General features: G+C 65.4%; 111 protein-coding genes, 1 other RNA gene and 1 riboswitch (1 of these 113 running past the window's edge). Of the genes, 51 read left to right on the top strand and 61 right to left on the bottom strand.

The annotated features are described in order from the left end of the window. A protein-coding gene (locus tag JQ566_RS23405) for a fused MFS/spermidine synthase (protein ID WP_212376166.1) crosses the window boundary here: on the bottom strand, positions 1-1,040 show its beginning. Its footprint begins 1,240 nt before the window's first position; only the first 1,040 of its 2,280 coding nucleotides appear in the window; it begins with the start codon at positions 1,038-1,040; its stop codon lies off the left edge, out of view. Positions 1,041-1,219: 179 nt separating this feature from the next. Between JQ566_RS23405 and JQ566_RS23400 the strand changes: the two genes are divergently transcribed. Then, entirely contained in the window at positions 1,220-2,830 is a 1,611-nt protein-coding gene (locus JQ566_RS23400; RefSeq protein WP_212376163.1) for a phytoene desaturase family protein, read from the top strand. Between the two features lie 276 nt (positions 2,831-3,106). Here the strand turns inward: JQ566_RS23400 and JQ566_RS23395 are convergent, their stop codons facing one another. Beyond that, entirely contained in the window at positions 3,107-3,262 is a 156-nt protein-coding gene (locus JQ566_RS23395; RefSeq protein WP_434057840.1) for a Flp family type IVb pilin, read from the bottom strand. A 163-nt stretch (positions 3,263-3,425) separates the two neighbouring features. Here JQ566_RS23395 and JQ566_RS23390 point away from each other — a divergent pair, with 163 nt between their 5' ends. Then, positions 3,426-4,313 carry a 50S ribosomal protein L11 methyltransferase gene (locus JQ566_RS23390; RefSeq protein WP_212376157.1) on the top strand — a complete coding sequence of 296 codons (888 nt, stop codon included), beginning with the start codon at positions 3,426-3,428 and terminating at the stop codon, positions 4,311-4,313. Positions 4,314-4,464: 151 nt separating this feature from the next. On the opposite strand, the gene JQ566_RS23385 is transcribed toward JQ566_RS23390, so the two are convergent. Beyond that, complete coding sequence (locus tag JQ566_RS23385) at positions 4,465-4,644, bottom strand: hypothetical protein (protein ID WP_212376154.1); 180 nt, start codon at positions 4,642-4,644, stop codon at positions 4,465-4,467. A gap of 187 nt (positions 4,645-4,831) precedes the next feature. Here JQ566_RS23385 and JQ566_RS23380 point away from each other — a divergent pair, with 187 nt between their 5' ends. Both JQ566_RS23380 and JQ566_RS23375 read left to right on the top strand, forming a co-directional pair. Further along, a complete protein-coding gene (locus JQ566_RS23380; RefSeq protein ID WP_212376152.1) occupies positions 4,832-6,661 on the top strand; it encodes an aminopeptidase P family protein in 1,830 nt (609 codons plus the stop codon). Positions 6,662-6,892: 231 nt separating this feature from the next. Beyond that, positions 6,893-8,167 carry a multidrug effflux MFS transporter gene (locus JQ566_RS23375; protein WP_212376149.1) on the top strand — a complete coding sequence of 425 codons (1,275 nt, stop codon included), beginning with the start codon at positions 6,893-6,895 and terminating at the stop codon, positions 8,165-8,167. A 243-nt stretch (positions 8,168-8,410) separates the two neighbouring features. On the opposite strand, the gene ligA is transcribed toward JQ566_RS23375, so the two are convergent. The 21 genes from ligA to rsmH form a co-directional block, all read right to left on the bottom strand. Further along, complete coding sequence (gene ligA, locus JQ566_RS23370; RefSeq protein ID WP_434057839.1) at positions 8,411-10,561, bottom strand: NAD-dependent DNA ligase LigA; 2,151 nt, start codon at positions 10,559-10,561, stop codon at positions 8,411-8,413. 331 nt (positions 10,562-10,892) lie between these two features. Continuing rightward, the gene (recN, locus tag JQ566_RS23365) at positions 10,893-12,581 is read right to left on the bottom strand and encodes a DNA repair protein RecN (RefSeq protein WP_212376146.1); all 1,689 of its coding nucleotides are present in this window, start codon (positions 12,579-12,581) and stop codon (positions 10,893-10,895) included. A 13-nt stretch (positions 12,582-12,594) separates the two neighbouring features. Beyond that, entirely contained in the window at positions 12,595-13,485 is an 891-nt protein-coding gene (locus JQ566_RS23360; RefSeq protein ID WP_212376143.1) for an outer membrane protein assembly factor BamD, read from the bottom strand. 242 nt (positions 13,486-13,727) lie between these two features. Then, positions 13,728-14,690, bottom strand: coding sequence for a UDP-3-O-acyl-N-acetylglucosamine deacetylase (lpxC, locus tag JQ566_RS23355; protein WP_212376140.1), 963 nt, complete (start codon positions 14,688-14,690; stop codon positions 13,728-13,730). Positions 14,691-15,055: 365 nt separating this feature from the next. Further along, positions 15,056-16,837 (bottom strand): cell division protein FtsZ, encoded by a 1,782-nt coding sequence (gene ftsZ, locus JQ566_RS23350; RefSeq protein ID WP_212376138.1) that lies wholly within the window; start codon positions 16,835-16,837, stop codon positions 15,056-15,058. 87 nt (positions 16,838-16,924) lie between these two features. Further along, positions 16,925-18,247, bottom strand: a complete 1,323-nt coding sequence (gene ftsA / locus JQ566_RS23345; RefSeq protein ID WP_212376135.1) for a cell division protein FtsA — start codon at positions 18,245-18,247, stop codon at positions 16,925-16,927. Then, positions 18,244-19,272, bottom strand: a complete 1,029-nt coding sequence (locus JQ566_RS23340; RefSeq protein ID WP_212376132.1) for a cell division protein FtsQ/DivIB — start codon at positions 19,270-19,272, stop codon at positions 18,244-18,246. The genes ftsA and JQ566_RS23340 overlap by 4 nt, the downstream gene beginning before the upstream one ends. Positions 19,273-19,622: 350 nt before the next feature. Further along, positions 19,623-20,609, bottom strand: coding sequence for a D-alanine--D-alanine ligase family protein (locus JQ566_RS23335; RefSeq protein WP_212376129.1), 987 nt, complete (start codon positions 20,607-20,609; stop codon positions 19,623-19,625). A gap of 146 nt (positions 20,610-20,755) precedes the next feature. Further along, on the bottom strand, positions 20,756-21,673 hold the full coding sequence (gene murB, locus JQ566_RS23330) for a UDP-N-acetylmuramate dehydrogenase (protein ID WP_212376126.1): 918 nt from the start codon (positions 21,671-21,673) through the stop codon (positions 20,756-20,758). 4 nt (positions 21,674-21,677) lie between these two features. Beyond that, a complete protein-coding gene (gene murC / locus JQ566_RS23325; RefSeq protein WP_212376123.1) occupies positions 21,678-23,081 on the bottom strand; it encodes a UDP-N-acetylmuramate--L-alanine ligase in 1,404 nt (467 codons plus the stop codon). Positions 23,082-23,299: 218 nt separating this feature from the next. Then, positions 23,300-24,130 carry a class I SAM-dependent methyltransferase gene (locus JQ566_RS23320; RefSeq protein WP_212376119.1) on the bottom strand — a complete coding sequence of 277 codons (831 nt, stop codon included), beginning with the start codon at positions 24,128-24,130 and terminating at the stop codon, positions 23,300-23,302. Positions 24,131-24,235: 105 nt separating this feature from the next. Next, positions 24,236-25,336 (bottom strand): undecaprenyldiphospho-muramoylpentapeptide beta-N-acetylglucosaminyltransferase, encoded by a 1,101-nt coding sequence (gene murG / locus JQ566_RS23315; protein WP_212376114.1) that lies wholly within the window; start codon positions 25,334-25,336, stop codon positions 24,236-24,238. A gap of 188 nt (positions 25,337-25,524) precedes the next feature. Beyond that, on the bottom strand, positions 25,525-26,676 hold the full coding sequence (gene ftsW / locus JQ566_RS23310; protein WP_212376110.1) for a putative lipid II flippase FtsW: 1,152 nt from the start codon (positions 26,674-26,676) through the stop codon (positions 25,525-25,527). Between the two features lie 236 nt (positions 26,677-26,912). Beyond that, the gene (locus JQ566_RS23305; RefSeq protein WP_212376107.1) at positions 26,913-27,224 is read right to left on the bottom strand and encodes a hypothetical protein; all 312 of its coding nucleotides are present in this window, start codon (positions 27,222-27,224) and stop codon (positions 26,913-26,915) included. 96 nt (positions 27,225-27,320) lie between these two features. Continuing rightward, on the bottom strand, positions 27,321-28,718 hold the full coding sequence (murD, locus tag JQ566_RS23300) for a UDP-N-acetylmuramoyl-L-alanine--D-glutamate ligase (RefSeq protein ID WP_212376104.1): 1,398 nt from the start codon (positions 28,716-28,718) through the stop codon (positions 27,321-27,323). 10 nt (positions 28,719-28,728) lie between these two features. After that, positions 28,729-29,832: a phospho-N-acetylmuramoyl-pentapeptide-transferase gene (mraY, locus tag JQ566_RS23295; RefSeq protein ID WP_212376101.1), complete on the bottom strand. Its 1,104-nt coding sequence runs from the start codon at positions 29,830-29,832 to the stop codon at positions 28,729-28,731. Positions 29,833-30,029: 197 nt separating this feature from the next. Further along, positions 30,030-31,412: a UDP-N-acetylmuramoyl-tripeptide--D-alanyl-D-alanine ligase gene (locus JQ566_RS23290; RefSeq protein WP_212376098.1), complete on the bottom strand. Its 1,383-nt coding sequence runs from the start codon at positions 31,410-31,412 to the stop codon at positions 30,030-30,032. Further along, complete coding sequence (locus JQ566_RS23285; RefSeq protein ID WP_212376095.1) at positions 31,409-32,881, bottom strand: UDP-N-acetylmuramoyl-L-alanyl-D-glutamate--2,6-diaminopimelate ligase; 1,473 nt, start codon at positions 32,879-32,881, stop codon at positions 31,409-31,411. The genes JQ566_RS23290 and JQ566_RS23285 overlap by 4 nt, the downstream gene beginning before the upstream one ends. Before the next feature lie 84 nt (positions 32,882-32,965). Further along, positions 32,966-34,720, bottom strand: coding sequence for a peptidoglycan D,D-transpeptidase FtsI family protein (locus tag JQ566_RS23280; protein ID WP_212376092.1), 1,755 nt, complete (start codon positions 34,718-34,720; stop codon positions 32,966-32,968). Further along, on the bottom strand, positions 34,717-35,109 hold the full coding sequence (gene ftsL, locus JQ566_RS23275) for a cell division protein FtsL (RefSeq protein ID WP_212376090.1): 393 nt from the start codon (positions 35,107-35,109) through the stop codon (positions 34,717-34,719). The genes JQ566_RS23280 and ftsL overlap by 4 nt, the downstream gene beginning before the upstream one ends. Positions 35,110-35,112: 3 nt before the next feature. After that, entirely contained in the window at positions 35,113-36,102 is a 990-nt protein-coding gene (rsmH, locus tag JQ566_RS23270; RefSeq protein ID WP_212376086.1) for a 16S rRNA (cytosine(1402)-N(4))-methyltransferase RsmH, read from the bottom strand. Positions 36,103-36,541: 439 nt separating this feature from the next. Between rsmH and JQ566_RS23265 the strand changes: the two genes are divergently transcribed. Then, complete coding sequence (locus JQ566_RS23265; RefSeq protein ID WP_212376404.1) at positions 36,542-37,405, top strand: N-acetylmuramoyl-L-alanine amidase; 864 nt, start codon at positions 36,542-36,544, stop codon at positions 37,403-37,405. A gap of 168 nt (positions 37,406-37,573) precedes the next feature. Here the strand turns inward: JQ566_RS23265 and JQ566_RS23260 are convergent, their stop codons facing one another. Both JQ566_RS23260 and JQ566_RS23255 read right to left on the bottom strand, forming a co-directional pair. After that, positions 37,574-38,806, bottom strand: a complete 1,233-nt coding sequence (locus JQ566_RS23260; RefSeq protein ID WP_212376083.1) for an RNA polymerase sigma factor — start codon at positions 38,804-38,806, stop codon at positions 37,574-37,576. A gap of 77 nt (positions 38,807-38,883) precedes the next feature. Continuing rightward, entirely contained in the window at positions 38,884-39,237 is a 354-nt protein-coding gene (locus tag JQ566_RS23255) for a YciI family protein (protein WP_028182069.1), read from the bottom strand. Positions 39,238-39,386: 149 nt separating this feature from the next. Here JQ566_RS23255 and rnpB point away from each other — a divergent pair. Then, positions 39,387-39,816, top strand: an RNA gene (gene rnpB / locus JQ566_RS23250) — RNase P RNA component class A. 227 nt (positions 39,817-40,043) lie between these two features. Here the strand turns inward: rnpB and JQ566_RS23245 are convergent. Further along, positions 40,044-40,469: a DUF983 domain-containing protein gene (locus JQ566_RS23245; protein ID WP_212376080.1), complete on the bottom strand. Its 426-nt coding sequence runs from the start codon at positions 40,467-40,469 to the stop codon at positions 40,044-40,046. Between the two features lie 79 nt (positions 40,470-40,548). Here JQ566_RS23245 and JQ566_RS23240 point away from each other — a divergent pair, with 79 nt between their 5' ends. Continuing rightward, complete coding sequence (locus JQ566_RS23240; RefSeq protein WP_212376077.1) at positions 40,549-41,919, top strand: aminotransferase-like domain-containing protein; 1,371 nt, start codon at positions 40,549-40,551, stop codon at positions 41,917-41,919. 83 nt (positions 41,920-42,002) lie between these two features. Here the strand turns inward: JQ566_RS23240 and JQ566_RS23235 are convergent, their stop codons facing one another. Further along, a complete protein-coding gene (locus JQ566_RS23235) occupies positions 42,003-42,263 on the bottom strand; it encodes a hypothetical protein (RefSeq protein ID WP_212376074.1) in 261 nt (86 codons plus the stop codon). 211 nt (positions 42,264-42,474) lie between these two features. Here JQ566_RS23235 and JQ566_RS23230 point away from each other — a divergent pair, with 211 nt between their 5' ends. Further along, entirely contained in the window at positions 42,475-43,218 is a 744-nt protein-coding gene (locus JQ566_RS23230) for a sulfite exporter TauE/SafE family protein (protein WP_212376071.1), read from the top strand. Between the two features lie 47 nt (positions 43,219-43,265). Here the strand turns inward: JQ566_RS23230 and JQ566_RS23225 are convergent, their stop codons facing one another. The 4 genes from JQ566_RS23225 to JQ566_RS23210 form a co-directional block, all read right to left on the bottom strand. Beyond that, the gene (locus tag JQ566_RS23225) at positions 43,266-44,672 is read right to left on the bottom strand and encodes an MATE family efflux transporter (RefSeq protein ID WP_212376067.1); all 1,407 of its coding nucleotides are present in this window, start codon (positions 44,670-44,672) and stop codon (positions 43,266-43,268) included. A gap of 56 nt (positions 44,673-44,728) precedes the next feature. After that, the gene (locus JQ566_RS23220) at positions 44,729-46,528 is read right to left on the bottom strand and encodes an ABC transporter ATP-binding protein (RefSeq protein WP_212376064.1); all 1,800 of its coding nucleotides are present in this window, start codon (positions 46,526-46,528) and stop codon (positions 44,729-44,731) included. Positions 46,529-47,038: 510 nt separating this feature from the next. After that, the gene (locus JQ566_RS23215) at positions 47,039-48,625 is read right to left on the bottom strand and encodes a DHA2 family efflux MFS transporter permease subunit (protein WP_212376061.1); all 1,587 of its coding nucleotides are present in this window, start codon (positions 48,623-48,625) and stop codon (positions 47,039-47,041) included. A gap of 109 nt (positions 48,626-48,734) precedes the next feature. Next, positions 48,735-50,039 carry an HlyD family secretion protein gene (locus JQ566_RS23210; protein WP_212376058.1) on the bottom strand — a complete coding sequence of 435 codons (1,305 nt, stop codon included), beginning with the start codon at positions 50,037-50,039 and terminating at the stop codon, positions 48,735-48,737. 195 nt (positions 50,040-50,234) lie between these two features. Between JQ566_RS23210 and JQ566_RS23205 the strand changes: the two genes are divergently transcribed. Both JQ566_RS23205 and JQ566_RS23200 read left to right on the top strand, forming a co-directional pair. Then, on the top strand, positions 50,235-50,870 hold the full coding sequence (locus tag JQ566_RS23205) for a TetR/AcrR family transcriptional regulator (RefSeq protein WP_212376053.1): 636 nt from the start codon (positions 50,235-50,237) through the stop codon (positions 50,868-50,870). A gap of 43 nt (positions 50,871-50,913) precedes the next feature. After that, positions 50,914-51,252, top strand: coding sequence for a DUF6665 family protein (locus JQ566_RS23200; RefSeq protein ID WP_212376048.1), 339 nt, complete (start codon positions 50,914-50,916; stop codon positions 51,250-51,252). Here the strand turns inward: JQ566_RS23200 and JQ566_RS23195 are convergent. Continuing rightward, positions 51,249-52,448 (bottom strand): extensin-like domain-containing protein, encoded by a 1,200-nt coding sequence (locus tag JQ566_RS23195; protein WP_212376045.1) that lies wholly within the window; start codon positions 52,446-52,448, stop codon positions 51,249-51,251. The genes JQ566_RS23200 and JQ566_RS23195 overlap by 4 nt on opposite strands. Before the next feature lie 95 nt (positions 52,449-52,543). On the opposite strand from JQ566_RS23195, the gene JQ566_RS23190 reads away from it, so the two are divergent. Beyond that, the gene (locus tag JQ566_RS23190) at positions 52,544-52,723 is read left to right on the top strand and encodes a hypothetical protein (RefSeq protein WP_212376041.1); all 180 of its coding nucleotides are present in this window, start codon (positions 52,544-52,546) and stop codon (positions 52,721-52,723) included. 199 nt (positions 52,724-52,922) lie between these two features. Here the strand turns inward: JQ566_RS23190 and JQ566_RS23185 are convergent, their stop codons facing one another. Then, entirely contained in the window at positions 52,923-53,729 is an 807-nt protein-coding gene (locus JQ566_RS23185; RefSeq protein ID WP_212376036.1) for a DUF2147 domain-containing protein, read from the bottom strand. Positions 53,730-53,925: 196 nt separating this feature from the next. On the opposite strand from JQ566_RS23185, the gene JQ566_RS23180 reads away from it, so the two are divergent. Next, the gene (locus JQ566_RS23180) at positions 53,926-54,699 is read left to right on the top strand and encodes a DUF2147 domain-containing protein (protein WP_212376032.1); all 774 of its coding nucleotides are present in this window, start codon (positions 53,926-53,928) and stop codon (positions 54,697-54,699) included. A 299-nt stretch (positions 54,700-54,998) separates the two neighbouring features. Next, a complete protein-coding gene (locus JQ566_RS23175; protein ID WP_212376401.1) occupies positions 54,999-56,318 on the top strand; it encodes a FecR domain-containing protein in 1,320 nt (439 codons plus the stop codon). A 205-nt stretch (positions 56,319-56,523) separates the two neighbouring features. Here the strand turns inward: JQ566_RS23175 and JQ566_RS23170 are convergent, their stop codons facing one another. Next, positions 56,524-57,087, bottom strand: coding sequence for an NUDIX hydrolase (locus JQ566_RS23170; RefSeq protein ID WP_212376029.1), 564 nt, complete (start codon positions 57,085-57,087; stop codon positions 56,524-56,526). A 64-nt stretch (positions 57,088-57,151) separates the two neighbouring features. Then, on the bottom strand, positions 57,152-58,015 hold the full coding sequence (gene asd, locus JQ566_RS23165; protein ID WP_212376025.1) for an archaetidylserine decarboxylase: 864 nt from the start codon (positions 58,013-58,015) through the stop codon (positions 57,152-57,154). 35 nt (positions 58,016-58,050) lie between these two features. Here asd and JQ566_RS23160 point away from each other — a divergent pair, with 35 nt between their 5' ends. Beyond that, positions 58,051-59,715 carry an aminotransferase class III-fold pyridoxal phosphate-dependent enzyme gene (locus JQ566_RS23160; RefSeq protein ID WP_212376022.1) on the top strand — a complete coding sequence of 555 codons (1,665 nt, stop codon included), beginning with the start codon at positions 58,051-58,053 and terminating at the stop codon, positions 59,713-59,715. Positions 59,716-60,065: 350 nt separating this feature from the next. Here JQ566_RS23160 and JQ566_RS23155 read toward each other — a convergent pair whose 3' ends face one another. The 3 genes from JQ566_RS23155 to JQ566_RS23145 form a co-directional block, all read right to left on the bottom strand. After that, complete coding sequence (locus JQ566_RS23155; protein WP_212376019.1) at positions 60,066-60,725, bottom strand: hypothetical protein; 660 nt, start codon at positions 60,723-60,725, stop codon at positions 60,066-60,068. A 125-nt stretch (positions 60,726-60,850) separates the two neighbouring features. Further along, positions 60,851-61,540, bottom strand: a complete 690-nt coding sequence (locus JQ566_RS23150) for a class I SAM-dependent methyltransferase (RefSeq protein WP_028178083.1) — start codon at positions 61,538-61,540, stop codon at positions 60,851-60,853. Positions 61,541-61,573: 33 nt separating this feature from the next. Further along, positions 61,574-62,626 carry a glycosyltransferase family 4 protein gene (locus JQ566_RS23145; RefSeq protein ID WP_212376016.1) on the bottom strand — a complete coding sequence of 351 codons (1,053 nt, stop codon included), beginning with the start codon at positions 62,624-62,626 and terminating at the stop codon, positions 61,574-61,576. Positions 62,627-62,900: 274 nt separating this feature from the next. Here JQ566_RS23145 and JQ566_RS23140 point away from each other — a divergent pair, with 274 nt between their 5' ends. Beyond that, positions 62,901-63,617, top strand: a complete 717-nt coding sequence (locus tag JQ566_RS23140) for a L,D-transpeptidase (RefSeq protein ID WP_212376013.1) — start codon at positions 62,901-62,903, stop codon at positions 63,615-63,617. 109 nt (positions 63,618-63,726) lie between these two features. Next, on the top strand, positions 63,727-64,143 hold the full coding sequence (locus JQ566_RS23135) for a c-type cytochrome (protein WP_434057837.1): 417 nt from the start codon (positions 63,727-63,729) through the stop codon (positions 64,141-64,143). A 43-nt stretch (positions 64,144-64,186) separates the two neighbouring features. On the opposite strand, the gene JQ566_RS23130 is transcribed toward JQ566_RS23135, so the two are convergent. Both JQ566_RS23130 and JQ566_RS23125 read right to left on the bottom strand, forming a co-directional pair. After that, positions 64,187-64,465: a hypothetical protein gene (locus JQ566_RS23130; RefSeq protein WP_212376008.1), complete on the bottom strand. Its 279-nt coding sequence runs from the start codon at positions 64,463-64,465 to the stop codon at positions 64,187-64,189. Next, positions 64,458-65,252: a DUF899 domain-containing protein gene (locus JQ566_RS23125; protein WP_212376005.1), complete on the bottom strand. Its 795-nt coding sequence runs from the start codon at positions 65,250-65,252 to the stop codon at positions 64,458-64,460. The genes JQ566_RS23130 and JQ566_RS23125 overlap by 8 nt, the downstream gene beginning before the upstream one ends. 90 nt (positions 65,253-65,342) lie before the next feature. Here JQ566_RS23125 and JQ566_RS23120 point away from each other — a divergent pair, with 90 nt between their 5' ends. The 7 genes from JQ566_RS23120 (at position 65,343) to JQ566_RS23090 (ending at position 73,402) form a co-directional block, all read left to right on the top strand. Next, positions 65,343-66,563 carry a helix-turn-helix domain-containing protein gene (locus JQ566_RS23120; protein WP_212376002.1) on the top strand — a complete coding sequence of 407 codons (1,221 nt, stop codon included), beginning with the start codon at positions 65,343-65,345 and terminating at the stop codon, positions 66,561-66,563. A 29-nt stretch (positions 66,564-66,592) separates the two neighbouring features. Then, positions 66,593-67,231 carry a Vgb family protein gene (locus JQ566_RS23115; RefSeq protein ID WP_212375999.1) on the top strand — a complete coding sequence of 213 codons (639 nt, stop codon included), beginning with the start codon at positions 66,593-66,595 and terminating at the stop codon, positions 67,229-67,231. A gap of 141 nt (positions 67,232-67,372) precedes the next feature. After that, entirely contained in the window at positions 67,373-68,944 is a 1,572-nt protein-coding gene (locus tag JQ566_RS23110) for a DUF4403 family protein (protein WP_212375996.1), read from the top strand. Between the two features lie 122 nt (positions 68,945-69,066). Then, positions 69,067-70,191, top strand: coding sequence for an ABC transporter ATP-binding protein (locus tag JQ566_RS23105; protein WP_212375993.1), 1,125 nt, complete (start codon positions 69,067-69,069; stop codon positions 70,189-70,191). 65 nt (positions 70,192-70,256) lie between these two features. After that, positions 70,257-71,306 carry an ABC transporter substrate-binding protein gene (locus JQ566_RS23100; RefSeq protein ID WP_212375990.1) on the top strand — a complete coding sequence of 350 codons (1,050 nt, stop codon included), beginning with the start codon at positions 70,257-70,259 and terminating at the stop codon, positions 71,304-71,306. 6 nt (positions 71,307-71,312) lie between these two features. Then, complete coding sequence (locus JQ566_RS23095; protein ID WP_212375988.1) at positions 71,313-72,575, top strand: ABC transporter permease; 1,263 nt, start codon at positions 71,313-71,315, stop codon at positions 72,573-72,575. Further along, positions 72,572-73,402, top strand: coding sequence for an ABC transporter permease (locus tag JQ566_RS23090; protein ID WP_212375985.1), 831 nt, complete (start codon positions 72,572-72,574; stop codon positions 73,400-73,402). The genes JQ566_RS23095 and JQ566_RS23090 overlap by 4 nt, the downstream gene beginning before the upstream one ends. Before the next feature lie 115 nt (positions 73,403-73,517). Here the strand turns inward: JQ566_RS23090 and JQ566_RS23085 are convergent, their stop codons facing one another. Both JQ566_RS23085 and JQ566_RS23080 read right to left on the bottom strand, forming a co-directional pair. Further along, positions 73,518-74,036 carry a PRC-barrel domain-containing protein gene (locus JQ566_RS23085; protein WP_212375982.1) on the bottom strand — a complete coding sequence of 173 codons (519 nt, stop codon included), beginning with the start codon at positions 74,034-74,036 and terminating at the stop codon, positions 73,518-73,520. A gap of 226 nt (positions 74,037-74,262) precedes the next feature. Beyond that, positions 74,263-74,814 carry a hypothetical protein gene (locus JQ566_RS23080; protein ID WP_212375979.1) on the bottom strand — a complete coding sequence of 184 codons (552 nt, stop codon included), beginning with the start codon at positions 74,812-74,814 and terminating at the stop codon, positions 74,263-74,265. 180 nt (positions 74,815-74,994) lie between these two features. On the opposite strand from JQ566_RS23080, the gene JQ566_RS23075 reads away from it, so the two are divergent. After that, positions 74,995-75,750, top strand: coding sequence for a response regulator (locus JQ566_RS23075; protein WP_212375976.1), 756 nt, complete (start codon positions 74,995-74,997; stop codon positions 75,748-75,750). Between the two features lie 14 nt (positions 75,751-75,764). After that, positions 75,765-77,087, top strand: coding sequence for an ATP-binding protein (locus JQ566_RS23070; RefSeq protein ID WP_212375973.1), 1,323 nt, complete (start codon positions 75,765-75,767; stop codon positions 77,085-77,087). A 63-nt stretch (positions 77,088-77,150) separates the two neighbouring features. Here the strand turns inward: JQ566_RS23070 and JQ566_RS23065 are convergent, their stop codons facing one another. Then, positions 77,151-77,351 carry a hypothetical protein gene (locus JQ566_RS23065; RefSeq protein ID WP_212375970.1) on the bottom strand — a complete coding sequence of 67 codons (201 nt, stop codon included), beginning with the start codon at positions 77,349-77,351 and terminating at the stop codon, positions 77,151-77,153. Positions 77,352-77,578: 227 nt separating this feature from the next. Here JQ566_RS23065 and JQ566_RS23060 point away from each other — a divergent pair, with 227 nt between their 5' ends. From JQ566_RS23060 to JQ566_RS23015, 10 genes are all read left to right on the top strand, one after another. Then, entirely contained in the window at positions 77,579-78,109 is a 531-nt protein-coding gene (locus tag JQ566_RS23060) for a lytic transglycosylase domain-containing protein (protein WP_212375968.1), read from the top strand. A 241-nt stretch (positions 78,110-78,350) separates the two neighbouring features. Then, positions 78,351-78,479, top strand: a riboswitch (TPP riboswitch). Beyond that, a complete protein-coding gene (locus tag JQ566_RS23055; protein WP_212375965.1) occupies positions 78,467-79,492 on the top strand; it encodes an FAD-dependent oxidoreductase in 1,026 nt (341 codons plus the stop codon). Its footprint overlaps the riboswitch before it by 13 nt. After that, positions 79,483-79,680: a sulfur carrier protein ThiS gene (thiS, locus tag JQ566_RS23050; protein WP_212375962.1), complete on the top strand. Its 198-nt coding sequence runs from the start codon at positions 79,483-79,485 to the stop codon at positions 79,678-79,680. Before JQ566_RS23055 ends, thiS begins: the two co-directional genes overlap by 10 nt. Positions 79,681-79,938: 258 nt before the next feature. Further along, complete coding sequence (locus JQ566_RS23045) at positions 79,939-80,721, top strand: thiazole synthase (protein ID WP_212375959.1); 783 nt, start codon at positions 79,939-79,941, stop codon at positions 80,719-80,721. Continuing rightward, a complete protein-coding gene (locus JQ566_RS23040) occupies positions 80,708-81,316 on the top strand; it encodes a thiamine phosphate synthase (protein WP_212375957.1) in 609 nt (202 codons plus the stop codon). The genes JQ566_RS23045 and JQ566_RS23040 overlap by 14 nt, the downstream gene beginning before the upstream one ends. A 180-nt stretch (positions 81,317-81,496) precedes the next feature. Continuing rightward, entirely contained in the window at positions 81,497-83,395 is a 1,899-nt protein-coding gene (gene thiC / locus JQ566_RS23035; protein WP_212375954.1) for a phosphomethylpyrimidine synthase ThiC, read from the top strand. Between the two features lie 446 nt (positions 83,396-83,841). Continuing rightward, positions 83,842-84,492: a hypothetical protein gene (locus JQ566_RS23030; RefSeq protein WP_212375951.1), complete on the top strand. Its 651-nt coding sequence runs from the start codon at positions 83,842-83,844 to the stop codon at positions 84,490-84,492. Between the two features lie 231 nt (positions 84,493-84,723). Further along, positions 84,724-85,011, top strand: coding sequence for a hypothetical protein (locus JQ566_RS23025; protein WP_212375948.1), 288 nt, complete (start codon positions 84,724-84,726; stop codon positions 85,009-85,011). Beyond that, entirely contained in the window at positions 85,008-85,301 is a 294-nt protein-coding gene (locus tag JQ566_RS23020) for a type II toxin-antitoxin system RelE/ParE family toxin (RefSeq protein ID WP_212375944.1), read from the top strand. Before JQ566_RS23025 ends, JQ566_RS23020 begins: the two co-directional genes overlap by 4 nt. A gap of 21 nt (positions 85,302-85,322) precedes the next feature. Further along, on the top strand, positions 85,323-85,829 hold the full coding sequence (locus tag JQ566_RS23015) for a mismatch-specific DNA-glycosylase (protein WP_212375941.1): 507 nt from the start codon (positions 85,323-85,325) through the stop codon (positions 85,827-85,829). A gap of 144 nt (positions 85,830-85,973) precedes the next feature. On the opposite strand, the gene JQ566_RS23010 is transcribed toward JQ566_RS23015, so the two are convergent. From JQ566_RS23010 to JQ566_RS23000, 3 genes are all read right to left on the bottom strand, one after another. After that, the gene (locus JQ566_RS23010) at positions 85,974-86,726 is read right to left on the bottom strand and encodes a pYEATS domain-containing protein (RefSeq protein ID WP_212375938.1); all 753 of its coding nucleotides are present in this window, start codon (positions 86,724-86,726) and stop codon (positions 85,974-85,976) included. Then, complete coding sequence (locus JQ566_RS23005) at positions 86,726-87,424, bottom strand: hypothetical protein (protein ID WP_212375935.1); 699 nt, start codon at positions 87,422-87,424, stop codon at positions 86,726-86,728. Before JQ566_RS23005 ends, JQ566_RS23010 begins: the two co-directional genes overlap by 1 nt. A 421-nt stretch (positions 87,425-87,845) precedes the next feature. Next, positions 87,846-88,283, bottom strand: coding sequence for a VOC family protein (locus JQ566_RS23000; protein WP_212375932.1), 438 nt, complete (start codon positions 88,281-88,283; stop codon positions 87,846-87,848). 306 nt (positions 88,284-88,589) lie between these two features. On the opposite strand from JQ566_RS23000, the gene JQ566_RS22995 reads away from it, so the two are divergent. Next, the gene (locus JQ566_RS22995) at positions 88,590-89,297 is read left to right on the top strand and encodes a glutathione S-transferase family protein (RefSeq protein ID WP_212375929.1); all 708 of its coding nucleotides are present in this window, start codon (positions 88,590-88,592) and stop codon (positions 89,295-89,297) included. A 163-nt stretch (positions 89,298-89,460) separates the two neighbouring features. Here JQ566_RS22995 and JQ566_RS22990 read toward each other — a convergent pair whose 3' ends face one another. Continuing rightward, on the bottom strand, positions 89,461-89,895 hold the full coding sequence (locus JQ566_RS22990) for a hypothetical protein (protein ID WP_212375926.1): 435 nt from the start codon (positions 89,893-89,895) through the stop codon (positions 89,461-89,463). A 450-nt stretch (positions 89,896-90,345) separates the two neighbouring features. Between JQ566_RS22990 and JQ566_RS22985 the strand changes: the two genes are divergently transcribed. The 3 genes from JQ566_RS22985 to JQ566_RS22975 all read left to right on the top strand — a co-directional run bounded on the left by JQ566_RS22985 (position 90,346) and on the right by JQ566_RS22975 (position 91,725). Beyond that, positions 90,346-90,729 carry a RidA family protein gene (locus JQ566_RS22985; RefSeq protein WP_212375923.1) on the top strand — a complete coding sequence of 128 codons (384 nt, stop codon included), beginning with the start codon at positions 90,346-90,348 and terminating at the stop codon, positions 90,727-90,729. A gap of 154 nt (positions 90,730-90,883) precedes the next feature. Beyond that, entirely contained in the window at positions 90,884-91,144 is a 261-nt protein-coding gene (locus JQ566_RS22980; protein WP_212375921.1) for a hypothetical protein, read from the top strand. Positions 91,145-91,473: 329 nt separating this feature from the next. Continuing rightward, entirely contained in the window at positions 91,474-91,725 is a 252-nt protein-coding gene (locus JQ566_RS22975; protein ID WP_100235440.1) for a hypothetical protein, read from the top strand. Between the two features lie 90 nt (positions 91,726-91,815). On the opposite strand, the gene JQ566_RS22970 is transcribed toward JQ566_RS22975, so the two are convergent. Then, positions 91,816-92,295: a J domain-containing protein gene (locus JQ566_RS22970; RefSeq protein WP_212375918.1), complete on the bottom strand. Its 480-nt coding sequence runs from the start codon at positions 92,293-92,295 to the stop codon at positions 91,816-91,818. Positions 92,296-92,406: 111 nt separating this feature from the next. On the opposite strand from JQ566_RS22970, the gene JQ566_RS22965 reads away from it, so the two are divergent. Both JQ566_RS22965 and JQ566_RS22960 read left to right on the top strand, forming a co-directional pair. Next, a complete protein-coding gene (locus JQ566_RS22965; RefSeq protein WP_212375916.1) occupies positions 92,407-93,174 on the top strand; it encodes an SDR family NAD(P)-dependent oxidoreductase in 768 nt (255 codons plus the stop codon). A 264-nt stretch (positions 93,175-93,438) separates the two neighbouring features. Further along, on the top strand, positions 93,439-93,687 hold the full coding sequence (locus JQ566_RS22960) for a helix-turn-helix domain-containing protein (protein WP_212375913.1): 249 nt from the start codon (positions 93,439-93,441) through the stop codon (positions 93,685-93,687). On the opposite strand, the gene JQ566_RS22955 is transcribed toward JQ566_RS22960, so the two are convergent. Beyond that, positions 93,684-93,926 carry a hypothetical protein gene (locus tag JQ566_RS22955; RefSeq protein ID WP_212375910.1) on the bottom strand — a complete coding sequence of 81 codons (243 nt, stop codon included), beginning with the start codon at positions 93,924-93,926 and terminating at the stop codon, positions 93,684-93,686. The genes JQ566_RS22960 and JQ566_RS22955 overlap by 4 nt on opposite strands. A gap of 158 nt (positions 93,927-94,084) precedes the next feature. Between JQ566_RS22955 and JQ566_RS22950 the strand changes: the two genes are divergently transcribed. Continuing rightward, positions 94,085-94,600 (top strand): collagen-like protein, encoded by a 516-nt coding sequence (locus JQ566_RS22950; RefSeq protein ID WP_212375907.1) that lies wholly within the window; start codon positions 94,085-94,087, stop codon positions 94,598-94,600. Between the two features lie 9 nt (positions 94,601-94,609). Here the strand turns inward: JQ566_RS22950 and JQ566_RS22945 are convergent, their stop codons facing one another. Both JQ566_RS22945 and JQ566_RS22940 read right to left on the bottom strand, forming a co-directional pair. Beyond that, positions 94,610-94,825: a hypothetical protein gene (locus JQ566_RS22945; protein WP_212375904.1), complete on the bottom strand. Its 216-nt coding sequence runs from the start codon at positions 94,823-94,825 to the stop codon at positions 94,610-94,612. A 94-nt stretch (positions 94,826-94,919) separates the two neighbouring features. Beyond that, a complete protein-coding gene (locus JQ566_RS22940; protein ID WP_212375901.1) occupies positions 94,920-95,189 on the bottom strand; it encodes a DUF2277 domain-containing protein in 270 nt (89 codons plus the stop codon). A gap of 231 nt (positions 95,190-95,420) precedes the next feature. On the opposite strand from JQ566_RS22940, the gene JQ566_RS22935 reads away from it, so the two are divergent. After that, the gene (locus JQ566_RS22935; RefSeq protein ID WP_212375898.1) at positions 95,421-95,774 is read left to right on the top strand and encodes a hypothetical protein; all 354 of its coding nucleotides are present in this window, start codon (positions 95,421-95,423) and stop codon (positions 95,772-95,774) included. Positions 95,775-95,931: 157 nt separating this feature from the next. Then, a complete protein-coding gene (locus JQ566_RS22930; protein ID WP_212375895.1) occupies positions 95,932-96,534 on the top strand; it encodes an MSMEG_1061 family FMN-dependent PPOX-type flavoprotein in 603 nt (200 codons plus the stop codon). A gap of 209 nt (positions 96,535-96,743) precedes the next feature. Here the strand turns inward: JQ566_RS22930 and bfr are convergent, their stop codons facing one another. The 3 genes from bfr to JQ566_RS22915 all read right to left on the bottom strand — a co-directional run bounded on the left by bfr (position 96,744) and on the right by JQ566_RS22915 (position 98,107). Further along, positions 96,744-97,232, bottom strand: coding sequence for a bacterioferritin (gene bfr / locus JQ566_RS22925; protein WP_211406973.1), 489 nt, complete (start codon positions 97,230-97,232; stop codon positions 96,744-96,746). A 132-nt stretch (positions 97,233-97,364) separates the two neighbouring features. After that, entirely contained in the window at positions 97,365-97,637 is a 273-nt protein-coding gene (locus JQ566_RS22920; protein WP_212375892.1) for a (2Fe-2S)-binding protein, read from the bottom strand. A gap of 161 nt (positions 97,638-97,798) precedes the next feature. Next, a complete protein-coding gene (locus JQ566_RS22915) occupies positions 97,799-98,107 on the bottom strand; it encodes a hypothetical protein (RefSeq protein WP_212375889.1) in 309 nt (102 codons plus the stop codon). A gap of 133 nt (positions 98,108-98,240) precedes the next feature. Between JQ566_RS22915 and JQ566_RS22910 the strand changes: the two genes are divergently transcribed. Next, complete coding sequence (locus JQ566_RS22910) at positions 98,241-98,561, top strand: hypothetical protein (RefSeq protein WP_100235450.1); 321 nt, start codon at positions 98,241-98,243, stop codon at positions 98,559-98,561. A 211-nt stretch (positions 98,562-98,772) separates the two neighbouring features. Then, positions 98,773-99,054 (top strand): hypothetical protein, encoded by a 282-nt coding sequence (locus JQ566_RS22905; protein ID WP_212375887.1) that lies wholly within the window; start codon positions 98,773-98,775, stop codon positions 99,052-99,054. Between the two features lie 77 nt (positions 99,055-99,131). Here JQ566_RS22905 and JQ566_RS22900 read toward each other — a convergent pair whose 3' ends face one another. Both JQ566_RS22900 and ettA read right to left on the bottom strand, forming a co-directional pair. Continuing rightward, the gene (locus JQ566_RS22900) at positions 99,132-100,358 is read right to left on the bottom strand and encodes a lytic murein transglycosylase (protein ID WP_212375884.1); all 1,227 of its coding nucleotides are present in this window, start codon (positions 100,356-100,358) and stop codon (positions 99,132-99,134) included. A 7-nt stretch (positions 100,359-100,365) separates the two neighbouring features. Next, the gene (gene ettA / locus JQ566_RS22895; protein ID WP_212375881.1) at positions 100,366-102,015 is read right to left on the bottom strand and encodes an energy-dependent translational throttle protein EttA; all 1,650 of its coding nucleotides are present in this window, start codon (positions 102,013-102,015) and stop codon (positions 100,366-100,368) included. A gap of 233 nt (positions 102,016-102,248) precedes the next feature. Between ettA and JQ566_RS22890 the strand changes: the two genes are divergently transcribed. Together JQ566_RS22890 and JQ566_RS22885 are read left to right on the top strand one after the other, a co-directional pair. Further along, on the top strand, positions 102,249-102,464 hold the full coding sequence (locus JQ566_RS22890; RefSeq protein WP_212375878.1) for a hypothetical protein: 216 nt from the start codon (positions 102,249-102,251) through the stop codon (positions 102,462-102,464). A gap of 128 nt (positions 102,465-102,592) precedes the next feature. After that, positions 102,593-103,555 carry a D-2-hydroxyacid dehydrogenase family protein gene (locus JQ566_RS22885; RefSeq protein ID WP_212375876.1) on the top strand — a complete coding sequence of 321 codons (963 nt, stop codon included), beginning with the start codon at positions 102,593-102,595 and terminating at the stop codon, positions 103,553-103,555. 72 nt (positions 103,556-103,627) lie between these two features. Here JQ566_RS22885 and JQ566_RS22880 read toward each other — a convergent pair whose 3' ends face one another. Then, complete coding sequence (locus JQ566_RS22880; RefSeq protein WP_212375873.1) at positions 103,628-104,821, bottom strand: L,D-transpeptidase family protein; 1,194 nt, start codon at positions 104,819-104,821, stop codon at positions 103,628-103,630. Between the two features lie 367 nt (positions 104,822-105,188). Between JQ566_RS22880 and JQ566_RS22875 the strand changes: the two genes are divergently transcribed. Then, entirely contained in the window at positions 105,189-105,968 is a 780-nt protein-coding gene (locus JQ566_RS22875) for a hypothetical protein (RefSeq protein WP_212375870.1), read from the top strand. Between the two features lie 64 nt (positions 105,969-106,032). Here the strand turns inward: JQ566_RS22875 and sseA are convergent, their stop codons facing one another. From sseA to JQ566_RS22860, 3 genes are all read right to left on the bottom strand, one after another. After that, positions 106,033-106,890 (bottom strand): 3-mercaptopyruvate sulfurtransferase, encoded by an 858-nt coding sequence (gene sseA, locus JQ566_RS22870; protein WP_212375867.1) that lies wholly within the window; start codon positions 106,888-106,890, stop codon positions 106,033-106,035. 134 nt (positions 106,891-107,024) lie between these two features. Then, positions 107,025-107,438, bottom strand: a complete 414-nt coding sequence (locus JQ566_RS22865) for a rhodanese-like domain-containing protein (protein ID WP_212375864.1) — start codon at positions 107,436-107,438, stop codon at positions 107,025-107,027. Between the two features lie 153 nt (positions 107,439-107,591). Beyond that, a complete protein-coding gene (locus JQ566_RS22860) occupies positions 107,592-108,767 on the bottom strand; it encodes a vWA domain-containing protein (RefSeq protein ID WP_128927389.1) in 1,176 nt (391 codons plus the stop codon). Positions 108,768-108,890: 123 nt separating this feature from the next. Between JQ566_RS22860 and JQ566_RS22855 the strand changes: the two genes are divergently transcribed. Both JQ566_RS22855 and JQ566_RS22850 read left to right on the top strand, forming a co-directional pair. Next, on the top strand, positions 108,891-109,136 hold the full coding sequence (locus JQ566_RS22855; protein ID WP_183244798.1) for a GlsB/YeaQ/YmgE family stress response membrane protein: 246 nt from the start codon (positions 108,891-108,893) through the stop codon (positions 109,134-109,136). Positions 109,137-109,244: 108 nt separating this feature from the next. Then, positions 109,245-110,087 carry an AAA family ATPase gene (locus tag JQ566_RS22850; RefSeq protein ID WP_018641030.1) on the top strand — a complete coding sequence of 281 codons (843 nt, stop codon included), beginning with the start codon at positions 109,245-109,247 and terminating at the stop codon, positions 110,085-110,087. The last annotated feature ends 507 nt before the right edge of the window (positions 110,088-110,594 follow it).

Below are 110,594 nucleotides of genomic sequence, written 5' to 3'. Positions count from 1 at the left end.
GGCCGGGTCCGCGCCAGTTCGCCGTGACAGGCCATGGCAATGACGAAGAAGCACAGTTGATGTCCGCCGAGCGTCAGCAGCAGGTTCTGCTCGCCGCCAAAGGCCAGCAGCACGACGACGCCGGCGATCGCGACCGGCTGCAGCATCAGCATCCATTTGTGCGGCAGCAGCGGCCGCGACTGGAACACCACGACCCAGGTCAGCAGATACAGCGACAGCGGCAGCACCCACAGCAGCGGCGCCGCCGCGACGTCGGTCGAAATGTGTGCGGTGACGGCGATCAGCAGGCCCGACGGCACCGCGGCGAGGAAGATCCAGCGCAGCCGCGTCGGCAGGCCCGGCGCCGGCGCATTCATGTCCTCGGCCCGGGCATCGGCCACCGCCAGCTTCGGCGAACGCAACAACAGCATGCCGCAGGCGCCGATGAGAAGGATCAGCAGGCCATAGCCACCGGTCCAGAACCGGTTCTGCATCTGCAGCGTGAACATCGGCTCGAGCAGGAACGGATAGGACAGCAGCGCGAGGAAGCTGCCGATGTTGGAAGAGGCATAGAGGAAATAGGGATCGTGGCCGGCGGGATGGCCGGTGCGGACGAACCAGGCCTGCAGCAGCGGATTGTTGGCGGCGAGCGCGAAGAACGGCAGCCCGATCGAGACCACGAACAGGCCAAGCAACCAGAATGCATAGCCCGAAGCGGGCGGCTCGCCATAGGCGGAGGCGATGCCGAGCGGCAGCGTGGCGAAGGCCGCAATCAGCAGCACCAGATGGACCGCGACCGGAACGATCCGGTTCCTCGCCTGCATCAACAGATGCGCGTAGGCATAGCCGGCCAGCAGCGAGGACTGGAAGAACACCATGGCCACCGACCACACCGCAGGCGAGCCGCCGAGCCGCGGCAGCACCATCTTCGTGAACAGCGGCTGCACCGAGAACAGCAGCAGCGCGCTGACGAAGATCGCGGCGGTGTAGACCGTCAGCAGCAGCCGGTTGCGCGACGACGAGGGCTGCTCCGTGGCGGCAGGTTGCACGATCGAATCCATGGAAGCTCCGGCTCAAACCCCGGCGGGCGCCGGATCGCGCGCAATGGAGCACAAGGCGCCCGAACGGGCAATAAAGGGGGTCGTGATGTTGCGGAAGCAAATGCTTGATATACAGATGTCATTCCGGAGCGCCTCGAAGAGGTGCACCCGGAATGACAGTGGAACAACTTGAATCCCTCATGACCGAAACCGACGTCGTCATCATCGGCGCTGGCCATAACGGCCTCACCTGCGCGGCCTATCTCGCGATGGCGGGTCTGCGCGTGCGCGTGGTCGAACAGCGCAAGGTGGTGGGCGGGGCGGCGGTGACGGAGGAGTTTCACCCCGGCTTTCGCAATTCGGTCGCGGCCTACACGGTGAGCCTGCTCAATCCGCAGGTGATCCGTGACCTCAAGCTCGCCGAGCAGGGCCTGCGGATCGTCGAGCGGCGCGCGCAAAATTTTCTGCCGACACTGGATGCCAGCTATCTCCTCACCGGCGAGGGGCGGACCAAAGCGTCGGTCGCGCGGCTCAGCGCGCACGATGCGGAGGCCCTCGACGGCTTCGCGCGCGAGCTGGAAGACATCGCCGACGTGCTCAGGCAGTTCGTGCTGCGCGCGCCCCCGAACCTGCTCGACGGCTTTGGCACGAACGCGATCCGCGAAGCCGTGAACGCGCTCCAGAGCGCCAATATCCTGCGCGGCCTCACGCTGGAACAGAGCCGCAGCCTGCTCGACCTCTTCACCCGTTCGGCCGGCGAGATGCTGGACGAACGTTTCGAACATGATCTGGTCAAGGCGCTGTTCGGCTTCGACGCCATCGTCGGCAATTACGCCAGCCCCTACGCCGCCGGCTCGGCCTATGTGATGCTGCATCACGCCTTCGGCGAGGTGAACGGCAAGAAGGGCGTCTGGGGCCACGCCATCGGCGGCATGGGCGCGATCACGCAGGCGATGGCGCGCACGGCACGCGACCGCGGCGTCGCGATCGAAACGGATGCCGGCGTCCGTGAGATCATCGTCGAACGTGATCGCGCCGTCGGCGTCGTGCTGGAGAACGGCTCAGCCATCCGCGCCAAGTATGTCGCGGCCAATGTCAATCCGAAGTTGCTCTACACGCGGCTGATCGCGGCCGACGCTCTCCCTGCGGACTTCCTCGCCCGCATCCGGCACTGGAAGAACGGCTCCGGCACCTTCCGCATGAACGTGGCGCTGGACCGCCTGCCCTCCTTCACGGCGCTATCAGGCGAGGGCGATCACCTCACCTCCGGCATCATCCTGGCGCCGAGCCTCGACTACATGGACCGCGCCTATCTCGACGCGCGGGCCCAGGGCTGGAGCCGTGAGCCCGTCGTCGAGATGCTGATCCCCTCGACGCTCGACGACACGCTGGCCCCCGCCGGCAAGCATGTCGCGAGCCTGTTCTGCCAGCATGTCGCACCAAGGCTTCCCGATGGAAAGTCGTGGGACGACCATCGCGAAGAGGTCGCCGATCTCATGATCGCGACGGTGGACAAGTACGCGCCGGGTTTTGCGGCGAGCGTGCTCGGCCGTCAGATCCTGTCCCCGCTCGATCTCGAACGGCAATTCGGTCTGCTCGGAGGCGACATCTTCCACGGCGCGCTGACGCTGAACCAGCTGTTCTCGGCGCGGCCGATGCTGGGCCACGCCGATTATCGCGGGCCGTTGAGGGGCCTCTACCATTGCGGCTCCGGCGCCCATCCCGGCGGCGGCGTCACCGGGGCCCCCGGCCACAACGCGGCCCAGGTGATCCTGCGGGATCACCGGTCGCTGTTCGGAAGCCGTGGATAGGATTGTGGATGGGCTGTGGACAGGCCTGTCGAATGGTCTGTGGGCCGGGCAGAGGATACCCGGACAAGACCGTCGGGGCGATCCAGGGGATAGTCGGTGGACAATCGTAGGGACAATTGCGGGAAAACGGGTGGATAGGGGGCCCGGCAAGCAGGCGGACAAGCTGTGAAGATCCCGTCAAAAACGACCTCGCCCACCAGGGGAATCCCCTGGCGGGCGGTGATCAGGAACAGCCTCTAAAGAAAAATAGCCCCCGCTGGGAAATGCAGGCGGAAATTACTTCAAGGAGCTGCTAATCGAACTGAACTTCTCGTTCATGCTGGTGCCCAGGCTGTTCACCACGGTAATGATCGCCAGGGCGATACCCGCGGCAATCAGACCGTACTCGATCGCCGTTGCACCGGACTCGTCCGACCAGAACTTCTGAATCATGCTCTTCAAGACTCGCCTCCGTTTCAATTCCAAGCTGTATTGGCTTGCTTCGACATCCGAAAATTTACGGGAGACACGCTACAGGCGGGTTAATCTGCGAACCGCAAGTTGTCCGGAAAATTGACACCAAAAGTTCCAAAAATTGAGCTCAACGGAACCCTGAATGCAGCCTTCCCCCACCCATCGCGCCAGCTTTTCGATCGGCAGCGAAACCGACGCCAGGCGCGTCGTCGACGTGCTCACCGAGGTGTTCTTCGAGGGCGATGCAGCGGTCGCCGCCTTCGAGCGGCCGGACGGACAATGGGACGTCACGCTTCATTTCGCTGAGGCGCCGGACCCGGCATGGCTGCGCGAACTCGTTGCAACTTCAGCAGGAAATGAGATCGCCGCGACGCTTCTCTTCGACACGATCGAGGCCAAGGACTGGGTCAAGGCCAGCCTGGAGGATCTCGTCCCGGTCCCGGCCGGGCGCTTCGTCGTGCACGGCAGCCATGACCGTGACCGTGTGGCGCCGAACAAGCTCGCCATCGAGATCGAGGCGGCGCTCGCCTTCGGCACCGGTCACCACGGCACGACGCGCGGCTGTTTACTTCTGCTTGACCATGCCCTGAAGAGTTCCCGGCCGCGCAACGTGCTCGACCTCGGTGCCGGGACCGGCGTGCTGGCGATCGCAGCCGCGAAGGCGTTGCACCGCGCAGTGCTTGCCTCCGACATCGATCCGCCCTCGGTGCGGGTGGCGGCTGAGAACGCCTCGCTCAATGAAGTTGGCAACCATGTGCGGGTGATCCGCGCCACCGGCTTTGCGGCGCCGGATTTTGCGCGCGCCGGCCCGTTCGACCTGGTGCTCGCCAACATCCTCGCCAACCCGCTGCGGCAATTGGCGAGCCCGATGGCGCGGCACCTCGCGCCCGGCGCCCGCGTTATCCTCTCCGGCCTGCTGACGCACCAGGCCCCCGCGGTGATCGCCGCCTACCGTGCGCGCGGCCTTGTGCCGGTGAAGCATCTGCGGATCGAGGGATGGAGCAGTTTGTTGCTGAGGAAGATGGGTTAAGCGAGGTGCCGTAGGGGGGCAAAGCGACTTGTCCGCCGTAGCTCGAAGAGCGAAGGCGGAAGCGTGCCCACCATAACGATCGATAATCGGGGAAGATGGTGGGCACGGCGCAAGAGCGCCTTTGCCCACCCTACGAAATCCCGATGCCGCCCTACTCCGCCGGCTTCTCGTCGCGGTGTATCGCGCGATCGTCCTGCAAGGTGCGCCGCGCGCGGCGCTCGGCGAAACGGTCGATCATCTGGCTGATCAGGCCGCGCGGCTTCTTCGGTGCTGCCGCAGTCGGGGCGCCGCGCACCGGCGGCGAAATCTTCTCAAACGTGAATGCTGGCATCGTGTGTCCCCTCGCCGTTGAGATGAACCACCTGCTCGAATTTCCCTGTTATCCGGACGAAGCGCAACTGCCGCATCCTTTACTCCACTCAATTCGAATGGAACTATTTCAAGCACAGTCCATGCCAGATGCGACGCAAATGCGTCTAGATTGCGGACTGATCCCCATGATCCTAAAGTGATCCACCATGTTCGAAGCACACTTCCAGACATTCGAGGAGCCGGAGGCCGGCGTCGCATTGACGTCGCGGCTGGCCGCACTTCGCGAAGAGCTCGCCCGCCGCAAGCTGACCGGCTTCGTCGTTCCGCGCGCCGACCAGCAGCAGAACGAATATGTGCCGCCATCGGAAGAGCGGCTCGCCTGGCTGACCGGCTTTACGGGCTCGGCCGGAATGGCGGTGGTGCTGCCGCATGAGGCTGCGGTGTTCGTCGATGGCCGCTACACGCTTCAGGCCGCCAAGCAGGTCGATGCCAAGGCCTGGGCGGTGGAATCACTGATCGATCCGCCGCCGGAGAGCTGGGTGTCGGCGCATCTGAAGGCCGGCGATCGCCTCGGATTCGACCCGTGGCTGCACACTTTTTCGGCAGCCGAACGCCTATCCGCCGCCTGCACCAAGGCCGGCGCCGAGCTGGTCGCCGTCGACTATAATCCGATCGACGCAGTCTGGCAGGACCGGCCGCAGCCACCGCTCGCCCCCGTCGCCGTTCACAGCCTCCAGCATGCCGGTGTCACTGAAGCGGAGAAGCTGACGCAGATCAGGGGCGAGATCGCCAAGCTCGGCACGGATGCGCTGGTGCTGTCGGACAGCCACGCGGTGGCCTGGACCTTCAACATCCGCGGCGCCGACGTCGCCCACACCCCGCTGCCGCTGTCCTACGCGCTGGTGCCGAAGGACGGCCGTCCCACCATCTTCATCGACCACCGCAAACTCTCCAACTTGACGCGCGACCATCTCGAGCAGTCCGCCGACGTGCGCGAACCGGACGCCATGGCGCCGACGTTGATGGCGCTCGCCAAAAGCGGTGCGGCGATCGCGCTCGACAACGCCACCGCCGCCGACACACTCAGCCGGCTGATCGCCGGCGCCGGCGGCAAGCCGGTGCGCGGCAGCGATCCGGTTGCACTGCTCAAAGCGGTCAAGAACGCGACCGAGATCAAGGGCACCAAAACGGCCCATGTGCGCGACGCCGCAGCGCTGGCGCGCTTCCTCGCATGGATCGATCGCGAGGCGCCAAGCGGCAAGCTCACCGAGATCGACGCGGTCGAGGCGCTGGAAACCTTCCGCCGCGACACCGGCGCGCTGAAGGACGTGTCGTTCCCGACCATCTCCGGCACAGGCCCGAACGGCGCCATCGTGCATTACCGCGTCACCCGCAAGAGCAACCGGCGGATCGCGCCCGGCGATCTCCTGCTGATCGATTCCGGCGCGCAATATGAGGACGGCACCACCGACGTCACGCGCACCATGGCGGTCGGTGAGCCCACCGGCGAGATGCGCGACCGCTTCACCCGCGTGCTGCGCGGCCATATCGCGATTGCGCGCGCCATCTTTCCGGACGGCACCACGGGCGCGCAACTCGACACGCTGGCGCGGCAATATCTCTGGTCCGCCGGCCTTGATTTCGAGCACGGCACCGGCCACGGCGTCGGCAGCTATCTCTCGGTCCACGAAGGACCGGCGCGGATCTCGAAGCTCGGCACCACGCCGCTGAAGCGCGGCATGATCCTCTCCAACGAGCCCGGCTACTACAAGACCGACGGCTTCGGCATCCGCATCGAGAACCTCGAGCTGGTGGTCGCGGCCGACATCGAGGGCGCCGAGAAGCCGATGAACGCGTTCGAGACGCTGACCTTGGCGCCGATCGACCGCCGGCTGATCGATGTGGCGATGCTCAGCCGCGACGAGCTCGATTGGCTGAATGCGTATCATGCGCGCGTGAAGGCCGAGGTGCGGCCGGCGCTGGACGAGGCGACGAAGGCCTGGCTCGATCAGGCGACGGCGGAGCTGAAGCTCTAAATCCGTCATAAGACTGCCTGCGTAGGGTGGGCAAAACATCCGCTGCCGCTCGAAGAGCGGAGGCGGATGCGTGCCCACCATCCATCTCCGCGTGATGGCAGCAATGGTGGGCACGCCGCGCAAAGAGCGCGTCTTTGCCTACCCTACAAGCCTGCGACTTGACGCCTTGCGCATAGCCGTATGCCGAAATGGCCGTATTCGCTCACAATGCGATGCGGCTAGTGTTCGGCGATGCACGGCATGATCAGCAAGCCGCCGGGAGCGGCCAGCAACATAGCGACATCGCGCGTGGTGTTGCTGCTGCTGGTCGTGATGACCGGGATCGCGCCGATCTCGCTCTACATCCTGGTTCCGGCGCTGCCGGTGCTGGCGACGAATTTCGGCAGCGACATCTCGATCGCGCAGATGACGGTGTCGCTCTACATGGTCGGCATCGCGCTGTCGCAGCTGATCATGGGGCCGCTGTCGGACCGGTTCGGACGGCGGCCGGTGCTGCTCGGAGGCTTGGCGCTGATGGTGGCGGCCAGCGTCGCCTGCATCTTCGCGCAAGACCTGCCGCAGCTGATCGCCGCACGTTTCTTCCAGGCGCTGGGCGGCGCCGCCGGCATGGTGGTGAGCCGCGCCATCATCCGCGACATCTACGAGCGGGACCGCGTCGCCTCGATGATCAGCCTCGTGATCGCGGCGCTGATGATCGGGCAGATGGTCTCGCCGCTCACCGGCGGCCTGATCGAGACTGCGTTCGGCTGGCGGGCGATCTTCTACGCCATCACCGTTGCCGCGATCATCGTCGCCATCGGTATCGCCTTCGCGCTGCCCGAGACGCGCCGCACCCGCGCCGCCGGCAGCGGCTTCCGCGGCGACGTCGGCATGCTGATCCGCAACCGTGCCTTCGTCGGCTACGTGATGTGCCAGGTGTTGGCGTCCCAGATCATCTTCACCTTCGCAGGCGGGGGCCCCTACGTCGTGGTGACGCAGATGGGCCGCAGCAGCGCCGAATACGGCGCGTGGTTCGCGACAACCGGCTTTGCGTTTCTCGTCGGCAATCTGCTCTGCGTGCGCTTTGCGCCGCGGCACTCGCTGGAGAAGCTGATCTGGTTCGGGCTCGCCCTGCAGCTCTGCGGCAGTGTTGCGAACCTGCTGTGGAGCTTGATCGGCTGGAATGAAGCCCCCGCCTGGCTGTTCGGCACGCAGATGATCGTGATGGCCGGAAATGCCTTCGTGATGGCGAACTCCGCCGCCGGCGCGATCAGCATCCGCCCGGAGGCGGCCGGCACCGCCTCAGGCGCGATGGGCTTCCTCCAGCAAGGCGTTGGCGCGCTGATGTCGCAATTCGGCGCCTATCTCGGCGGCCACTCCGCAACCACGCTGCCCCTCACCTCCGCGGTCCTCGCGATCTCGCTGCTCTGCGCCTGCGTGATGATCTTCGTCGTGCCGCGGCGGGAGGTGGTGGTGAGCGAGGCGCTGATCGAGCAGGCGGAGGAGGAAGAGAGCGGGATGATGTAGCCGTCGCTATGCACGACGGCGTCACTACACGTTCGGCGTCATCCCCCGCGACCCGGCTACGCCAAGGCTTCGCCGGGGTTGAGGTCCAGGGTCACCGAAGCTTTAGCGTAGGCGGCAGGCGGGGGATCCAGGAGACGCTGCGGGGATATGGAGAGGCCACGGCGTACTGGATCGCCCGCCCCAGTGCGCAATTGCGCACAAGGCGGGCGATGACGGCGGAGTGGGTGGCGCCAGCGTGCCCCCTCACTCCCCGATCAGCTTCAGCCACTCGTCCTCGGTCAGCACCTTGACGCCGTGCTTGTTGGCCTCCGCCAGCTTCGAGCCCGCGCCGGGGCCGGCGACGACGAGATCGGTCTTCTTCGACACCGAGCCCGACACCTTGGCCCCGAGCCGCTCAGCTGTCGCCTTGGCTTCATCCCGCGTCATCTTCTCCAGCGATCCCGTGAACACGACCGTCTTGCCGGCGACGGCCGAATTGCTCTTCGGCTTCTCGGCATCGACGATCTCGACCTCCTTGGTCAGCCGCTCGACGATGCCACGGTTGTGGCTCTCGCCGAAATAATCGGCGATGCTCTTGATCACGGTGTCGCCGATCTGGTCGAGCGCATCCATGTCCGCGATTGCCTCCTCGTCGCCCTTGGCGACCTTGAGGCAGGCGTCGTGGAAGCCGTCCCACGAGCCGTAGCCGCGCGCCAGCGCCAGCGCCGTGGTCTCGCCGACATGGCGCATGCCGAGCGCATAGATGAAGCGCTCCAGCGCGATCTTGCGCCGGCTCTCGATGGCGCCGAACAGGTTGCGCACCGAGGTCACGCCGTAGCCCTCGACCTCCTCGAGCTTGAGCTTCGCGTTGCGCTTCTCCAGCGTGAAGATGTCGGCGGGCTCCTTCACCCACCCCTCGTCGAAGAAGTACTGGAGCTGCTTCTCGCCAAGACCGTCGATGTCGAAGGCCCGCCGCGACACGAACAGCTTGAGATGCTCGATCTTCTGATAGGGACAGGCGAACTCGCCGGTGCAGCGGGCGCGCGAGCCCTCCTCGCCCGTCGCCGTCTCCTCGCGCACGACGTCGGTGTGCAGCGGACACGGGCACTTCTTCGGGAAGTGGAATTCCCTGGCGGTCTTCGGCCGCTTGTCGAGGACGACATCGACCACCTGCGGGATCACGTCGCCGGCGCGCTGGATCACGACGGTGTCGCCGATCCTGATGTCGCGCCCCTCGCGCAGCACCTCGCCCTTGTTGCCGATACCCTTGATGTAGTCCTCATTGTGCAGCGTCACGTTCTGCACGATGACGCCGCCGACGCCGACCGGCTCGAGCTTGCCGACCGGCGTGAACGAGCCGGTGCGGCCGACCTGGATCTCGATGTCGCGCAGCACCGTCATGGCGCGCTCGGCCGGGAATTTGTGCGCGATGGCCCAGCGCGGCGCGTCGGAAACAAAACCCAAACGCTCTTGCCATGCTAAGCGGTCTACTTTGTAGACTACTCCGTCAATATCGTAATCCAGTTTAGCGCGCCGCTCTTCGATGTTGTGATAGAACTTCAGCAAATCGCTGATCGAATGACAACGCTTTGTCAGTGGATTGATTTTAAAGCCACATCCTTCGAACCAATGCAGCATATCGACCTGAGTGCTCTCTGGCACAAAGCTCATTGCCCCCCAAGCATATGCAAAAAAGCCCAAGGGTCTCGAAGCAGTAATCGACGGGTCCTTTTGTCGGAGAGAGCCAGCTGCAGAATTTCGAGGATTTGCAAATACCGTTTCCCCCGCGGCCTTCTGCCGCTCGTTCAGCTTCAGGAAGGCCTTCTTCGTCATATAGACCTCGCCCCGCACCTCACAAACTTTCGGAACGTTCCGGCCTTTTAGTTTTTCGGGGACATCCTTGAGCGTCCGAATGTTTGCGGTGACATCCTCACCTTCGAAACCATCCCCCCGGGTCGCAGCCTTGACAAGCTCTCCGCCTTCGTAGCGAAGGGACATCGACAAGCCGTCGATCTTCGGCTCCGCACTGAAGTCTATATGGTCATCATTCAGTCTCAAAAATCGAACAATGCGTCCTACGAAGTCGCGAACGTCGTCTTCAAAAAAGGCGTTCTCAAGCGAAAGCATTGGAACCGTGTGCCGCACCTTTCCGAAGGCGCGCGATGGCCTAGCACCAACGGTTGCAGGAGACGTCTGTAAATCGGGACGCATTAGCAGAAGAAGCTGCGCGATTGCTTTCAGAGCATCGTATTCTGCATCCTGATAATCAGTCTTAAGCGTCGTGTTATACTGACTGTCCAAGATGGCCTTGAAAGCAAGAAGACCTTCGTAGGCATTATGAAGACCTGCAATGGTCACAGAAGACAATTGCTTACGCCATTTCTCCGGAGAATCCGAAGTTACACTTGACGCAATTTGATCATGAAATGAAACGTACAGGTTATCGAGCGTCCCTCTCGGAAGCTTTGACAAAGCCTTCTTCAGGGTTTCTCTTTTGAATTGCTTGATGAACCTTGAAAAATCATGAGCCAGCTCATCTGCCTCAGTCGCCTTATCCTTTGGCAAGGCAGAACCGTCTTCAAAAAGGAGGCTTTCGTCAGGTTGAGATAGCTTGCTTTTCTTCATCCGGCGAAAATAGCATCGAAGTCACAAATTAAAAGACGACACACATTCCAATTTCCATCTCAGGCGGTGGATTTGGCGCGCTTAGCTGGGATTTTGATGCCAACGCTGGCGGCCTAGCCAACTAAGCCGTCGCTGCCTTGAGCAGCCGTTCCGCCGCCGCCCTGGCCTCGGCCGTGATCTCCGCGCCCGCGAGCATGCGCGCGATCTCCTCGCGGCGGTGGTCGGCGGCGAGCGCATTGACGCGGGTGGCGACGCGCTTGCCCTTGTCGAGGGCGTCCTTGGAGATGAGAAGGTGCAGGTCGGCACGGGCGGCGACCTGCGGGGCGTGGGTCACGGCCATCACCTGGACCTTGCCGGCAAGCCGCGCCAGGCGCCCGCCGATGGCGTCGGCGACCGCACCGCCCACGCCGGTGTCGATCTCGTCGAACACCAGGGTCGGCGCCGAACCGCGGTCGGACAGCACGACCTTGAGCGCCAAAAGGAAGCGCGACAGCTCGCCGCCGGAGGCGACCTTCATCAAGGGACCCGGCTTGGTGCCCGGATTGGTCTGCACCCAGAACTCGACGCGATCGAAGCCTTGCGGACCCGGCGCGGCCTCGTCGGTCTCGACCTGGGTCATGAACCTGGCGCGTTCGAGCTTGAGCGGCGCGAGCTCGGCATTGACCGCCTTGTTGAGCTTCTCCGCCGATTTCTGCCGCGCCAGCGACAGCTTCTTGGCGGCGGCGGCATAGCGGCTATCTGCCTCGATTGCGGCCTGCTCCAGCTTCTTGAGCCGCGAAGCGCCGGCATCGATCAGGACGACATCGGCGGCATATTTGGCGGCCAGCGCGGCGAGGCCATCGACCGGCGTCGAATATTTGCGAGACGCCGCACGCAAAGCAAAAAGCCGCTCCTCGATGCGTTCAAGCTCGGCCGGATCGAAATCGGTTGCGGCCAGCGCCGCCAGGAGATGCTGATCGGCTTCCTCCAGCGCGTTGATGGCGGCATCGATCGCCTTCACCGCAGGCTCGACCAGCGCCGGCGAGTTGACGCCCCGACGCTCCAGCCGGCGCACCGCCGCCGACAGCGCGGCGACCGGCGAATGATTGCCGCCGACCGCCTCCTGCGCCTCGCGCAGGTCCGAGGCGATCTTCTCGCCCTGCATCATGGTGGTGCGGCGCGAGGCCAGCGCGGTCTCCTCACCGTCCTTGGGCGCAAGCTGCTTCAGCTCGTCGGAGGCGTGGCGCAGATAATCGGCCTCGCGTGCAGCATGCTCCATGGCGGCGCGATGCTCCTCCAGCGCGGTGTTCGCGGTGCGGCGCTCGTCCCAGAGCGCTTCGACCGCCGCGACGTCCTTTTCGAGGCCGGCAAAGGCGTCGAGCAGGCGGCGGTGGGTGGCGGCATCGACCAGCGCGCGCTCGTCGTGCTGGCCGTGAATCTCGACCAGGGCGGCGCCGACCGCCTTCAGCGTCTGCACGCTGATCGACTGGTCGTTGATGAAGGCGCGGGTGCGGCCGTCGGCGAGCTGCACGCGGCGAAGAATCATCTCGCAAGACTGTTCAACACTCGTGCCGTCGAGGCCGTTCTCGGCCAGAATCCTGGTCGCAGGGTGATTCTTCGGGACATCGAACACGGCGGTGACCTGCCCCTGCTCCGCACCGTGGCGCACGAGGCCGGCGTCGCCGCGGCCGCCGAGCGCCAGTGCAAAGGCATCGAGCAGGATGGATTTGCCCGCACCGGTTTCGCCGGTCAAAACCGCGAGTCCGGTGGCGAATTCGATATCGAGCCGTTCGATCAGGACGATGTCGCGGATCGACAGACGCGCCAGCATGGAACCAAATTTCCTAGCCGAGACCCATCTTCTTGAAGGTCCGGCTGATCCAGGACCCTTGATTCTCGCTCGGTTCGAGACCGCCGGATTTTACAAGATTATAGGCGTCCTTGTACCAGCGGCTGTCAGGAAAATTGTGCCCAAGCACGGCCGCCGCGGTCTGCGCCTCGCCGACGATGCCGATCGCCATATAGGCTTCGGTGAGCCGGAACAGCGCCTCCTCGACATGGCGGGTGGTCTGGTACTGCGTGACGACGGCCTTGTAACGGTTGATCGCGGCCGTGTAGTCGCGCTTCTGAGCGTAGTAGCGGCCGACATTCATTTCCTTGCCGGCGAGCTGGTCGCGCGCACCCTCGATCTTGGCCTTGGCGGAGGTCGCATATTCCGAGTTCGGATATTTGCGCACCACCTCTTCCAGCGCGGCGATCGCCTTTTCGGTGCGGGCTTGGTCGCGGCTGATGTCGGGAATCTGGTCGTAATGGGAGGCGGCAATCAGGTATTGCGCATAGGCCGCGTCCGGGCTGCCGGGATGCAGCGTGACATAGCGGGTGGCGGCGCCGATGCAGCCGTCATAGTCGCCGCCCTGATAGGACGCATAGGCCGACATCAGCAGCGATTTGCGGGCCCAGTCGGAATAAGGATGCTGGCGGTCGACCTCTTCGAACTTCTTGGTCGCCGCCTTCATGTCCTTCTTCTCGTTCATGAGGTACAGGCCCTCATTGTAGATCTTGTCGGCGGGCTCCTCGACGAAGGTGTCGTCCTTGGCGGTGAACTTGTCCCAGAGCGCCCCCGTGCCGCAACCGGCGAGCGGCAGCGCGAGCATGATGAAGGTGACGGCCTGAAGCAGCCTACGGGCTCGCGACGAGACCGAGAAATATCCGCGCGTCATACGCTGTGCCGACATGAGTTTAAGCCCTGACGCCCTGTGATGCGGTGTCCGCCGGCCCACGAACCCCGTCATGGGCGCGAAATGTAACCGTGGTGCCTGCCATGCGACCACGCCGATGTATCCGAAAAACGATCGTTCACCGGATAGGCACGCATTTCGCCCGGATTAAGGCGAACGTGCCGCAATGCTAGCCGATCATGGTTACCAGGAGTTTCCCGGGGAAGCCGCCAACCGAACGCCAAGGGCGACAGGTCTCTTCAGGACACATCCGGTCCGAATGCCGCGGCGATCCGGCCACCGACGATGCCGCGACCGACTTCGCCCACGGGACGCGTGGTGCGGCGGGCCGCCTCACCCTCGACCACCCGCCAGGCGGTCCGGTCGGCGAGCAGCGCGGTCAGGACTGCATGGTTGAGCTTGTGGCCGCCACGCACCGAGCGATAGGCGCCAAGCAGCGGCAGACCGGCCAGCGAGAGGTCACCGATCACATCCAGCACCTTGTGGCGGGCGCATTCATCGGCGTAGCGCAGGCCCTCGGTATTGAGCAGCCGCTCGTCGTCGAACACGACGGTGTTGTCGAACGAGGCGCCGAGGGCATAGCCCGCGCTCCAGAGCCGCGCGACATCGCACATCAGGCCAAAAGTCCGGGCCCGGCCGACTTCGCGGCGGAAACCTTCCGGGTTGAGGTCGAAGGCGTAAGCCTGCTGGCCGATGACGGGATTGGTGAAGTCGATCTCGACCTCGACGCGGAACCCGCTGGCGTGGGGCCTGATCTCGCCGAAGGACTCGCCGATCTTGACCGAGATCGGCTTCAAAACCTGAATGAAGCGGCGCTGCGCCGGCTGGGTGACGATGCCGGCCTGGTCGATTGCCGCGACGAAGGCCGCAGCGCTGCCGTCCATGATCGGGACTTCGGGACCATCGATCTCGATGGTGGCGTTGTCGACCCCCATGCCCCGGAGCGCGGCAAGCACGTGCTCGGCAGTGGATACCAGCGGGCCATCGTGGTCGCCGAGGACAGTGGCAAAGTCGGTCGCGATCACCTGCTCGGCAGTCGCCTGGACTTCGCGGTCACTTCCCTCGAGCCCGGTGCGGACAAAAATAAAACCCGCGTCGACAGGCGCAGGCCCAAGCGTGAGAGTGACGGGAAGACCGGAATGAACGCCCACGCCTGCCACAGAGGCTTGCGCACGAAGCGTTGTTTGCCGGCTAAATTTCATCAGGAACCCGCCCCACTACGACCCACTGCGACTTATACGAGATCCACCTGGCCGGTCAGTGCCGACATTCCCGCGAATCCGTATCCCCAAGTCACGGCAAACCATAGTTGCTGCCTCAAACAGCGCCAACTCACGCTTTTTTACCGATTGTTACCCCAAACCTGCCGTATTCGCGCCAAGGCTTAACCAAATTGCGCCGAGGTCGGAGGCCGCTACCGGTAATTTTACTGAAGCACCGAATGTGTAATTAATGATTTAAAATCAGTTGCTTGGCGGCGCAATCCGGGCATGCACGGGAGCAAAGGAAAGGTCCCGGCAAGCTTCTCGCCGGGACCTTTTTTTCGTCTGCCTTATTGTAACAATCCTCAGGTCGCCTGGCGCCGCAGGAAGGCCGGGATATCAAGATGGTCGTCGCCCTGTGGCGCCGGAGCAACAGGTGCAGGGCGGCCATGCATGTCCAGGCCCTGCGGCGCGGAACGGCGGGCATACTCCGATACCGGCTCGCTGGACGCGATCTGCTGCGCCACGGTCTTCTGCGGCCGGCGCTCAGGCAGCGGCGGCATGGCCGGACCGGCGGTACGGGCCGCAACCGGCGGCTCACTTTCCTCCTCGCGACGGCCGAGGCCGACATTGGCGAGGCGCTGCAGCAGCGACAGGCGGGTCTTCTGCGGGGTCTCTTCCTCGACCTCGCCGCGGGCCTGACGAATCTCAGCCTGGGCCGGCATCGGCAGCTCCTCAATGCGCGGCATCCGCGGCGCACGGACCGGCGGACGTTCGGCCTGCGGCGGAATGAAGTTTTCAGGCGTCATCGGCTCCTGCATCGCGACCGGGGTCATGTCCGGCTCCGGAAACAGGGTCGGCTTCTGCGCGATCGGTCGCACGGTGACGTCGCCATAGGTCTGCGGCGCGGGCGGCTGCGGAGCTTCAGCAACGGCAGCGGCGATCGCGGCGAGCGCAGCACGCTCGACGTTCGGACGGGGCGCGGCAGCAGCCGGAGCGGCCGGGGTCTGGGCTTCCAGCTTCTGGGCGCGTTCGGCCAGACGCTGGTTGTCGGCACGGAGCCGCGCGGTCAGGTCGGCGAGGCGGCTCTCGGCCGCGGCGGCCGGTGCGGCGGCCTGCTGCACCTGCGGCGCCGGGTTCGCGACGGGAGCGGAGGTCGCCTGGCTGTTGCGGGCGATCGCGGCCTGCTCGATGCCGGTGGCAACCACCGAGACGCGGATCAGGCCGTCGAGCGCCTCGTCGAAGGTCGCACCGACGATGATGTTGGCGTCCTGGTCGACTTCCTCGCGGATGCGGGTCGCGGCCTCGTCGACCTCGAACAGCGTGAGGTCCTTGCCGCCGGTGATGGAGATGAGGAGACCCTTGGCACCCTTCATCGAGCTGTCGTCGATCAGCGGGTTGGCGATCGCGGCTTCCGCGGCGGTCAACGCACGCTTGTCGCCGGAGGCTTCGCCGGTGCCCATCATCGCCTTGCCCATTTCCCTCATCACCGCTCTCACGTCGGCGAAGTCGAGGTTGATCAGGCCTTCCTTGACCATCAGGTCGGTGATGCAGGCGACGCCCGAGTAGAGCACCTGGTCGGCCATCGCGAAGGCATCGGCGAAGGTGGTCTTCTCGTTGGCGACCCGGAACAGGTTCTGGTTCGGGATGATCAGGAGCGTATCGACGACCTTGTGCAGCTCGTTGATGCCGGCTTCGGCGGTGCGCATGCGGCGGCCGCCTTCGAAGTGGAACGGCTTGGTCACGACGCCGACGGTGAGGATGCCCATGTCGCGCGCGGTCTTGGCGATCACGGGCGCAGCGCCGGTGCCGGTGCCGCCGCCCATGCCGGCGGTGACGAACACCATGTTGGCGCCCGAGAGATGGTCGCGCAGCTCGTCGATCACCTCTTCCGCCGCCGCCGCGCCGACGTTTGGCTGCGAGCCAGCACCGAGGCCCTGCGTGACCGCCGTGCCCATCTGCACGATGCGCTGCGCCTTCGACATCGTCAGCGCCTGCGCGTCGGTGTTGGCGACCACGAAGTCGACGCCCTGCAGGCCCGCCGTGATCATGTTGTTGACGGCGTTGCCACCGGCGCCGCCGACGCCGAACACGGTGATCCGGGGCTTCAGTTCGTGAATATCAGGAACATTGATGCTGATGGTCATGGTTGCCTCTCGATCACGCGCGCGTGGGTTCGCCCCGGCCGGCGGCCGCGGGAGTTGGTGAAAATCGAAGATTGCGGGAAGCAGTCATCAGAAGCCCTCGCGTAGCCATCGTCCGACCTTTCCGAAATATCCGCCGGTCCCTGTCTTGACCTGCTGCCGCGTATGCCGCGGTTCGACATGTTCGAGGTGAACATATTGCGGGTAGACGAGAAGTCCGGTCGGCACCGCGAACGCGGCGTTCTTCGCCTCGTTGGGCAGCCGGCCAAAACCGAGCGGACGGCCGACCCGCACGGGACGGCCGAGAATCTGGGTGCCGAGCTCGACGAGACCGGTCAGCTGCGAGGCTCCGCCCGAAAGCACGACGCGGCCGTTGGGCTCTGAGGCGAAGGGCGAATCCTTCAGCTTGTCCCGAACCATTTCGAAGACTTCCTCGGCACGGTGCTTGACGATGTTCGCGATGGTGGCGCGGGAAACGATCTGCGGCAGATCCTGCTCGTCACCGGCTGTCGGCACAGACATCAGCTCACGCGAGTCCGATCCGCCGGTGATGACGGTGCCGTATAAGGTCTTGATTCGCTCGGCATCGGCAATGGTCGCCGAGAGTCCGCGCGCAAGATCCATCGTGATATGTTGCCCGCCGACCGCAAAACCCGCCGCATGCACGAAACGCCCGCCTGAATAGACGGCGATCGTGGTGGTGCCGGCGCCCATCTCGACGACGGCGGCGCCGAGATCGGCCTCGTCGTCGGTCAGCACCGACAGGCCGGCGACATAGGGGCTCGCCGCCATGGCTTCGACATTGATGTGGCAGCGCTCCACCGCCAGCATCAGGTTCCGCGCCACGGTGGCGTCGCAGGTGACGACGTTCATGTCGACGCCGAACTGGTGAGCGACCATGCCGCGGGGATCGCGGATGCCCTTGACGCCGTCGAGCGTGTAGCCGACCGGCAGCGCGTGCAGCACGGTGCGGCCTTCGCCGGTGGCGTGGCGCATGCCGGTGGAGGTGACGCGGCTGACATCGGCCGGCGTCACGGCGCCGCCGCGGATGTCGGCGGCGGCCTCGACCAGCTGACCGGCCGGCCGGCCGCCGGAGACCGACAGCAGCACCGACTCGACCCGCACCTTGGCCATCTTCTCCGCAAGCCCGACGGCCTGGCGCACCGCCTGCTCGCATTCGCCGAGATCGATCACGGCGCCGGCCTTCATGCCGCGCGCCTGGATCTGGCTGTAGCCGACCAGCTCCACCGCGTGGGTCCGGCCGCGCAGCGCATCGCTCGGCGGCGACGGCTTCAGCCGTGCGATCATGCAGGCGATCTTGCTGGTGCCGATGTCGAGGCAGGCCACGAGGCCGCCGCGCTTGTGCGGCATCGGGCGCGTCTTCGGCGTCTGGGTGCGATCGAGACCGGTCATGCGGAATCCCCGGCCTTCTTTTTCTTCTTGTCCTTGAACTGCTCCTCGCGCGCCTTGGCGGCGTCCTCGGAGAGCTGCACCACCAGGCGATCGGGCAGGCGCATGTCGACGGCGACGATATCGCGGGAGAACAGCCTGTCTTCCTTGTCGAGCCTGGATAGCATCGCAAGCGCGTTGCCGACGTCCTGCTCCGGCAGGCGGATGTCGAGGCCGTCCTTGAGCCTCAGGTTCCAGCGCCGCTCGCCGACGAAGATCGCGGCTTTGGTGATCGAATTGACCTGCGGATAGCGCGCCAGGAGCGCCAGGAAATCGCGCGCCTGCGTCTCGGCGCCCTTGCCGACCACCAGCGGCAGCGTCAGGAAGCGGCGCGAGACATAGGGCTCGAGCACAGCGCCGTCGTCGGCGATGACGGAGAGACGGCCGGCCTCCTGCCACAGCGCGAACGCCTTGCGCTCGGTGAGCTCGATCATGAGCTGGCCCGGATAGAGCTTCAGCACGGTCGCATCCGCAATCCAGGGGTTGGCCTTGAGCTTGTCGCGCACCGCGTCGGCGTCGAGGAACAGCAGCGAGGAGCGGCCGCTGACGCCGCCGATCGCAAGGATCTCGTCCTGGGTCAGCTGCTTGCGGCCGTTGATCACGACGGAGGTGATGCGGAAGCCGGCGGAATTGGCCAGCGCATTGCGGGCATCGCTGACCGCAGTGATGAAATCCTGCAGATGGCCGCCCTTGACGATGCCGAAGCCGCAGCTGCCGATCAAGAGCAGCACGGTCATGCCGAGGCCGACCCGGCGCGGCAGATAGCGCTCGACCAGCGCGACCGCGCGCGGCGGCGGCTCGCGCTCGACGACGGCCCGGGCTTTGACTTTGGCTTTGGCCTTGTCCTTGGCGGCGGCGCGCGCCTCGGCGTGCCTGTCCTGCATCCACTCGCGCAAAAGCACGACCGCTCCGATAGCGGCCGCCTTCAGGTCAGCTTGGGGCCTCAGCGATCTGAAAAGCGATCGGGTGAGGCTTCCTGCTCCATCCATTGCACGAGCTCGTCAACAGTTTGCCCGCGACATCGCGCGGATCCTGGCGAACATGACGTCTCGGACGTGCCGGGCCGGGTGCTGGTCTTCAGCAGAAGAAAACCTCTCCCCTTCAAAGCGTTCGCTGCAGGTGACATCACCCGCCACAGCTCACGCGCCGGCAGCCAAAGCGCCATATGCGCCGCCAGCGTTAACCTTCGGATGTCCTGGTAAACAAAAGGTAAAGTTCGTTAACGCGGGACGCTTTTTGCCCAGCCCTGTGAGGCATTTATGCCGCGATGTCCGGCATTTTACCGGATTTGGGCCCCAAAACGGGCCGTTTCGCCCGCCCGGCCGTTAACCAGTCCTAATTATTTCCGCACGCCCCGCCCGGCGAGCTCGACCAGCCCGTGCAGGAAATCGACGAACGCGATGCCCTCGGCCTTCAGCGCCTTGGGGTAGAGCGAGGACTTGGTCAGCCCGGGCAGCGTGTTGGTCTCGAGATAGACGAGGCCCCTTTCCGAGACGATGAAATCCGATCGGGAATAGCCGGTGCAGGACATCGCCCGGTGCGCCAGCATCGCCTGCGTCTTCAGCGCGGCGGTGATCTCGGGGGCGAAGCGGCCGGGGCAGATCTCCTGGGTCGACTTCAACAGATATTTCGCGGCGTAATCGAAATTGCCCTCGCCTGGAATGATCTCGATCGGCGGCAGCGCGATGATCGAGCCATCGGCGCGCTCCAGCACGCCGCAGGTCGCCTCGACGCCGGCGATGTAGGGCTCGATCACGTATTCTTCGTGCTTCGCCGCGTTGCGGACGGCGACGAGGTCCTGCTTGGCGTTGACGAAGATCAGGCCGTAGCTCGACCCGTCGCGCGCAGGCTTTGCGATCAGCCGGCCGTATTCGGCGAAGGCCTCCTCGATGTCACCAAGCGCAACGCTCGCCGGCGGCGTCACGCCGCCGAGCGCGGCGAAGCGCTTGGCCGCGATCTTGTCGAAGGCGAGATGCGAGGACGCCGAGCCCGAGCCTGTGAACGGCACGCCGCGCGCCTCGCACATCACCTGCAATTCGCCGTTCTCGGCCCGCCCGCCATGCAGGCCGAGCACCAGCACGCGGTCTTCCGCCCTGGCCTGGTCGAGCGCCTGTGCGAGCGGAATGCCCGATGTGCCCGGCTTGAACTCGTCCTCGAACGGGCGGGCATGTTCGAGCAGTTGCTTCGACTGCACGACGTGCACCCTGTCCTCGACGTCCCACCACCACAGATCGGCCTCGGGCAACGCCTGATGCAACGCCTGGGCCGAGGCGACCGAAACCAGACGCTCGCGATTGGAGCCGCCGAAGAGGATGGTGATGCGCATGTTCTCAATTACCTATCTGCTTCGTCATTCCGGGATGCGCCGTAAGGCGCAGGCCCGGAATCCATACTCCCGATCGTGGTTATGGATTCTCCGATGCGCAATTGCGCATCGTAGCTCTCGCTTCGCGAGCCCCGGAATGACGGTGGTCATGAAACCCCGATCCGCTTGATTTCCCAGTGTAGCTCAATTCCGGAATTCGCCTTCACCCGTTCGCGCACGGTCTCGCCCAGCGTCTCGATGTCGCGCGCGGTGGCATCGCCCGTGTTGATCAGGAAGTTGCAGTGCATCTCCGAGACCTGCGCGCCGCCGACGCGCAGGCCGCGGCAGCCGGCGGCATCGACCAGCTTCCAGGCGGAGTGGCCCGGCGGGTTCTTGAAGGTCGAGCCGCCGGTCTTCTCGCGGATCGGCTGCGCGGTCTCGCGATGCGTTTGCACCTCCGCCATGCGTGCGCGGATCGCCTCCGCATCGCTGATCTCGCCGCGAAACCGCGCGGAGGTGAAGATGATGGAGGGATCGACGCCGCTGTTGCGGTAAACGAATTTCATGTCGGCGTTGGAGAAGACATGCTTGGTGCCGTCGCGCCCGACGCCCCTCGCCTCGATCAGCACGTCCTTGGTCTCGCCGCCATTGGCGCCGGCATTCATGCGCAGCGCGCCGCCGATGGTGCCGGGAATGCCGAAGTAGAATTCGAGCCCGCCGATATTGGCGGATGCCGCCACTTCCGCCACGCGCTTGTCGAGCGCAGCCGTGCCTGCGGTGACGATGTCGCCACTCGCGGTGGCCTCGCCGAAGGTGCGCGGCGCAAGGCGGATCACCACGCCGGCAATGCCGCCGTCGCGCACGATGAGGTTGGAGCCGACGCCGATGACATAGACGGGAATGTCGGCGGCAAGATGCGCGAGGAAGTAAGCGAGATCGTCCTCGTCCGCCGGCGTGAACAGCACCTGCGCCGGACCGCCGACGCGAAACCAGGTGAGCTCGGCCAGCGACTGGTTCGCCAGCAGCCGGCCGCGCAGCTCCGGCATCGCGGCTTTGAGAGCGGGGGTGATGTCGGGGAAGCTCACCACCTCACCCCAGCGCCTTCAATTCGCCAGGCAGCGCATACGCCCATTGCGTGATGTTGCCGGCCCCCAGGCACACGACGAGATCGCCTGGTTTCGCCAATCCCTTGACGATGCCGGCGAGCTCCGTGGCGGCCGGCAGCGGGATCACCTCGCGGTGACCGTGGGCGCGCAGGCCGGCGACGAAATGATCGCGGTCGATGCCTTCGATCGGCGCTTCGCCCGCTGCATAGACGTCGGCGACAACAACCGCATCCGCATCGTTGAAGCAGGTGCAGAATTCCTCGAACAGCGATTGCAGGCGGGTGTAGCGATGCGGCTGCACCACGGCGATCACCTTGCCGGTGTAGGAATCGCGCGCCGCTTTCAGCACCGCCGCGATCTCAACGGGGTGATGGCCGTAATCGTCGATCACGGTGACGCCGTTCCATTCGCCGGTCTTGGTGAAGCGGCGCTTGACGCCGCCGAAGCCTGCGATGGCACTGCGAATCTTGTCGTCGGAAACGCCGAGCGCGTGCGCGACCGCAATTGCGGCCGTCGCATTGGAGGCGTTGTGCCGGCCCGGCATCGGCAGCGCGAGGTCGGCGATCTCATGCGTGGTGCCCGTCTTGCGGTCGCGGATCACGACCTTGAACTTCGAGCCGCCACCGCCCGCGGTGAGATCGACCAGGCGCGCATCGGCCTGCGGATTCTCGCCGTAAGTGATGATGCGGCGGTCCTCGATCCTGCCGACGAGGCTCTGCACCACGGGATGATCGATGCACATCACGGCAAAGCCGTAGAACGGCAGATTCTCGACGAAGTGACGGAACGCGTCCTGCACGGCCTCGAAGGTCTTGAAGTGGTCGAGATGCTCGGGGTCGACATTGGTGACGATCGCGACGTCGGTCGGCAGCTTCAGGAACGTCCCGTCGCTCTCGTCGGCCTCCACCACCATCCAGTCGCCGGCGCCGAGACGCGCGTTCGAGCCATAGGCGTTGATGATGCCGCCGTTGATCACGGTCGGATCGAGCCCGCCGGCATCGAGCAGCGTTGCGACCATCGTCGTCGTCGTGGTCTTGCCGTGCGTGCCGGCGATGGCGACGCAGCTCTTCAGGCGCATCAGCTCGGCCAGCATCTCGGCGCGGCGCACCACGGGAATGCGTTTCTCGCGCGCCGCCATCAATTCCGGATTGTCGCGCTTGATCGCGGAGGACACGACCACGACCTCGGCGCCGTCGATATTCTCGGCCTTGTGGCCGACCGAGACTTTCGCGCCCTTCTTGCGCAGACGGTCGAGATTGTAATTATCGGCGGCGTCCGAGCCCTGCACGGCATAGCCGAGATTGACCAGCACCTCGGCGATGCCGCTCATGCCGATCCCGCCGATCCCGACGAAGTGGATGGGTCCGATCTCGCGCGGCAGTCTCATGGCTGTATCTCTGTCTAGTCCGGCTGCGGCCGCGGCATTACCCCCGTCGTGGCCGGCCAGCGGCGAATCTCCTCCACTTCATGCAAGACCGGACGGATCGGGACAAGCCCGGTACGGCCTCCAAACGAGGTAATTTCCCGGTTGGATGCCCCATTTTGGCCCGTTTCGCGGATCGCGAGGCTCGCACTCGGATCACGGGGACCATGTCGCCGCTGCGGTCAGAGGGAGCCGGTTCGCGCGGCCGCCTCATCCTGGAGATCGAGCACGCGAAGATAGTTGCGCAGGCGATTGGCCTCGAGTGCGCCAAGGAGCTTGTTCTGATGATACGGCAACAAGAGATCGGCGAGCGGCGCGCTCCAGGGCGCGTCCAGATCGAAGATCACGCCGAGCCCGAATACGGCCGGGATCTCGGCAAAGCCGATCTCGCGGCCGCCCCTGAGCGCGTCGGCCAGAAAGTCGTCGATCGCCGTCATCACGCCGTTGCGCGCACCGCCGGAGACCTCGGCAAACGCGAACTGGCCCATGCCGCGAAAGCCTCGCCCATCGACCAGGGCTGCCTGACCGGGAACCGCACCGGCGTCAAAGCTGTAGGCATGGCGATACTCGGGTGGAATTCGCTGGGGCGCATAGTAGAAATCGCGCCGACCACACGGCCAGCCGATGTCGTGCACAAAGACCAGAAGCGGCTTGCCGGCGCGACGGCTGATCGCATCGATGTGGCCGAGCTCGTTGTAGACCGTGTACCAGTTGTGATCGCCATCGACGACCCAGGCATCGGCCTCGTCGACATCGGCGAACGCCTCCAGGCTCGTTTTTGCGAGATGGCGAACGTCCGGGCTGGTCTTCAGCCACTCCATGAATTCGCGCTTCGGCGCGGGATCGATGGCGGTGAGTCGTCCGCCGCGCCCACGACAATGCGCGGCAAGGAAAGGCGACATGCCGCCGTATTCCGAGCCGATCTCGACGATCTCTCGTGCATCCGCCAGCGCGAGCGCCTCGAGGATAAGGTCGGAGAACTCCGAGAGGGAATGAATCAGCAGGCCTGCCACGGGCAAATCCTCCGCCTTGTCAAGGGAGTAAACAGGCGCGATCGGCCCGGCCGCGCGCGACCATCGAGCCGAAAGAGCCGTCCGCAATCTTGTACGGCGCGGACGCTAAATTCCGGCGGTTTTCACCACGAGGTCCGCGAGCCTCTCGGCCGCGTCAAGCCGCCCTGCCCCCTTCGCAGCCGCGGCCATGGCGGCGAGGCGCGCGGGCTCGGCGGCCAGACCGGAGATTTCGGCGGCGAGACGATCGGAGGTGAACTCGGTCTGCGGGATGCGGATCGCGCCGTCGACCTTGGCCAGCACGCCGGCATTGGCGAACTGGTCCTGGTCGATCGAGCCGGGCAGCGGCACCAGGATGGAGGGCCGGCCGATCGCCGCGAGCTCGGCGACGGTGCCGGCGCCGGAGCGCGACACCACGAGATGGTTGGAGGCGAGCCGCGCCGGCAGATCCGTGAAGAACGGCGCGAGCTCGAACTTGATCTTGAGCTTGTCGTAGACCGCGCGCACGCGGCTCATGTCCTCTTCGCGCACCTGCTGGGTGAGGATGAGACGGCTCCACAGCGCAGGCTCGAGCCGCTCGATCGCGCCCGGCACGATATCGGCCATGATGCGCGCGCCCTGGCTGCCGCCGACGACGAGCAGGCGCAGCGGGCCGTTCACCTCGGGCGCAGCATATTTCACCGCAGCGGCTGCGAGGATCGCCGGACGCATCGGCGTGCCGACGGTCGTGGTCTTGCCTGCCAGCGCCGGATCGCGATCGAGCACGCCGGGCAAGGACGTCGCGATGGCGCGCACGCGGCTCGACAGGAACCGGTTGGCACGGCCGAGCACGGCGTTGGCGTCGTGGATGATGCTGGGCACGCCGGCGAATTTCGCCGCGACCAGCGGCGGCAGCGTCGGATAGCCGCCGAAGCCGACGACGGCGACGGGCCTCAACCGCTTGATCAGCGCGTAGGCCGACAGCGTGCCGGCGGCGAGCGTGAGGCCGGCATAGGCAAGCTGAAACGGATTGCGGCCGCGCGCGGTCTCGCTTCTGACGACGTCGATCATGTCCTTGCTGAACAGCCCGCTATAGCGCAGCGCGCGCTCGTCGGTGACGAGACGGACGCGAAAGCCGCGCCGGATCAATTCGACCCCGAGCGCCTCGGCCGGGAACAGATGGCCGCCGGTGCCGCCCGCGGCGAGAAGAATCAGGGGGGACGTGTCCATGGCAAATAGTCTTACAAGGACTTTTTCGTCATTGCGAGCCGGCTACACGGTGCACGTGCCCCGGGCGCAGCGCAGCACGCCGCATCTTGCGGCGTGGTGCGCTGCTGAACCGGGGCCCATGGCTGCCGCATTTCTGGGTCCCGGCTCTGCGCTCCGCTTCGCTGCGCTGGTCCGGGACACGATCCCTGTTAGGCATAACTCCGCATCGCTTCGGCGTGACCGCTCGCTTCGACCTCGGTGCGCGGGCGCAGCCGCGTCAGGGCCAGCATCATGCCGACGCCATAGGCCAGCGACACGATCGAGGACCCGCCATAGGAGACGAACGGCAGCGTCATGCCCTTGGCGGGGATGAGCTGCAGGTTCACCGACATGTTGATCGCTGCCTGCACGCCGAACAGGATCGCGAGCCCAGAGGCCGCGAAGCGCGAGAACATGTCCTCATTGGCATAGGCACGCGACAGCGTGCGGATGACGACGAAAGCGAACAGCGCCAGCATGGCAAGGCACAGGATGATGCCGAACTCTTCGGCGGCGACCGCGAACACGAAGTCGGTGTGGCTGTCCGGCAGGCTGCGTTTTGCGATGCCCTCGCCCGGACCGAGCCCGAGCCAGCCGCCGTTGTAGAAGGCCTCCATGGCGGTATCGACCTGGAAGGTGTCGCCCGAGGCCGGGTTCATGAAGCGCTTGATGCGCCCCGCCACGTGCGGGACGAACAGATAGGCGCTGAACAGGCCGGCAGCGGCCGCACCGGCCAGGCCGAACACCCAGATCATGCGCATGCCTGCGATGAAGAACAGCGAGCCCCACACCATCAGGATCAGCATGGTCTGGCCGAAATCCGGCTCCATCACCAGCAGAGCGACCAGCATCATGAGCAGCACCAGCGCCATCGAAGTCGCCGGCATCTCCGGCCGCTTGGTCGATTCCGCGAACAGCCAGGCGGCGATGACGACGAAGGACGGCTTGGCGATCTCGGAGGCCTGGATGTTGACTCCGAGCAGCGTGATCCAGCGCCGCGAACCCTTCACCTCGGGGCCGATCGCGAGCGTCACCACGATCAGGATGATGCTGATGGTGAAGATGATCAGCGCCGAGCGGCGGATTGCGCGCGGCGACAGGAAGGACACCCCGATCAGCACGATGCAGGACGGCACCAGGAACAGCACGTGGCGGCCGAAGAAATGGAAGGGATCAAGCCCGATGCGGGTCGCAACCGGCGGGCTCGCGGCCAGCGACAGGATCACGCCGGTCAGCATCAAGGCCAGGATGGCGCCCATCAGCGGCTTGTCGACGGTCCACCACCACTCGGAAAAGGGGGTGCGTTCTTCACGGGAGAGCATGGGCGGCCGCTTTCGGACAGAGGTCCGTCCATTGGTCGCCGAGGTTGGTTACCGGGGGGTTAATGAAGTAGATGAAGTTGTGAACAGTCTCGTGCCCCGGACGCAGCGCAGCGCGCCGCCTCTTCGCGGCGCTGCAGAGCCGGGGCCCATATCGCGGCAGTGTATCGTGTAGCGGCCTGGGTCCCGGCTCTGCGGAGCGTCACTTCGTGCCGCACCGCGTCCGGGACACGAGAGCCCTATTCGTAGTTGATCGCAACGTCCCCCGCGCGCTGATCGCGCTTGTAGATCTGATCTGGCCCGGGAATGAACCCGATCCTGACCGCGCGCTCGCTGCTCCAGGCGACGACAACGTCAAGGCGCCCGCGCACGCTGAAAAAGGTCGGCGTGCTCTCAGGCGAGAACGTCCGGCCGCGCGCCACGATGCTGGCCTGCGTGCTGTCGGGCACCGTCGCACCGCATGATTTCCAGACCACGACAACCAGCTTGCTGCCGCTAGGCGAGGCGAATGCGCGCTGGCTAACGACGCGGCACGCACCGAAGCCACTCATGAGATTGTCGACGACAACAACGAAGCCAAAACCCGCGGCGACTGGAACAGCAAGAGCAGCGACGACAATTCCGATCCAGCGTCGCCGCGACATAACTCACACCACCGGCTTCACACCCGGCAGCGCCTGCACCAGTTCGCGGAACTTCGCGCCGCGGATTTCGAAATTGCGGTACTGGTCGAACGATGCGCAGGCCGGCGACAGCAGCACGACGGCGTCGGTGAGGCCCGAGGCTTCCGCATCGCGCGCGGCGTGCTCGACGGCGACGTCCAGCGTCTGGCTGATCTCGTGCGGCACTTGCCCCAGCGTCCCAGAAAACTCCTGCGCGGCCTCGCCGATCAGATAGGCTTTTCGGATGCGCGGGAAATAGCCGGTCAGGCTTGTGATGCCACCCGCCTTCGGCTTGCCGCCGGCAATCCAGTAGATATCTGCGAACGACGACAGCGCATGCGCCGTGGCGTCCGCATTGGTGCCCTTGGAATCGTTGACGAACAGCACGTTGCCGCGCCGGCCGACCTGCTCCATGCGATGCGCGAGGCCCGGAAAGCTGCGCAGGCCGTTCTGCAGCACGTCCTGGCTGATGCCCATCGCGAGCGCGGCGGCGGCCGCGCAGGCTGCGTTCTGCGCATTGTGCAAGCCGCGCAGCGACCCGATGCCGCCGAGCGCGGCGACCTCGCTGCGGGCGCCGCCGGAGGCGCGCACGATGGTGCCGTGCTCGACATAAATGCCTGACGCGAGCGGGTTCTTGACGGAGATGCGCACCGCGTTCTTGCCGGCACGGTCGAGCCGGTCGGCGATGTCGCGGCAATAGCCGTCATCGACGCCGACAATCGCAGTGCCGCCGGCCTGCACACCGGCAACGAGGCGCTCCTTCACCGCGGCGTAGTGCCCGATGGTGCCGTGGCGGTCGATATGGTCCTCGCTGACATTCAGCAAAATGCCGACGGAGGGATCGAGCGATGGCGTGAGGTCGATCTGGTAGGACGACATCTCGATGACGTGAACGCGGCCCATGCGCGGCGGCTCCAGCGACAGGATCGCTGTGCCGATATTGCCGCCCATCTGGGTGTCGTAGCCGGCGACCCTGGTCAGATGCGCGATCAGCGCCGTCGTGGTCGACTTGCCGTTGGTGCCGGTGATGGCGACGAACGGCGCATCCGGCGCGTGTCGGCGCCGCTCGCGGCAGAACAGCTCGATGTCGCCGATCACCTCACAGCCGGCCTCGCGCGCTTTCAGCACGCTCCAGTGCGGCACCGGATGGGTCAGCGGCACGCCGGGCGCGAGCACGAGCGCTGCGAAATTCGCCCAGGAGACGTTGCGCAAGTCGGCGGTGATGAAGCCGGCCTGCGCGGCCTTGGCGACATTCTCGGCATTGTCGTCGGCGGCGACCACCTCGGCACCGCCCGCCTTCAAGGCATCGCAGGAGGCGAGCCCCGAGCCGCCGAGGCCAAACACCGCGACCGTCTTGCCGGCGAAGGATGTGACCGGGATCATCGCGTACCCGTCAGCGCAGCTTCAGCGTCGAGAGGCCGGCGAGCGCCAGCATCACCGAGATGATCCAGAACCGGATCACGATCTGCGGCTCGGTCCAGCCGAGCTGCTCGAAATGGTGATGGATCGGCGCCATGCGGAAGATGCGTTTGCCGGTGAGCTTGAATGACACCACCTGCACGATGACGGAGACCGCCTCCAACACGAACAGGCCGCCGATCACCGCGAGCACGATCTCGTGCTTCACCGCGACCGCGATGGCGCCCAGCATGCCGCCGAGCGCGAGCGAGCCCGTGTCGCCCATGAAGATCGAGGCCGGCGGCGCGTTGAACCAGAGGAAGCCGAGACCGGCCCCCAGCAGCGCGCCGCAGAGCACCGCGAGCTCGCCGGTACCCGCGACATATTTGATCTGGAGATATTCGGCGAACACGGCGTTGCCGGCGAGATAGGCGATCATCGCAAAGCTCGCGGTCGCGATCATCACGGGAACGATGGCGAGGCCGTCGAGACCGTCGGTGAGGTTCACCGCGTTGCCGGAGCCGACGATGACGAAGGCGCCGAAGATGACGAAGAACCAGCCGAAATGCAGCACCGTGTCCTTCAGGAACGGAACCGTCAGCGCGGTCGAGGCGGGATCGCGGTTCAGCCGCACCAACGCGTAGCAGGCGACCAGCGCAATCACCGCCTCGATCAGTAGGCGAAGCTTGCTGCCAAATCCGGTCGTGGTCTGCTTGGTCACCTTGAGGTAATCGTCATAGAAGCCGACGAAGCCGAAGCCGAGCGTCACCGCGAGCACGATCCAGACATAGGGGTTGAGCGGATTGGCCCACAGAACGGTGCCGACCGTGAGCCCGGACAGGATCATCAGCCCGCCCATGGTGGGCGTGCCCTTCTTGGCGAGATGCGATTGCGGACCGTCGGTGCGGATCGGCTGGCCCTTGCCCTGGCGGATGCGTAAGTGATCGATGATCCAGGGCCCGAACAGGAACACGAACAGCGCGCCGGTCACGACGGCGCCGCCGGTGCGGAAGGTGATGTAGCGGAAGACGTTCAGGAAGGTGCGAAACGCACCGAAGCCCGGAAATGTGTTGGAGAGCTCGATCAGCCAGTAAAACATTCAGACGGTCCTATGGCGCCTTTGCGCACGCTGCCTTTGCACACGCAGCTTTGGCCTTGTTCCTGGCCTTTGTTTTGGCCTCAATGTGCCTCACGCGCATTCGCTGGTCTTCATCATCGGGTCGGGCGCGACCTCGGGGGAAACGGACGGCTTCCGCCGCAAAGGATGGGATTCGGGAACAGCGCCTTCCAAGCAGTTTACGCCTTTGCCTGCAAGGCGGCCACCAGGCCCGGCACAAACTTGTTGACCCAGAACATCTTCTTGCTGCCCTTGACAACCACGACGTCGCCTGCCTTCAGCAGGCTCGCGACCTCGCTCGGCTTCAGCGTGGCGGGATCATCGTGCCAGCCGAGGCCCTTGCCCGATGGCAGCACGTCGAAGAGGTGGCGCATCAGGGGGCCGACGCAGTAGACCCCGTCGATGCCGTCGAGATGCCTGGCGAGGCCGGTGTGATAGTCTGGCGCATCATCGCCCAGCTCGAGCATGTCGCCGAGCACCGCGATACGCCGGCCGCCGGTCACGTGGCGCGCCTGCAGGCTTTGCAGCGCAGCAGCAACGCTGGCCGGATTGCCGTTGAAGCTGTCGTCGATCACGGTGACGCCGCCGATCGCCTGCTCGACGCCGCGTCCGGTCATGATGCCGACCCGGTCGAGCTTGATCGCGAGGGTCGCGACGTCGAGATGCGCAGCATGAACGGAGGCGAGCGCGGCCAGCGCATTGTGCACCCGGTGCGGCGCGCCAGGGGTGAGGCTGAAGGCGATCTCCTTCTTGCCGATCGCGGCCACGATCTGCCAGCTCTCGCCGTGGGGCGCGTGCGCGACCTCGTGCACCTCGGCATGCTCGCCGCCGAAGCGCACGACCTTGCCTTTCCATTCCGGCGCCTTGATCCCGGCGGGCAGCACCAGCACCCCGTCCTCGGGCAGGCCGAGCGCGATCGACACCTTCTCGCGCCTGATGGCGTCGAGCGAGCCGAGCTTTTCCAGATGCACCGGCTGGACGTTGACGACGAGCGCGACGGTCGGCCGCGTGAGTTCGCTGAGCCGCGCGATCTCGCCTTGCTGGTTCATGCCCATCTCGACGACCCAGAGGCTCGCGTTCGGCTTCGCGTTGCACAGCGTCAGCGGCACGCCCCAGAAATTGTTGAAGCTCGAGGGGCTCGCATAGGCGTTCGGATAGGCGGCGAGGAATTCCTTGGTGCTGGTCTTGCCGGCGCTGCCGGTGAGGCCGATCACCGGCCCATTGAAGCGCGTGCGTGCGGCGCGCGCGAGTCCCCAGAGGCCGTCGATCAGCGTGTCCTTGACGACGATCTGGGGAATGCGGATGCCCGCGATCTCATGCGGCACGATCATCGCGACCGCGCCCGAAGCCGCCGCCTTGTCGGCGAACTCCCAGCCGTCGCGCGCGCTGGCGAAGGCCGAGACGAAGCCGCCGCTCGGCGTGCCGCTGAGCGCGACGAACAGGCTGCCCGGCTTCACCAGGCGGCTGTCCTGGGTGACGAAATCGATTGGCGTATCCGGGAACGATCCGGCAACGCCAAGCGCACGCGCGACCTCGGCAACCGTCCATAGTGGCGCGCTCATGCAACCCTCGACGCTAGTGCGGCGGCAACCGCCTCGTGATCACTGAAAGGCAGCACCTCGCCGCCGACGATCTGTCCGGTCTCATGCCCCTTGCCGGCGATGAGCAGCGCATCGCCGTCTTCCAGCTCCTCGATCGCCGCGCGGATCGCAGCGGCGCGGTCGCCGATCTCGCGGGCGCCCTTCGCGGTGGCGAGGATCGCGGCGCGGATCGCTTCCGGCTTCTCGCTGCGCGGATTGTCGTCGGTGACGATGACGCCGTCGGCATTCTCGGCCGCGATCTCGCCCATGATCGGACGCTTGCCGGCATCGCGGTCGCCGCCGGCGCCGAACACGACGACCAGCCTGCGCTTGGCATAAGGCCGCAGCGCCTGTAGCGCTTTCGCCAGCGCATCGGGCTTGTGCGCGTAGTCGACGAAGATCGGCGCGCCGTTGCGCTCGCCGACGCGCTCGAGCCGGCCCTTGGCGCCTTCGAGATGTTCGAGGCTTGCGAACACGTTTGCAGCGTCGCTGCCGGTGCCGATGGCAAGGCCGGCCGATACCAGCGCGTTCTCGATCTGGAATTCGCCGACCAGCGGCAGCCGGATCGCGTAACCCTTGCCGCGATGTTCGACCGCGAGCTTTTGCGAGAAGCCTTCGACCACGGCCTCCGTGAGGCGGATGCCCTCGCCTGCTCCATCGCCGTTGCGGCCCACCGCCATGACGCGCAGGCCGCGCGACTTCGCCGCATCGATTGCTTCCGCCGAGCAGTCATGATCGGCCGAGATCACTGCGGCGCCGCCCGGCGGCACCAGCTCGCGGAACAGGCGGAGCTTGGCCGCGAGATAATGTGCAACGGTCGGATGGTAATCCATATGGTCGCGCGAGAGATTGGTGAAGCCGCCAGCCGAGATGCGCACGCCGTCGAGGCGATACTGGTCGAGCCCGTGCGAGGAGGCCTCGAAGGCGAGATGCGTGACGCCTTCGCGCGCGATCTCATCGAGCTGCCGGTGCAGCGCGATCGGATCCGGCGTCGTCAGCGAGCCATAGACGGTGCGCCTTTGCGAAACGAGACCGATGGTGCCGATGCTGGCGGACGCATGCCCCAGCCGCTCCCAGATCTGGCGCGTGAAGGCGGCGACCGAGGTCTTGCCGCTGGTCCCGGTGACCGCGGCGATCGTCGCGGGCTGCGCCGGGAAGAATCTTGCCGCGGCCAGCGCCAGCGCGCGGCGCGGATTGGCAACCGCGATGAACGGCACGTTGCAGATCGCCGGCGCATGGTCGCCGACGACCGCCACCGCGCCCGCGCCAACCGCAGCATCGATGAAGCGGGCGCCGTCGGTCTTGCTGCCTGACAGCGCAAAGAAGAGATCGCCCGGCTTGACCACGCGGCTGTCGAGCGCAACGCCGCTGACGTCGAGCGCCGCAACGGCGGGCTCGATCGCGGCATCATTGCCCAGAACATCCTGACCCAAGAGGTCGCGCAGCTTCATGGTCTTCCAGTCGACATGCCCTGCCGGAAAGCCGAATCCCCAAGGAAATCCCGACTCAGCACCGGCGATGGCCCACCCGGTTGATTACTGGGTTGTCCTGGATGCTGCAAGAATAAGGCGCTCGGACGGCGGCAGGTCGAACCGTGGCTCGACGCCCAGAAGCGGCGCGATCCGCTCGATCACCTTGCCGCCGGTCGGCACCGCGTTCCAGCCCGAGGTGATGAAACCCTTCGTCTCGGGTATCGCCTGAGGCTCATCCAGCATGATCAGGATCTGATATTTCGGATCGTCGCAGGGCATGATGGCGGTGAAGGAGTTGAGCACGCGCTTCTTGGCATAGCGGCCGTTGATGACCTTCTCGGACGTTCCGGTCTTGCCGCCGACGTAGTAGCCCTTGACGTCGGCCGTCTTCGCGGTGCCGATCTCGGCGTTGAGCCGCATCAGGAACCGCATCTTGTCGCTGGTCTCGGTCTTGACGACACGCTTGGCCATCGCGGCCGCTTCGGATTCGCTGCGCTTCATGAAGGTCGGCGGAATCAGATAGCCGCCGTTCACCAGCGCGTTGATGCCCATCACCGCCTGCAGCGGTGCCACCGACATGCCCTGGCCGAACGCGATGGTGACCGTGTTCAATTCGCCCCAGCGGCGCGGGATCAGCGGCGCCGCGCTCTCCGGCAATTCGGTGCGCAGCCGCGTCAGCTGGCCCATCTTGGCGAGGAACGCCTTGTGCGCGTCGACGCCCTGGCTGAGCGCGATCCGCGCCGCGCCGATGTTGGAGGAGAAGGTGAACACTTCCTTGGTGTTGATGAAGCGCCCGAGCGGGTGGCTGTCATGGATGGTGAACTTGCCATAATGCAGGTTTCCGCGCGCATCCCACGACGAGTTCAGATTGATCTTGCCGGAATCGAGCGCCATCGCCAGCGTGAACGCCTTGAAGGTCGAGCCCATCTCGTAGACGCCGGTGGTCAGGCGGTTGATGCGGTCGGGGTCGTGCGCTTCCTTCGGATTGTTGGGATCGAAGTCCGGAAGCGAGACCATCGCCACGATCTCGCCGGTCTTGACGTTGGAGACGATGCCGGAGGCGGCCTTGGCGTGGAACTTGTCCTTGGCCTTCAAGAGCTCGTCGCGCAGCGCATGCTCGACGCGCAGATCGACCGAGAGCTCGATCGGCTTTTGCAGCCGGTCGGTGGCAAAGCCGGCGCGATGGAGATCGGCGAGCCCCTGGTTGTCGAGCCACTTCTCGAGGCCGGCGATGCCCTGGTTGTCGATGTTGACGAGCCCGATGAGATGGGCGACCTCGTTGCCGGTCGGATAGACGCGCTTGTTCTCGCGCAGGAAGCCGATGCCGGGAATGCCGAGCTTGTGAATGGCCTGCTGCTGCGCCGGCGTGACCTCGCGCTTGAGCCAGGCGAAGCCCTTGCGCGACTTCAGGCGCTCGCGCACCTCAGCCTCGTCGAGGTCGGGAATGGTCGCGGTCAGCAGCTCGATCGCCTCGTCCTTGTCGATGATGCGGCGCGGCTCGCCGAACAGGCTCGCCGCCTTGACGTCGGTCGCAAGGATCGCGCCGTTGCGGTCGACGATGTCGGGCCGCGCGGTCGCAACCACCTCCTGCGCCGCGGCGCGGCGCGCGCTGTGGGCGTCGGCACCGATCGCAAACATCACGAGCCGCCCGCCGATCAGGGCGTAGACCGAAGCGAAGGCGAGCATCGCGAGGCCGACGCGCGCGCGCGCCTTCGCGGCGCGATCGACGTTGCGCCCGTACAGCAGGCTTCGGATCAGCCGCTGCCGCCAAGGCTCGGTCGACTTTTCGGTTGGTCTTGCAGGCGTCGCCGGGCTCATTGCTTGTCCTCGGGCTGAGATACGGAGCCCGTCACCGTGTCGGGGTCGCTCGCGGCTTCGATGGTCTTGAGCATGGCCCCGATCGGATCGGGCTCGCCCGGCTTGAACATCCGCGGCGGACGCTCCGGCAGGTTCTTCAGCGAATCATATTGCGTGCCGTTGACCGGCTTCAGCGACAGATGCCGGTCGGACAGCCCTTGCAGGCGCAAGGGCGCATCGAGCTTGGCCCATTCGGCGCGCAGCGAGGCGATCGCATCGCGCTGCTCGCGGATCTCCGCATGCAGCCGCAGCACCTTCTCGGTGCGCGCCGTGGAGTCCATCTTGATCCGGTAGACATGGGCCGCCGCGAAGATCAGCGCACCGATGACGAGGAGGTGGATGATGCGCATGCGCTAGCCGCCCCTCATCACGTCGGAGAGTTTCGGCCAGGATGATGCCTCGTCGGTCTCATGTGCCGGCGCCGAGGTGCGCTCGGCGGCGCGCAGCTTTGCCGAGCGCGCGCGCGGATTATGCGCAACTTCGTCTTCGCCGGCGACGACCGGCCGCCGCGTCAGCAGCTGGAAGCTCGGCGGACTTTGCGCGACTTCCGGCAGATGCCGCGAACCGCCGCCGGTCTTGGACCGCTCGGAGAGGAAATTCTTGACGATGCGGTCTTCCAGCGAATGGAACGAGACGACGACGAGGCGGCCGCCGGGCTTGAGCACGCGCTCGGCCGCAACGAGCGCCGTCTGGAGTTCCTCGAGCTCTTCGTTGACGAAGATGCGCAGCGCCTGGAACGTCCGCGTCGCCGGGTGAATGTCGCCGGGCTTCGATCGAACGACCCTGCCGACGAGATCGGCGAGCGCGCGCGTGGTCGTGAACGGGGTTTCCTGCCGGTCCGCCACGATGGCGCGGGCGATGCGGCGCGAATGCCGCTCCTCGCCGAAGAGATAGATGATGTCGGCGAGATCGCCTTCGGAGGCGCGCGCGACGACGTCCGCGGCAGTCGGGCCTGTCTGCCCCATCCGCATGTCGAGCGGACCGTCGAGACGGAAGGAGAAGCCGCGGCCGGCCTGGTCGAGCTGCATCGAGGACACGCCGACATCCATCACGACGCCGTCAACGCCATCGACGCCCTGCGCCGCGCAGACCTCGGCAAGGTTGGAGAAGCGGTCCTCGATCAGCGTCAGCCGGCCCGCGGAGCGTTCGACCAGCTCGGCACCGCCGGCAATCGCGGTGCGGTCGCGATCGATGGCGATGAGTCGGGTTCCCGGCACCTCCAGGATCGCGCGGCTATAGCCGCCGGCACCAAAAGTGGCGTCGACGTAGACGCCGCCCTCCCGCGGGGCCAGATGCGCGATGGCCTCACGGCCAAGAACGGGGATATGCGGAGCCGAGCTCATGCGCGACGCCTGCCGACCGCCCAGCCTGACGTCCAAGCGAGATCGCGGTCGAACAAGCCCATAACGCCTCGAATCATTGCGCGTCGCGGCGGTTCCACGACAAAGCCTCTGTCCTGCATGGTTACCGAGCCTGGTCGTCCCGGGCCACAAACCCAGTGTTCCCAGTGGAATTTGTCGGGCAGCCATGGGATTTCGAGCCAAAATACGCTTTGGCCGCCTCCGGACGCGGGTCGGCTCTTCATCCCTCAGTAACGGCCCTTAGCGTTAAGAAAGCGTTGCTCGGCTCATGACAAGTGGAAAAGGTGACGAGGGGGTGATGCTTCATCCACACACATCACCAAAATGCATCCATTAACCGCGCCGCGCGATTGCGCGCGGTGGAGGGTAAAGGAATAGTAAAGAGAAGGGCTTGCCCCATCTCCGTCCGTTCGAGCTGCTCATGCCCTCCGGTTCGTCCACGCCGTCTGGATCTGATTCGAAGCGTCACCGTGTTCTCCCGGTTCCCAAGACCGTGGCGAGCCTGCGGACGTTCGAGCCCGATTCCTCGATCGTCTCGGACATCATCCCCTCGCCCAATCATGGCGAGCGCAGCAAGGGACGGCAGCCGGACATGATCGTGCTGCACTACACCGGCATGCCCGATGTCGAGGGCGCGCTGGCGCGCCTCTGCACGGCCGGCACCGAAGTCTCGGCGCATTATGTCGTGCTGGAGGACGGCCGCATCGTGCAATGCGTGCCCGAGGCCAAGCGTGCCTGGCATGCGGGCGTCTCCTCCTGGGCCGGCGAGGACGACATCAACTCCTGCTCGATCGGCATCGAGATCATCAATCGCGGCCATGACTGGGGCTATCCCGAGTTTCCGCTGCGCCAGATCGCCGCCGTGATCGCGCTGTGCCGCGGCATCGTGCTCCGCCGCAAGGTACCTGCGCACCGGGTGCTCGGCCATTCCGACGTCGCGCCCGCGCGCAAGAAGGATCCCGGCGAAAAATTTCCATGGCATTCGCTGGCCAATTCCGGCGTCGGTCACTGGGTGACGCCCGCGCCGATCGTTCGAGGCGAGACCCTGATGCTCGGCACCATCAGCGACGCGGTGCTGAGCATGCAGCAGGCGCTCGCAAGGTACGGCTATGGCGTGCCCCTGAACGGCAAATACGACGCTGCGACGATGGAGGTCGTCACCGCCTTCCAGCGCCATTTCCGTCCGGCACGGCTCGATGGTGTCGCGGATCATTCGACGCTGTCGACATTGCAGGCGCTGCTGGCGAGCTTGCCGGCGGAAGGGACGACGGTGGCGTCGAAATGAGGGCGTAGCCGCGCAGTTCAGTCTCGTGTCCCGGACGCGCGAAGCGCGAGCCGGGACCCATTCGGCGATACGACCCGCTGCGGGATGGGCCCCGGCTCTGCAGCGCACCGCACCGGACGATGCTTCGCATCGCCGGACGCGCTGCGCTGCGTCCGGGGCACGAGAGCCCTACCCCATCTCCCTCACTCGTCGCGCATAGAGCCGCCGCAACGGCTCGAGCTGCGTCGCTTCCGTCGCCGCACGATAGGCCTCGCGCGCCTCCTCCGTCCTGCCGAGCCGCCGCAACAAATCCGCGCGCACGGCGGGCAACAGCTCATAGCCGCGAAGCCCGCCGCGCGCGGTGATCGCATCGACGAGATCGAGCGCTCGTGCCGGCCCATCGACCATCGATACCGCCGCGGCGTGATTGAGCTCGATCACCGGCGAAGGGCTGATACGCAACAGCACCTGGTAGAGCCCCGCAATCTGCGGCCAATCGGTCTCCTCGAAGCTCGGCGCGCGCGCATGCAGCGCCGCGATCGCGGCCTGCACCGCATAGGGCTGCGGCCGGCCCGGCACGCGCAGCGCGTCCTCCACCAGACGCAGGCCCTCGTCGATCTGCGCGCGATCCCACAGCGAGCGGTCCTGCTCTTCGAGCAGCACGATGTCGCCGGCCGGTGTCTCGCGCCCGGCGCGGCGCGCGTCGTGCAGCAGCATCAACGCCAGCAGGCCCTTGATGCCGGCACGATCGGGCATCAGCCGGTCCAGCAGCCGGCCAAGCCGGATGGCCTCGGCTGCAAGATCAGGCCGCATCAGGTCCGTACCATCGGTCGCGACGTAGCCCTCGGTGAAGACGAGATAGATCACGGCGAGCACGCCATCGAGCCGCGGCGCCAGCGCCTCGCGCTCGGGCACCTCATAGGGGATGCCGGCAAGCCGGATCTTCTGCTTGGCGCGGACGAGCCGCTGCGCCATCGCCTCCTCGCCGACGAGGAAGGCGCGTGCGACCTGCGCCGTCGACAGTCCACAGACGGTGCGCAGCGTCAGCGCGACCTGCACCTCGGGCGCGAACGCGGGATGGCAGCAGGTGAAGATCAGCCGCAGCATGTCGTCGTCGAGCGTTGCCGGCGGCTCGTCGGGGCCCAGCGCGTTCAGTTCGAGCTCATGCACCAGCACCTGCTGCTTGCCGCGGAAGACAGCCTGGCGGCGGATGCGGTCGATCGCCTTGTGCTTGGCGACATTGACCAGCCAGGCGCGTGGACTGTCGGGGACCTCACATGCCGGCCAGCGCTCCAGCGCGACGGCAAAAGCATCCTGGAGCGCGTCCTCGGCGAGATCGAAATCGCCGACGAGACGGATCAGCGTGGCCAGCGCCCGCCCCGCCTCGTCACGGAAGATTTTGTCGATCTCGCCAGAGGTCATGCCACGCGATCACTCCCCTCTCGTCATTCCGGGCCTGCGCCTTGCGGCGCATCCCGGAATGGCGAAGGTGAGAGCCGTCACTTCTCATACACCCAGATCGGACGCACCTCGATCGAGCCGATCCGTGCGCTGGGAATCCGCGCCGCGATCCCGATGGCCTCGTTGAGATCCTTCGCCTCGACCAGGTAGTAACCGCCGAGCTGCTCGCGTGTTTCCGCGAACGGACCATCGGTCGTCAGCGTCTTGCCCTCGCGCACACGCACGGTCGTTGCGGTGGTGGTCGGCTGCAGGCGGTCGCCGGCCTTGAAGTTGCCGCTCTGGATGATGGATTGCGTGAAGGCCTGGTATTCGGCCAGCATCTTCTGGCTGGTCGCCGCGTCGTTCTTCGCGTACTCGACCTCGTTCTGGTAGATCATCAGCAGATATTGCATTGCTTCACTCCTGTTGTTCGGCTCGCTCGCCGACATCCAGTCGAACGGGACACGCACCAAACGACATCTTCAGGATAAATTATTTCGGGCGGAGCGTGCGTCGCGATATCGGCTTGACGAAACCGTCACAAATGCCCATGCGTAAGCCGTCAGTCGGCCGGACGGCCGCTCCGGCAGGTGCCGAAAGGCCGCCGGGGAGGAAAGTCCGGGCTCCCTTGACATGCGGTGCCGGATAACGTCCGGCGGGGGTGACCCCAGGGAAAGTGCCACAGAGAACGAACCGCCCGCCTTCGCCCTTCGGGGCTTCGGCGAGGTAAGGGTGAAAAGGTGCGGTAAGAGCGCACCGCGGTTCCGGCAACGGAGCCGGCATGGCAAACCCCACCGGGAGCAAAACCGAATAGGGACGGCGTAGCGGGCTGTTCGTGAAAGCGATAACGCCGCGGGGCGATGTCAGGCCCGCCGTCCGGGTAGGTTGCTCGAGACCATGTGCAAACACGGTCCCAGAGGAATGGCCGTCACGTATCGTTCGCGCAAGCGGACGGTGCCCTACAGAACCCGGCTTACAGGCCGGCTGATGTCTTGCAACGAGGGGCTCGGCGTGGATGCGCTGAGCCCCTCACCATTTAGGCCGAGCGCGTCGCCATTCAAATGGTGTGTCATTCCGGGGCGTGCGCAGCACGAGCCCGGAATCCATCGGCCCGCAGTGTTGGTGGATGAATGGATTCCGGGCTCTCGCTGCGAGAGCCCGGAATGACGGCAAGAGTTACGCCACGATCTCTCGCAACACCGCCATCAGCGCCCTCGATTCAGGCGGCGCGCGTGCTCTTCACCGGCACCGGTGCAAGCGCGCCGGCCTCGCGCCGCAGCTTGCTCACCTCGAAGCCGTGCATGCCGAGCTGCCATTGCAGCCCGACGATGGCGCCCTTGGTCGGTTGCAGCAGCGCGAGGGAGGCGAACAGCGTCACCGGCAGCCACATCGCGAGTTGCAGCCACTCCGGCGGCGCATAGGCGGTCTCGACCGCGAGGATCGCCGGCACCACGAGATGGCCGACCACGACCATCACGAGATAGGCGGGAAAGTCGTCTGCGCGCTGGTGGAACAGCTCCTCGCCGCAATGGTCGCACGCGTCAGCCACTTTCAGGAGACGGCCGAACATGTGCCCTTCCCCGCAATTCGGACACTTGCCGCTGAAACCGCGCCACATCGCCTTTGCCAGAGAGACCGTCGCCATGACCACACCTCTTCCTTTTCGACGATCCATACAATAATATCTTGCATCCATACATTCAAAGGATATGGACCTAAATTGCATGGATTGGACTCCTACAATCTCGGAGCTCTCGGGCCCCCGCTACCAGCGCATCGTCGAGGCCATGGAGGCCGACATTGCCGCAGGGAGGCTGGTGCGCGGTCAGCAATTGCCGACGCAGCGGGCGCTTGCAAAAGCGCTCGGCATCGACCTCACCACGGTGACGCGCGCCTACACCGAAGCGAGGCGCCGCGGCATCTTGGAAGCCCGGGTCGGACAGGGCTCGTTCGTGTCGGAGACCAGCGCGCGCCGCGCCGTCGACCTGCCGCATCCGGTCGCGATCGACCTCTCGATGAACGTGCCGCCGCATCCGCTGGAAGCGCAGCTCGACGAGCGCATCGTCGCCGGAATGGAAGCCCTGCGCGCGCAATCGGGCCTGACGGCGTTCCTGAACTATCAGCCGCCCGGCGGCAGCGCGCATGAGCGCGAGGTCGCGGCGCGCTGGATGCGCGCACGCGTTCCGCACACGCACGTCGACAGGCTCGTGATCTTTCCCGGCACGCAGACGATCCTGTTCAACCTGCTCGCACACCTTGCGCGGCCCGGCGACATCGTGTTGACGGAAGCCCTCACCTTCCCCGGCATCAAGGCCGCCGCGGCACGGCTCGGCGTCAAGCTCGTCGGCGTCGCCATGGATGCCAGCGGCATCCTGCCCGATGCGCTGGCAAAGGCCTGCCGCACGCACCGGCCCAAGGCCGTCTATCTCATTCCTACGCTGCACAATCCGACCACCGCGACGCTTTCCGCCGAGCGGCGCAGCGCGATCGCAAAGATCATTGGCGATGCCGACACGATCCTGATCGAGGACGACGCCTACGGCCTGCTCGACCGCGCGGCTTCGCCGATCGCGAACCTCATTCCGGAGCGGACTTATCTTGCGACCACACTGTCAAAATGCATCGCACCGGCGCTGCGCGTCGCCTACTTGGTGACGCCCGACAGCAGCGCGCAGCGGGACATGCGCACCTCCTTGCAAGCCACCGTACAAATGCCGGCACCACTGATGGTCGCGCTGGTGACGCACTGGATCGAGACCGGCATTGCCGATCGCATCATCACCGCCATCCGCAACGAAGCGGTCGGGCGCCAGCAGCTCGCGCAGCGCGCATTGAAAGGCTTTCAATTCATGGCGAGGCCCGCGGCGCATCATCTATGGCTGCGGCTGCCGGAGGGACGCCCCGACGTCGCGGCGCATCTGCTGCGGAATGGACTCGCGATCGTGGCCGGCGATGCCTTTGCAGTCGACGGGACACCGCCGCACGCGGCGCGCGTCTCGCTCGGGGCGGCACGGAACAGGCCGGAACTGACCGAGGCGCTGCGCATCCTGGTCGGCGCGCTGCACAAGCCCGCCGACACCAGGCAGATCGTCTAGAGCATGATCCGGACCCGAAGGGCCGCGTTAGCGCAAAGTGCGTAGCGGTTTTCCGACAAGATCATGCTCAAACAATAAGTCTCTCATTGATGATGACGACGGTGGCGTGGCCGGACGACCGGTGCAACGGTTGCAGGATAGGCCGCATAGGCCTCGCTCGGCGCTACTGCCTCGCCACGGGCTGCGCGCCCTGCGGGCGTGAGCTGGCCGCCGTTCAGCACATCCCGGTCCGGATGCGCGGCCTGATAGGCCGCAGGCTCGGAAAACTGCGCCTGCGCCATTGTCGGCATCAAGGCCGCCGCCGATAGCAGCGCGACCGCGACGACGATCTTCGTGCGGATCATGATCATGCTCCATCATCTCATCAGGGACGGGGCTCGCTTGCAACGTGTCCCCCAAATTGCTTTACACGCCTCATGTAGGCGCCTGTTCGGCGGACGCCCGCCCCCTGGGGATCACGCTTGCGTGCGGTTTTGAAATTGACCTTCCCGGCCGCATCTGTGCTATGCGCCGGATGGCGATCGACCGTTCGCCGCTAACGACAGGAAATGACAGGTGGAAGCGTCCACTTACGCGCTGCTGCTGTTCGGCGCGCTGGCCGGCGGCTTCGTCTCGGGACTGGCCGGGTTCGGCACGGCGCTGATGGCGCTCGGGATCTGGCTCTACGTTCTGCCGCCCTCGCTCGCGGTCCCCCTGGTGCTGATCTGCTCGGTGATCGCGCAGACCTCGACGCTGCCCTCGATGTGGAAGAGTTTCGATCTCTCGCTGGTCTGGCCGTTCCTGATCGGCGGACTGATCGGCGTGCCGCTCGGAACCATGATGGTCGCCTCGGCGGATCCAAAGGTGTTCAAGCTGAGCGTCGGCGTGCTGATCCTGATTTTTTCCACGGCGCTCTATCTGAACAAGCGGCCGCTCGCCTTCAAATTCGGCGGCCGGATCGCCGACGGCGCCATCGGCTTTGCCGGCGGCATTCTTGGCGGCCTCGCCGGACTCTCGGGGCCGCTGCCGATCCTGTGGGCCAACATCCGCGGCTGGAATAAGCATGAGCGGCGCGGCATCTTCCAGCTCTTTAACTTCACGGTGCTCGCCACCGCGCTGGTGTTGCAGACGGCGTCGGGCCTGGTCGAACTGAAAGTGGTCTGGCTCGCAATGGTCGCGTTTCCGGGCACGCTGATCGGCGCATGGGCCGGCGCGCGCGTCTATCACGCGCTGAACGACAAGCACTTTGGCGATATCGTGCTCGGCTTCTTGTTCCTGTCGGGCCTCACCCTCGTCTGGAACAGCATTGGCGCGCATTAGCCCCACGGCGCCGCAAACTGGCGGGAGCCGTGGGGACGTCACTGTCGCTACGCGGGCGCACGGGCGGGAGGCGCGACCGGCTCAGCTTCCACTGGCTCCGCGGCCTCGTCCTGCGGCAACGGCGCGAAGCGCTTCCTGAACTCGCGGCGCAGCAGCCACAGGCTCAAGCCCGCCTGCAACGTGGTCGTCGCGACCGAGAGGTACCAGACGTACTCCATGCGAAAGCCCGGCCGCGTCGACAGCCAGATCGCCGGCAGGGAGTAGGTGAACACGCGCGTCGCCGAGCTCAGCAGCACCGGCTTGGTGTTGCCGAGGGCCTGGAACATGCTCGAGCACGTGAAGATCAGCCCCTGCGCCACCATGTTGAGCGAGATGATCCGCAAGAACAGGAAGGCGATCGCCATCGTCTCCCGGTCGTTCGAGAATCCGGCAAGCAGCAGCTCGGGCTTCACCTGCGCAAGGATCATGAAGCCGGCCATCACGATCGTGACGATCAAAGCGGCCTTGACGAAAGTTTCCCGCACGCGCCCAGCGTTGGCAGCGCCGACGTTCTGGCCGGCGATCGGCCCGGCCGCCAGCCCGACCGCAAGCGCAGGCATGTTGATCAGGCCGAGCACGCGCTGCCCGATGCCGAAGCCGGCCTGCGCCGCCGCGCCGAAATCGCGCAGCACGTAATAGACCACCGCCATGAAGATGAACATCATCGCGAACTCGCCGCTGGCCGGCAGGCCGACGTCGAGGATGCGCTTCAGATGGCGCGGCTGCGGACGCCACTGCGCCGCGTTGAAGGCGACATAGCGCTCGACCTTGCGGAAATAGGCCAGCAGCATCAGCACGCCGGCGGCGACCGCAATCGAGCTCGCCAGCCCCGCGCCGGCAACGCCGAGCGCGTAGCCCGTGCCCCAGCCCGAGATCAGCACCGGCGCCAGCGCGATATTGATCACGACCGCGAGGACCCGCACCAGCATGGCAGGGCGCACGATGCCGGTCGCGCGCAGCGCGGATGCGATCACCTGCATGACGAATTCCAGCGCGAGCGCCGGCATGAACCACAACAGGTAAGTGGTTCCCGCCTCGATCGTGGCCTGATCCGCAGCAATCGAACGCATATAGAGGCGCGACAGCGCCGCTCCCGCGACCAGGGTCAACAGGCCGAACAGCACCGACAATGCGATCGCCTGGTTGAAGATCAGGTTGGCATCCGGCCGATCCTTGCGTCCGACGGCATGCGCGATCAGCGTCACCGTGCCGACGCCGAGCACCTGCATCAGCCCGTTGATGAGGAAGCCGGCATTGCCGGCCGCGGCGACGCCCGCCACGGCCGCATCGCCCAGGCCCGACACGAAGTACAGGTCGACCAGCTGGCAAATCATGATCGTGACCATGCCGACCATGATTGGAGGAGCCATGGCCAGGATGTGTCTCACGATGGAGCCGTGTGTCAGGTCTTTCATCTCATTCCATCCTCTGGCCACGTGACAGCGGGACGTTCGCCCCGCTGCCGCGCGCCTCATTCCGCTGCCGCGATCTGCCCGAGCTCCACCACCTGGCGCTCGAACAGGCCGCGATAGATGCCGTCCGGCTTGCGCGCGAGCACGGCGTGGGTGCCCTGCTCGACGATCTCGCCGCGGTCGAACACCAGGATTCGGTCGAGGCTCTTCACGGTCGACAGCCGGTGCGCGATCACGATCGACGTGCGACCTTTCATCAGCCGCTCCATCGCCTCTTGGATCAGCGCCTCCGATTCCGAATCGAGGCTCGAGGTCGCCTCGTCCAGGATCAGCACCGGCGCGTCCGCCAGGAACGCGCGCGCCAGCGCCACGCGCTGCCGCTCGCCGCCCGACAGCTTGACGCCGCGCTCACCCACCAGCGTGCCGTAGCCCTTAGGCAGGCGCAGGATGAAGTCGTGCGCATTGGCGAGACGCGCCGCCTGCTCGATCGCCTCGAGGCTGGCGCCGGGCCGGCCATAGGCGATGTTCTCGGCGAGAGTGCGGTGAAACAGGATCGGCTCCTGCTGCACGATCGCGATCTGACTGCGCAGCGATTGCTGCGTAGCGAGCGCGATGTCCTGCCCGTCGATCAGCACGCGGCCGCCGGTGACGTCGTAGAGCCGCTGCACCAGCTTGACGAAAGTGGTCTTGCCGGAGCCGGAGCGGCCGACGAGGCCGACCCGCTCGCCGGCACGGATCTTGACCGACAAGCCGTCATACAGCGGCGCGCGATGGCCGCCATAATGGAACGTGACGTCGTCGAACACGATCTCGCCGCCCTCGATCGCAATCGGCCGCGCGCCGGCCGCATCGGCAATGCCGATCGGCTCGTCATGGATCGCCACCAGTTCGTCCATGTCGTTCACGGCGCGCTGCAGGTTGTTGATGTGCATACCCACGTCGCGCAAATAGGCGTGGATGACGTAATAACTCGTCAGCACATAGGTGACGTCGCCGGGCGAGGCATGGCCCGAGATCCACAGCAGCACCGAACCGCCTATCACCGAGGCGCGCAAGGCCAGCAGCAGCGCGAGCTGCGCCATGGCCGTGTAGTTGTAGCGGAACCAGGTCCGCCGCACGCGCACGCGCCAGCGGTTGACGACGCGGGCGAGCCGCGCATCCTCCCGCGCCTCCGCGCCGAAGGATTTCACCACCGCATTGCATGTCAGCGCGTCCGCCAGCGTGCCGCCGACCTTGGTGTCCCAGGCATTGGAGACGCGCGCCGCCGGCGCGATGTAGCGGGTCGAGAACAGCACGGTGATGGCGACGTAAAAGAGCGCTCCCACCGCGATCACCGCGCCGAGCGACGCCCAGTGCAGGCCGATGAGGACCACAGAACCCATCAGGACCAGCAAGGACGGCGCCAATGCCATCAGGATGGTGTCGTTGAGCAGGTCGAGCGCCCACATGCCGCGCGTGATCTTGCGCACGGTGGAGCCGGCGAAGGAGTTGGCGTGCCAGTCGGTCGAGAAACGCTGCACGCGCATGAACGCGTCCTGCGCCACCTCCGTCATGGTCCTCAGCGTGAACGGCACGATCGCCTGGAGGCCGACTAGCCTGAGCACCACCGAGGCTGCACCGAGCGCCACGATGGCGCCGAGCGCGACCAGCGCCGCGTGGCGCGCATCGGGGTCGGATGAGCCGCGCGTCAACGCATCAATCAATTGTCCGGAGAAAACCGGCATGAACAGGTCGGCGACGGTCGCGCCCAAGAGGCCGCCGGCGACGACCAGCGTACGCGCCGGCTGCTTCAGCCAGTGCCGGAACACGAAGGGCAGCACCACGCGAATCGCGGCGGGCTTTTTTGACAGTGCGGTCATGGCATCATCCGGCCGCTTCGCGCGGGCCGGCTCCATCGGTGGACGCAAGTCGGCCGAAGGCCGCGCCGGCGTCACGTAAGACTGATTTTGAGACTGATTTTGACTTGGGAAGCGAAGCGATCGGGACGCCTGGTCGAAACCTTGGCCCAATCGAAGCTGGCGGAAGTGGCCTCTAACAGGCCGCGTACATACCGAACCAGGAGATCATCGAGCGCGGGCGTACGATCTGCGAATGCGACGAAATCATGCAAATCTCCCCGGTTCGATTGAATGAGGTGCGCTTTATAGATGTGTCGCTCGTGAATTGCAACGGGGCTCGCGCGAGATCACGCACGAGTGTTGCAATTCGGTGCGCGGGCCTTGGCCCGCCATCGCCGCCTCAATCTCCGCTGTCATGCCCCGCGAAGGCGGGGCATCCAGTACGCCGCGGCTTCTCGGTTCTAGCCGCGCTGTCTCGGCGTACTGGATCGCCCGGTCAAGCCGGGCGATGACACCGAGTACATGGCTGGTTCAGTGCGCGTCGCCGCTGGCGCCGAACGGCGAAGCCGGCTTGTTCAGCAGCGCGACTAGCAGGCTGAGACCGAGATAGAACACCGTCAGCATGAGGAACGTGTCGCCAAAACTCATCACCACGGCCTGGCGGTGCACGATCTGGCTGAGCTGCTTCATCGCCATCAGCGCGGAATCGCCGAGCCCCTGGAACTTCTGCATGAACATGGTCAGGGTTTCGGTCGCGGTCGCGTTGCCCCAGGTCACGCGCTCCTGCAGGCGGGTGATGTGCAGGTCGGTGCGGTCGTTGAGCACGGTATTGATGACGGCAAGGCCGACCGCGCCGCCGAGATTGCGCATCAGGTTGAACAGGCCGCTCGCATTCTTCACCCGGTCTGGCGCCAGCGTGCCGAGCGCGATGTTGTTGGTCGGCACCATCGCGAACATCATGCCGATCCCGCGCAGGATCTGCGGCACCAGCAGCTCGTAGAAATCGTAATCGCGGGTGATCCAGGTCATCTGGTAGGAGCCGATCGCGAACACGATGAGGCCGAACGCGATCATGTAGCGCATGTCGAGCTTGGCCATGAGCCGGCCGACCAGCGGTGCGACCAGGAACATGGTGATGCCGGAGACGAACATGGTCTCGCCGATCATCAGCGCACTGTAGCCACGCACTTCGGCGAGATAGCGCGGATAGATGTAGGTCAGGCCGTAGAGGCCGATGCCGATGCAGAATTGCAGCGTGCAACCGACGGCGAAATTACGATCGGAGAAGGTGCGCAAATTGACGATCGGCTCGACCGCCGTGAACACGCGCCAGAAGAAGGCGATCGCCGAGATCGCGCAGATCCAGGCGCAGATCGCCACCGAGGTGTCCTGCATCCATTGATATTGCGGGCCCTCTTCCAGCACGTATTCCAGCGTGCCGAGAAAGCTGGCCATGAACAACAGGCCCCACCAGTCGAAGCGGTCGAGCAGTTCGAAATGCGGCTCGTCGAAATCGACCAGCGCCAGCACGCCCACGGTGATGCCGATGCCGGGCACGACGTTGATGAAAAACAGCCAGTTCCACGACATCAGGTCGGTGATGTAGCCGCCGACCGTCGGCCCGATCGTGGGAGCCAAGGTCGCAACAAGCCCGATGATGGGACCGACGATGTGGAATTTCGTGCGCGGGAAGACGGTATAGGCCGAGGCGAACACGGTCGGAATCATGCCGGCGCCGAGAAAGCCCTGCAGCGCGCGCCAGAGGATCATCTCCTCGATCGTCGTGGCGAAGCCGCAGAGCAGGCTCGCGAAGGTGAAGCCCGCCGCGGAGATCGCGAACAACAGCCGCGTGCCGAAGGCGCGCGACAGGAATCCCGACAGCGGGATCGCGATCACCTCGGCGATCAGATAGGCGGTCTGAACCCAGGAGACCTCGCTGGAGCTCGCCGACAGCCCGGCCTGGATTTCGCTCAAGGAGGCCGAGACGATCTGGATGTCCAGGATCGACATGAACATCCCGAACACCATGATGATGAACGCAAACAGCCGCTTCGGCGCGATGCGCTCCGAAGCGGGGGCCGCCATCATGGCAGGTGAAGCGGTGGTGGCGTTGGCCATGGTGTCAGCTCGGGCTGGAGCGGCGGGCTCTTCTTACCTCTCCCGCTTGCGGGAGAGGGAGCGCAGCTGCAGTCGGAGCTGGGGTGTCGCGACTCATGAGTGATCAATCCTACTGCGGATGAATCGCGGTGGGATCGTCGAGATCGACCTCGCTGTCGGCGTCGGCGGCGCCCTTGTTGGTGTCGACGGTCGCGTAGACCGACATGCCGGCGCGGAGCAGGTTCTGCTTCGCCACCGATTTGGGCACGCGGATGCGGACCGGCACGCGCTGCACGATCTTGGTGAAATTGCCGGTGGCGTTGTCCGGCGGCAGCAGCGTGAACACCGAGCCCGCGCCCGCCGCGATGCTGTCGACCACGCCGGAGAACTTGCGCATGCCGTAGGCGTCGACCTTGATCGTCACCGGCTGGCCGGGGCGGATGCGCTTGAGCTGCGTCTCCTTGAAGTTGGCATCGATATAGACGTCGTCCAGCGGCACGATGTTGCCGAGGCGCTGGCCGACCGCGACGAAGTCGCCGGTGTTGACCAGGCGATTGGAGAACGTGCCGTTGACCGGCGCACGGACCGCGGTGAAGCCGAGGTCGCGCTCGGCCTTGGCGAGCGTGGTCTTGAGCTCGGCGAGCTGAGCCTGCGCTTCGGCCTGCTGCGCCCTGGCGACATCGACATTGCTGACGGCGACGTCATAGGCGGCCTGCGCGGCCTTGACCGCGGCAGCGCCTTGATCGCGTCCGGCTTCCGAGCTCTCGAAGGTGGCGCGCGAGGCAAAGCCCTTGCTGCTCAGCGCCTGCTGGCGCTCATAGTCGAGGTCGGCGCGCTTGAGGCCCGCTTCCGCGGAGACGTGCTGCGCCTTGGCCTGCGCGACCTGGCTGTCGAGCGCGGCGACCTGGCGGCCGATGCGATCGATGGTGGCCTGCTGGGTCGCGATCTTGGTCGCGGCGGCTTCGACCGCGATTCTGTAGTCGCCGTCGTCGATGCGGAGGACGATGTCGCCGGCACGCACCGGCGTGTTGTCGCCGGCAAGGATCGAGGAGATGTGGCCGGCAACGCGCGCGCCGAGCATGGTGTTGTTGGCGCGGACATAGGCATCGTCGGTCGAGATGTAGAAGCGGCCGACCAGCGTGTAGTAGCCGGCATAGCCCGCAGCAGCGAGTGCGAGAACGAGGCCGACGCCCATCAGGACGAATTTGCGCTTGCCGGACTTGGGCGCAGCGGCGGCGGGCGCGGGTGCAGCCGGCTTGTCGATCACGGGCTGCTCTGGCGCCTCGCGGGTCGGACGCTTCGTTTCCTCGGCGACATGAGCGCGCAACTGCTCGGCAGGGGGTGCCGATGTCTCGGACGCAGCAGCATCGCCCGCCTGGTCCTCCACCGCTTCCTGGCGAAGGACGCGAGCCGCCTGGTCTCTCGATACGGCCATAAACGGCCTCCCAATAAGCGCGATCGAGTGCGGCCGCTGCGCGGCCGGTTTCCTCTCGCCGATCCCAGATATCATTGACCGAACGGTTCGGTCAATATACAATAATGTCTTCGGCCAAGACTGTACTGCCTCGAATCCTTTATTCGGGTTTCATGGCCCTGATCCGGTCCAAAAACCTTCCGAGACACTAAACCAATGGTTGTAGCTGCCAACGAACATCTGCACGTCGTCCAGGAGGAGGACAGCTCCAAGCGCCGCCAGATCCTCGACGGTGCCCGCAAGGTGTTCATGGATCTTGGTTTCGACGGCGCCAGCATGGGCGAGATCGCGCGCGCCGCGCAGGTCTCCAAGGGCACGCTCTACGTCTACTTCGCCGACAAATTCGCGCTGTTCGAAGCCATCCTCGAACAGGAGGCGCTCCAGCACGGCCAGGTCGTGTTCAATTTCGATCCCGACCGCGATGCCGAGACCACGCTGAAGGAGTTCGGCCTCGCCTACATCCATCTGCTCTGCCGCCCCGGTGGCGGATCGGCGATCCGCACCGTGATGGCGATCGCCGAACGCATGCCGGATGTCGGCCGCCGTTACTATGCGCGCGTGCTGGACAAGAGCATCAACCGCCTCTCCGACTATCTCAAGGCTCGTGTCGCCTCGGGCGATCTCGCGATCGACGATTGCGATCTTGCCGCCTCGCAATTCATGGAGCTCAGCAAAGCCTCGCTCTTCCTGCCCTTCGTGTTCCAGGCCGCACCCGCGCCGTCGGAACAGCGCATGACCGCGGTGGTCGACAGCGCAACGCGAATGTTCCTGGCGGCGTATAAGGCGAAGTAGCAGCGCGTTGCGCCTGCGGGGCGGGCAGCACTATATTGCGGCCATGTCTCGTGATCTTCGCCCGCCGGTCGACATCCTCCACTACGAGATCGTCCAGGAACAGGCCTCGGCGCTTGGACGGATGGGTCGCGCACTCGAACAGTGCCTCTCGCGCCTGCGCGAATTCGACGCTGCCCACGCAGCGACCGAGTTGCCGGCCTCAATGCAACCGGCCAGGCGCAAGCTGGTGCTGGAAGCCGGCCAAGCGCTATGGATGTTCGTGGTGCAACGTGAGGCGTCCGGCCTGCGCGACAGCCGCCACATCATGCGCACCTACAACGTCCCGGGTGAGGTGCAGTGCTGCATGGGGCTGGCACCGTCGAAGCCGGCGAAGCGCGCCTAATCGTCGGCGTATTCGTCTTCCTCGCGCTTGTGCATCGTGCTCTTGCGCGCACCGAGCGAACCGGTCACCGACGGTTCGCGCGCACTCGCATAGGGTCTGCGCGATTGCGCGCGGGCGGCAATTTCTTCGCCGGAGGCGGCGGCGGGCTGGCAGATCAGGCGGCGGCTGGCGCGACGCATCAGATCGACGTGGATGTGATCGTAGTGGTAGACGTTCGAGCCCGGCGCGAGCACGGTGGTGAAATGCGCGCACGCACCCGACTGCACATCGCGCAGGAATCCCTGCTCTTCCGGCACGCCGCGCCAGCCGTCCTTGATCGTGACGCGGCGGCCGTCGGCGAGCACGAAGGCGGAAATGTCGAGCGCATTGCCGAAGGCGTGCTCGGAGATGTGGGCGTGCGGATTGCCGTTCATGCCGCGGCAGGAATAGGCGGAGATCTGCTTGATCTCGGCGACGCGGACGCCGAACCAGCGCATCGCCGAAGGCTGCACCGTGTCGGCGAGCCAGCGGTCGAGCTCCGACACGATCGGACAGGCGAGCGTCGCGGTCGGCTTGATCGCGACGGGACCGACGGCCGTGACGGGATTGCCCTGTGCCGGGCCAAGACGCGGCGGCGGCTGCGCAGGCGCCTGCGAGTAAGGCGCTGGCCGTGCCGGATAGCTCGGTGCATTCATGTAGCGCGCCGCGCCCGCGGCATCGGTGCCCTCGGGCGGTAGGTCGATCTCGTCCTCCTGCGGCGCGACGCCGGGCGCATTCAGTGACATCGGGCCGGTTGAGGCGCCGTAGCCGGCGGGCTGACGCACCGTGCTGTCGGGATAGTTCGAGCGTTGCGGATAGGACGATGCCGGATAATTCTGGCTCTGCGGGTAATTCGGCTGCGGCTGCACCGGCCAGCGCGGCTGGTTACCGATGCTGGCGGGCGGACGCAGCGCCTCGTCGGCGAAACCGTAGCTGCTGGAGGCTTCGCCGATGGCGGCGACCTTGAGCGGAAACTCGGCGCCGCAGCTGCCAGGCCCGGAAATCGGGTCGATGCGGACGATGTCCGCACTTTCCTTCACCGCGCCCGATTTCAGGCACGCCGCTTCCGCCTCGGCCCGCCATGGCTCACGTTCGGCCTGAAAGAAGCCGCGACCGCAACCCGCTAGCGAAACAAGGACGATGGAGCCGACGAGATACAAACGAACTCCGCGCGTCATGCACGCACGTTCGGTGAATTTACTTAAAGACTCTTCAACGTGTTGATTTCAGTGTTCTTTAACCATACCGGGCGCGGCGGCACCGGTTGCTGCCGATGACGAGCGACAGCGAGCCTGACTTTTTCGAAAAGAGACTTTCTGTTAACCATAAGGGCTGCGCGCCAAGCAGCGCGCACGGAGGGAGCGACCTCATGACGTTCGCCGGGAGACTGAGCGTTATCACCGCCTACCTCGCCATGGCCTTCGTCGGCGCCATCGTGCTCGGCATGATCTAGGGACGTCGGTCGACCACGGCCGCTTACCCTCCCCTGGAGGGGGAGGTCGGCTCATATGAAGCGCAGCGGAATGTGAGACGGGGTGGGGTGACGGTCTCTCCACCTCGAACACTGCTCGCGTGGAGAGATCACCCCACCCCGCTCGCGCTGCGCGCGATCGACCCTCCCCCTCCAGGGGAGGGTGGCAGAACGCCCGCCGCTACGACCTTGCGCCCCACTGCCGCGATGAGGTGATCACCTTCTCGCGCGGTGCCTCGACACGCGTCCAGTCGTTGCCGGAGCACCAGAAGCGGCCGAGCGCACAGGCTTGCACGTGCAGCTTGCCGGAGCTCTTCAACGTCATCGTCGCGTAATAGGTGTTGCCGCTGGAGCGGCTGTAGATGCTGCCGGTCCAGGCATCGTGCTTTTTCGGCTTCATGTTGACGAGCACGCTCTCGCCCCTGCCCGACGCTTCAGTGAGCGCGTAGCCGCACAGTGCAGGTCCGCAGCGCTCGATGCGGACCGTACCCCTGGCGCCGGCGCTCTCCCACTCGCCGAGCGGCGTATAACTCTCGTCGTCGCTGGTCTGTGCAACCGTTGCGGTCTGATTGATCTCGGCTCTCGGGGCGACGACCGGCGGCTCGATGCGCGGCGGATCGAGCGCGGCGGTCTTCGGCTGATCGATACGCTCCAGATCAACCCGCGGCCGACCGGGGCTCAGCGTCTCCAATCCTGACGTCTCCAATCTTGACGTCTCCAATCTTGGCGCCGGCGGCGGCACGACGGGCTGCGACGTCGTCGCGGCAAGGACGGGAGGCGCCGGTGGCGGCGCGACCACAGTCGCTTCCGTCGGCCGGAGGCTGCGATTGGAGGACACCGTGACACAGGAAGCGGATCGGCAATTGCGCGGCGCCGCGACATGGAACCGGTGGCCGCCGATCGAGAAGGTGTAGGAGCCGGCCTGCGCTGTGGACGCGATCGCCATCAGTGCGATCAATGTGCCAAGCAAAGTTGCAGGCCGCGGCATCGGCGTTTCCCTCAGTGTCGCGACGACTTTACGCAGAGCAGGAGCGGCTGAATGTGCGCTGCCTCACCCAGGCCGCGCGCGGTCGTTGTGAGACGTCCATCACAGAACGCCGGACCACCACCGCGTAGGGTCGAACCACGCTTCATCCACCAGCGACACCAGTTCAAATCGGACCACGCAATTTTCGGAGGTTGTCATGAACAAGCTCTCCATCGCCGCCACCGCCCTCTTCCTCGCTTCGACTGCCGCCGCACATGCCGGCAATTCGATCTCGTTCCAGATCGAGGGCCAGCACATCCGCATCGAGACGCCGCGCAACTGCGCCTCGCTCAATTGCGTGACCATCGTCGCGCCCGGCCTGTCGGACAAGCCGATCAAGCTGAACGACATCAACCTCAAGGGCCTTGGCGGCTCCAAGGACGATGACGTCGACACCACGCCGGCTCCGGCCACGACCACCCAGCCCGCGCCGGCTCCGGTGCAGCAGCAGCCGGTGCCGCAAGCGCCGGTGCAGGCGGTTGCGCCGGCCGCGCCAGCCGTTGGCACGCCCGCCGCCCCGGCCGCGACTGTTGCCGCCGCTCCGTCCGTCGGCGTCGACAATACGCAGCCTGCGCCCGTTGCCGCGCCTGCTCCCGTCGCTGCGGCTCCCGCGCCGGCTCCGGTCGCCGCCGCACCCGTGGCGGCTGCCAACACGCCGATCGGCGTGTGGGCGACCGAAGCGAACAAGGGCAACGTTCGCGTCGAACAGTGTGGCGCCAATCTCTGCGGTTACGCCGAGAAGACCAACGAGCGCATCCTGATCAACATGAAGCCCGAGGGCTCGAAGTGGAGCGGCCGCATTCGCGATCCCAACTCCGGCCGCAACTACGATTCCACGATCTCGATGAAGGGCCCGAATGCGATGCGCGTGCAGGGCTGCGCCTTCGGCGGCATGTTCTGCGGCGGTCAGACCTGGAAGCGCGTGAGCTGACGCGCGGAGCGCGTCATCCCCAACACATGTACTATCTTCGTCATGCCCGGGCTTGTCCCGCCTGCGCGGCCGAAGCCGCTTCGGCGAGGCGAAGGCCCGGGCATCCACGTTCTTGGTGCCGCAAGGCAAGACGTGGATGGCCGGGACAAGCCGGCCATGACGGTGTGGAGATATCCGAGCCCATTCGCTGGCATCCCGCAGCACATGTGACAGACGTTCATCCACCATTCAGCTGCGTCCGGCTGAAATCGACCGATCTCGCCCTCGCGTTCTTTCACCGGGACCTCCTCGTGACTTCATTGGTGGCTTGGCGCCGCTTCGCGTTTGCGCTTGTGCTGCTGGCCCTGCCGCTGGCCGGCGCGAGCGTTGCGATCGCATCCGATGCGATCGAAGTCGCGCAGGCGCAGCCGCAAGCGCAGCCCACGCCCGCCCCCTCCCCGACGCCGTCGGCCTCGCCGGCACCGTCCGCAGAAACACAACCCGCCGCGGTCGAGCCGATCGGCAATGTCGCGACGGTGACGGGGATCGCAACCGTGATCCGCGACAGGAACTCCTATCCGCTGCGCGTGCGCGACGACATCTATCTCAACGACGTGGTGCAGACCTCGTCGAACTCCTCGCTCGGCATCACCTTCAACGACGCCACCACGTTCAACCTCTCCGCCAGAGCCAGGATCACCATCGACAATTACGTCTATGAGGACGGCGGCAAGCAGAATTCGGCGATCTTCGACGTCGGCAGGGGTACGGTTGCCTTCGTGGCGGCTGCCGTCGCCAAGACCGGCGACATGAAGATCGCGACGCCGACCGCGACGCTCGGCATCCGCGGCACCACCGGCGTTATCGACGTGCCCGAGGGCGCGGCGGCGAACAGGGCGAGCAACGTCAACATCAAGCTCTATCCCGACGCCGACGGTCGGGTCGGCCACATCGAGGTCAACGACCGCTCTAGCGGCGCGCGGCTCGGCGCGCTGACGCAAGCCGCGAGCGGCTTTGCGATCCGCCCGGGCGCAGCCACGGCCGGCGTCATGCGTTTTGCTGCCGTGCCGATCACGATTCCCGCGCAGCAAATTGCGCGCGACCGCGGCTTCGTCAGCCAGGTGCATCTGGCGCAGACCGCGGGCCGGCAGATCGTCATCGAGCAGCGCGACTTCCGTCGCGCCAATCCGGGCGCGCTCAGCCGCATTCCGCGGCCGGCGCAACCGCCGCAGCAGCAACAATTGCGGCCGACAACGCCGCCGGGCCGGCGAGGCGCGCAGCAGCCGCCGCAGCGGCAAGGCGGCGCGGTGCAGCCGGGTGGCCAGCGCGCGGGTCAGGGCCAGCAGCGACAGGGCGAACAGCAACAGGTGCCGCGACGCCAAGGCCAGCAACAAGGCGCGGGTCGGCCGCCAGGTGCGCCCCGCATCGGGCAAGGCAAGCAGCCCGGTGGCGTACCGCAGACACAACCACACACGCCGCGCACGGGATTGCAGCCTGGCCAGCCAGCACAGCCACCCGCAGTCCAACAGCCAGGCGGCATCCAGCGCCAAGGCGGATTCCAGCAGCGCCTGCCCGCCGCACAACGTCCCGCAGCGCCGCGCAGACCGGCGGCCGCTCCGAAGCAGAAGGCGCGGCGGTAAAGGCCGGTGTGCGTGAGTGCGCTCGGTGCGCTCCCTCGCCCCGCGCTTGCGGGGCCGCGACGAGCTTCGCTCGCGCTGAGAGGGTTGGGGTGAGGGGCTGCCTCCGTAGAAATAGTGTCAGTGAGACTCGCGGAGAGTTCCCCTCACCCGGATTGCATCTGCGATGCAATCCGACCTCTCCCCGCAAGCGGGGCGCGACAACAACTCACGCCTCGCCGCGCAGCCAGGCCTTCACCTTTTGCAGCAGGCCATGCTGCAGTTCCTCGACGGACGCGGCTTCGGCCGGCGTCAACGTCTGCAAGGCGGCATCGATATCGTCCGCCGCCAGCGTCGGCTCAGGCGCCGGCGATGGCACAAGCCCCGCCGCCGCGAGCGCAATCGGGCCGATCTGCGTCAGGAATGCGCGCTCATATTCGCGCGAGAGGCGCCCGATGGCATCGTCCAGCGTCAGCCAGTCGACCGCCTTGATGTCGTTCATCAGCTTGCGGACCGGCCCGCCGTTAGCCTCCATCCGCCAGAAATGCACGACCTTGGAGCGCCCGCCGGACTGATAGACGAGCGTGCCCAGAAATTCGTGCACGGCGACGTCGTGGCCGGTCTCCTCCAGCACCTCGCGGTGTGCGGCTTCCTTCGGCGTCTCGCCGTCGTCGAGCTTGCCCTTGGGCAGGACCCATTCGTTGCGCTTGCGCTGGCGCACGACCGCGATCAGTGGCGCAGGGCCACGCCGCAGCACAATACCACCCCCCGCCATCACCGGCGCCCGTGCCATCGCTCACATCCAGTATCGTCGTCCCAGAAACGCGATATAGACAGCGGTGACGGCGGATTGAAGGCTACTTTCTTCCGAGCAGCGCTTGACCGGCGCGAATGCGCGTGCCCTCGGCGATACCGTCGCAGAAGGTAAAATCGCCGGGCGCGAGGACGATGATGGTCGAGCCGTGCTCGAACCAGCCGAGCTCCTCGCCCTTGCTCACCTTGACGTCGCAGGGAAAATTCACCGGGCCGCGGGTCTGCGCGTTCAGCACCATGTCGAGGAAGTGCAGGCGGATGCTCGCGACCAGGATCGCGGCAACGGGCACCAGCGTCACCGCTTCGCCGGTCGAGAGGTGCGTCCGGATCACCGCACGCTCGTTCTTGCAGAATAGCCGCTCGACGCGCTTGAGCGCGATCGGGTTGACGTTCCAGACGTCGCCATGGATCAGCGTCACGCGTTCGATATGGGCATCATAGGGCGCGTGGAAGCGGTGATACATGCTCGAGGTCAGCCGCAGCGTGACGAAGGAGCCGTTGCGGTGCTGCTCGACCAGCGCTGAGTCACCAAGCAAGTCCAGCAGCGAATAGGGCGCGCCCTTGACCTGGAACAGCTCGGTGTCGGCGATCTTCCCATGGGCGCCGACGATGCCGTCGGAGGGGCTTGCGACAATGGATGGGTCGGGATCAAACCGCCGCAGCCCCGGCTTCAGCTCCCGGGTGAAGCAGTCGTGCAGGCTCTTGAAGTGGGTCTTGCGCGCCTCTGACAGGTCGAGGTCGGAGAACAGCTTCCACAGCGCGATCGAGAAGTCCCGCACCAACGGATTCTCGATCTTGGAGAACCAGCCCATGAAGCGGGTCAGGGCCGCGCGGGGGATGCGGTTGGTCAACAGAAAGTTGAGATCTTCCTGCTGGGTGAAAGAGGCGATGAGGGCTTTGACTGTCATGAATCTGTCAGCTCGCAGTATTAGCGCTTGTTGTCATGGAAACGACACTCCCGATTCTCTCGATGTCCGTGGCCGCCGCAGCGTCTGCTGCCGCCGTCCTCCCGAAGCTCAAGGCGCGGGTCGAACTCTCCCGTGCCAAGCACCGGTCGCTCGCCGGGCACTCCAAGATGTCGCGCCGGGTAGCACGGCTGCTCCCGTTCTACGAGTTCGAGGGCGACAAGTATTTCGGCTGCGACGGCGCGCCGGCGAACATCGTGGCCCAGCGCAAGGAGGCCTTCTTCCGCCTCGCCGAGCTCTACGCCGAGCGCTACCCCAGGGGCCGCGCGATGACGAAGGAAGCGGCGGAGACGATCTCCGACCTGAATTTCACCGAGAGCTACCGCGTGCCGTTCCAGTTCTCGCGCCTGGTGCGCGAGCATCTGGGCACCTCGACCTTCATGGAATCGTCCAGCGGCGTCACGGTCACCGATGTCGACGGCAACACCTCGTATGACCTCACGGGATCCTACGGCGTCAACATCTTCGGCAACGACTTCTACAAGGAGTGCATCGAGGGCGCCGAGAAACGCGCGCATGCGCTGGGTCCCGTGCTCGGCCCCTACCATCCCGTCATCCTCGAGAACGTGCAGCGGCTCTGCCATATCTCGGGCCTCGACGAGGTCTCGTTCCACATGTCCGGCACCGAAGCCGTGATGCAGGCGGTGCGGCTCGCGCGCTACCACACCAAGCGCACCCATCTCGTTCGTTTCGCCGGCGCCTATCACGGCTGGTGGGGCGACGTGCAGCCCGGCGTCGGCAATCCCATCCCCGCGCATGAGACCTACACCCTCGCCGAGATGTCGGAGAAGACGCTGCATGTGCTGAAGACGCGCAAGGACATCGCCTGCGTGCTGGTCAATCCGCTGCAAGGGCTGCATCCCAACGCCAACGCGCCCGGCGATTCCTCGCTGGTCGATTCCTCCCGCGGCGGCAATTTCGATCGCGCGGCCTACACCGAGTGGCTCAAGAAATTGCGCGAGGTCTGCACTGAGCGCGGTATCGTCCTGATCTTCGACGAGGTCTTCGTCGGCTTCCGTCTCGCCGCCGGCGGCGCCCAGGAGTACTTTGGCGTCAAGGCCGACATGGTGACCTACGGCAAGAGCCTCGCCGGCGGCCTGCCGGTCGGCGTGGTCTGCGGCAAACGCGAGCTGATGCGCCGCTTCCGCGACGACCGTCCCGCCGACATCTGCTTCGCCCGCGGCACCTTCAACTCGCACCCCTACGTCATGACGGCAATGGACGAGTTCCTGAGCCGGCTCGCCAGCCCCAACTTCCGCGCCGTCTATGACGGGCTGGAGGAGACCTGGAACGGGCGCGTGAAGAAGCTCAACGAGATGATGGAGAGCGCCGACCTGCCGGTGCGGTTCGCCAACTACTCCTCGATCTGGACGGTGAAATACACCACGCCATCCCGTTACAATTGGATGCTGCAGTATTACCTGCGCGCCGAAGGGCTGGCGCTGAGCTGGGTCGGCACCGGCCGGCTGATATTCAGCCTGAACTACACCGACGCCGATTTCACCGAGGTCGCCGAGCGCTTCGTCCGCGCCGCCGAGAAGATGAAGGCCGACGGCTTCTGGTGGCACGATGGCGTGCTCACCAACAAGAATATCAAGCGGCAGATTTTGAAAGAGATGCTGGCCAAGCGCTTTGGACGCTGAGGCCACACTGCGCGGGCTTGCTCCGCCTCTCCCGCTTGCGGGAGAGGCCGACGCGCCCCGGGCGATGCGAAAGCATCGTCCCGCGCGCGGCGGGTGAGGGTTCTCACCGCACGGGGACATCCTCAGTAATCCCCGACAATCCCGACGCGGAGACACCCCCACCCCAGCCCTCCCCCGCAAGCGGGAGAGGGAGCCCACTCCCGGTGCCGCTGCATTGTTTGCACCATATGCGATTGTCCGACCGCACGCGGGGAGAGGCGAAGAAAGCGCCCCCCAGACGTGGATGCCCGGCGCGAGGCCGGGCATGACGTAACCATCAGACATCGGAGTGTGTTGTGTGCGGCGCGCGCTCAGGCGTGCTGCTCTTCGAGCATGGGCTCGTCGATGAAGCCCAGCGTGTGCTCGGGGTTGAGGTGCAGGCCGGGATCCATCAGCTCGCCGCGCATCAGCGCCAGCGGGGCATTGCGATAGAGCATCAGGTCGTGGAAGGGGTCGGTCAGGATCTTGGTCATCCAGACGAGGCCGGTCTCGACGTCGCGGATGAAGAACAGGTGCACCGTGCGGAACAGCAGCCCGCCGCCGCCGACCACGAGCCAGATCTTGGCGACCTGACGCATGAAGTCGGTCGCGCTTTGCCAGGGCGTGAACAGGCCGAACAGCGTGGGATCGACGACCAGCACCAGGGGCGAGAACGCCCAGATCGCCATCAGCACCACCTTGCGCTGCAAATTGTAGCCGACCTTGATCTCTTCCTTGTACTCGTGCGTCGCCTGGTTGATGTGGTCGTAAGTGTGCGGCTCGAAGAAGAAGTGACCGGCCTGGCGCGAGGTCATCGACACCAGCCAGCCGACCAGCGCCGAGACGACGGGATCGATGAACAGCCAGACATAGGCGAAGAGGAAGCTCAGGGCACTGACGAAGTGCAGGCTCTGATTGATGCGGCTGTGGTGATAGTAGCGATGGTCGTCCCAGCGCTGGATCCGCAGCTGCTCGAGATAATTCTTGATCATGCTCTCCCCCAAAATGCTTTCGGGTCCGGAATTACAGGGATTCGATGTAGGCCGTGTGACATCATCATTTTGTCATGTGACGATGTGCAGCGGCGCGATGACGCACGCGACGCGTGAGCTTCAGATCAGGCTGCCTTGGCGACGTCGACCTTGCGGAAGCGGACCAGCGAGAAGTGCCCCAGCGGCGGGATCAGGCGGCGCTCGGCGAGCTCGATGCCGTTCGCGCCGGAGAGCCACTTGGCATAGCGCGACCAGGCGAATTCGGCGGTGCGGAAGCCGAGCGGACGCACCACCGGCTGGAGCTTCTGCTCGATGAAGCGGCGCATGCCGGCATCGGCGCTGACGCGGGTCAGGATGATCAGCTCGCCGCCCGGGCGCAGCACGCGGGCGAATTCGTCGAGCGCCTTCTCCGGGTTCGGCACGGCCGTCACGACATATTGCGCCATCACGACGTCGAAGGAATTGTCAGGGAATTCGAGCTTCTCGGCGTCCATCACCGCGAGGCCCTCGACGTTCTTCAGCTTCTGCTCCTTCACCCGGCGGCGCGCCTTGTCCAGCATCGCTTCCGAAATGTCGGTGCCGAAGATGCGAACGTTGGGGGCATAGAGCGGCAGCGAGATGCCGGTACCGACGCCGACCTCGAGCACGCGGCCGCCGATCTTGTTGGTGGCCGCGATCGCGGCCTGCCGCCCCTTGGCGAACACGCCGCCGAACACGAGGTCGTAGACGGGCGCCCAGCGGTCATAGGCCTGCTCGACCGTGCCACGGGTGAGATCGAGCTGCTGCGTGCCGTCAAGGTTCATGATCTTAGCCATCGATGAGGTTCTCGCTGTGGTTCGAATTGACGATCAGCTGCGCACCGGCCGCCGCGCCATCCGAGGCGAGGCACGCAAGGCGCGGCTGGGCTGAAGTGAGGTGAGATTGCCGACGAACTGGCGCGCGCTGTTCTCCCAGGAGCGCTCCAGCGCGAAATTGCGGCAGGTCTCGCGCGACATGGTGAGCGCGCGCAGGCAGGCGGTGCGCAGATCGTGGTCGATCGCGCCGATCGGGTGATCGGCGATGACGTCCTTCGGACCCGTGACCGGAAAGGCCGCAACCGGCGTGCCGCAGGCGAGCGCCTCGAGCTGCACCACGCCGAAGGTGTCGGTCAGGCTCGGAAACACGAACACGTCGGCGGCGGCGAGATGGGCGGTGAGATCCGCTCCCTTCTTCTCGCCGAGGAACACTGCGTCCGGATATTTCTTTTCGAGCGCCGCCTTCTGCGGGCCGTCGCCGACGACGACCTTGGTGCCGGGCAGGTCGAGCGAGAGGAACGCTTCGAGATTCTTCTCCACCGCCACGCGTCCCATGGTCATGAAGATCGGGCGCGGCAGGTCGAGCGTGGCCGGAGCGTCGGGATGGAACAGCTCGGTGTCGACGCCGCGCGTCCAGAAGCCGAGCCGCTTGAAGCCGCGCTCGGACAGCTCCTGCCGCAGCGAGGGCGTCGCCACCATGGTCATGGCGGCGGCATCGTGGAAATGGCGCAGCACCGCGTATCCGATTGCGGCCGGGATGCCGGTCCGCACCGAGACGTATTCCGGAAACCGCGTCGTATAGGAGGTGGTGAAAGCGAGCCGGTTGCGGCGGCAATAGGCCCGCGCGGCCCAGCCGATCGGGCCCTCGGTCGCGATGTGCAGCGCGTCCGGCGCCGCCCTCTCGATCCGCCGCGCGATCTCCTTACCCGTAGGCAGCGCAACGCGCAGGCCGGGATAGGTCGGCAGCGGCCAGGACGGAAAGCCGTCGGGGGTGAGGAAGTCGATCTCGACATCGAGGGCCTTGGCCGCATTCGCCAGCGAAGTCAGCGTCCGGACCACACCGTTGACCTGCGGATGCCAGGCGTCGGTCGCGATTAATACTCGCATGGGGAAATCCCGAGAGTTTGATGATTCTCAGGCATCGACCATCAACGAAGGATATTTCAGGCGTGTGACGTCACAGAAGTGTCGGCGTGCTGTTTTGTTCGTTAACGGGCCCGCGGAGCCACGAAACTGTCATGAAACAATCCTTGCCGCCACGAAACCGTTTTCGGTTTTCCGCGCAAATGTCCCGAAACGTTTTGCCGTTAGGACTTAAGGCAACGGAGCACCGAAACGGTGCCGCGGTGAGCAGAAACACCGAGCAAACAGGGGCGATCACATGTTCAATCTGGACACGTTCAAGACGTTTTCGCGCGCCGTTGCATTCGGCGCAGTCGCGGTCTCCGCAATTGCGTTCGCAGGTGCAGCCAACGCCGCGCCGATGCAGCTCTTCCCCTTCTTCCAGCCGCTGCCGCCGATGGCCGCGCCGCAGCCGATCCAGCCTTATCAGCCCTACCAGGCAACGCCTTACCAGGCCGCGCCGTCCGAGGATCAGGACACGGTCGAGCTGCCGGCCCGCTTCCGCCGCCAGACCGTTTCCTATGCAACGCGCGAGGCGCCGGGCACCATCATCATCGATACGCCCAACACCTATCTCTATTACGTGCTCGGCAATGGCCAGGCGCTGCGCTACGGCATCGGCGTCGGCCGCGACGGCTTCACCTGGTCCGGCATCCAGTCGGTGAGCCGCAAGGCCGAATGGCCGGCCTGGACTCCGCCGCCGGAGATGATCGCCCGCCAGCCCTATCTGCCGCGCCACATGGCCGGCGGCCCCGGCAATCCGCTCGGCGCCCGTGCGATGTATCTCGGCGGCACCATCTACCGCATCCACGGCACCAACGCCCCCGAGACCATCGGCAAGCGCGTCTCCTCGGGCTGCATCCGCATGACCAACGAGGACGTCACCGACCTCTATTCCCGCGTCAACGTCGGCACCAAGGTGGTCGTGCTGCCGATGACCGAGCGCAGGGCCGAGCTCGGCACGGCAACGCGCTGAGCGACCGGACATTGTGACGCAAGCGGCCCCGGAACCCGCCGGGGCCGTCTTTGTTTGCCCTCGACATCCCGACGCGCCTGTTGCGGCGCGATCCCCGATGGAGGCGCAAATGCAACCACGCCTGCAACCTTCGTCAAGAGCGTGGGTGCACGCGATCGGCGCCGGGGCACTGACGCTGCTGCTGTCCGCGCCCTTCACGCTCGCGCAACAACCCGCGGGTGACGATACCGGCCAGCAGGCCTTCAACAATTCCTGCCGCACCTGCCACTCCGTGAAGGAAGGCGACAATCGCCTCGGTCCCAACCTCAACAAGATCGTCGGACGCAAGGCCGGCTCGCTGCCGGACTACAATTATTCGTCGTCGATGAAAGAAGCCGGCTTCGTCTGGGACCAGGACAAGCTCACCCGCTTCATGGTCAAGCCGGACGAGGTCGTGTCCGGCCACAAGATGCAGCCTTATGGCGGCGTGTCCGCGGATGAGGCGGCGAAGGTGCTTGCGTATCTGCAAGCGACGGGCGGACAGTAGATCGCGACGCGCTGTTTTCGCTATGCGGTTGCGGCACGTCCGCTTAGCGGCTGATCCCGCCCCGCCACTCTGCGATCAGCCTCAGCCACGCCGATGCATGAAACGCGCTCATCAAGAGATACATCGGCACCATCCCGCCGAGCAGAGATCCCTGCCCGGCGGCGCACAGCATGTCCGCCGGCCCACCGCCGAGCCCGGCAGTCAGCACGGCCATGACCGCGAAGGTCGGCGTGGCCGCCAGAGCCAGCCATCTGGCGAGATGGCGTGCGGCCATCACGCCATCGCCGCTGGCAGGCGCAGTTGCGCTGACGGGATTAGTCACGACCTCCCGCGGCCTCCTCGCGAAACGCCTTCTCGCCGGCGTCCGAGACCTCCACCCATTTCTTGTCGGGTGCCGCGCCTTCGGTGTAGCTGTCGTGCCAATTCCACCATTTGTAGGTCGGCGTCTGCGGATAGCCCTTGGGCGAGTCCTCCCACACCTCCTGGCGGCCGAGCGGGGTGATGTCGAGATAGTTCCAGGTGCCGCCCATCTGCTCGTCGCCTCGGCTCTTGACGAAATAGGTGCGGAAGATGCGCGTCCCGTCGCGGTAGAACACATTCGTCCCGTGCCACTCGTCCACGCCGAAATCGGCATCGAAGCTGTCGGTGATGGTGACCCAGGGCATGGTCCAGCCCATCCGCTGCTTCAGCCTGACGATGTCGGCCTGCGGCGCGCGCGAGGCGAACACCAGCGTGGTATCGCGGGCGTTCAAGTGCGAGACATGGGCGACCTGATCGGCGACCATGGAGCAGCCCCGGCAGGCCTGATCGGGCCAGCCGAACACGCCCGGTTCGAAGAAGGCGCGATAGACGATCAGCTGCCGCCGGCCCTGGAACAGATCAGCCAAACTGACCTTGCCGCCGGGCCCCTCGAACGCATAGGTTTTGGCAACCTCCATCCATGGCATGCGCCGGCGCTCGGCGGCCAGGGCGTCGCGGGCACGGGTATGCGCCTTTTCCTTCACGAGCAGTTGCTGGCGGGCGGCCTCCCAGTCCTGCGGCGACACCACCGGCGGGGTCTGCATGGCGGTGTGTCCGTTGGTTCCTGCTTTTTCTGCTGATGTCATCATGACTCTCCGAAGCTCTTGCTTGACGTCCTGCCAACGACTTCTGGCACCAAGCGGCTGCGCGGTGGGAGTAACAAGTGTGGCGGGATTGACATGGAGTCGCTGATCACCGCCGCCGCGCGCGCGCTCGAAGCCGGTGATCCGCTCGGTGCCTTGAACCGCGTTGCGCTGCGCAATGATGCGCCGTCGCTGGCACTGCGCGGCATCGCGATGGCGCAGCTCGGCGATCTCGCCAAAGCCAAGTCGCTGCTGCGCACTGCCGCGCGCGCCTTCGGTCCGCGCGAGGCGGTGGCACGCGCAAGGTGCATCGTCGCCGAAGCCGAGATTGCGCTGGTCTCGCGCGATTTGAACTGGCCGGTGAAGACGCTCGCGGCGGCACGCGCGACGCTCGAAAAGCACGGCGATCTCGCCAATGCCGCCCATGCCGGTCACATCGAGGCGCGCCGCCTGCTTCTGGTCGGGCGGCTTGACGAGGCAGAGCGCACGCTGGCTGAAGTCCGTCCCACGCCGCTCCCGCCCGCCTCCCAAGTCGTCCGCGAGCTCGTGGTCGCCGGCATCGCCATCAGGCGGCTCAGAACGACGGATGCGCGCACGGCCCTCAGCCGCGCGGCTCACGCGGCGCGCCTTGCGAAAATCCCGGCGCTCGCGGCCGAGGTCGACAGCGCGAAACTGATCCTCGACACGCCGGCAGCGCGCCTGATCGCGCGCGGCAGCGAACATCCGTTGTTGCTCGGAGAGGTCGAACGACTGGCGACCTCGACAGCGCTCGTCGTGGACACCTTCCATCATGTGGTGCGCAGGCAAGGTGTCGCGGTGTCGCTCGGAACGCGCCCCGTGCTGTTCGCGCTCGCGCGTCTGCTGGCGCAGGCATGGCCCGCGGATGTCCTGCGAGAGACGCTGATATCGGGCGCGTTTCAAGCGAGGCACGCCGACGAATCGCACCGCGCGCGCTTGCGCGTCGAGATCGGACGGCTCCGCACCATGCTCGAGCCTCTCGCCGACATCAGCGCGACGAAGCAGGGCTTCGTGCTGGCGCCGCGGAAGACGCGCGACGTCCTCGTGCTGGCACGGCCCGTCGAGGAGAAGCACGCCGCTGTCCTCGCCTTTCTCGCCGACGGCGAGCCATGGTCGAGCTCGGCGCTCGCACTTGCGCTTGCGATCAGCCCGCGCACCGTGCAGCGCGCCCTCGAAGAGCTGGCGCGATCGGGCAAGGTGCAGTCCTTCGGACACGGACGGGCGTGCCGCTGGATGACGCCGCCCGTTCCGGGTTTCCCGACAGGCTTGTTACTCCCCACGCCGCTCCTGAAGACGTAGGATGCGCGCAAGCATCAAGGATCGAGCACATGAAACGTTCAGCCGCCGAGATCGTCACGGAGTATGGGCCCTTTCCAGGCGTCGAGGCCGTGCACGGCGTCACCTATGACGGCAAGCATGTCTGGTTCGCATCCGGCGACAAGTTGAACGCCGTCGATCCGGCCGACGGCAGGATCGCGCGCTCCATCGACGTCGCCGCGCATGCGGGAACGGCGTTCGACGGAAGGCACCTGTTCCAGATCGCCGAGGATCGCATCCAGAAAATCGATGCGGCCTCGGGCAAGGTGCTCGGCACCATTCCGGCGCCCGGCGGCGGCGGCGATTCCGGCCTTGCCTGGGCCGAGGGCTCGCTCTGGGTCGGGCAATATCGCGAGCGCAAGATCCATCAGGTCGATCCCGAAACGGGAAGAGTTCTGCGCACCATCGAGAGCAAGCGTTTCGTGACCGGGGTGACCTGGGTCGACGGCGAGCTCTGGCATGGCACCTGGGAGGGCGAGGAGAGCGATTTGCGGCGGATCGACCCCGAAACCGGCAACGTGATCGAGCAACTCGACATGCCCGCCGGGACGATCGTGTCAGGCTTGGAGTCCGACGGCGGCGATAGCTTCTTCTGCGGCGGCGGTGGTAGCGGCAATGTGAGAGCAGTCCGCCGACCTCGGCGCAGCTAGCCGCGTCGTGATGATTTGAATGCGCGGCGGCGGCGCATTCGCGGCCGTTAACCTGTTCGCCCCAATTCCACCCCACCGGTGCGCTCTAGCGCCCTCCTCGCCCGCCCTGTAGAATCCCCGCTGGGGCGGCTTGGGGGATTGATGGGACTTACGTGGAATTTGAAGACCATCCTGATCGGCGTCGCAGTGCTCGCGGCGTCGTTCTTCATCAGCCTGAAGGCGATGGACCTGCTGTCGCCGCGCGCGACGAATTCGGCGACGCCGGTCGTCGCGCAACTGCCACCGCTGCCGCCGGCCTCGAAGAGCTCGATCGTGGTCGCACCGGTCGCCATCGCGCTGTCGGCGATCCGCGAGCAGGCCGAGAAGGCCGCGCCGCGCAATTTCGCCGGCAAGGCCGACAACCCGATCTCGCAGATCCTGGAGAACGCCGATATCGGCTGGTCCGCCGTGCGCGGGCCGATGGCAGCCAGCGGCGACAAGGACGTGCTGACGATCTCGACGCCGCTCAGCGGCAAGCTGAACGTGACCGGCTCGCTGTCGTCGAAAGCCACAGGCGCGCTTGGCGACGCGCTCGGCGGCGTGCTCGGTGGCGACGCGGCAAAACGGATCGGCGCGGTCAACATCAAGAACCTGAACGCCAGCGCCGAGATCAGGGGCAACGTGGTCGTCACCTCGCGCCCGAAGCTTGCCGCCGCCTGGCATCTGGAGCCCAATCTCGGCGCCCAGGTCAATCTCGGCGACACCAACCTCAACGTCGCCGGCGCGAAGGTCAACGTGCCGGCGCAGGTGAAGCCGCTGATCGACAAGACCGTCGGCGAGCAGATCAACGCCGTCTCCGAGCGCATCCGCAACGATCCATCGCTGCGGGAGAACGCGAAAGCGCAATGGGTCAAGGCCTGCCGCTCGATCCCGCTGCAAGGTTCGGGTTCCTCGGCCGCGCTGCCGCCGCTCTGGCTCGAGATGAAGCCGGTGCGCGCGATCGCGGCGCAGCCGCGCGTCGATGCGCAGGCCGTGACGCTGCTGCTCGGCCTCGAGGCCGAGACACGCGTGACCTCGGCGCCGACCAAGCCGGACTGTCCGTTCCCCGACAAGATCTCGATCGTGCCGCCGACCGGCACCGGCGTGAACATCGGCGTGCCGATCGACGTGCCCTTCACCGAGATCAACAAGCTGATCGCAGCGCAGATGGTCGGCCGCACCTATCCCGAGGACGGCTCCGGCCCGGTCGACGTCACCGTCAAGAGCGCCAACGTGATCCCCTCGGGTGACCGGCTGCTGATCTCGCTTTTGGTGCGCGCCAAGGAGAAGAAGAGCTGGTTCGGGCTCGGCGCCGAGGCGACTGTGCACATCTGGGGCCGGCCGATGCTCGACCAGGCGCGGCAGACGCTGCGGCTCGCCGACATCCAGCTCGCGGTCGAGTCCGAAGCGGCCTTCGGCCTCTTGGGAGCGGCGGCGCGCGCGGTCGTGCCGCAGATGCAGCAGGCGCTGCTGCAGAAGGCAACGATCGACCTGAAGCCGATCGCCGCCAACGCCCGCGAGAAGATCGCGGCCGCAATCGCCGACTACCAGAAGAGCGAGGACGGCCTCAAGGTCGAGGCCAAGATCGACAGCCTGACGCTCGCCGACATCGCCTTCGATTCCAAGACCCTGCGCGTGGTTGCCGAAGCCGGCGGCTCGCTGAATGTATATGTGAGCAAGCTCTCGGGGATGTAGCGCGCCCCCACTGACCGACCACTCGCCGGGGCCCGCACGCCTCTTCGTCGCTTGCGCCGCTGGCATTCTCGCCGCAGGATGCTAATCTCGCACGGCATTGTAGGGGACAACGCGAGGACAACATGGAAGCCGGCATGGTCACAGCCGCGCCGGCGCTGGTGCGTTTTTCCGGCATTCAGAAGACCTATGATGGCGAGCATCTCGTGGTGAAGAACCTCGATCTCGACATCAGGAAGGGCGAGTTCATCACCCTGCTCGGCCCGTCGGGCTCGGGCAAGACGACGACGCTGATGATGCTGGCCGGTTTCGAGGTGCCGACCCTTGGCGAGATCTATCTCGCGGACCGCCCGATCAAGAACGTGCCGCCGCACAAGCGCGACATCGGCATGGTGTTCCAGAACTACGCGCTGTTTCCGCACCTGACGATCGCGGAAAACATCGCCTTCCCGCTATCGGTTCGCAAGTCGAGCAAGGCGGAAACGCAGGAGCGCGTGAGGGCGGCGCTGCGCATGATCAAGATGGAAACTCTTGCGCACCGGCGGCCCGGACAATTGTCCGGCGGTCAGCAGCAGCGCGTGGCGCTGGCCCGCGCGCTGGTCTTCAATCCGCAGCTCGTGCTGATGGACGAGCCCTTGGGCGCGCTGGACAAGCGTCTGCGGGAGCAGATGCAGCTGGAGATCAAGCAACTGCACGAGGCGATGGGCATCACGATCGTCTACGTCACTCACGATCAGAGTGAAGCGCTCACCATGTCGGACCGCATCGCCGTGTTCAACGACGGCATCGTGCAGCAGATCGACCGGCCCGACGCGCTGTATGAGCATCCGGTGAACAGCTTCGTCGCCCACTTCATCGGCGAGAACAATGTGCTCGCCGGCACCGTGGAAACCGTCGAAAGGGACTATTGCCGCGTCGCGCTGGCCGGCGGCGGCACCGTGACCGCACGGGCGGTCAACGTGTCAGGCGCGGGCGCATCGACCTCCCTGTCGGTGCGGCCGGAGCGTGTCGCGATTGTTCCGGATGGCAGCGCCAGCGAAGGACCGAACCGGCTGCCGGCAAAAGTGCAGAACACCATCTATCTCGGCGACCACGCGCTGGCCGTGCTCGATGTCGCCGGCAACGGCGAATTCATGGTCAAGCTTCAATCGGGAGCGCATGAGAGCCTGAAACATGGCAGCCTAAGACCTGGCGAAACCGTATTCATCACCTTCCGCCCCGAGGACTGCCTCGCCCTCGATCCCGTCTGATCTACCGGCAGCGGAGCTGAAACAATCAATGTCGACGCAACTCACATGAAGAAGGAACGAAGACCATGCTGAAGCGCAAGATTGCTCTTGGTTTCGCCGCGGCGTTCAGCGCCAGCGCCGCGCTGGCCACGGTCGCAGAGGCGCGTGACCTCACCGTCGTATCATGGGGCGGCGCGTATCAGGATGCGCAGAAGAAGGTTTACTTCGAGCCGTTCAAGAAAGCGTCCGGCGCTGCGATGAACGACGAATCCTGGGACGGCGGCGTCGGCGTGTTGCGCGCCAAGGTGCAGGGAGGTGCCTCCACCTGGGACGTCGTCCAGGTCGAGAGCGACGAGCTCGCGGTCGGCTGCGAGGAAGGCCTGTTCGAGAAGCTGGACTATTCCAAGATCGGCGGCGAGGCCGCCTATATCCCGCCGTCGGTCAATCCTTGCGGCGTCGGCGCCATCCTCTACGATTTCGTGCTCGGCTACGACAAGGACAAGCTGAAGGAGGCCCCGAAAGGCTGGGCCGACTTCTTCGACACCAAGAAGATTCCGGGCAAGCGCGCCCTGCGTCAGGGCCCGAAGACCACGCTGGAGATCGCCCTCATGGCCGACGGCGTCGCACCGAAGGACGTCTACAAGGTGCTGGCGACCGACGAAGGCGTCGAGCGCGCCTTCAAGAAGCTCGACACCATCAAGGGCGACATCGTCTGGTGGAAGGCCGGCGCGCAGCCGCCGCAATTGCTCGCCTCCGGCGAGGTGGCGATGACCTCGGTCTACAATGGCCGCATCGACACCGCGAACAAGAACGAAAAGAAGAACTTCGGCATGGTGTGGGACGGCGCGCTCTTCACCCTCGACAGCTGGGTCATCCTGAAGGGCAGCCCGAACAAGGACGCGGCCTACAAGTTCCTGGACTTCGTCGGCAAGGCGGAGAACCAGTCGAAACTGTCGGAGAACATCGCCTATGGCACTTCGAACAAGGACGCCGCCGGCCGGCTCGCGCCCGCCGTTCTGAAGGACCTTCCGACAGCGCCTGACAACATCAAGAACGCGGTCGAGATCAACGTCGGCTTCTGGCTCGAGAACATCGACCGCCTGACCGAGCGCTTCAACAAATGGGCCGCGAAATAGCAACCAATGGTGAACGCGCTCTTGACCGGCGCCAATGCGTCGACCGAGGTGCCGCTCAAACGCCGATTGAGGCGTGCGGAGCGGACACGCCAGGTCAAGGCATTGGTGCTGGTCCTGCCGCTTCTCGTCTTCCTGCTCTTCACTTTCGCTGGCCCCATTGCCGGCATGCTGTGGCGCTCGGTCGAGGACAGGGAGGTGCGCCAGGTCCTGCCGCAAACAGTCGCTGCTCTCGCCAGCTGGGACGGCACGGACCTGCCGGATGAAAACGCCTATGCGGCGCTGGCAAGCGACATCCTGGCGGCGCGCGCCGCCGGCACCATTGCGATTGCAGCCAAGCGGCTCAACTACGCACTCAACGGTTTTCGCACGATCCTGACCAGCACAGCCCGCAATCTGAAGGCGGTGCCGGAACGAGGGACGGCCAGGGAGACGCTGGGCAAGATCAATCCGGCCTGGCGCGAACGCACGACCTGGACGACGATCAAGGACGCTAGCGGCCCGGTGACCGGTTTCTACCTGCTGGCGGCGCTCGACCTTGTCAGGAACGCGGACGGCACGATCGTCGCGGCCCCGCCGGATCAGGCCATCTACCGCGACATTTTCGCCCGCACCTTCCTCATCAGCATCAGTGTCACGGCACTCTGCCTGATCCTCGGCTTCCCGGTCGCTTACCTCTTGGCGACGCTGCCGCCGGCCCGGTCGAACCTGCTGATGATCTTCGTGCTGCTGCCGTTCTGGACGTCGCTTCTGGTCCGCACTTGCGCCTGGATCGTCCTGCTGCAGAGCAAGGGCGTCGTGAACGACAGCCTGCACTGGCTTGGCATCATCGACGAGCCGCTCCGCCTGATCTACAATCGCTTCGGTGTCTGCGTGGCCATGACCCACGTTCTGCTGCCGTTCATGATCCTGCCGCTCTACAGCAGCATGAAGGCAATCTCGCCTGCCTACATGCGTGCCGCCGCCTCGCTCGGTGCGCCGCCCCTCGCCGCCTTCCTGCGCATCTACCTGCCGCAGACCCTGCCCGGCATCGGCGCCGGAAGCCTGCTCGTCTTCATCCTGGCGCTCGGCTATTACATCACACCGGCACTGGTCGGCGGCGCCGCCGACCAGATGATCAGCTACTTCATCGCGCTCTACACGACCGAGACCGCCAATTGGGGCCTTGCTTCGGCGCTGGGTGCGGTGCTGCTGCTGGCCACGCTTCTGCTCGCTCTCGTCTACGGCAAGCTGGTGCAGGGCCGGCAGGTCACGGGAGGGATGAAGAATTGAGCGACAATTCCTCCTTGCGCACGCCCAGCCAGCGCATCGCGTGGACCGCGACCATCGCCATCTCCACACTGGTGTTCATCTTCCTGATCGCGCCAATCCTTGCGATCATGCCGCTGTCCTTCAGTTCTAGCTCGTACCTGACCTATCCCCTGCCGGGCCTCTCCTTGCGCTGGTACGACGACTTCATCAATTCGCCGCGCTGGATGAATTCGCTGAAGAACAGCATGATCATCGGCGTCGCCTCGACCATTTTGTCGATGGTGCTTGGCACGCTGGCCGCGCTGGGGCTGGCACAGTGGAAGAGCCGGTTCAAACCGCTCGTGCTGGCTTTCGTGCTCTCGCCGGTCGTCGTGCCCGGTGTCATCACTGCGGTGGGCCTGTATTTCTTCTTCGCGCCGATCGGACTGACCGGCAGCTATCTCGGCCTGATCCTGGCCCACACCGCGCTGGCGACGCCCTTCGTGGTGATCACGGTCGGCGCGACGCTGCAGAGCTTCGACACCAATCTGGCACGCGCCGCCGCCTCGCTCGGCGCCTCGCCATTCTACGCATTCCGCCGCGTGATCCTGCCGCTGATCCTGCCCGGCCTCGCGTCAGGCGCGCTGTTCGCCTTCGCGACCAGTTTCGACGAGGTGGTGATCGTGCTGTTCATGGCAGGTCCCGAGCAGCGCACCCTGCCGCGCGAGATGTTCAGCGGCATCCGCGAGAACATCAGCCCGACCATCACGGCAGCGGCGGTGATTTTGACGACGGTCTCGGTCATCCTCCTCGCCACCCTGGAAGCCTTGCGCCGGCGCAACGAACGGCTCAAGGCGGGCGGCGCGTGACCGGCGGCGTTCTTCTTCCTTCTCCTCTCTTGTTCGCGAGGCGAAAGAAGAAGGACACGACGGCGCGCCCAGTGAAAACCGGGCGCGCTTCGTTTGGGCAGTTACGCGAGCCGCATTACTCCGCGTACTTGAACGCGGGCATGTTCTTCAGCTCGTCCTTGCTCGCGTTGAACACGGCGTGGTCCGGATACCATTTCGGCGCGGGCGGCGTCGCCGCGGTCTTGTCGGTTCCGGTCGCTGCGCCGGTCGTCGTGGTCGTGGCCGGCCGACCGGGCGGGCTGGTGGCCGCTGTGCCGCTGTAGGCGACGGGCTCGTTGACGAACTTCAGCTTCTCGTAGGGCACCGCAACCTGATGCTCGCCCATGCCGAGGAAGCCGCCGACGCCGATCACGGCGATCTTGATGGCGCCGCTCTTGTCCATCAAGAGGTCGTTGATCGAGCCGATGTTCTCGTTGGCCTCGTTATAGACCTTCACGCCCGACATTTTCGACGCGCGCCACTGGTCGGACGCGCTCGTCGTCGTGGCGGTGGCCGCGGTCGGCGCCTTGTCGGTGGTGGCGGTCGGCGCTTGCGCGAACGCTGCGGTCGCAAGCAGTGCTGTGCCGGCAAGGCCGGCAACGATCGATTTCATCATGTTGTCCTCTCCTTACGAAAACCTTGTGCGGAGAAAACAGCGCTGATCACGCGCAGTTCCGTGCGCGCCGCAATTTCGTCGCGCAATGCGCGAGCGGAGCATCCACAAGGCTTGTTCCTGCGTCACTCAGGAACATTTTGCGATGCACGGTTCCCCGCCGACGATCATACGCCCTGGGGTGAAGCACGACCGCGGCGAGGACCGCGCCGACCCGCGTCGCGCGAGGTCAGCTCTTGTAGTCGATCAGAAGCGCGGAGAAATTCGAGCTGCCTGATGAACTGCCGCTGGCGCCGTAGGACGACGCCGACGATTGCGACTGTTGCAGCGCCTGCAGGAACTGCTGGAGGATCTCGGCCGTGGTCTGGTCCGTCGAGCTGCTGCTCGTCGAGTCCGTCGTCGTCGAATCCGAAGAGTCGTCGTCCGGCGGCGGACCGGGCGGCGGGCCGCCTGCGCCACCCGGTCCACCCGCGAAGGCGGACTGAAACACGCTTTTCAGCTCCTCGGCCTGGTCGGAGGTCAGCGTCCCGTTCGACACCTCGTTCGAGATGAGGTCGTCGATCTTCGACTGCATCTCGTCCTTGGAGGGACGCGTGCCACTCGACTGGTCGCTCGACCGGCTTTGCTGGAGCGCCGTGTCGATATCCGTCAGCGCCGTCGAGAGCGCGGACTGGTCCGACGACGAGACCGTGCCTGCGGACACTTGCGATTGCAATTCCAGCTGAAGCCGCTGGAGCGGCGATTGATAGCTGCCGGCGGAGGCCGCCGAAATCGAGGTCATGATGGCTCCGTGGGTTCTTGCGGGGTTTCGTGGCGAACGGCGCCACGGTAAGGTTAACGGCCTTAATGGGATCTTGCCGCTCCGCCGCCTGTCATGTCCCGGTATTGCGACGGGGCTTCTGGAAACACTCTGAAACAAAAATCTTCGCCATTTGGCCTGAATCTCGGACAAACAAACCGCATGGCCATTCCCAATCCCAACATCCTGGTCGTCGAGGACGACCGCGAAACCCGGACGTTGATTGCGAAGTACCTGCGCAACAATGCCTGCAACGTCACCGCCGTGAGCGACGGCCGCGAGATGTCTCGCGCCATGGCCGATCACCGCGTCGACCTCATCATTCTCGATGTCATGCTGCCTGGCGAGGACGGCCTCAGCCTGTGCCGCAAGGTGCGCGCCGAATCGCAGACGCCGATCATCATGCTGACCGCGCGCGGCGAGGACGTCGATCGTATCGTCGGCCTCGAGATGGGCGCGGACGACTATCTGCCGAAGCCGTTCAATCCGCGCGAGCTGCTCGCCCGCATCAACGCGGTGCTGCGCCGCCAGGCCGCGGCGCAGGCGGCGAGCACGATCGCGGGCGCCTCCGCACTCGCCTTCGAAGGCTGGCGCATCGATCTGCGCCTGCGCGAATTGCGCAATCCCGAAGGCGCGCGCGTCGCGGTGACCAGCGCCGAGTTCGATCTGCTCAGGACGTTCTGCGAGCGGCCCGGCCGCGTGCTGTCGCGCGACAGCCTGCTCGACCTCACGCAGGGCCGCAACACCGGCTCGTTCGAGCGCTCCATCGACGTGCTGGTCAGCCGCATCCGCCGCAAGATCGAGCCCAATCCGGCCGATCCCACCCTCATCAAGACGGTGCGCTCCGGCGGCTATTTGTTCACGCCGAGAACGGAAGCAGCAAGCACTGAAGCGGTTGCGCGGCCCCTGAGCAGCTGAAGGGGATGCCGACGATGAAGCCGTTCGGGTTCCTCCACCTCAAGGGGATCAGTGGGCAGATTGCCGCGCTGGTGCTGGCGTCGACCGTCGCGCTCCATCTCGTCGTCACCGCCGCTTTCCTGATCAGCCGGCCGGACCGCCCGGATGGGCCACCGGACGGCGCCCGTCAATTGACCGATGCCGCCCTGCTGCTCGGCGCGGCCGAGCCCGGCGAGCGGCCGCGCCTCGTCACCGATCTTGCGCGCGCCTTCCCCGGCCTCGGCATCGAGATGCTGGCGCCCGGCACTGCGATCGTCGAGAAGAGCGACGGTCCGCACCTTTACGGGATGCGCCGTCATCTCGGCCGGGGCTTCAAGGCCGTGCAGCTTGCCTCGGACGGGAATACGCGCCGCGTCGGCGTGCAATTGCCCGACGGGACCGTGATCGCCGGCCATGTCGAAGGCGCCCCGCGGCCGTGGTTCTGGGGCGGGCCCTGGCTGACCGCGCTGATGAGCGCCTTCATCTGCGTCACCGTGCTTGGCCTGTGGGCGGCGCGTGCGCTGACGAGGCCGCTGTCGTCCTTCGCCAAGGCCGCCGAGAACTTCAGCCTCGACGGCACCGCCGAGCCGTTGCCCGAGCGCGGCCCGGAAGAGATCCGCTCGGTGGCGCGCGCGCTCAACCGCATGCACGAGCGGATCGCGCGGCTGATGTCGGATCGCACGCGGATGCTGGCCGCGATCAGCCACGATCTGCGCACGCCGATCACGCGGCTGCGCCTGCGCGCCGAGTTCATCGAGGACGAGGGCAACCGCAAGCGCATGCTGATCGATCTCGACCAGATGCGCGCGATGCTGGAATCGGTGCTGTCGCTCTTGCGCAACGACCGCAAGATCGAGGCGGTGACGCTGGTCGACATCGCCAGCACGCTCCAGCTCGTCGCCGACCAGTTCGGCGACATGGGCCATGTCGTGCATTATGACGGGCCGGTGTCCGCGACCGCCGTCGCGCGGCCCGACGATCTGCATCGCGGCGTCACCAACCTGGTCGAGAACGCGGTGCGCTTCGGCGCCGAGGTGACGATCCGCCTCGAGGTCTCGGACACCACGCTCGTCATCGACGTCGAGGACGACGGCCCCGGCATTTCGGATGCGCGCAAGCAGGAGATGCTGGAGCCGTTCGTGCGCGGCGACGACGCGCGCACCATGGACGAGTCCACCGGCTTCGGGCTCGGCCTCTCGATCGCGCACGCGATCGCACTCGCCCATGGCGGCGAGCTGTCGCTGCACGACCGCACGCCGCATGGCTTGATCGTGCGGATGCAATTGCCGGTCTCGCAGGCGCCGCGGCTGGCGGCTTAGCGCATGATCCGGAAAAGTGTGTAGCGGTTTTCCGAAGAGATCATGCGCCCTTAGGCCAGCAATTCAGGCGGCGAGCGGCGGATGCTCGATCGCGTGCTTATCGAAGATCGCGACCGCCTCGAAGCGGTAGCCGCAGGCCTGGCACTTCCAGAGATAGGAAACGCGGCCTTCGCCCGGCTCGATCCAGTCTGGGAACGGGATCGGTGTGCCACATTGTGCACAAGGGTTCTGCTTGGGAATGTCGTCGATGTCTGCTGGGGTCATGGACGTCCTCCCGAGTGCTGGTTTTGATCAGCGATTTTGGGCGAATGCGCGAACCGACAGACCCGCTGTCGCGTAAGGCGCTCCACCAGCTACAAACTTGACCCATGTTTAAGTCGTAAAAGCGACGGCCCGGCGAAAATCGCCGCTGGTGACATTTCGCCACATCATCGCCGTGTTCCCACGGCCTAACGCGCGAGGGTGCAGTCCGTTCTGCCGAGGAATATTCAATGAAAATTTTACGTATTGCCGTGCTCGCTGCGGCAGGGCTGATGATGACGCAGGCCGCATTCGCGGGCGAAGCCGAATACGCCGAGATGGTCGCAGCCCATGCCCGCGCCAACGGCGTGCCGGAGGCGCTGGTGCATCGCGTCATCATGCGCGAAAGCCGCTATCAGCCGCACCTCGTCGGCCGTGGCGGCACCATCGGGCTGATGCAGATCAAGCTCGCGACCGCCCGCGGGGTCGGCTACACCGGCGACGCCGCCGGCCTGCGCGATCCCAACACCAACCTCACTTGTGCGGTCAAGTACCTCGCCGGCGCCTATCGCGCCGCCAATGGCGACCACGCCCGAGCTGTGCGTTATTTCGCGGGCGGCTATTACTACGCTGCAAAGCGCCAGCGCCAGGAGGCCATGCAGGTCGCCAATGCTGGCGAGAGATGGCTGGAGCCGAACGGCAACCCGCAGCCGATGTTCGGCACGTCGCGTAAGAAGCTCGCCCAGCACGTGCGCAATGCGCGCGCACAGGCCCTGAAGTAGTTTTCGTGTCCCGGACAAGACGCAACGCCATAGCGCGTCGAAGACGCGCGTAAACGCGCTGATGGCGTTGCGTCGCAGAGCCGGGACCCAGCCCTCCGCAAACATGGGCCCCGGCTCTGCGAAGCATCACGCCGCACTGGACGATGCTTCGCATCGCCAGGGGCGCGCTGCATCGCGTCCGGGGCACGCTCGGGTTCCCGGCAACACGCGTTGACCACCCCGCCCCGCTGGCATACATTAGACCCGTTCCGAGGGGTGCTCCGAGGAGGAGCTGAGATACCGCTAAATGGGCAATTCGGCCCAGGACCGCGGTGACCCTTTGAACCTGATCCGGGTCATGCCGGCGAAGGGACAGGGATGTTGCAGACCACCAAGCGACCGGATTCACCGGTTTCCATCATCGGCGCAGGCATTGCGGGCGCATGGCAGGCCCTGCTGTTCGCACAGGCCGGTCACGCCGTGACCTTGCACGAGCGCGGTGACGAGGCGATGACGGATGCCACCAGCCATTGGGCCGGCGGCATGCTCGCGCCCTATTGCGAGGCCGAGGTCGCAGAACCCATCATCAGCCGCCTGGGGCTGCGCTCGCTCGACATTTGGCGGCGCGAGCTGCCCGACACGCCTTTCAACGGCTCGCTCGTCGTCGCCCATCCGCGCGAGCGCAACGATTTCGAACGCTTTGCGCGCATGACCGAGGATCACCGCCGGCTCGATGCCTCAGGCCTCGCCGAGCTCGAGCCCTCGCTGGAGGGCCGCTTCCGCGACGCGCTATTCTTCCCGGCCGAGGGCCATGTCGAGCCGCGCCGCGTGCTGCCGCAGCTGCACGAGCGCATCCGCGCCGCCGGCGGCACCATCAGGTTTTGCAGCGACGTCACCGCAAACGATCTCGCAAACCTGAATCCCGAGGGCATCGTGATCGACTGCCGGGGTCTCGGTGCCCGCGAGGAGCAACCTGAGCTTCGCGGCGTCAAGGGCGAGATGATCCTGATCGAAACCTGCGAGGTGCAGCTGGCGCGCCCGGTGCGGCTGATCCATCCGCGCTGGCCGCTCTACGTGATCCCGCGCGAGAACGGCCTGTTCATGCTGGGCGCGACCTCGATCGAGGCGGAGGACACCGGCGTCAGCGTGCGCTCGGCGTTGGAGCTCTTGGGCGCGGCCTATACGGTGCATCCGGCCTTCGGCGAGGCCCGCATCGTCGAATTCGGCTCGGGGCTTCGTCCCGCCTATCCCGACAATCTGCCGCGCATCGGCATTCGCGGTGGCAGGATCAGCGTCAACGGCCTCTACCGCCACGGCTTCCTGATCGCGCCTGTTCTCGCCGAGCTGACCCTTGCCTATGTCCAGCGCGGCCAGATCGACAACGAGGTGATGCAGTGCTTCTGATCGTCAACGGCGAGCAGCGCGAGGTGAGCGCGGCCAGCGTCGACGCGCTGCTCACCGAGCTCGACTATGAAGGCACCCATTTCGCCATCGCGCTCAATTACGACGTCGTGCCGAAAAGCCGCTGGGCCGAGACCGCGCTGAAGGCCGGCGACGAGATCGAGATCATCACGCCGCGGCAGGGAGGGTGAGGTGATGGCTGTCCATTTGTCGCGCTGGCGCACGCCCCACACTCCGCTGTCATCGCCCGGCTTGCCGCCTACGCTAAAGCTTCGGCGCGCCAGCACAGCGAAGCCTCGGCGAAGCCTTGGCGAAGCCGGGACCGGGCGATCCAGTACGCCGCAGCTTCACGGTTCCAGCCGCACTGCCGCGGCGTACTGGATCCCCGCCCCCCCGTGCGCAATTGCGCACTAGGCGGGGATGACACCGTCAATCGAGGAAACACCGACATGGTGACCTTCTACGGCAAGACCTTCGCCTCCCGCCTGCTGATCGGCAGCGCGCTCTATCCCTCGCCGGCGATCATGCAAGCGGCGATCCGCGCCTCCGGCTCCAACATCGTCACGGTGTCGCTGCGGCGCGAATCCGCCGGCGGCAAGACTGGCGATGCGTTCTGGAACCTGATCCGCGAGCTCGACGTCACCGTGCTGCCGAACACCGCCGGCTGCCGCACCGTGCGCGAGGCGGTGACGACGGCAAAGCTCGCACGCGAATTGTTCGGCACGAGCTGGATCAAGCTCGAAGTCATCGCCGACAACGACACGCTGCAGCCCGACGTCGTCGGCCTGGTCGAAGCCGCCGCCATCCTGATCAAGGACGGCTTTGAGGTGTTCCCCTATTGCACCGAGGACCTCTCGGTCGCCAACCGCCTGGTCGACGCCGGCTGCAAGGTGGTGATGCCGTGGGCCGCGCCGATCGGCAGCGCGAAAGGCATCACCAACCGCGATGCGCTGAAGCTGTTGCGCGAGCGGCTGCCCGACATCACGCTGGTGGTCGACGCCGGCATCGGGGCGCCCTCGCACGCCGCGCAGGCGCTCGAGCTCGGCTATGACGCCGTGCTGCTCAATACGGCCATTGCCAAGGCCGCCGATCCCGTCGCGATGGCCAACGCCTTCCGCCTCGGTATCGAAGCCGGGCGCACCGCTTACGAGGCCGGGCTGATGAACGCCCGCGACTTCGCCTCCCCCTCCACCCCTGTTGTTGGGACCCCGTTCTGGCATGCCGTATCCTGATCGCTTTTATCCCGTCGTCGACAGCCTCCAATGGGTCGAACGCCTGACCAAGCTCGGCGTCGGCACCATCCAGCTGCGCGCGAAAGAGCTCAACGACGCCGACGCGCTGCAGATCGTCACCGACGCGCTGGCGATCACTGAGGGTACGCAGGCCAAGCTCGTGGTGAACGACTATTGGCGCGCGGCGGTCGTCGCAGGTGCAAAATATCTGCATCTCGGCCAGGAGGATCTGGCAGAAGCCGATCTCAAGGCGATCCGCGAGGCCGGCCTTCTGCTCGGCATCTCCACCCATGACGACGACGAGCTTGCGACCGCGCTCGCGGCCAAACCCGACTACGTCGCGCTCGGCCCGATCTTCTTCACCACTTTGAAGTCGATGCGCTTCGAGCCGCAGGGCATTGCAAAGATCACCGAATGGAAGCAGCGCATCGGCACCATCCCGCTGGTCGCGATCGGCGGCATCAAGTTCGAGCACGCCGCGGAGATTTTTGCGGCCGGCGCGGATTCGATTGCCGTGGTTTCCGACGTCACCCAGAACGCCGACCCCGATGCCCGCGTGCGGCAGTGGCTCGGCCAATCCAAGGAGGCGGCGTGATGCAGGTCCCGCTCTCACCCCACACTCAACTGTCATCGCCCGGCTTGACCGGGCGATCCAGTACGCCGCGGCTTCACGGCTCCAGCCGCATCGCCTCGGAATACTGGATCCCCGCTTTCGCGGGGATGACAGCCGTAATCGACGCTCGCGCAGCGAAACCAACGAATTAAGGAGGATCCCATGAACATCCGCTCCAACCCCGATAAGACCGTCCCCGCCGTCACCACCGGCCCCCTTCCCTCCTCGCGCAAGATCTTCGCGACACCGGACGCCGCGCCCGACCTGCGCGTGCCCTTGCGCGAGATCATCCTCTCCGAAGGCGCCGGCGAGCCGAACCTGCCGGTCTACGACACCTCGGGCCCCTACACCGATCCGTCCGTCGCCATCGACGTCAACGCCGGCCTTGCCCGCAACCGCAAGCAATGGGTGCTGGAGCGCGGCGGCGTCGAGGAATATGAGGGCCGGCAGATCAAGCCGGAGGACAATGGCAGCGTCTCCACCGACAAGGCCGCGCGCGCCTTCTCGGCCTATCACAAGCCGCTGCGCGGCCTCGACGGCCACAAGATCACGCAGCTCGAATTCGCCCGCGCCGGCATCGTCACCAAGGAGATGATCTACGTCGCCGCGCGCGAGAACCTCGGTCGGAAGCAACAGCTCGAGCGTGCGGAGGCTGCGCTTTCCGACGGCGAAAGCTTCGGCGCCTCGGTGCCCGCCTTCATCACGCCGGAGTTCGTGCGCGACGAGATCGCGCGCGGCCGCGCCATCATCCCCTCCAACATCAACCACAGCGAGCTCGAGCCGATGATCATCGGCCGCAACTTCCTGACCAAGATCAACGCCAATATCGGCAACTCGGCGGTGACCTCGTCGGTCGAGGAAGAGGTCGAGAAGATGGTGTGGGCGATCCGCTGGGGTGCCGATACCGTGATGGACCTCTCGACGGGCCGCAACATCCACACCACGCGCGAATGGATCTTGCGCAACTCGCCGGTGCCGATCGGCACCGTGCCGATCTACCAGGCGCTGGAGAAGTGCAACGGCGATCCGGTGGCGCTGACCTGGGAGCTTTACAAGGACACGCTGATCGAGCAATGCGAGCAGGGCGTCGACTATTTCACCATCCACGCCGGCGTGCGCCTGCAATACATCCACCTCACCGCCAACCGCGTCACCGGCATCGTCAGCCGCGGCGGCTCGATCATGGCGAAGTGGTGCCTGGCGCATCACAAGGAAAGCTTCCTCTACACGCATTTCGACGAGATCTGCGACCTCATGCGCAAGTATGACGTCTCGTTCTCGCTCGGCGACGGCCTGCGCCCGGGCTCGATCGCGGACGCCAACGACCGCGCGCAGTTTGCGGAGCTGGAGACGCTCGGCGAATTGACGAAGATTGCGTGGGACAAGGGCTGCCAGGTCATGATCGAAGGCCCCGGCCATGTGCCGATGCACAAGATCAAGATCAACATGGACAAGCAGCTCAAGGAATGTGGCGAGGCGCCGTTCTACACGCTTGGACCGCTGACCACCGACATCGCGCCGGGCTACGACCACATCACCTCAGGCATTGGAGCAGCCATGATCGGCTGGTTCGGCTGCGCCATGCTCTGCTACGTCACGCCGAAGGAGCATCTCGGCCTGCCCGACCGCAACGACGTCAAGACCGGCGTCATCACCTACAAGATCGCCGCCCACGCCGCCGATCTCGCCAAGGGCCACCCCGCAGCCCAGCTGCGCGACGACGCCCTCTCCCGCGCGCGGTTCGAATTCCGCTGGACCGACCAGTTCAACCTCGGCCTCGATCCCGATACTGCGAAGAACTTCCACGACGAGACCCTGCCGAAGGAAGCCCACAAGGTCGCCCATTTCTGCTCGATGTGCGGCCCAAAATTCTGCTCGATGAAGATCACGCAGGACGTGCGGGACTACGCGGCGACGCTGAACGATCCGAACTCGGTGGGGATGTCGATGCAGGGCACAGCCGAGGACGGCATGGCCAGGATGAGCGCGAAGTTCAAGGAGATGGGGAGCAGCGTTTATCTGGATGCGGAGAAGGTGAAGGAGAGCAATCGGGTGTTGTGACTTGTTAACACCGTGAATAACTTCTCCCGAAGAGGCTGAACTATCGTTCAGCCTCTTTTCTTTTGACCGAGTTCGCCATTTGTTCTAGATAACAACATTCGTCTCGAGTCGAGGTCAGCGGGAGAAATCAGATGACCAAGGTTACAGGGCGTAAATTGAATCGGGAGCTGGGGCTTGGCGCGGCTCACGCGGTATATCACAAGGATGGATGTTGGTACGACCAACTCCAAGACTTTCCTGGAGTTCTCTTCGACAGGCACGGTTATGTCCGCTTCGAAGATAGAAATGCTTACGCAGCCTGCGGTCAACTTAGACATCCTGCGGGAGAGCGAGCGGATGGGCGACCGGGAACGTTGACTGTACCGGATGGTATCGCCGCTATTCCGAACTACATTCGGGACGTTCGCATCGATGCGTTTCACGCCTAACAAGCTCGGGAATCGGCGATGCGGGAACAAGACACAATTCATGAACGGACAATTTTTCTCTTGGGCCGAGATTTTCCAACGGCTCATACGAAGGGATTTAGAAGGGCGATCCAACGCCTCCAATGGGAGTGGGAGTGGGACGACTGGCATTCTGCGGAAGAGAATCTCACATGGAATGATTTCCTTCGCGAGGGTGAACCCTGGCGTGGCGGGATGATCCCTGACCTCTGGTTTATCGACGAAGAAGCAATGTCCGTTGTCTGCATAGAGGTTGAGGATACCAATCGGATCAACACAGCAAAGCTAAACGAATATATTCGGTTGTGGTGGCATCTCGACAATATGTACTGGGAGACACACCTGCTTTGTTCAGATCGATGGGGGAATTTAACTCCTGTACCGCTGTCGAATTACACTGCGATGGGCCTTGCGAACACGCAAACGCATCGGGCAGGTGCTGTGATTGAGGCCGAACTTAGCGCAAAGAAGACTGTCTTTGAGCTAACCACGATCTATGCCATCCGCGACAACGAGAAGCGCGCGAAGGCTCGGAAGCGATGGCTAAAGGCGAACCCAAATTTTGGCCTAACGACGAATCCACGGTTCAATAGAGGGTCATTTCTGAAACTAAGAGGAATCGCTACATCGACGATGGTGCAGCAAGCCTAGGCAACTCGTAGGGTGGGTTAGCCTTGCGGATGCGCGAAGCGCTGTCCGCAGGGCGTAACCCACCACTTCCGCTGCCGCGGAGATGAACGAGGTGGGTTACGCCAAGGGACTGCGCTTCGCGCAGCCCGGGGCTAACCCTACGAGACCTCCTGCTCGGGTTCGAAATTGGCTCTACCGACTCGCCAAGACGGGCGCCTCGACAAACTCACGCTGCGCGCCTATCCTGATGGCATGAACATCATTCGTCGCACGCTGGATATCGACGCCGAAACCGATGCGCGTTTGCGCGAGATGGCCGACGAGCGCGGGCAGGATGTCGCCGCCGTGCTCGCGGAGGCCGTGGCGCTGCTCGATTCCGTGGTCGATATCGGAGGCCCCGACATTGCCGAGGATCGCCAGCGGCTGGATGATTTCCGCAAGAGCGGCGCCGCCGTGCCGCTCAACGAGGTGAAGGACTGGGTTGCGAGCTGGGGGTCGGCGGAGGAGCTGCCGCGACCGGTGGCGCGCAGGATCGGATGATCCTGCTTTCGCCCGACGCCGTCGAGGACGTCGAGCGATTGCGCCTGTTTCTCGATCAGCACAGCCCGGCTGCCGCGCAACGCGCGCTCGCGTCGATCTGGCGGGCGATCGAACGGTTGGAGGAGTTTCCCAATCTGGGCATGCGGACCGAAGATGCCGAGCTTCGCCAGATCGTGGTTCGCTTTGGCGCGTCCGGCTACATCGTGCGGTATGCCGTCTTGGCGGAAGCGCAAGACATCCTGATCACGCGAATATGGCACGGCCGCGAAGCCCGCAAGACGGACGAGTAAGCGTAGCCACGGACGATTCACTTGGATGCAACGCACCGCCTCCCCGACCAGCTCCGTCCCAACCTCCGCCTCGTCTTCGTCGGCACCGCCGCCTCGACGCGTTCGGCCGAGCTCGGGCACTACTACGCCCATCCCGGCAACCGGTTCTGGCGTGCGATCCATGAGGCCGGCATCACGCCGCGACGCTATCAGCCGGGCGAGTTCGCATCGCTGATCGAGCTCGGGATCGGCTTCACCGATCTCTGCAAGACGGGCGCCGGGATGGATCACCAGATCGCGGCGGAGACGATCGACGTGCCGGGCTTCCGGGCGAAGATGGACAAGTACCGGCCGCGGACGATTGCGTTCACGAGCAAGAAGGCGGCGAGCTTGTTTTACGGCAGGCCGTCAGCTGCGATTGCGCTGGGGCGGCAGGCGCGTGATGAAAGCTGGCCGGAGACATTCGTGCTGCCCTCGCCGTCCGGGGCTGCGTCGGGGCATTGGACGCTGGAGCCGTGGCGCGAGCTTGCGGCGTGGATCGCTGCGTAGGGTGGGTTAGACGCGCGGCGGCGCAAAGCGCCGGCCGCGCGGCGCAACCCACCGCTTCTGCCGCCGCGGACGCTCAAGAGGTGGGTTACGCCAAGGGACTGCGCTTCGCGCAGCCCGGGGCTAACCACCCTACGAGATCTTCGTTCAACGAACGATATTGGTGATGGAGCGGGCGATGGCCTGGACGTCGATCTCGGCCGATGGCCCTCCTTCGACAGTGATGGCTTTGAAGTTTTTCAGCTGATCCGGCACATCCGCCCCCGATCGCAGGATCGGAATGATTGGCCTGTCCGATTTCTGCGCCAGCCGCAATTCATAGCCCGTGAAGCTGTTTGACAGCGCTGCGGAATCGGCGTTTGGAAGCAGGAACACGGTCGCATCGCACAGCGGGATCTTTTCCGAAATCCAGTCCCGGAAATTGACACCTGAGGGAATGTCGACGTCGACGGCGACGTCGACATGATTGCGCTTCAATTCCTTTGCGACCGCGCCAGCCAGCCGGGCGTCCGAACTGGTGTAAGAAAGGAAAACCAACGGCGGGCGTTCGCCGGGCTCGATCCCAAGCGGCGCGACGTCGCCGGTCCCGGCCGCAGCCATCTCCTCCTTTGTCGGCGCCGACGGGCCGAGACGCAGCCAGTGACTCAGCGCGAGGTTCTGCCCGTTGTTCATGCGGACGTCTGCCTGAATCCGAAATTCACCCCAGCCACTTCTGACCAGGCGAAAGTTACTCGTGCGATCCGTCACGCGCACCTCGGGCGACGAAAACGTCGGGTGAAGTTTCCAGACCACCTCCTCGACGGCGGCAATCTCCTCTGGGGATCCTTCGAGCCAGACCGACCACCCCCAGTATGAGGGTTCGATTTGTTCGGAAAGCTGGGCAATCTTGAGGGTTGTCATCACACGCTCGCCAGCTCAACGTGAACCCACTGCGGAGACTCGAGCGAACACCACTTTGGATTGGCTCCCTCGAGAAGCTGCACCTCAATGGAGTGATCCGGCTTGACGCCCGGCACGACAAGAAACACGCCGCCCGGCTTTCGCGCCGCCCGCCCATCGAGCCAGGGACTCGGTGCCACTGCGTTCGGAGCGACCAGCCTGTACTGGCACCGTGCATTGCCGCTGGCTGCAAAGACGGCCGCCTCCTTCGGCACAAGCCTGATCTCGAGAGCCCGCCCCGCTTCCGCCCTCCAGTAACCAATCGTTTCGGAGAGACGAAGAAGTGCTTCTGAGGGCGCAGCTCGATCGAGTCTGATATGCTCATTCTGCGCATACGGCCCCTTCAATCGGACCCCGTCTTCGATGATTGCAATGGCTAACTGATTCCTGGCCCGTGCAGATACATATTCGCCGGACACCCATTCGGTCGGCAGCCAATAGCTTTGCCCCTCCGCCTGCACCTGCATCTCTCGCGTCATCAACGCGACCAAGGCGTCGCATTGTCGGATGCGGTCCTGGACTTCCGGGGTCAGATCTTGCCCGCCAAGAATTTCTCCGCTGACAGACACAAGACCGTGGCTACGGATGATCCGGTCAATATCCCTGACCAGTTGCTCGTTGCGATCTCGAAACGAGAAGGCGACAAAAATCTTGTTCACGTCAAATCCCTGCACTGACCGACGGGGAGAGACAAAATTATTCCACTACTTAAACGCGATCAGAATGTTCGGATTCCGATCCACCGTCAAGGCCGTTATCTCGCGAACCGGGCGGCAGGCAATTGTCGCTGCGACGCATCGGATTGCGCGAGCGAGGCCAAGTTCGCCAAACGCGGCGGAGCAGGTCCGTAAGGTGGGTTACGCCTTGCGCCGTCTCGTGTTGAGCGACCGCATATGCGTGCGCAATTGCGCGCTAGGCCGGGACGACACTGTGGGTTTGGCGCGCGGTCTTGCTCGGATGCACAGCCTCGTAGCGTGGGCAAAGGCGCGTCAGCGCCGTGCCCACGACTTCTCCGTCAGTCCCGGCAATGCGTGGGCACGGCGCGAAGAGCGCCTTTGCCCACTCTACGGCGCCGTCGCCTCAGCCCGCATACGCCTTGTCCAGCTCCGCGATCACGATCTTCCGCATCCCCATCATCGCCTGCATCACGCGGTTCGCCCTGGTGCGGTCGGGGTCGCCGAGATAGCGGCCAAGCGCCGTCGGGATCACCTGCCAGGACAGGCCGAACTTGTCCTTGAGCCAGCCGCACCGCGATTCCTCGCCCCCGTCGGCGGTCAGCGCTTTCCAGAAATAGTCGACCTCGCCTTGCGTCTCGACGCTGATGAAGAACGACACCGCCTCGTTGAAGCGGTATTGCGGCCCGCCATTGAGCGCGTGGAAGCGCTGGCCTTCGAGCTCGAACACCGCCATGAAGTCGCTGACGGTTTCGACCTTGGCATTGGGAAACACCGATTTGTAGAAGGCGACGGCCGCCGGGACGTTGTTATCGAACCAGAGAAACGGCGTGATGGACGTCATGAATGGGGCTCCTTTCGGCCCGGGCGGCGCGCGGGTACTTCAAGGACGCGGGCGGGAGGGGCGTTCCGACAAGGTCGGCCGGTTTTTTTTGCCCGGCGCAAGTGTAGCGCGGAAAACGCGATAGCCTGTCGGCCCCCCGCCCGGTCGTTCGTCCTCTGGACGCAACGCCGACCACCCCGGAGCCCAAGCGATATCCGGGGAGACTGCTCCCGCATGTCGCTTTCGCTCATGCGGACCTACGAGGCTACCATTGCGTCCGCGACGGTGCCCCGGCACTCTAGGCTCCACCAACAGAGGAGCCCGCCCATGCTGACCCTCTACTCTTACCCAAAACTGTTCGGCGCCGCCGACAACAACGGCTACGGCCTCAAGGTCTACGCCTTCCTCAAGCTCGCCGGCGTGCCGTTCGTGCACGAGCACGTCTTCGACGCTTCCGCTGCGCCGCGCGGGCAGCTGCCTTACATCGTCGACGACGGCGAGACCATCGGCGACAGCGAGACCATCATCGCGCATGCGATCGCGAAATATCGCCTCACGATCGATGCCGGCCTGTCACCGGAGCAGCGCCGCACCGACCATCTCGTCACGCGCATGCTGGACGACCTCTACTGGGTGATGTCGTATTCGCGCTGGAAGGACGAGCGCTTCTATCCGGCATTCCGCGACGCCTTCATCGCGCAGCACCCACAGATCGACGCGCAAGGGTTCGAGAAGGCCAAGGCCTACAACGCGCAGCGCTATCACTATCAGGGCATCGGCCGCTACACGCCCGAGCAGGCCTATGCACGGGGGCTCGCCGACTTGCAGGTGCTGGCGGAAATCGTGCCGGCGCAAGGCTTCGTGCATGGCGCAGCGCCGACGAGCTGTGACGCCGGCATCTACGGCTTCATCGCCAACATTTATTTCTTTCCGATCCCGACCCCATTGAAGGCCTTCGTCGATGCGCACGCCAACCTCGTCGCGCATTGCGAGCGGATGCATGCGATGGTGAGCGCGAAGTCCGCAGTCTCGTAGGGTGGGCAAAGCGAAAGCGTGCCCACCAGCGCCGTCACCGCGGCCACAGACCTCATCCTGAGGAGGCTGCGAAGCAGCCGTCTCGAAGGATGGCCGCCGGCAACCGCCGAGAGATGGTGGGCACGGCGCTTGCGCGCCTTTGCCCACCCTACGGCATCGTCTTCTACCGCATCGTGATCGCAAGCCCGCTGAGATCCGCATTCGCCATCAATCCGACCTGCGTGCCGGTCAGCTCCAGCACCGCGCCCTTCTGGTTGGTCAGCACGATGGCGCGGGCGCCGGCACCGACGGCGAGGCCCGCGCCGGCGGCGCCGTAGACGCCGGCGACATCGGAAGGCCGGTTGATGTTGGAGACGCGGCCGCGCAGCACGGTCTTGGAGCCGCCGAACACGAGGCCGTAGTCGAGGCCGCCGGTGGAGAGCCCGTAAGTGCGGCCGCGGAAGTTCAGCACGCCCGAGCCGCCCGAGCCGCCGATGATCCAGCCCGCCTTGTAGATCGTCAGCGTCACGAAGCCGCTGTCGGCCTGCGCCGCCGTCGAGAGGCCGGCCAGGGCGGCAATGGCGACGCACGCGGCACGGAAGGTGGATGCGATCTTCATGGGTGTCTCCGGGGGCTATTTTTCAAGGGTGGAATCGAATCAGACGCTGCGAATTTATCCGATCGATCGCGGCGGCAACATGATGGGGTGGGCGTGATGCGTGAGGTGTACCAGCACATTCAACTGTCATCGCCCGGTTTAACCGGGCGATCCAGTACGCCGAGACGGTTGTGATTGAGCCGAGAAGCCGCGGCGTACTGGATGCCCCGGTCGAGCCGTGGCATGACAGCGGAGCTTGGGGCCACAGCACGGACCAACTTCCAGAATGCCATTCTGCCCCTGTTTTGCCCGACGGAGCAAGCGGATATTTCGCTCTTCCCGAATTCGAGAAGGCCCAATGATCTCCGCACGATCGCTACTGTGCATGGGGTTGTTTTCGCACTTTTGGTTTTGCGCGGCCCTCGCCTGCCGCTACGCTCATGCGTCCGCGACCGCACCCGAGGTGATCCCATGCCGATCCAGCATTTCGCGCCCCCGCCGCACGTCAAGGCGCCGCCGCTGTCCTTTGCGACGCGCGTCGGCGACCTCCTGTTCATCTCCGGCATTCCCGGCTTCGATGCCAATGGCGCGCTGCCCGACGGCTTCGATGCGCAGTTCGCCAACGTCGTCGTCAACATCAAGCGCGTGCTGGGCGAGGCCGGCGCCGGCATGCACGATCTCGTCAAGGTCAACGTGCTCTTGACCCGCGCCTCTGATGTCGCCGCCATGAACGCGCTCTATGCCGGCGCCTTCGGCCCGCCGCCCTACCCGGCGCGCACCACGTGTGTGGTGCACGCGCTGCCCGACCCGAAGATGCTGATCGAGATCGAGGCGGTCGCGTCGCTGGCCAAGTGAACGGTTCGCTGCGTGTGGCTTGCCGGGCACGCGGCCGAACCAAATGCGTGGGGAGCAGCTGACATGTCCGTGAACGGCGGCTCCCCGGCTTGCAAAGGACCCGCTTTTACCGCACGAATTTTCAGATCCTGCTTCCCCCATAAGGAGATACTTCATGCGTCGCGTTCTCGCGCTCTGTGCCGTTGCCGGCATCGCTAGTTCCGTGTTCGCCGTGCCCGCATCCGCGAAGGCCGGCTATTACGTGATCCGCTGGGACAACACCGGCATCTGCCAGGTCTGGAACGAGGACCTGCAGTACAAGCCGTTCCAGTGGGGGGTGTCGACCTACAAGGTCGTCAGCAAGCCGCTCCCGACCTTCCAGGAGGCATCGGACGTCCAGATCAAGATGCGCGCCGACCGCCGCTGCACGCTCTGAGCTCTAGAGCATGATCCGGAAAAGTGTGTAGCGGTTTTCCCTCGCGACAAACGCGGAACGCGTTTGCGCGGAGATCATGCTCGAACAATAACCTAAGGCGCGATGACGATTCATCCTAGTCTCATCGCGCCTTAGGCGAGAGGTCGCGTCTGAAGGGCGGGTCGCGCGAGCGATCCGCCCTCGTCTTTTCGTGCCCGCCTTGTTTGAACCTGATCGGCGCAAGCAGCTACTCACATCTTGTCCGGGGCGCATCCCCCAAAGCGTCCCGCACCACCCCCTCCCGTCATTGTCGGGAGGCGCATCACATCATTCATTTTGAGGAGCTGATCATGCGTCGTCTTTCCGTGCTGTGCGCTGCCGCCGGCCTTGCCGTCACCGCGTTCGTCGCCGCGAGCCCTGCCGAAGCCAGCTATCACCTGATCCGCTGGCAGGACACCGGCTTCTGCCAGATCTGGGACGAGAGCATACCGACCGCGCCGTGGCCGGCCGGCTATCACCGCGCCAGCGCGACCGTGCCGACCTTCCTCGACGCGCTCGTGGTGAAGGATGCCGCGCTGAAGAACGGCCACTGCAGCTGGTAACAATTCGATCGGCGGACGAAGAGCCGGGCAAGGACGCCAGCGTCCTCGCCCGGTTGTTTTTGTGTTGCGTGAACGAGGGCTGGGACGCCCTCACGCGTCCTTGTGCGCGCCGGGATGGATCAGGATGTCGCGCGCGGCGGCGAGGTCGATGAAGGCTTCCGCGCTGCCGCCCTGGTCGGGATGCATGCCCTTGGCGGCACGGCGATAGGCCTGGTTGATGTCCTCGCAGGTGAGCTGCACCGCGAGCGGCAGGCCGAGCACCTTGCGGGCGCGGTCCTCGCTGGACAGCTGCTTCGGCAGGGCGTTGCGGCGGCCGAAGCGCGGGGCGGAGAGATCGTGCACGACCTCGAGCACCACGCCGAGACGGCGCTGGGCCGCCAGCGTCACGCCGTGATCGTCATTGTCCACGGCCTGGCGCAGCACCGGAAGCGCCTGCTCGGCGGCATGGCGCAGCGTGACGTCGCTGCTCATCCGCGCGATCTCCGCCAAGAGCCGGCCCGCCTCGGCCCAATCGGGCGCCGACCGCAGGCGTTCCAGAGCGAGTTTCCAGGAGTCGAGCCGTTCCATCATGCGCGCAACGTTTAGCAATGAAGATCAGTATGCCAAGGCCGCCGTTTCCGACCCCTTAATTTCGAGTTAGCTTTTCGTGAAACTTCGAAACGAAATCGGGAGGAATATGTCATGGCATTGCTCGCAAACCACATCGCCGTCGTCACGGGCGCCGGCTCCGGCATCGGGCGGGCGATCGCCGCCGGTTATGCGCGCGAGGGCGCGCAGGTCGTGCTGCTCGACGTCAACGCCGAGACGGTGGCGGAGGCCGCGCAGGAGATCCGGAAAGCGGGCGGCAAGGCCGAGAGCTTTGCGCTCGACGTGACCCGCCGCGAGGATTGCTTTGCCCTGGCGAAGCAGGTTGCAGACAAGGTCGGACAGGTCTCGATCCTCGTCAACAATGCCGGCATCACCCGCCGCAATGCCTTCACCGCCGAGACCGAGACGGTGGCGAAGGACTGGAACGACATCATCTCGCTCAACCTCAACGGCGTCTTCAACATGACGCAGGCGTTCCTCGCCCCCTTGCGCGCGAGCAAAGGCCGCATCGTCAATATCGGCTCGATCCAGTCCTTCGTGCATCTGCGCACGCCGAGCTCGGCGGCCTACACCACCTCGAAACACGGCGTGCTCGGCTTCACCAAGGCGCTCGCGGTCGAGCTCGGCAAGGAAGGCGTGCGCGTCAACGCGATCGGCCCCGGCTTCATCGAAACCAACATCAACGCCAATGTGCGCGCGACCAATCCGGCGCTGGTGCAGGCCTTCGTCGATCACACTCCGCTGGCCCGCACCGGCAAGCCCGAGGATATCGTCGGACCTGCGATCTTCCTCGCATCTGACATGTCGGCCTATGTCACCGGAACGATCGTGATGGTGGATGGCGGGTATCGCACGGTGTGAGGCGCGGCGCTCTTTCATCGCACGCGGTGTCATCGTCCGCCTGCGCGGGCATGACACCTGCTCGATCGCACGAGATAGGTCCGCATCACGATGCATGTCGTGCCAATCGCGGCGGCTTCGCGGCATTCCTGAGGTCAATTGGTGCGATCGCCCCCGGTTAACCCTTCATTAACCAAACCGGGCCACCGTGGATCTACGGCTTGGGGGTCGTTGGTTCTCGATCCGCTTCCAACGATGGAAGCGGGCGTTGGTCGGGAGGTGTTGATGACCACTGTTCATGTCGCTGCGTCCGAGCCGGACGCACAATTCTTTGCTCCAAACCAGATCGTTCCGCTTCTGATCGGCGCCACCGTCGACGAGGTCGAGCGTGAGCTCGTACTCCAGACGCTGGCGCGCTGCGACGGCAACCGCACGCGCGCCTCGCGTGTTCTCGGCCTGTCGGTGCGCACGCTGCGCAACAAGATCAGGCTCTATGCCGCCTCCGGTATCGACGTGCCTGCCTATCAAGACTAGCGCGTGAGGACGCGCCGCTGGATCAGTCCACCGACGATGACCGCAAGCGCGATCATCGCGACCGAGCCGGCGATCAGTTCGACCGCACGGAGCAAGAAGGCCGTCATGACAGCCCATGACGGTTGCGGCTCCTCGGCGAACGCGACCGGGACGATGTCAGGCACCAGCAGGTGATCGAGGCCGAGCGAGGCCGCGAGAATGACAGCGAACAGGCAAAAGACCTTCCACGCTGCGCGCATCGGTCGCTCCTCGCATGGGGTGTGGCCGTGCGCGATCGATGACACGGCCGCTGGCCCGACCGATTGATGTTGATCAAGCTCGGCACGATGCGCGGGCAGAATTGCTGCTGTCGTCAAACGCCGCTAAGTAGCTTGCTTCGGGTGAAGGGAGCAGTGGCGTGGCAGACGATCAGGGACGACGGCAGGGACCTCAGGGTCCGCGCGGGCGGCAAGGCGAGCCGGGACGGCCGGGGCCGCAGGGTCATCCGGGCCGGCGCGGTCCCGACGGGGCGCGCGGCAAGCCGGGGCCGCAGGGCAAGCCGGGACCGATCGGAAAGGCCGGCCCGCCCGGCAAGCCCGGTCCGCAAGGCAAGCAGGGCGAAGCCGGCCCGCGCGGCGCCGCCGGCGCGCCGGGGCCTGCCGGACCGCAGGGGTCCGCGGGACCGCAAGGCCCGCGCGGCGAGCCGGGTCCGCCCGGCCAATTGCCTTCGATCGAGCAAGTGCTGCCGTGGCTCGACCAGCTCTTCGACGCCTGGGACGAACGCCGCCGCCAGCGCGAGCGCGAAGCCGCCGAGCGCGAAGCGCTCGAGGCCGCAGTCCAGGAGTCCGGCGCGGCAATCGTCGATGACGAGAGCGATGACGGCGACGATCACAAGAAGAAAAAGAAAAAGAAGAAGCACGACCACAAGGACTAGCAGACCAGCCTATTTCGGCCGATCCTCGCGCCGCGACAACATGCCCATGCGCTCGAACTGCCAGCGCATGGCGCGATACCAGAGATAGCCGACCGCCGCTCCGCACAGCGCGAGGACGATCACGTTCGCGCTCGAGAACGAGCCGCTCCACCACATCATCCACGCGGTCCATAGCAGCGTGAAGACGATGGCACCTGCTTTCAAAGGAAGAAGGGGGCGGCTCATGGTCGTGCTCCGGGCGATCGAAACCCCGGCCACCACCATCGCAAGCTGAGGCAGCAGATACCGTGAGCCAGATCACGGAGCGCGTTGTTCGAGCTCACGAACCGAAGCGGAGCCGCGAGCGCTCTTTCGCCTTTTCCGCCTCAACGTCACGGTCGCGCGCCGGGGCATGCGTATGCAGCGACGTCAGGAGTTTTCGTGCGGCCTCGGAGACCTCGGCCACCGCACGCTCGAACGCCGCCTCGTTGACCTGCGACGGCTTGTTGAAACCCGACAGCTTTCGCACGAACTGCAGCGCGCTGGCGTGAATCTCATCCTCCGTCGCCGGCGGCTCGAAGTTGAACAGCGTCTTGATGTTGCGGCACATGCAGGGGTCTCCGGAAGTTTCCCTCAAGGACGATCAGCGGCGCCGAAATCCTACATCCATCCCCGCACCCCAGGAACGCGCTCATATCGCAATGCATCATATGCGGCGCTCCGCCGCCGCATATTATTTGAGCATGCAATGCACTGACAGCTCGGGCTTAATCGTCTCAATAGTCGAATCGACGCGCGGACGAATCATGCGCGAATGGCAAGGCGCGACGAGGAGGACCGCATGCACAGGATGGCACTGTGCGTTTGGCTGGCTGCGACGACGGCGCTGACGAGCGCCGCATTCGCATTCGACAACGGGCAATATGATCACGTCCCGCCCGACATCCGCGCCTGGTTCAAGAGCGTGATCGCGCCGAATGGCGTGCCCTGCTGCGACATCTCCGATGGCCATCGCACCGACTACGACGTGCGCGGCGGCACCTATTGGGTGCCGATCGAGGGACAATGGATGGAGGTGCCTGAGCGCGCCATCATCCGCGATCGCGGCAATCCGGTTGGCCAGGCCGTGGTGTGGTACGTTCACCACCGCGGTGCCGTCATCATCAGCTGCTTCGTGCCGGCGGATGCGGTCTAGAGCATGATCCGGGAAAGTGTGCAGCGGTTTTCCCTCGCGACAAACGCGGAACGCGTTTGCGCGGAGATCATGCTCAAACAATAAAACACGATGGATTTCGTTGGCTGGACACGCCTGATCGGATAGCTTTGGCCCAAACTGAAGCGGAGGCATGCCGTTGACCGATCTTAGCGCCGAAGACCTCGCCACCATCTATGCCAGGCCGAGCCCGCGCGTGATCGCGAAGGCACGGCCCGCGATCGATGCGCATGCGAAGAAGTTCATCGAGATGTCGCCGTTCTGCGTGCTCGCAACCTCGGGCGCGGACGGCAGCGTCGATGCTTCGCCGCGCGGCGGCGGCATCGGCTTCGTCCGCGTCGCCGGTCCCAACCAGTTGCTGATGCCGGACCGCTCCGGCAACAACCGCATCGACAGTTTTCGCAACGTCGTCGAAGGCTCGGGTTTCGTGCATCTGTTGTTCTTCGTGCCGGGGATCGACGAGACGCTGCGCGTCGGCGGACGCGGCACGCTGTCGGCCGATCCGGATCTGCTCGCCTCGATGGTCGAATTCGGCAAGCCGCCGCGCGCGGTGCTGAGCGTCGCCGTCAGCGAAGTCTATTTCCACTGCGGCAAGGCGCTGATGCGCTCGAAGCTGTGGTCGGCGGACAAGATGCAGCGCTCGGTGATGCCGAGCATCGTCACGGTCATTCACGAGCAGACCGGCTTAGGGGAACCGGCGAGCCAGGAGACCGTGGAAGAAATCTACAAGACGCAGTTGTAGGTCGTTCCGCAATCACAGGTGTCGTCCCGGACCAGCGAAGCGCAGATCCGGGATCTCCGCGCGAGCGCTTGCGCTCGTCGCGATAGTCACAGGACATCGTTTGGCGAAGACTCGTCGTCGGTACTGCTACTGGCGACGATCGATAGATTCCGCGGTATGAGTCCCTGCTTGCGCAGGGACGACACCGGGTGTGCGGCTGCCCCCGGAGCTTAATGCCCCTCGCCCTCGAGCCCGCCGACATGCTTCTGGGTGTAGAGCTCGAGGCCGATGCGGCCGATCAGGTCAAGCTGGGTTTCGAGGAAGTCGATGTGGTGCTCCTCGTCGCTCATCAGCTTCTCGAACAGGTCGCGCGTGACGTAGTCCTTGACGCCGTGGCAGTAGGTCGCCGCTTCCTGGTACAGCGCCCGCGCGCTCATCTCGGCAGCGAGATCGCACTCGATGATCTCCTTGACGTTCTGGCCGATGCGCAGGGGATCGAGCACCTGCATGTTCGGGAAGCCGTCGAAGAACAGGATGCGCGCGGTGAGCTTGTCGGCGTGCTCCATCTCCTCGATGGACTCCTTGCGCCAGACCTTGGCCATGTCGAGGAGGCCCCAATTGTCGAGGAAGCGGTAGTGCAGCCAGTACTGATTGATCGCAGTCAGCTCGTGACGCAGCGCCTTGTTGAGATAGTCGATGACCTTTGGGTCGCCCTGCATGGTTCACTCCAGCTCTTGCAGTCCAAATCGGCCCTAGCCGAATTTAGAATGCTTCTAAATGAGTTTGCGGACAAGGGCAATCAGCCACGCGGACGCAGCCGGGGAAAAGCTCAGCCGACGTTGCGGAAGTTTTTAGCAGGCCGCGAGGGCGAAAAGCGCGGATCCGGCCGTCTCGTCATTGGCCACCACGGTGTGGCCGTGGGGGCAGCCGGCGCAGCAGGACTGGGCGCAGGGGCCGAGCGCTTCGTCGATGATGGTCTTGATGGTCCGGGCACAGCGACCGCATTCGGCACTACAGCCAAGACATCCATAGACCTGCTTGGCGTGGCGCACGGCATCGTCGGACTCGGCGACCGCGGCGCGGATGTCGTCATCGCTCAGCACGTTACAGGAACAAACGATCATGGAAGCGGCAGGCCCTTCGGTGATGCGCCATCATCGATATTTAACGGGCCGGTCGGATGCAAAAGGAAAAACCGGTATTTGAAGCTATTCCAAACTGGCCCGATCAAAGCCTAGAACGGCTCTAAAATAAGCTGTTGCGCTGGATCAAGATTTGCGGGGCTCTAGTCGCCACCACCACCTCCTCCACCGTCGCCCCCGCCTCCGCAGTCGCCGCCGCTGCTGCCGCTATCGCCGCTCGAACAGCTGCCGCCGTCGGTCGAGCTCCCCGAACTGCCGCCGGAAAACCAGCTTCCCAGCGAGAAGCCGTCGCTCGTTCCGGAGTAGCTGTCGCCGCCGCTACTCCCTCCGCCGCTGCCGGCCGCTGCGCGGGAGCGCCGTGCCCGGTTCTGGAGGTGTGCGATCCAGCCGTAGCCGATCGCGGAAACGATTCCGGCAGCAATCAATGCATTGACCATCGCGTTGCCCATCATCGTCTCCCGGTGAGGCTGGGGCCCATGTCAATTGGTCGTCTCCGGCAAAGGCGCCGTTCATTGATCATTCAAGCGAAGTATGGAACCTTGCGCCCCAAAGGGTTCCCGCGTGTTCGTCTGAAAGGTCAAGCCAATGAAGAAGTCGCTCCTGGCGGTCGCTGCCGTCGCCACCCTGGCCCTGGCGGCCGGAACACCGGCCCATGCCCAGCGCGGCGTCGCAGCCGGCGTGGCGGCCGGGATCATCGGCGGCGCCATTGTCGGCGGCGCGCTGGCTTCTCCGTATTATTACGGACCCGGCTATGGCTACTATGAGCCGGGCTACTACCCGCCGCGCTACTACGCCCCCGGTCCCGGCTATGTTGCCGACGACTATTACGGCGGTTGCGTCTGGCAGAAGCAGCGCTTCTGGGACGGCTATGCCTGGCGCGTTCGCCGCGTCCGAGTCTGCGGCTGAGGCACTCCAAGCCGGTTCACTGCGGATGTGCCGTTCATCTCAGGGCCTGAAAAAGACCGCTTTTTCTCGTCACAGCTCCGTGTGCGTTTACCGTGGGTTGACCATTTGCGCGCTTCCTAGCTGCAAGGCCAATTCCATCAGAGTGTGCGTGAACCTTTGAAACCCGGGCGCCTCTAACAGGAGGAACCCATCTCCCAGGAGAGCCAAGAGCATGAACAAGACTTTAGTTGCCGCCCTCACGGTTGCGACGGTCGCCGGTTCGCTGGTGACTGCCGCTCCGTCCGCGAAGGCGCATGACGGCGTCGGCGCCGGCATCGCAGCCGGCCTGATCGGCGGCGCCATCGTCGGCGGCGCCATCGCGTCGAGCCGTCCCGCCTATGGCGGCCCCGTTTACGTTGCCGAGCCCCCGCCGCCCGCGCCCTGCTACTGGCGCCGTGAGCGCTATTGGGACGGCTACGGCTGGGTCAGCCGCCCGGTTCGCGTCTGCTACTGATCTGATCGCCTTGGCGCATGCGCGCCGCGATCAAGAGCCCGGCCGAGACCATCGGCCGGGCTTTTTCTTTGCATACGCTATCGCGCCGCCAGGATCGAACGCAGCACCTCTTCACTCGGCCAGCAATCGACCCTGAGTCCCGCCGACTTCTGGTAGGCGCCGAGCGCGGCACGCGTCTGCATGCCGGCCTTGCCGTCGATCTTGTCCTTGTAGAGCCCGACGCGGGTGAGCCCGCGCTGCATGGTCTCGACATCCTTCGTGCGCAATTGCTTCGAAGCCGACCAGGGCGTTGCAAACGGCAGCGGGCTCGTCATGCGGTCGCTGAGATGGCCGACGAACAGCACGTAGAGGTCGGAGAAATTGTACTCCTTGATGACGAAGTAGTTCTTCGTCGTCAGGAACGACGGGCCATAGATGCCTTCGGGCTGAAGCAGCGAGGCCGGCTGCGCCTGCTCGGCGGCGCTGAGTTTTTGGCCCCGCACCGGCACAAACCCGTCGCGCAGCCATTGGCCGATCGGCTTCGTCACCTCGGGCACGCCGGTGGTGCAATCGACCTTCGCTGGCGCCTGCACCTCGTAAGCCCAGCGCACCCCGCTCTGCCAGCCTTTGTTGACGAGCTGCTGTGCGGCGGAGGCGAGCGCATCCGGCACCGAGTGCCAGATATCGATGCGGCCGTCGCCATCGAAGTCGACGCCGTGCTTGTAATATTCCGAGGGCAGAAACTGCGTCAGCCCGGTGGCGCCGGCCCAGGACGAGCGCATGTCCTTCCGCGTCACCACGCCTTCGCCGAGGATCTTCAGCGCGAGGATGAACTCGTTGCGATACTGATCCTTGCGCCGGCCGACATAGGCCTGTGTCGCCAGCACGCGGACGAGATCGTAAGGCAGCGTGTAGCGGCCATAGTCGGTCTCACGGCCCCAAATCGCGAGCATGACGGTGGCAGGCACGCCCGAGCTTTTCTCGATTGAGCCAAGAGCCGGACGATATTTCTGCAGCAGCCGCTGGCCCTCGCCGGCAAGGCGCGCGATCGAGGCTTCCTTGACGTAGTCGGCCGGCACCTGCACGAACTCGGCCTGCGACGGCGCACCGGTCGCCGGCCGTCCCGGCAGGATCAGGTCCGGCAGCTTGTAGTCAGGCTCGAGCCCGCGCGTCTGCTCGTCGAATGTCGCGCGCGAGACGCCTTCTGCCTGCGCTTCCGGCCACAGCGAGGCGATGAACTGCGTGAAGGCGGCGTCGGCGGCGCGGGCGGACGACCAGCCGCAGGTGACGACGATCACCGCAGCGATGAGCGCCCGCCGCATCATGCCGCCATCACCGCGTCAGCTTCTTGTACTTCACGCGGTGCGGAATGATGCTGTCCTGGCCGAGCCGGCGCATCTTGTCCTTCTCGTAATCCTGGAAGTTGCCCTCGAACCATTCGACGTGGCTGTCGTCTTCGAAGGACAGGATATGTGTCGCGATGCGGTCGAGGAACCAGCGGTCGTGGCTGATGATGACGGCGCAGCCGGCAAAGTCCTCCAGCGCCTCTTCGAGCGCGCGCAGCGTGTCGACGTCGAGGTCGTTGGTGGGTTCGTCGAGCAGCAGCACGTTGGCGCCGGACTTCAGCATCTTGGCAAGATGCACGCGGTTGCGTTCACCGCCGGAGAGCGCGCCGACCTTCTTCTGCTGGTCGGCGCCCTTGAAGTTGAACGACGAGCAATAGCCGCGTGAATTGACTTCCTTCTTGCCGAGCAGGATCAGCTCGTTGCCGCCGGAGATCTCCTCCCACACGGTCTTCTTGCCGTCGAGCGCGTCGCGCGACTGATCGACGTAACCGAGATGCACGGTCTCGCCGACCGTGATCGTGCCGGAGTCCGGCTTCTCCTGGCCGGTGATCATCCTGAACAGCGTGGTCTTGCCGGCGCCGTTGGGGCCGATCACGCCGACGATACCGCCGGGCGGCAGCTTGAAAGTGAGGTTGTCGATCAGCAGGCGATCGCCAAAGCCTTTGCTGAGGCCGTCGAAATCGACCACATTGGCGCCGAGCCGCTCGGCAACCGGGATGATGATCTGCGCGGTCTGGGTCTGCTTCTCGCTCGCCTTCTTGAGCAGTTCCTCATAGCGCTGGTAGCGCGCCTTCGACTTGGCCTGGCGGGCCTTGGGCGAGGAAGCGACCCATTCCTGCTCGCGAGCGAGCGTTTTCTGGTGCGCTGCGTCCTCGCGTCCTTCCTGCTCCAGACGCTTCTGCTTCTGCACCAGCCAGGACGAGTAGTTGCCCTCGTACGGGATTCCGCGGCCGCGATCGAGCTCGAGGATCCAGCCCGTGACGTTGTCGAGGAAGTAGCGGTCGTGGGTGACGATCAGAATCGCACCGGGATAGTTGCGAAGGTGGCCTTCCAGCCACGACACGGATTCGGCGTCGAGATGGTTGGTGGGCTCGTCCAGCAGCAGCAGCTCGGGCTGGTCGAGCAGCAGGCGGCACAGCGCAACGCGGCGACGTTCACCGCCGGAGAGCTTCGTCACGTCGGCATCGTCGGGCGGACAGCGCAGCGCGTCCATGGCCTGGTCGACCTTGCTGTCGAGATCCCACAGGCCCTGGGCCTCGATCTCGTCCTGCAGCTTGGTCATCTCGTCGGCGGTCTCGTCCGAATAGTTGACCGCGAGTTCATTGTAGCGGTCGAGGATCGCCTTCTGCTTGGCGACGCCCCGCATGACATTCTCGCGCACGGAAAGCGCAGGGTCCAGCTGCGGCTCCTGCTCGAGATAGCCGACGCGGGCGCCCTCGGCGACCCAGGCTTCGCCGGTATATTCCTTGTCGAGGCCGGCCATGATCTTGAGCAGCGTCGACTTACCCGAGCCGTTGACGCCGAGCACGCCGATCTTGGCGTCCGGGTAGAAGCTCAGATGGATGTTATCGAGCACCTTCCGGGTCGGGTAGCTCTTGGTCAGGCCCTGCATGAAATAGATGAACTGGCGCGCCATCGGTCCCGTGAAACCTTCGATTTGAGGGAATTTGCTTGCCGCCGATGTAACGATCCCGCCCCCAAAGGGCAACGTTTTCCCTCCGTTCACCACGGATGAATACGGGACGGACACCATCCGGCCACCGATCCGGACAATTGAAACCATTTTTTAATAAAGCAGGCCAAAGCTCGATTTCGCGCGGAAACAGCGCCACCCGCTCAGAACGAACGGGGAGCACAGCGAGGCCGACCATGGCTCTGATCGAGACCAACACTCTTCCTGTTCCGGCAGTCGCCGGCCACGTCTCCGGGTTCGTCTCGGAGGTCAGAGGTTTCTGGAAGCGCTTCTTCGCCACCGCCTTCAATCCCTACCGGCCCGAGCTGCACTACATGCGTGGACCCGGTCCCGCCTGGCGCGCCAAGCACGGCATGGATGCGCCGTTCCGTCTCAAGCCCCGCGACGTCTGAGCCCACTTTCCTATCGGACTTTTGAAGACGCAGGCTGCTTGCGCGCTGGCGCGATTGCGCGCAACCATGGCCCGGTTCCGACGATGGCGCCCACTTGCGCCGCCACCTCTCGCCATGGATGAACGCCGATGAGCCGGCTGCGCTGTGCAATTCTCGACGACTATTTCAACCTCGCCCTCGACGTCGCGGACTGGCCGAAGCTGTCGGACCGTGTTGACGTCACCGTGTTCAGCCATCCCTTCGCCTCCGAGCAGGCGGCGGCGAGCGCACTGGCGGATTTGGACGTCATCTGCGCGATGCGCGAGCGCACCGCCTTCCCCAAGAGCCTGTTCGATAAGCTGCCCAAGCTGAAGCTGCTGCTGACCTCAGGCATGCGCAACGCTTCCATCGATATGGAGGCTGCGAAGGCGCGCAATGTGGCCGTCGGCGGCACGCAATATTCGCGCGACCCGACGGCGCCGCTCACCATGGGCCTGATTCTGGAGCTGACCCGCGGCATCGGCCGCGAGAATGCGCGCATGCATGCGGGCGAGCCCTGGCAGAGCTTTGCCGGCATCGAGATCGAAGGCATGACGCTCGGCATCGTCGGGCTCGGCAAGCTCGGCAGCAAGATGGCGGGGATCGCGAAAGCGTTCGGCATGAACGTGATCGCCTGGAGTCCGAACCTGACGCCGGAGAAGTGCGCCGCGGCCGGCGTCGGTTACGCCACGAAGGAGGAGCTGTTCGCGAAGGCCGACATCGTCACCATCCATGTGGTGCTGAGCGATCGCTCGCGCGGGCTGGTCGGAGCTGCCGACCTTGCGCGGATGAAGCCGACCGCCTTTCTCGTCAACACCGCGCGCGGGCCGATCGTGGACGAGCAGGCGCTGCTGGAGGCCTTGCAGCAGCGCAAGATCGCGGGCGCCGGGCTCGACGTTTTCTCGATCGAGCCGCTGCCGGTCGACCATCCCTTCCGCAAGCTCGACAATCTCGTGCTGACGCCGCATCTCGGCTACGCGACCGCGGACGGGTTGCGCATCCACTACGGCCAGATGGTCGAGGCGATCGACGCCTTCACCAAAGGCGGCGAGTTGCCGCGCAGGCTGGCCTGAAACGACACTGGCCTCAAACGACGATGGGCGTGCCAAGGCACGCCCATCGCAATTCGAAATTCTCTCGCAGCGTCAGCGCACGGTGACCGGCGCGGGCAGCGGGGGCACCACGGTCGGCTGCGTACCCGGAACGGGGCCAGCCTGGGCGGACATCGGAGCCGGCCCGGCAGCGCTCGGCGTCGGCGCAGCGGAGGCAGTCGCCGTTCCCGGCGGCGGGCCGCCCGGCATCACCACCACGCGGGTGCCGACCTTGACGCGATCGAACAGGTCCGAGACGTCCTCGTTCAGCATGCCGATGCAGCCGGAGGAGACGAACTTGCCGATCGTCGAAGGCTGATTGGTGCCGTGGATGCGGTAGACGGTCGAGCCGAGATACATCGCGCGGGCGCCGAGCGGATTGCCCGGGCCGCCCGCCATGAAGCGCGGCAGGTAAGGCTGACGCTCGATCATCTCGGTCGGCGGATGCCAATCCGGCCACTCGGCCTTGCGGGTGATCTTCTGCACGCCGGTCCAGGTGAAGCCATCGCGGCCGACGCGGACGCCGTAGCGGATCGCACGGCCGCCTCCGAGCACGTAATAGAGGTAGGTGTTGGGGGTATCGACCACGAGCGTGCCGGCCGGCTCCTTGGTCTGGAATGCGACCTCCTGACGGCGCAGGTTCGGCGGCAGCTGCACCGGCGCAGCATCGGGCTGCTCCTCGGGCGGCAGCGAGGCCAACGTCATCGGCCGGCCATCGGCGCCAACGGGCGGCTGCGCGGCCTGGACCGCCCCGGTCGCGGCGGGACCGCCCACAGCCTCGGGCGGACGCAGGCCATCATTGGCGGGCGCCTGCTGGCCCGGGCGATTGGCGTAGATCACCGGCGGCGGACCGGCGGGCCGGCCGTAGCGGGGATCATCGGGCGACATCACGGGGCCCTGGGGCGGCGCCGCCGAATAGACCGGAGCGCCAGCCGGACGGCCATAACGGGGATCGTCCGGCGACATCACCGGACCCTGCGGCGGAGCGGCGGAGTAGACCGGCGGGCCGGCGGGGCGGCCGTAACGCGGATCATCGACCGGACCGGGCGGCGGCAGCGAGGCCTGCGGCATCGCGTCGTCGTCTTCGTCCAGCGCGTCGAAATTCGGCGTGCGGTCACCGGGCCGATATTCGGCCGGGGCGCCATAGCTCGGCGCCTGCTGGACCGGATAGCTCTGAGCCTGAGCGAGCGAGGTTCCCGCCGCAGCGACTGTTGCGGCAGCGCATATCGTCAGAAAGTGTTTGATCATCATCGCTCTTGTATAGTCCCCAAGCCCGATCGGACCGTTAACGGCCAGATGACGGAAGATAGCGGCACATTCAAGACATATCAGGCCGATTTGCGCCGGATTTCCTGATTTGTGATCCGCAAGACGATCGTTGCCCCGTTGCATCACGGGGCTGAAATCGTATCGCGCCATGAATTGCCGCGATGTTCGGCCGCGATTTTAACGGAACGATGCGGAAGCCTTGCGATATGGTCGAATCAGCCTGATTCGCCACCCTTTTGAACTCCGGTCCCGCGTGGCGAGCGCGGCAAGCAGTACCGTCACCGCGTTCAGATGGCTCTTGGGCCCTGGCCACCTCGCCGCCGGGGCGGAAATTCGCAATCGCTCGATGCTTCCCGGCTTTCGCTTCCTGTTTGCCGCGATCCTGCTGTCAACCTCCATCCTGGTGTTCGGCCTAGGGGCCGCGGCGCTGCTACGGGCGACCCATCAGCAGTATGTCAGCACCCCCTCCTGGCGGAACGGCCCGCAGGAGCAGGTGTTTGTGCAAGTGCCCGAGCCGGCCCAGCCGGTGCTCGCGGTGTTGCGGGCCGAACCGGAGCTGCCCGCCGAGACCACGCCATCGCTGCGCGACCAGGTGCCGACCATTGGACTGCCGGCGAGCGAGCCCGAACAGGTTGCCGCGCTGGCGACCGACACCGACGTTCAGCCGCAGGTCGCCGCGCCCCTGGCAGACGTGCCGGCTGTCGAACCGGCCAAGCCCGAAGCAACGATGGAGGCCGCAGTGCCGGCCTCCACCGACACGCTTACCCCGGCCGACACCACCGCCGCGATCCCCGAGGCCAAGCCTGCCGCAACCGCCAGCGAGCCGGCGCCTGTTGACCCCAGTGCCGCCCTCGCCGCCTCGGCACTTGATGTCGCCTCCGCGAGGCTCGCCGCGCTGAACGAGCCGGCGACGACGACCGTGAAGGATGCGCCGGCGAAGGCCAAGGCCGAGAGCAACAAGTCGGACAGTAGCGCATCGGACAGCAAGGCGACCAAGCGCAAGGCGAAGGCCAAGAAAAGTCACCGCGTGGTGCGGCGTCCGCTGCCGCCTCAGCAATTGCAGCAGCAGCTCGATCCGTTCGGCCAGCCGCAGACTTTCGCGACGACGACCACGCGCACGCGTTGATGCCCCTTCTTCGCCTCTCCCCGCTTGCGGGGCGAGGGGGCGCACCGTCATCGTGGCTGCGATCTCACGCCGGCCCGGTCGCGATCGGCGGGCCGCCGGCCTGGCCCCATTCCGACCAGGAGCCGTCATAGAGCGCGGTGTCGGTGATGCCGAGGCGATACAGCGCGAGCGTCAGCACGCCCGCCGACACGCCCGAGCCGCAGCTCGTCACGATTGGTGCATCCAACTTGACACCGGCGTTCGTGAAGGCGGCGCGGAGCTCGTCGAGTGGCTTCATCTCACCGGTCGCCGCATCGAACAGCAGATTGTAGGGCACGTTGCGGGCGCCCGGGACGTGGCCGGAGCGGATGCCCGGCCGCGGCTCGGGCGCGCGGCCCTCGAAGCGGTCGGCGGCGCGCGCGTCGATCACCTGCTCCTTGCGGCTTTCGACGTTGGCGATCAGCTGCTGCATGCTGCGCACGCGGTTTGCGTCGTAGCTCGCCTTGAAGGTCGCCGGCTTCGGCTTGACCTCGCCGCTCTCGACCGGCCGTCCTTCGGCGCGCCACTTCTTCAGCCCGCCATTGAGGATGCGCACATTGCCGTGGCCGTAGGACAGGAACATCCACCACGCGCGGGGTGCTGCGACCCAGCCGCCGGCATCGTAGAGCACGACGGTATCGCTATTTCCGATGCCGAGATTGCCGACGTCACGGCCGAACTGCTCGGCGCTCGGAAACATGTGCGGCAGCGGGTTGGAATGATCCGACACCGCGTCGACGTCGAAGAACACGGCGCCCGGAAGGTGCGCAGCGAGGTAGTCGTCCTTCGGCAGCGGCAGCACGCCCGGCAGCTTGAAGCTGGCGTCGAGGATCTTGACGTTGGCGTCGCCCATGTGGGCGGCGAGCCAGTCGGTGGAGACGAGGGGGTCGGTGGCGGTGGTCATGGGCATGCTCCGGCAATTGTCTCAGTCGTCATGGCCGGGCTTGTCCCGGCCATCCACGTTCTTCGTTGCGGCTAAGACGTGGATGCCCGGGACAAGCCCGGGCATGACGTTGTGGCTGGTTGTGTGCGTCCAATCTACCCCTTCTTCTTCGGCTCCCATTGCTCCGTCGGGCCGCCGGCGTCGCGCCAGGCGGCGTAGCCGCCGGCGATGTGGGCGACGGGCTTGAGGCCCATGTCCTGTGCGGTCTTGGCGGCAAGCGCGGAGCGCAGGCCGCCGGCGCAGTGGAACACGAACTTCTTGTCCTCCTGGAAGATCGGCTTGGCATAGGGACTCTGCGGATCAATCCAGAATTCGAGCATGCCGCGGGTGCAGGCGAAGGCGCCGGGGATGCGGCCGTCGCGCTCGATCTCGCGGGGATCGCGGATGTCGACGATGACGACGTCGCCGTTCTTTGAGATCTCGATCGCATCCTTGGCCGAGAGCGTCTCGATCTCGGCATTGGCCTCGTCGATCAGCGCCTTGATGCCGCGGGTGATGGTCTGGGGCATATGGTTCTCCCTCTTGTTGTCATTCCGGGGCGCGCGCAGCGCGAACCCGGAATCCATTCCTCTACATGCGCTGCGGCCCGATGGATTCTCTGATGCGCAATTGCGCATCAAAGTTCGCGACTGCGTCGCGCCCCGGAATGACGACGGGAGACATCAGTGCGTCAATTCCTTCATCGCACCTTCCAGCCCCTCGATCGTGATCGGATACATCCGGTTCGCAAAAATGCGTTTGATGATGGTGGTCGATTCCGAATAGTCCCAGTGCTTCTGCTGCACCGGGTTCAGCCACACCGCATGCGGATAGGTGCGGATGATGCGGTCGAGCCAGACCGAGCCGGGCTCCTCGTTGACGTGCTCGACCGAGCCGCCCGGCACCATGATCTCGTAAGGCGACATCGAGGCATCGCCAACGAACACGACCTTGTAGTCGTGCGGGTATTTGTGCAGCACGTCCCAGGTCGGCGTGCGGTCGGTGAAGCGGCGCTTGTTCTGCTTCCACACGCCTTCATAGAGGCAGTTGTGGAAGTAGAAATACTCCATGTGCTTGAACTCGCTCTTCGCCGCCGAGAACAGCTCCTCGACCTGCTCGATATGCGCGTCCATGGAGCCGCCGATGTCGAAGAACACCAGCAGCTTCACCGCGTTGCGCCGTTCGGGGCGCATGTGGACGTCGAGATAGCCATGATTGGCGGTCTCGCGGATGGTGGTGTCGAGATCGAGCTCGTCGGGCGCGCCGGTGCGCGCGAACTTGCGCAGGCGCCGCAGCGCCACCTTGATGTTGCGGATGCCGAGCTCGACATTGCCGTCCAAGTCCTTGAACTCGCGCTTGTCCCACACCTTCACGGCGCGGTTGTTGCGGTTCTTCTCCTGGCCGATGCGGACGCCCTCGGGATTGTAGCCGTGGGCGCCGAACGGCGAGGTGCCCGCCGTGCCGATCCACTTCGAGCCGCCCTGGTGACGGCCCTTCTGCTCCTCGAGGCGCTTCTTCAAGGTCTCCATGAGCTTGTCCCAGCCCATGGCCTCGATCTGCTTCTTCTCCTCTTCCGTCAGGTACTTTTCGGCGAGCTTCTTCAGCCACTCCTCGGGGATCTCGGCCTTCTCCATGGCGTCGAGCAGGTTTTCCAGCCCCTTGAACACCGTGCCGAAGACGCGGTCGAACTTGTCGAGATTGCGCTCGTCCTTCACCAGCGAGGCGCGCGACAGATAGTAGAAATTCTCGACCGTGTAGTCCGCAAGGTCAGCGTCGAGCGCCTCCATCAGCGTGAGGTATTCGCGCAGCGTCACGGGGACCTGCGCGTCGCGCAGAGAAGTGAAGAATTGCAGGAACATGGGTGACAGATTGCCCGTCGGGTGGCGAACGTCAAGGGGCGGAGACGATCGCTCTGTGCTGGACCGGGAGGCTTTTTGCTCTAGAATTGACCGCCTCAAGGGGTTGTTTCGGGGACGTTTGCAATGGGAATTCTCGCAGCGCTCATCATCGGCGCGATCGCAGGCTGGCTCGCGGGCAAGATTGTCCACGGGGCGGGATTTGGGCTGGTCGGCAACATCGTCGTCGGCATCATCGGCGCGCTGGTGGCGAGCTGGGTTCTGCCACAGCTGCACATCGGGCTTGCCACCGGCACGTTAGGTGCCATCGTCGACGCCACCATCGGCGCGGTGATTGTGCTGGTCATCCTTTCGCTGATAAAACGGGTCTGAAAGCCTGACCGAACCAGGAACGGCCGCCGCGAGCGGCCGTTCGCTTGTCGTGACCGAGGCCATGATATTGGGCAACAGCCTTGCGACGACGACCAACAAGGACGCGCAATGAAATTTACCGGCACCAAGGACTATGTTGCGACCGACGACCTCAAGGTCGCCGTCAATGCCTCGATCGTGCTCGAGCGCCCGCTCCTGGTGAAGGGCGAGCCCGGCACCGGCAAGACGGTGCTGGCGGAGGAAGTGGCCAAGGCGCTGAATGCGCCGCTTTTGACCTGGCACATCAAGTCGACCACCAAGGCGCAGCAGGGCCTCTACGAATACGACGCAGTGTCGCGCCTGCGCGACAGCCAGCTCGGCGACGCGCGCGTGTCCGACATCAAGAACTACATCAAGCGCGGCAAGCTGTGGGAGGCCTTCACCGCCGAGCAGCGCCCGGTGCTCCTGATCGACGAGATCGACAAGGCCGACATCGAATTCCCCAACGACCTGCTGCTCGAGCTCGACCGCATGGAATTCCATGTCTACGAGACCGGCGAGACGATCAAGGCCAAGCAGCGCCCGATCATGATGATCACCTCCAACAACGAGAAGGAGCTGCCGGACGCGTTCCTGCGCCGCTGCTTCTTCCACTACATCAAGTTCCCCGACGCCGACACGATGGGCCGCATCGTCGACGTCCACTTCCCCGGCATCAAGAAGCGCCTGGTGGAAGAGGCGCTGCGCATCTTCTTCGAGGTGCGCGAGGTGCCGGGCCTGAAGAAGAAGCCGTCGACCTCGGAGCTGCTCGATTGGCTCAAGCTGCTGCTCAACGAGGACATGAGCGTCGAGCAATTGCGCGAGCGCGACCCGCGCAAACTGATCCCGCCGCTGCACGGCGCGCTGCTGAAGAACGAGCAGGACGTGCATCTGTTCGAGCGGCTGGCGTTCTTGAGCCGACGGGAAGTGTAGGCTCGGGCTCACTCGCGATAGCACTCCGCTGTCGCTCAAAGCATTGGTGTCATTCCCCGCGAAGGCGGGGAATCCAGTACGCCGCAGCCTCTCGGCTCCATCACAGCCGCCTCTGGAATACTGGGCGCCCGGTCAAGCCGGGCGATGACAGTGAGAGTGTGGCACGCGCCTGCTTCCCCATCGTCATTGCGAGCGCAGCGACTTGTCCGCCGAAGCCTTGGCGAAGGCGGAAGCAATCCAGAATCCCTCCGCGGAAACAGTCTGGATTGCTTCGTCGCAAGCGCTCCTCGCGATGACGGAGCAAGCGGCAACGGCGGCGTCCCCCAACTCGCATCGCAGTCGCAGACGCACCTTCGCAGCCTCGCGGCGCATTCCGCCCGAGATTTGCTTCATTCCATCGCCCCAAAGAAAGAGGGCGCAGGGAAGACCGCATAGGCGTTAAGGTAGCGCAGGCATGGATTGATACCGACGTTTTCGGGGAGGCTCGCGCAGGTGCCGCCCAAGCGC

Source organism: Bradyrhizobium sp. SZCCT0231 (assembly GCF_018130245.1).
GTDB classification, from domain to species: Bacteria; Pseudomonadota; Alphaproteobacteria; order Rhizobiales; family Xanthobacteraceae; genus Bradyrhizobium; species Bradyrhizobium japonicum_F.
Note: the sequence above shows the minus strand (reverse complement) of the source record. Positions and strands in the feature narration are given on the sequence as shown.

What these genes read in the sequence shown, in the direction of transcription:
- JQ566_RS23400 (WP_212376163.1), top strand. Translation starts at nt 1,220, where the DNA reads ATGACCGAAACCGACGTCGTCATCATCGGCGCTGGCCATAACGGCCTC.
- JQ566_RS23395 (WP_434057840.1), bottom strand. Translation starts at nt 3,262, where the DNA reads ATGATTCAGAAGTTCTGGTCGGACGAGTCCGGTGCAACGGCGATCGAG.
- JQ566_RS23390 (WP_212376157.1), top strand. Translation starts at nt 3,426, where the DNA reads ATGCAGCCTTCCCCCACCCATCGCGCCAGCTTTTCGATCGGCAGCGAA.
- JQ566_RS23385 (WP_212376154.1), bottom strand. Translation starts at nt 4,644, where the DNA reads ATGCCAGCATTCACGTTTGAGAAGATTTCGCCGCCGGTGCGCGGCGCC.
- JQ566_RS23380 (WP_212376152.1), top strand. Translation starts at nt 4,832, where the DNA reads ATGTTCGAAGCACACTTCCAGACATTCGAGGAGCCGGAGGCCGGCGTC.
- JQ566_RS23375 (WP_212376149.1), top strand. Translation starts at nt 6,893, where the DNA reads ATGCACGGCATGATCAGCAAGCCGCCGGGAGCGGCCAGCAACATAGCG.
- recN (WP_212376146.1), bottom strand. Translation starts at nt 12,581, where the DNA reads ATGCTGGCGCGTCTGTCGATCCGCGACATCGTCCTGATCGAACGGCTC.
- JQ566_RS23360 (WP_212376143.1), bottom strand. Translation starts at nt 13,485, where the DNA reads ATGTCGGCACAGCGTATGACGCGCGGATATTTCTCGGTCTCGTCGCGA.
- lpxC (WP_212376140.1), bottom strand. Translation starts at nt 14,690, where the DNA reads ATGAAATTTAGCCGGCAAACAACGCTTCGTGCGCAAGCCTCTGTGGCA.
- ftsZ (WP_212376138.1), bottom strand. Translation starts at nt 16,837, where the DNA reads ATGACCATCAGCATCAATGTTCCTGATATTCACGAACTGAAGCCCCGG.
- ftsA (WP_212376135.1), bottom strand. Translation starts at nt 18,247, where the DNA reads ATGACCGGTCTCGATCGCACCCAGACGCCGAAGACGCGCCCGATGCCG.
- JQ566_RS23340 (WP_212376132.1), bottom strand. Translation starts at nt 19,272, where the DNA reads ATGGATGGAGCAGGAAGCCTCACCCGATCGCTTTTCAGATCGCTGAGG.
- JQ566_RS23335 (WP_212376129.1), bottom strand. Translation starts at nt 20,609, where the DNA reads ATGCGCATCACCATCCTCTTCGGCGGCTCCAATCGCGAGCGTCTGGTT.
- murC (WP_212376123.1), bottom strand. Translation starts at nt 23,081, where the DNA reads ATGAGACTGCCGCGCGAGATCGGACCCATCCACTTCGTCGGGATCGGC.
- murG (WP_212376114.1), bottom strand. Translation starts at nt 25,336, where the DNA reads ATGGACACGTCCCCCCTGATTCTTCTCGCCGCGGGCGGCACCGGCGGC.
- ftsW (WP_212376110.1), bottom strand. Translation starts at nt 26,676, where the DNA reads ATGCTCTCCCGTGAAGAACGCACCCCCTTTTCCGAGTGGTGGTGGACC.
- JQ566_RS23305 (WP_212376107.1), bottom strand. Translation starts at nt 27,224, where the DNA reads ATGAGTGGCTTCGGTGCGTGCCGCGTCGTTAGCCAGCGCGCATTCGCC.
- murD (WP_212376104.1), bottom strand. Translation starts at nt 28,718, where the DNA reads ATGATCCCGGTCACATCCTTCGCCGGCAAGACGGTCGCGGTGTTTGGC.
- mraY (WP_212376101.1), bottom strand. Translation starts at nt 29,832, where the DNA reads ATGTTTTACTGGCTGATCGAGCTCTCCAACACATTTCCGGGCTTCGGT.
- JQ566_RS23290 (WP_212376098.1), bottom strand. Translation starts at nt 31,412, where the DNA reads ATGAGCGCGCCACTATGGACGGTTGCCGAGGTCGCGCGTGCGCTTGGC.
- JQ566_RS23285 (WP_212376095.1), bottom strand. Translation starts at nt 32,881, where the DNA reads ATGAAGCTGCGCGACCTCTTGGGTCAGGATGTTCTGGGCAATGATGCC.
- JQ566_RS23280 (WP_212376092.1), bottom strand. Translation starts at nt 34,720, where the DNA reads ATGAGCCCGGCGACGCCTGCAAGACCAACCGAAAAGTCGACCGAGCCT.
- ftsL (WP_212376090.1), bottom strand. Translation starts at nt 35,109, where the DNA reads ATGCGCATCATCCACCTCCTCGTCATCGGTGCGCTGATCTTCGCGGCG.
- rsmH (WP_212376086.1), bottom strand. Translation starts at nt 36,102, where the DNA reads ATGAGCTCGGCTCCGCATATCCCCGTTCTTGGCCGTGAGGCCATCGCG.
- JQ566_RS23265 (WP_212376404.1), top strand. Translation starts at nt 36,542, where the DNA reads ATGCCCTCCGGTTCGTCCACGCCGTCTGGATCTGATTCGAAGCGTCAC.
- JQ566_RS23260 (WP_212376083.1), bottom strand. Translation starts at nt 38,806, where the DNA reads ATGACCTCTGGCGAGATCGACAAAATCTTCCGTGACGAGGCGGGGCGG.
- JQ566_RS23255 (WP_028182069.1), bottom strand. Translation starts at nt 39,237, where the DNA reads ATGCAATATCTGCTGATGATCTACCAGAACGAGGTCGAGTACGCGAAG.
- JQ566_RS23245 (WP_212376080.1), bottom strand. Translation starts at nt 40,469, where the DNA reads ATGGCGACGGTCTCTCTGGCAAAGGCGATGTGGCGCGGTTTCAGCGGC.
- JQ566_RS23240 (WP_212376077.1), top strand. Translation starts at nt 40,549, where the DNA reads ATGGATTGGACTCCTACAATCTCGGAGCTCTCGGGCCCCCGCTACCAG.
- JQ566_RS23235 (WP_212376074.1), bottom strand. Translation starts at nt 42,263, where the DNA reads ATGATCCGCACGAAGATCGTCGTCGCGGTCGCGCTGCTATCGGCGGCG.
- JQ566_RS23225 (WP_212376067.1), bottom strand. Translation starts at nt 44,672, where the DNA reads ATGAAAGACCTGACACACGGCTCCATCGTGAGACACATCCTGGCCATG.
- JQ566_RS23220 (WP_212376064.1), bottom strand. Translation starts at nt 46,528, where the DNA reads ATGACCGCACTGTCAAAAAAGCCCGCCGCGATTCGCGTGGTGCTGCCC.
- JQ566_RS23215 (WP_212376061.1), bottom strand. Translation starts at nt 48,625, where the DNA reads ATGGCCAACGCCACCACCGCTTCACCTGCCATGATGGCGGCCCCCGCT.
- JQ566_RS23210 (WP_212376058.1), bottom strand. Translation starts at nt 50,039, where the DNA reads ATGGCCGTATCGAGAGACCAGGCGGCTCGCGTCCTTCGCCAGGAAGCG.
- JQ566_RS23205 (WP_212376053.1), top strand. Translation starts at nt 50,235, where the DNA reads ATGGTTGTAGCTGCCAACGAACATCTGCACGTCGTCCAGGAGGAGGAC.
- JQ566_RS23200 (WP_212376048.1), top strand. Translation starts at nt 50,914, where the DNA reads ATGTCTCGTGATCTTCGCCCGCCGGTCGACATCCTCCACTACGAGATC.
- JQ566_RS23195 (WP_212376045.1), bottom strand. Translation starts at nt 52,448, where the DNA reads ATGACGCGCGGAGTTCGTTTGTATCTCGTCGGCTCCATCGTCCTTGTT.
- JQ566_RS23190 (WP_212376041.1), top strand. Translation starts at nt 52,544, where the DNA reads ATGACGAGCGACAGCGAGCCTGACTTTTTCGAAAAGAGACTTTCTGTT.
- JQ566_RS23185 (WP_212376036.1), bottom strand. Translation starts at nt 53,729, where the DNA reads ATGCCGCGGCCTGCAACTTTGCTTGGCACATTGATCGCACTGATGGCG.
- JQ566_RS23180 (WP_212376032.1), top strand. Translation starts at nt 53,926, where the DNA reads ATGAACAAGCTCTCCATCGCCGCCACCGCCCTCTTCCTCGCTTCGACT.
- JQ566_RS23170 (WP_212376029.1), bottom strand. Translation starts at nt 57,087, where the DNA reads ATGGCACGGGCGCCGGTGATGGCGGGGGGTGGTATTGTGCTGCGGCGT.
- asd (WP_212376025.1), bottom strand. Translation starts at nt 58,015, where the DNA reads ATGACAGTCAAAGCCCTCATCGCCTCTTTCACCCAGCAGGAAGATCTC.
- JQ566_RS23160 (WP_212376022.1), top strand. Translation starts at nt 58,051, where the DNA reads ATGGAAACGACACTCCCGATTCTCTCGATGTCCGTGGCCGCCGCAGCG.
- JQ566_RS23155 (WP_212376019.1), bottom strand. Translation starts at nt 60,725, where the DNA reads ATGATCAAGAATTATCTCGAGCAGCTGCGGATCCAGCGCTGGGACGAC.
- JQ566_RS23150 (WP_028178083.1), bottom strand. Translation starts at nt 61,540, where the DNA reads ATGGCTAAGATCATGAACCTTGACGGCACGCAGCAGCTCGATCTCACC.
- JQ566_RS23145 (WP_212376016.1), bottom strand. Translation starts at nt 62,626, where the DNA reads ATGCGAGTATTAATCGCGACCGACGCCTGGCATCCGCAGGTCAACGGT.
- JQ566_RS23140 (WP_212376013.1), top strand. Translation starts at nt 62,901, where the DNA reads ATGTTCAATCTGGACACGTTCAAGACGTTTTCGCGCGCCGTTGCATTC.
- JQ566_RS23135 (WP_434057837.1), top strand. Translation starts at nt 63,727, where the DNA reads ATGCAACCACGCCTGCAACCTTCGTCAAGAGCGTGGGTGCACGCGATC.
- JQ566_RS23125 (WP_212376005.1), bottom strand. Translation starts at nt 65,252, where the DNA reads ATGATGACATCAGCAGAAAAAGCAGGAACCAACGGACACACCGCCATG.
- JQ566_RS23120 (WP_212376002.1), top strand. Translation starts at nt 65,343, where the DNA reads ATGGAGTCGCTGATCACCGCCGCCGCGCGCGCGCTCGAAGCCGGTGAT.
- JQ566_RS23115 (WP_212375999.1), top strand. Translation starts at nt 66,593, where the DNA reads ATGAAACGTTCAGCCGCCGAGATCGTCACGGAGTATGGGCCCTTTCCA.
- JQ566_RS23110 (WP_212375996.1), top strand. Translation starts at nt 67,373, where the DNA reads ATGGGACTTACGTGGAATTTGAAGACCATCCTGATCGGCGTCGCAGTG.
- JQ566_RS23105 (WP_212375993.1), top strand. Translation starts at nt 69,067, where the DNA reads ATGGAAGCCGGCATGGTCACAGCCGCGCCGGCGCTGGTGCGTTTTTCC.
- JQ566_RS23100 (WP_212375990.1), top strand. Translation starts at nt 70,257, where the DNA reads ATGCTGAAGCGCAAGATTGCTCTTGGTTTCGCCGCGGCGTTCAGCGCC.
- JQ566_RS23095 (WP_212375988.1), top strand. Translation starts at nt 71,313, where the DNA reads ATGGTGAACGCGCTCTTGACCGGCGCCAATGCGTCGACCGAGGTGCCG.
- JQ566_RS23085 (WP_212375982.1), bottom strand. Translation starts at nt 74,036, where the DNA reads ATGATGAAATCGATCGTTGCCGGCCTTGCCGGCACAGCACTGCTTGCG.
- JQ566_RS23080 (WP_212375979.1), bottom strand. Translation starts at nt 74,814, where the DNA reads ATGACCTCGATTTCGGCGGCCTCCGCCGGCAGCTATCAATCGCCGCTC.
- JQ566_RS23075 (WP_212375976.1), top strand. Translation starts at nt 74,995, where the DNA reads ATGGCCATTCCCAATCCCAACATCCTGGTCGTCGAGGACGACCGCGAA.
- JQ566_RS23070 (WP_212375973.1), top strand. Translation starts at nt 75,765, where the DNA reads ATGAAGCCGTTCGGGTTCCTCCACCTCAAGGGGATCAGTGGGCAGATT.
- JQ566_RS23065 (WP_212375970.1), bottom strand. Translation starts at nt 77,351, where the DNA reads ATGACCCCAGCAGACATCGACGACATTCCCAAGCAGAACCCTTGTGCA.
- JQ566_RS23060 (WP_212375968.1), top strand. Translation starts at nt 77,579, where the DNA reads ATGAAAATTTTACGTATTGCCGTGCTCGCTGCGGCAGGGCTGATGATG.
- JQ566_RS23055 (WP_212375965.1), top strand. Translation starts at nt 78,467, where the DNA reads ATGTTGCAGACCACCAAGCGACCGGATTCACCGGTTTCCATCATCGGC.
- JQ566_RS23045 (WP_212375959.1), top strand. Translation starts at nt 79,939, where the DNA reads ATGGTGACCTTCTACGGCAAGACCTTCGCCTCCCGCCTGCTGATCGGC.
- JQ566_RS23040 (WP_212375957.1), top strand. Translation starts at nt 80,708, where the DNA reads ATGCCGTATCCTGATCGCTTTTATCCCGTCGTCGACAGCCTCCAATGG.
- thiC (WP_212375954.1), top strand. Translation starts at nt 81,497, where the DNA reads ATGAACATCCGCTCCAACCCCGATAAGACCGTCCCCGCCGTCACCACC.
- JQ566_RS23030 (WP_212375951.1), top strand. Translation starts at nt 83,842, where the DNA reads ATGCGGGAACAAGACACAATTCATGAACGGACAATTTTTCTCTTGGGC.
- JQ566_RS23025 (WP_212375948.1), top strand. Translation starts at nt 84,724, where the DNA reads ATGAACATCATTCGTCGCACGCTGGATATCGACGCCGAAACCGATGCG.
- JQ566_RS23020 (WP_212375944.1), top strand. Translation starts at nt 85,008, where the DNA reads ATGATCCTGCTTTCGCCCGACGCCGTCGAGGACGTCGAGCGATTGCGC.
- JQ566_RS23010 (WP_212375938.1), bottom strand. Translation starts at nt 86,726, where the DNA reads ATGACAACCCTCAAGATTGCCCAGCTTTCCGAACAAATCGAACCCTCA.
- JQ566_RS23000 (WP_212375932.1), bottom strand. Translation starts at nt 88,283, where the DNA reads ATGACGTCCATCACGCCGTTTCTCTGGTTCGATAACAACGTCCCGGCG.
- JQ566_RS22995 (WP_212375929.1), top strand. Translation starts at nt 88,590, where the DNA reads ATGCTGACCCTCTACTCTTACCCAAAACTGTTCGGCGCCGCCGACAAC.
- JQ566_RS22990 (WP_212375926.1), bottom strand. Translation starts at nt 89,895, where the DNA reads ATGAAGATCGCATCCACCTTCCGTGCCGCGTGCGTCGCCATTGCCGCC.
- JQ566_RS22985 (WP_212375923.1), top strand. Translation starts at nt 90,346, where the DNA reads ATGCCGATCCAGCATTTCGCGCCCCCGCCGCACGTCAAGGCGCCGCCG.
- JQ566_RS22980 (WP_212375921.1), top strand. Translation starts at nt 90,884, where the DNA reads ATGCGTCGCGTTCTCGCGCTCTGTGCCGTTGCCGGCATCGCTAGTTCC.
- JQ566_RS22975 (WP_100235440.1), top strand. Translation starts at nt 91,474, where the DNA reads ATGCGTCGTCTTTCCGTGCTGTGCGCTGCCGCCGGCCTTGCCGTCACC.
- JQ566_RS22970 (WP_212375918.1), bottom strand. Translation starts at nt 92,295, where the DNA reads ATGATGGAACGGCTCGACTCCTGGAAACTCGCTCTGGAACGCCTGCGG.
- JQ566_RS22965 (WP_212375916.1), top strand. Translation starts at nt 92,407, where the DNA reads ATGGCATTGCTCGCAAACCACATCGCCGTCGTCACGGGCGCCGGCTCC.
- JQ566_RS22960 (WP_212375913.1), top strand. Translation starts at nt 93,439, where the DNA reads ATGACCACTGTTCATGTCGCTGCGTCCGAGCCGGACGCACAATTCTTT.
- JQ566_RS22955 (WP_212375910.1), bottom strand. Translation starts at nt 93,926, where the DNA reads ATGCGCGCAGCGTGGAAGGTCTTTTGCCTGTTCGCTGTCATTCTCGCG.
- JQ566_RS22945 (WP_212375904.1), bottom strand. Translation starts at nt 94,825, where the DNA reads ATGAGCCGCCCCCTTCTTCCTTTGAAAGCAGGTGCCATCGTCTTCACG.
- JQ566_RS22940 (WP_212375901.1), bottom strand. Translation starts at nt 95,189, where the DNA reads ATGTGCCGCAACATCAAGACGCTGTTCAACTTCGAGCCGCCGGCGACG.
- JQ566_RS22935 (WP_212375898.1), top strand. Translation starts at nt 95,421, where the DNA reads ATGCACAGGATGGCACTGTGCGTTTGGCTGGCTGCGACGACGGCGCTG.
- bfr (WP_211406973.1), bottom strand. Translation starts at nt 97,232, where the DNA reads ATGCAGGGCGACCCAAAGGTCATCGACTATCTCAACAAGGCGCTGCGT.
- JQ566_RS22920 (WP_212375892.1), bottom strand. Translation starts at nt 97,637, where the DNA reads ATGATCGTTTGTTCCTGTAACGTGCTGAGCGATGACGACATCCGCGCC.
- JQ566_RS22915 (WP_212375889.1), bottom strand. Translation starts at nt 98,107, where the DNA reads ATGATGGGCAACGCGATGGTCAATGCATTGATTGCTGCCGGAATCGTT.
- JQ566_RS22910 (WP_100235450.1), top strand. Translation starts at nt 98,241, where the DNA reads ATGAAGAAGTCGCTCCTGGCGGTCGCTGCCGTCGCCACCCTGGCCCTG.
- JQ566_RS22905 (WP_212375887.1), top strand. Translation starts at nt 98,773, where the DNA reads ATGAACAAGACTTTAGTTGCCGCCCTCACGGTTGCGACGGTCGCCGGT.
- JQ566_RS22900 (WP_212375884.1), bottom strand. Translation starts at nt 100,358, where the DNA reads ATGATGCGGCGGGCGCTCATCGCTGCGGTGATCGTCGTCACCTGCGGC.
- ettA (WP_212375881.1), bottom strand. Translation starts at nt 102,015, where the DNA reads ATGGCGCGCCAGTTCATCTATTTCATGCAGGGCCTGACCAAGAGCTAC.
- JQ566_RS22890 (WP_212375878.1), top strand. Translation starts at nt 102,249, where the DNA reads ATGGCTCTGATCGAGACCAACACTCTTCCTGTTCCGGCAGTCGCCGGC.
- JQ566_RS22885 (WP_212375876.1), top strand. Translation starts at nt 102,593, where the DNA reads ATGAGCCGGCTGCGCTGTGCAATTCTCGACGACTATTTCAACCTCGCC.
- JQ566_RS22880 (WP_212375873.1), bottom strand. Translation starts at nt 104,821, where the DNA reads ATGATCAAACACTTTCTGACGATATGCGCTGCCGCAACAGTCGCTGCG.
- JQ566_RS22875 (WP_212375870.1), top strand. Translation starts at nt 105,189, where the DNA reads ATGCTTCCCGGCTTTCGCTTCCTGTTTGCCGCGATCCTGCTGTCAACC.
- sseA (WP_212375867.1), bottom strand. Translation starts at nt 106,890, where the DNA reads ATGACCACCGCCACCGACCCCCTCGTCTCCACCGACTGGCTCGCCGCC.
- JQ566_RS22865 (WP_212375864.1), bottom strand. Translation starts at nt 107,438, where the DNA reads ATGCCCCAGACCATCACCCGCGGCATCAAGGCGCTGATCGACGAGGCC.
- JQ566_RS22860 (WP_128927389.1), bottom strand. Translation starts at nt 108,767, where the DNA reads ATGTTCCTGCAATTCTTCACTTCTCTGCGCGACGCGCAGGTCCCCGTG.
- JQ566_RS22855 (WP_183244798.1), top strand. Translation starts at nt 108,891, where the DNA reads ATGGGAATTCTCGCAGCGCTCATCATCGGCGCGATCGCAGGCTGGCTC.
- JQ566_RS22850 (WP_018641030.1), top strand. Translation starts at nt 109,245, where the DNA reads ATGAAATTTACCGGCACCAAGGACTATGTTGCGACCGACGACCTCAAG.